The sequence below is a fragment of the Haliscomenobacter sp. genome, assembly GCF_040403615.1.
Lineage (GTDB): Bacteria > Bacteroidota > Bacteroidia > Chitinophagales > Saprospiraceae > Haliscomenobacter.
The window spans coordinates 1-97,673 of sequence record NZ_JBBAKG010000011.1 but is presented as its reverse complement, the minus strand read 5'-3'; the positions used below and the strand labels follow the sequence as shown (position 1 = coordinate 97,673).

Sequence of the window (97,673 nt, the reverse complement as noted above, 5' to 3'; positions counted from 1 at the left end):
ATCAGGATGTGGAACGTATCAACGATACCACCAGCACACCAATCAAATACATACAGTTCGCGATCGATTTTCACACCTTTGCCACCACAGATTGGGAACTCAGTGTCCTTGATGGATACAGAGTAGTTGCACTCAACCTGGTCGATGTACAAACAACGTGGGTTCGAAGAAGTGTTGAAGTAGCTACACTCGTATGGAGTTACATCTTCCTTCTTGATCAGGCTCTTGTCAGGAGTACAAGAGTTGTAAGTCACTACGCGATCGTACTTGCCTTCGCCAGGACCATTGAATACAAAATCATCAACATCAGGACGAGTGAAGTTGATTTTCTGTGTGTAATCAGAACGCATGCCGTTGCAATCAGTAGCTACCCACTCGCGAGAGATGGTAGCATAGATGCCGCCATTGCGCTTCAGGTCTTCACAAGAGTAGAAAACTACTTTGTCGCTCCACTTCAAGGTTACGCGGCAACCACAGTTGAAGCAGTTGTCTTTGAAGTAAGCATAGCCCAGGTTTTTGATGTTGTCAGAAGCCAGGCCTGGAGGGATCAAGCCCAATTGGCAATTGTCACCAGTTCCAGCAACACCTTCAGCGTTGTTGATGGTCTGGCTACCAGTTGCAGCAGGACGTGGAGAGCTGGTTGCACCTACGTTACCAATCGTCAAACGATTGTTCAACACGTAGTTCACATCGTAGCAATCCAAAGTAAAGTCACGAGGAGCACAAACCAGCGCAGGTGCAGTTTTGTCTTCAGCGGTTACTTTACCCCAGCAAATTACGGTTGCACTGGGAGAGTTGCTTGTAAACAAGCCATAAGTCCAAACACCGGCACAATCGATGGTGTCGCCGTTGGTTTGGTTGTTGTCCATAACGCGTACGTATGCACCGGCGCAAGCGCCTTCAGATACGAGGTTACGGCCAAGTTTGAATTGGCATTTGGCATCCAAAGTAACAGTCACGTTGTAACAACCACAATTGGTTGACTGTGCAGTCACATTAGAACCAAAAAGCAAAGTAGCCAAAGCCAGCAAGCAAACGCTTGCGGTTTTGGTCATCCAGCTAGTAAAGGTCATTTTTCCCATAAGATTACAATTTGGAAAACAATGTTGGGTTAAAAAATAAAGTGAATTAGAATTAGCCAAAGGTCGAAAAGCACAAAATTGTCCAAAACACAGGTCGTCTAAACACATACAATTTCATGCGAAATTAAGTAGCCAATTTAAATATCAAAACTAAATGAATAAAATATTTTCAAAATAGTCTGATATACAAAAAAGACTGTATATAGGTATTTCTAATCCCGATCACGAGATTAGAAAATTTATATCCGAGATAGTAGTTGAGAAATAAAGAGTAGTTGAGTAACTGTGGACAGAAAACTGAGTTGAAGCCATAGTGAAATAGCAATGATTACGATTCTTGTTCATGGGACAAATTTTTCGCTGCGCTCCTAAATGATACGCTAACGTTTTTAAACAATGCAAAAATACGACTAAGGTCGTCTCTACAAATACCCAAAAGCTGGTAATTTTAAAAATTTATAAATCCAAAAATTAAGTTACTGGCTTTCAGGAAGTTGTATTCATCAAACCAGGCAATGATCATACGCAGCGCGAACTAAACCGGCAGTATTGCTCACCCCTAACTTGCGCATGATGTTTTTGCGGTGCACGCTTACCGTCTGATAGCTGATAAAAAGCTGACTGGCAATTTGCTTATTGCTCATGGCTTTGGATATAAGCTGCAAGATTTGAACTTCCCGTTTGGTTAAAAGGGGTTCACCGGTATTGGACGTTTCATCCGAGAGGGCACGGGCATTTTCAGTTGGAAAAGTAAAATAAATCTGATCCGATAAGATGCTACCGATTCCAGTTTTTACGCCATCAAGCGTTGTCGTTTTAAGCAACAATCCATGAGCTCCAGCTTTACTTACTTGAGGTGGCAATGAAGGTTGTTCAAAGCGCGTAAAGACACAAATCCGGATGCCAGGATTTAACTTGCGCAATTGTCGGATGACTTGAATCCCATCTGCATCAGGAGTTTTCAACTCGGTAATGATCAAATCAGGTTGATGATGGCTGATCAAATCAGGCCAATTGGAATCAAGGCTACATCCAACAAACTGAAAATCGTACTCAGGAATAGTGCATAGCACTTGCCTTAGTCCTTCAATCAAGATAGGTTGATTGTCGGAAATAATGGTTTTTACTTTCATGGGAATTATAATTAAAAACACAACTTTGGCAATAGCCTAGGGGGATAGTCTTTGCAAAAACTTTTAAACGGAACCAGTTGAGCAAACCTGAAGGGAGAGGAACTCACAAACACTTAAAATAAACCTGGCGTAAAAGTATGCAATGCTGCTGAGTTTTGCAAGCAGAAGATTATTATATCTTGGCTGCCATGCGTGAAGCTTGGTCGATGGCCCGCTTGGCATCCAATTCCCGAGCCTCGTCAGCACCCCCGATCAAGTACACGTTGATGCCTTTACTTTGTAATGGCTCAAACAAATCTCGCATTGGCTCTTGCCCTGCACATACAATCACCTGATCAACCTCCAATACTTGAGGTACATCGTTGATACTGATGTGCAATCCCTGGTCGTCAATTCGGTGGTATTGTACGGAACCAATCATCTGTACCTTGCGGTTTTTAAGGCTGGATCGATGGATCCAACCGGTTGTTTTCCCCAAACGTTCGCCCAGTTTGCCTTTGCTACGTTGCAAAAGGTAGATGGTTCGGTCTGCTTTATCAGGTTCAGGATTTTTCAATCCTCCTTTGGTTTCGTAGTGCATGTCTACCCCCCATTCGTCCATGAAGGCGGCAACATTTAAGCTGGTTGGAGTAGATTCCTGAGAAAGAAATTCAGCTACATCGAATCCAATACCTCCGGCACCGATGATGGCTACTTTTTGCCCAACTGGCTGATGGTATTTCAATACATCGATGTATCCCATTACTTTGGGGTGATCAATTCCGGGCAGTGCAAGGGGCCGTGGGAATACGCCTGTAGCCAGGGCTACCTCATCGAAGCCTTCAGACAAAAGTAGGTCAGCGTCGATCCATTGACCCAAATGAAGGTGTACACCATATTTATGGAGTTGCCCAGCAAAATAACGCAGGGTCTCGTGAAATTCCTCTTTGCCGGGAATTTGCTTGGCCATATTGAATTGGCCTCCAATCTCTTTCTCTCCGTCATATAGGTGTACTTCATGCCCGCGTTGCGCTGCCACCGTTGCAAAAGCCAGGCCAGCAGGGCCAGCGCCAACCACCGCAACTTTTTTCTTGACTGACGCAGGCAAATAGTTCAGCTCCGTTTCATGACACGCGCGTGGATTGACCAGGCAACTGGCCACCTTGCGTTGGAAAGTATGATCCAAACATGCCTGATTGCAGGCAATACAAGTGTTGATTTCGTGAGCACGGTTTTCTTTTGCCTTGAGTACAAACTCAGGATCTGCCAGAAATGGCCTCGCCATCGAAACCATGTCTGCATGCCCTTCGGCCAGTACGCGTTCGGCTACCTCTGGATTGTTGATGCGGTTGGTGGTGATCAGTGGAATGCCAACTTTGCCCATCAAGCGTTGGGTAACCCAGGAAAAACCAGCACGAGGTACCATCGTAGCAATGGTTGGGACTCGGGCTTCGTGCCAACCTATCCCGGTATTGATGATGGTGGCGCCCGCTTTTTCAATCTCATGCGCCAGCATTTCTACTTCTTCCCAGGTACTGCCATCAGGCACCAAATCCAGCATCGACAAGCGGTAAATGATGATAAAGTCAGGGCCTACGGCTTCCCGGACTTTGCGAACGATCTCGATGGGGAAACGAATGCGGTTTTCGTAAGATCCTCCCCATTCATCGGTACGCCGATTGGTCTTGCTGACGATGAATTGGTTGATCAAGTAGCCTTCAGAACCCATAATTTCTACCCCATCGTATCCTGCTTCTCTGGCCAAGGCGGCACAGCGCGCATAATCATTAATGGTACGCCTTACTCCTCCGGTAGACAATGCCCAGGGTTTGAAGGGGGTGATTGGCGATTTGAGTGCAGAAGGCGCAACCAGAATGGGATGATAGCCGTATCGGCCGGAATGCAGAATTTGCATGGCGATTTTTCCACCCTCAGCATGCACTGCCTCGGTGATGATTTTGTGCTTGCGGGATTCGGCGTGTGTTGACATCTTGGCGGCAAAAGGGGCCACCCAGCCCGAACGGTTGGGGGCAATGCCACCCGTAACGATCAGTCCAACTTGCCCTCTTGCACGTTCGGCATAGTAGGCGGCCATCCGCTCATAACCATTTTTTTCTTCTTCAAGCCCGGTATGCATGGATCCCATCAAGACCCGGTTTTTCAGTGTCGTGAATCCAAGATCAAGTGGTTGGAGCAAATGTGGGTACTGCATTTCGGACATGCCTGGTGGATTGAAGTGTATTTTGAGATCAGCGAATTTACGCTAATATGGAAATTAATTTAGCAAATTCTCGCTAGGCGAAAAAAAAATGCAGTCATCCGCGCGGCCAGGTGTTCTTTGTTCTTTGTTTTTCAGGCAGTTTGCACCATTTCAGCCAGTACCCCCTCTTTTAAATCAAAATCAGCTACCAGAATACGGGGAGCGCTGGTCATTTTTAGAACAAACTGAATCAACAGCATCCCAACTACGATCATATCCACCCGATCATTGGGGATCTCTGGCATCAGCTGTCTTTGGGCAAGATCGGAATGAATAACCCGGTCGAAAAAAGTGGGCAAAGGCTCAATGGGCAAGATGGAGCAGTGATTGCCGATTTTGCTTGAACTGAATTGCGCCGTCAATACATCAAAAGTCCCTCTGGTACCCACCAATTCTGAAATTTGGTGTGCTTGCAGTGCCTCTTGCAAAGGCGACAACTGTTTGGCAAGAAAGGCGTGTAACGCTTCGATTTCAGCAGCGCTGATTGGATCTATCTTGTGAAAATTGTGGTACATCACCGCCATGCCTACCGGAAAACTTTGTGCCCAATAGACTTTATCCAGATCGGCGATGATAAATTCCACGCTGCCCCCACCAATGTCCATAATGAGTTTTTTGTCGGCACCAAAGGGAACAGCCAGCTCTACCCCCTTGTGAATGTAATGCGCCTCTTGATCTCCATCAATGAGCGTTATGTCTAATCTCGTTTCTTCTAATGCGGTTTGGATAAATGCACTACCATTGCTGGCAGTACGCAAAGCAGCGGTGCCTATAGCCCTGGTCTTTTCCACTTGGTGTTGTTGGAGAATTTGGGCATAATCTTTCAAACAATCCAGTCCGCGTCGGAAAGGCTCCGCACCGATGATACCAATTCCCTCGGCAGCCAATCTGATGAAACGGCTTTCCCGAAACAATTCTGCAAAAGATCCATCCGATTGTAACGTGACAATGCGCAAGTGAAAAATATTCGTGCCTAAGTCAATAACTGCAAGTTTCATCTGTAATTTTTTTCAAAAGTAGTATATCCCCCGAATCGCGATGCTTCTGCTGATCAACAGGCCATTTGCTTTATCCAGGCGCAGGTTGTTGAAGGAACGACTCCAGCGCACATTTAGTCCCCAGCGTTCGCTGAAATTAAAGGTGCCACTGAACAGCAAATTGATCATATTGTCGCCTAAGCCCTCTTGCAAGGTGATGTCGGCACCACTCACATCGATGACTTTTGCATTGATGATGCGGGCATAAGACAAGCCAGCGCCCAGTTGGAATTTCCATTCATTGAACAGGATCATCACTGGAGCCTCTACCACATTCAATCGAATCTTGTCGTAGATGGACAAGGAATTGGAATACAAATTGCGCCGACTCCCTTGCTGGTTGTACAACAGTTCTACCCCCAACTCCCAACGCTCACTCAAGATGGCACTCACATGCATACCCGCAAGCAAACCTGGCTGATCAAACCCCGTAAGCAAATCGCCATCGATTTGGGACAAATTAAGCCCAACAATTCCGCTGGCTTTGAAGGGGTTTTGTGCTGGGAGAACGCCAACCGCCAACCACATCAGCGCGAGAATCAAAACAAGTTTTGTATGCATAAGAAGTAAATTAAGATCTTAACCAAAAATAAGCACCTCAAATGAAGAACTTATTTACCACACGTTCCTAAATTTGCAGCAAAAGTAGTGGGGCAAAATGAAACACTTATTTTTTATTGCCCCTAATTAGTTACTTTTAGCACAACATGGTCAAATACACGACGCATTTCTTGAAAAAACTGGAAACCCTTTTCGCTGAACTGGATTATACCATTCGTTATGAAAAAGGTAATTTCCAATCCGGTTATTGTATGGTTGAAAACCGCAAAATTGCGGTGGTAAACAAATTTTTCGACACAGAGTCGCGCATCAATGTTTTGCTGGAGGTTTTGGGGATTATTGAGTACACCGAAGATAGCCTTAGCGAAAAATCGCGAAAAATGCTCAAAGCCATCCGCAACAATTCCATCATCGAAGAAAACGAAGAAGAACCATCGAACTGATTGTAACCCTCACTGGTACAGGTACTTCGCAAGGAGTACCCGTTCTAGGCTGTGATTGTCAAGTATGCCATTCAATGGATTTGCGCGACAAACGCTTGCGCACTGCAGCGCTATTGCAATGGGCTGACACGGCAGTAGCAATTGATTGCGGCCCGGATTTCCGGCAGCAAATGTTGGCGGCAAACGCGCAACACCTGGATGCCATCGTGATGACGCACGAGCACAACGACCACATCATTGGCTTGGACGATGTCCGCCCGTTTAATTTTAAGCAAGGTGGAGATATGCCCGTTTTTGCCAGTGAAAAAGTTCAAAAAGAACTAAAAACGCGGTTTGCCTATGTTTTTACCGAGGGGGACAAACGCTATCCTGGTGCTCCAATGGTCAGTTTGATTTCCATTGACAAAAATACGGTTTTCAACATCAAAGGCTTGACGTTTGTGCCTATTGAGGTGATGCATGGCAAACTACCCATCCTGGGCTTTCGAATCGGAGACTTTGCGTACCTCACTGATGTCTTGGCAATTGAAGAAACAGAAATACATAAATTGCAAAACTTGCACACCCTCGTAGTCAATGCCCTGCACCATACCGAGCATTATTCTCACCTGAATTTGACGGGTGCATTGGCCTTGATTGAGCAACTAAAACCGAAACACAGCTACCTCACCCACATGAGTCACCGCATGGGCAAACACGCCGAAATCAATAAAACCTTACCCGATGGCGTTGAATTGGGGTACGATGGTTTGCGAATCAGCGTCCCGATGCCCAATGTGCCTTAAGTACAATGGAACTTTTCTGCTTATTTTGTACTTATCTTTCTTTCGAAAACAAAAACAAACACCTCCATGTCCAGACTTGATTACTTGACCATAGCTATTGTTGCGCTTTGTATGGCTGCCCTGATTTATTTGGTTTACCGTTATGTAAACCTGCCACACGAGCCACATGACTTGCCCAATACCGAGAAAATTGTCGCGGACACTACTCAATATTCCGACGAGACTGCGGGCTATCCCGCTGAAGACACTTCGAGTTTTTATCGGCCTTCACCAGGTGCCGTGGTAGATACAGAAACTATTGAAAAACCTACCCTGAATACAGTTACTAAAAAATCAACTGCTAAACCCGCACCAGTAGAACCTAAACCCACGCCCAGTCCGGTTGAAACCAAAACTGTTGCACCTGCGCCAACCGCCACCGCCTCGACTGGTAGGTACATGGTGATTGCCGGTTCGTTCAAAAACACCAGTAGCGCCCAAACCCAACTCAAACAGGTCAAAAAACTGGGCTATGGCGATGCCCGGATTGAAAAATTCAATCGGGGAGCCTACGCTACGGTACTGGTTGATCGATTTGCCAATGCTGGCTCGGCCAAATCACTCGTCAATACCCTAAAAAGCAAAGGCATCGACGCCATGGTGCTCGAAAAACGCTGATTCTATTTTACATGACGAATCAAAAATCACCCCGATGAATCAACAACTCGATCAGGAGCTCTACTCCTACCCACAAATTTTGGCAGCCGTAAAAGACGTTGCGGAAGCCTATCTGCAAAATGTGGACGAAGCACCCACTGCTGTTGCCCCACCTCAACTGGACTATGCTTCGCTTGCCACATCTGGAGAAGGCACCCTGAAAGCCCTCGAGGTTTTTCAGCAACGTTTTGCCCACTTGATGGTTGCTTCAACTGGGCCCAGGTTTTGGGGTTTTGTAACGGGTGGTACAACCCCAGCTGCATTGGCCGGTGATTGGTTGACCAGCCTGTACGATCAAAATGCCCAAAGTGCCACCCAGACTGGAGATGTATCGGCCGTTGTCGAATTTGAGGCATTGAAGTTGTTGCGGGAGCTTTTTGATTTACCTGCATCCTTTTTTGGTGGCTTTGTCACTGGTGCCACCATGAGCAATTTTACTTGCCTGGCCGTTGCCCGCCAATGGTACGGCGAACAATTGGGTGTAAACATCGCAGAAGAAGGCGTCTTTGCCCTCAAAGACCTGAAAATTCTGGCCGCTCAGCCGCATTCTTGTGTGTACAAAGACCTGGCGATGCTGGGTCTGGGCCGCAACAGTTTGATCAAGGTCAATATACTGCCCGGCAACCGCGAAGCGATGGACATTGCCGATCTGGAGGCCAAACTGATCGCGCTCAATGGCCAACCCTGCATTGTTTGTGCCAGCGGAGGCACGGTCAACACGGTAGATTTCGACGACATGCAGGCCATTAAGACATTGAAAGAAAAATACAATTTCTGGTGGCACATCGATGCTGCATTTGGGGGCTTTGTAGCCTGTTCACCACAATACAAGCACCTCATTCAAGGCTGGGAAATGGCCGACAGCATTGCCATCGACTTGCACAAGTGGCTCAATGTGCCTTATGACAGCGCAGTCGCTTTTGTACAGGATAAGCACCTCGGCACGCAACTCAATACTTTCCAGAATGCCAATGCGGCTTACCTCGGAGATCCTAACGCCAATTTCAATTTCCTGAATTTTCTGCCCGAAAATTCGCGCCGCATGCGCGCCCTCCCCGCCTGGATGAGCCTGATGGCTTATGGCCGCGAAGGATACCGGGACATTGTGGAGCGCAACGTGGCCAATGCCCGCTTTTTGGGTGAATTGATCAGCTCCTCAGCTGATTTCGAGTTGCTCGCTCCCGTCCGACTCAACTGCGTTTGTTTCACCCTAAAAAATCGTCCGCAGGCTGAAGTAAGTCAGTTTTTGAGCCAATTGGTGGCCAAAGGCAATGTATACATGACGCCAACCGTATACCTTGGCCAATCTGCTATCCGGGCTGCGTTCGTCAACTGGCGCACTACCGAATCTGATGTGGAGATCGCTTTTGGGGACATGGAAGCCGTATTGAGTACTTTTAAATAATTTCTCATGCCCGTAGAAATTACTGAAGTTTTTTATCCGCACCACCGCCAACATTGGCGCGAGTGGCTGCAAACCCACCACATCAGCGACAAAAGTGAAGTATGGTTGCAAACCTACCGGAAAGCTACTGGTAAACCTTCCATACCCTATGACGACATGGTGGAAGAATGCTTGTGCTTTGGCTGGATTGATGGCGTGACCAAAAAGTACGATGAGGAAAGTGCGGTGCAACGCATCACGCCGCGTAGGAAAAAGACTTTTCTCTCCGAGCTCAATCGCCAACGCATCTGGAAACTGCAACAACTGGGCTTGATGACCCTGGCAGGCGTTGCGCCCATTGCAGATCAAATTGGCTCGATGGACGATCCCTTGATCGTACCGGAATGGATCGCTACCCAATTGCAAGCTGATCCCTTAGTATGGGACAATTTTCAGGCTTTTCCCCATTTTTACAAGCGGCTTAAAGTGGGCTGGATCAATGAAATCACCGGCAATAGCCGCAATGCCGAAAAACAAAAACGCATGAATTACCTGATCAAAATGAGTCGCCAGGGAAAAATGTACGGTACGCAGCCGTTGAAGGGTTTATGAAACCAACTTCATCCACAGCGGTAAGTTGTAGTAATTTGTAACCCGCTTGATTTTACCATCCGCTACTTCCAAGAAAGCACCTACTGGCAATAAATAGGTTTGCCCCTGCGCTTCGGGCAAGCCCGGATCGGTTTTTTTTGGTTGGTGATTTTTTTATAATTTGATGGCAATTTTAAAAAATAAAGTGATGAAAAAAAACAATGACTCCGTAGACTTGAAATCTTCGCCACTAAGCCCAGGTTGGATCTTGTATTTTTTCATCATCGGCTTGTTTTTTACCATGAGCAGTATCCGCTTTGATCCAGGAACTGCGGCGGACTGGCCGGAATACAATGGCGGTTCAGACAAAAACCACTATTCAGCGCTTACCCAAATCAATCCCCAAAATGTTGCCCAGCTCAAAGTGGCCTGGGGCTATCAATCCGGAGGCGCCGATACCCTAAAAAATACAACCCAAATGCAATGCAACCCCTTGATTATAAATGGTGTGATGTACGGGGTTTCGGCGGGGTCACAAGCATTTGCGTTAGATGCGGCAAGTGGCAAAGAATTGTGGAAAACAAGGTTGAATGACCAAACCTTCAACATGACCAGTCGCGGGGTTGCTTATTGGAGTGATGGCACGGAAGGCCGAATCTTCTTTGGATACGGCGCCTACTTGTATGCTCTCAATGCCAAAAATGGTCAACCCATTCTTTCTTTTGGTAGCAATGGAAAAATCAACCTGATCGACGGAATTCAACGCCCGGGTGCCGACGACTACGTTGTATGCAATACTCCGGTTTCGGTTTATAAAAACATCCTGATTGTAGGCACCAGAGTCGCCGAAAGCGCCACTGCCCTATTGGGTGACATCCGAGCCTATGATACCCGAACAGGCCGTAAAATCTGGACTTTTCACACCATCCCTCGCCCAGGAGAATACGGTTACAGTACCTGGGAAAAACAAAATTACCAAAACCTTGGCGGGGCAAATAGCTGGATGGGCATGGCCGTGGATACCAAAAGAGGCATCGTGTTCGCTCCAACCGGCTCCGCAGCCTTTGATTTTTATGGCGGAAACCGCAAAGGGGATAACCTTTTTGCCAATTGCCTCCTGGCGTTGGATGCCAATACGGGCAAACGCTTGTGGCATTTCCAAACCGTACACCACGATATTTGGGATCGCGACATTCCTGCCCCACCCAATTTGTTTACAGTGACCAAAAATGGCCAAAAAATCGATGCGGTATCCGTACTGAGCAAGCAGGGATTCACTTTTGTTTTTGATCGGGTCACAGGCAAGCCTTTGTTTCCCATTGAAGAGCGTTCTTTTCCTGCATCCGAAATTGCGGGAGAGCAGGCCTCCCCTACTCAACCCATCCCCTTGGGTCCAGAGCCGTTTACCCGTCAAAGTTTTACTACATCCGAGGTCAATTCCTTTACTGCTGATCGCGATGAAATCATCGCAGAAGTGCGCAAAGCGAACACTGGTCAGCCGTTTATTCCAATAGGATACCAGCGTACCCTCTTTTACCCTGGAACGGATGGTGGCGCCCAATGGGGTGGCGCCGCAGTAGATGAAAACAGCGTCATGTACGTTCCCGCCAAAGAGAATCCGGTATATAGTTCCTTAGTTGCCATCCCTAAAGAGGAAGACCACCAATCCCTAAAATCGGGCAAACAATTGTACCTGACCCATTGTGGGGCCTGTCATGGTGAAAATCGGGAAGGCAATCACGATGGTACATATCCGGGTTTGCAAAATATCGCTGTTAAGTACGACGAAGCGGGCATTCGCCAAATTATGGCCAAAGGTCGGGGCATGATGCCCGCCATCACCCAATTGAAAGAACCAGAAATCCAGGCCATTGTAGCCTTTCTGAATGGAAAGAATACCAAGATAAAAACAAAGAATGAACATAAGCTTTCGTCTTCCCCATACAGACATACCGGCTACAACCGCTGGTACGACCGCAATGGCTACCCAGTAAGTACCCCGCCATGGGGTACGCTAACGGCCATTGATTTGAATACCGGCAAACGCCGTTGGCAAATTCCCCTCGGCGAGTATCCGGAACTGACTGCCAAAGGAATTCCTCCTACCGGAACCGACAATTATGGCGCGCCAGCAGTCACCGCAGGCGGATTATTGTTTATTGCCGCCACCAAAGACCAGCAATTCAGGGCAATTGATCGCAACTCTGGAAAAATACTGTGGCAAACAACGCTACCTGCTGCTGGATACGCCTCACCCAGTGTTTATGCAGTAAATGGCAAGCAATACCTGGTCATTGCTTGTGGAGGCGGAAAACTCAAAAGCAAATCCGGGGACAAGTATGTCGCTTTTACGTTGCCTTAGTATGACGCAAAAAATTACTTCCCGATTTTTTGAGAGGGTTTTGATTAGGAAGCTCACTTGAAATGAACCGTTCGACTTCCTATTCAAAACCCAAAATCGGGAAGTTAATTTTTCTGCGTTACTTGATATACTTTTACCAGATCAAACTTTTATAAACATCAGCACCTATGACTACTGTAGCCATCGTTGGATTCGGACTCTCTGGACGCTACCTGCAAGCGCCATTTTTTTTGGCCAATCCAAATTTTCGACTCAAGACCATTGTCAGCAACAACCAAAACCCGCAAGACATTTATCCTGGCGTGCAAAAGGCTACCAGTCTGGATGCAGTATTGGCTGATCCTGAGGTGGATCTGGTAAGCATTGCTTCACCCAACGAAACGCATTTTGCCTATACCCAAAAATGCCTGGAAGCGGGTAAGCATGTGTTGGTGGAAAAACCCTTTACGGCTACTGCTGCCGAGGCAGAAACGTTGATCAAACTGGCCCAAGACCTGGGCAAGCATTTATTCGTGTTTCAAAACCGCCGCTGGGACAGCGATTTCCTTACCATCCAGAAAGTGATTTCTGAAGGCTTGATTGGAGATGTTTTGAGCTACGAAGCCCATTTCAACCGCTACAAACCCGTTTTGAACCCCAAAAAATGGAAAGAAGTTATCGCTCCTGGCAATGGCATTTTATACGACCTGGGTTCGCATATCCTGGATCAAACCATTGTGCTTTTCGGGAAACCAAAATCTGTGTGGGGCATAAAGTTCACTCAACGCGAACATTCTGAAGTAGATGATGCGTTTGACGTGCGTTTGGATTATGGAAAAATCAAGGTGACGCTGAAAAGCAGCTTATTGGTGCGTGAAGACACTCCTCGCTATATAATCCAAGGCACCAAAGGCTCTTTTGTCAAATACGGCATTGATGTACAAGAAGATCACCTCAAAGCTGGCATCATGCCGGGCATGCCTGGTTTTGGCATTGAATCGGAGGCCAACTGGGCTACGCTCAATGCCGAAGTAAGCGGTTTGCACCTGCGTGGCCGCATCGAAACACTGCCTGGCAATTGGGCGCCATTGTTTCAGAATATCCACGAAGTAATCAGCGCAGGCAAAGCGCCATTGATCGCAATGGATGAGATTCTGGAGCAGATTAGGGTTTTGGAGGAAGTGAAGGCGGTGTAAGGATTATTTGTTTATTTTTTTTACTTTTGAGTACTTATTCAAGCTTTTCGTTTTGATCAAGTACTTAATTGTGAAATTAGACCGATTCGATGCGCATCACTAAACTTGAATTAAAGAATTTCAAACGTTTCACCGATTTGCGGATTGAGAACATCCCTCCGCAGGCTAAACTAGTATTGTTGATTGGATCCAATGGCTCGGGGAAGTCTTCGGTTTTTGATGCGTTTCAGTATCTTAATTCCATAAAAGATGGAAAGTCCCAGAATGTCCAGAGTAGTTATTTTCGCAAGAATATAGATGTAGTTACGGAAGCTTTGGTGCTTTTTGATGATGGATCTAAGGTAGGCACGAACGGAAAAGCTAATTTTTCTACTCAATCTTTTCATAAAAGTGACTCATTTTATGGGCGGACTAGTTTTCGACAGCTATCTAGATTGACAAAAACCGCTTTAGGCAATATTGGAAGTATCCAATCGGATTTTGACCGTCCAGATTTTTTTATTGATCGCGATAATCGTTTTGAAAATGATATTGACAATGTTACAGGAAATATTCTCAAAGAAGTATTTCAACTTCAGAACCCTGCACAAGTTATTAGAGAAAAATACATAAATCCAATTAACCGAGCGTTGGAAAATATCTTTGGGCATGCCAATGGAACGAATTTAAGTTTAGTTGAAATCATTCCGCCTTTGGAAGGAAAAGTAGCCCAAATCATCTTCAAAAAAGGTACTTCAACTATTCATTATGATTTGCTAAGTGCGGGAGAAAAAGAAGTATTTAACGTGATTTTCAACCTAATGAGTCGTCGAGATTTATTCCAAGAAACCATCTATTTTTTCGATGAACTCGATCTGCATCTAAACACTAAAATTCAGTACAATCTACTTAAAGAAATCATTGAGAATTGGATTCCTGAAAAATCTCAACTTTGGACTGCATCACATTCTCTTGGATTCATTGAGTATGCAAAACATGCAGATCAAGCCACCATCATTGACTTTGACGACTTCGATTTTGACCAGCCGAAAGTACTTACTCCCGAAGCAAAAGACAATCCAGACATTTATGAGATCGCGGTTGGAAAAGAATTCCTTTCCTCTTTATTCCAATCAATGGACGTGTATTTTGTAGAAAATTTAGACCAGGATTATTATGCTCTTGCAGGAATTGACAAAGCTGTTTTTGTAGCAGAGAAAGACCGCAACAGCGTTTTCCATAAAGTTCGTTCAGGAACCTTTAAGGGCATAGTTGATAGAGATTTTTTAAGCGACGAGGATATTGAGTTAATAAAAGCCAAATACCCCAATCTCTTCGTTTTACCCTATTATTCTATTGAAAACTTGCTTTATCATCCCGCTAACCTGGCAGACTATTACCAAGGCAAAAATCGGTCATTTGACAAGGCTCAATACGTCAATGATTTAAGGACAGCTAAGGATGAAATTGTCGAACGTCTAGTTTATACATTAGCAACCAAAAGACTGGAGTACCCCTATTTTGGAGAACCAGAATTCCTCGCTAAACCACTACAAAATAGATTTAAAAATAAACAAGAAAATTTCGATCAAGCTGAATTCATTGGGTCATCATTAAAAAGTAGTGAATTTGAGGATTTTTACAAAAACCTGCCCATGAAATCTTATTGTACTCATCTTCAACAAAGGCAGAACATTCCCAAAAGTGATTTGGCCAAAACGAAATGGTTCAAAAAGACGATGTCAACTTTATTACAAAAGTAGTCCTGCAAAACATGGTTAACCACTATGTCCGTTTCCGTACACATCCTGTCCGCTTCTGAACAAGAAACCGCATTGAATAAGACTTCAAATAATTGAATTTCAATTGATTAAAACTTTGGCATAAGGCTTGAACTCTTAAACCATAGATACGGAACGGAACAGAAGACCGCTCCAGGAGAACAACAAGCCAAACCACTGCCATGGATAGAAAGATTGAAAAGAAATTTTGGACGACCCAACGAATTGTACTGATTGTACTGGTTGCTGCATTTGTAGGCTTTTTTGGCTGGCAATTGCTCAAAGAGCACAAAACCACGCTTAATGTAGAGCAAGACAAGCTCACCATTTCGGAGGTCATTGATGGTACCTTTGATGAAACCATTCCGGTTACAGGCAATGTATTGCCCCTCAAAACCATCCGCCTAGATGCAGTGGTCGGGGGGTATGTAACCGAAAAACTGGTAGAAGGGGGCAACAACGTTGCCAAAGGTCAAACCTTGCTCAAACTCGAAAACCAACAGCTCAAACTCAATTTTTTGCAGTCCGAAACCGAAGCGAGTCGCTTGGTCAACGACCTTCAAAATACCCGCCAACGCTTGAAAGTGGAACGCTTTACTTTGCGGCGCAATTTGAGTGAACTGGATTTCCAAACCGACCAGGCCAAAGACTTATACGACCGCAACAAGCAACTATTTGCAGACAAGGTGGTCTCTGAACAAGAATACCTCAAAGCAAAACGCGATTACGAACGCCTGGTCAAACAGCGCGAAATCGAAATTGAATCGCAAAAATACCAGGAAGAAAACTCGGTGATTCAGATCAAACAGTTGGAAGGTACCCTGGAGCGCACGCAAAAGAACGTAGCCCTGTGGCGCCAAACCCTGGAAAACCTGGAAGTAAAAGCGCCTGTGCCAGGTCTGCTTTCTTCGATGGATGTTGAAGTGGGTTCCAACATCAGTCAGGGCCAAAACATCGGTCAAATCGACGATTTGCGGGGTTTCAAAATCCGGGCAGCAATCGATGAATACTACATCAATCGCGTGTTTAGCGGTTTACCAGGTAGTTTCGATTTCAATGGAAAAAGTTACGCCCTCGAAATCATCAAGATTTATCCTGAAGTACGCAGTGGGCGTTTTGAAGTCGACATGAAATTCATAGTGGGGGCGCCAGAAGGCATCAAACGCGGTCAATCAATCACTATTCGACTGCAATTGGGTCAGCCCACCAAGGCAGTCTTGCTTGCCACTGGGGGATTTTTCTCCACAACCGGGGGCAATTGGGTGTACGTGCTGGAAAAAGGAGACAAACGTGCGGTGCGCCGCCGCGTTTCATTGGGGCGCAAAAACACCGAATTTTTTGAAGTATTGGAAGGTTTGAAACCGGGAGACCGGGTCATCACGTCCTCTTACGATACCTTTGGCGAAAACGAAGTACTTGAATTCTAATTATGAGTTATGAATTATGAGTTATGAGTGCACCTCATAACTCATAACTCACAACTCATAACTCATAACTCCTAATTTATAACTCATCACTAATGATAAAGACCGTCAATCTTCAGAAGGTTTTCACCACCGAAGAAGTAGAAACCACCGCCCTAAACGGCATCAGCCTGGAAATCCAGGATGGGGAATTTGTAGCCATCATGGGGCCTTCTGGTTGTGGCAAATCCACTTTGCTCAATATTCTGGGACTCCTGGACAATCCTTCTGAAGGTGAATACCATTTTTATGGCACCGAAGTAGCCAAAATGCCCGAGCGCAGCCGCGCCCAATTGCGCAAAGGAAACATCGGGTTCGTATTCCAAAGCTTCAACCTGATTGATGAACTAACCGTCTACGAAAATGTGGAATTGCCGCTGCTGTACCTCAAAGTGCCCGCTGCTGATCGCAAAAAACGCGCAGAAGCCGCCCTGGAGCGCATGAACATGATGCACCGCCGCAACCACTTCCCTCAGCAACTCTCGGGTGGTCAGCAACAGCGTACGGCCATTGCCCGCGCAGTAGTGGCCAGCCCCAAGATGATCCTCGCGGATGAACCTACCGGTAACCTCGATTCTTCCAACGGCGAGCAGGTGATGAACCTCCTCCGCGAACTCAATAACGAAGGGACGACCATTGTAATGGTTACGCACTCCCCGCATGATTCTGGTTTTGCCCACCGGGTGATCAATTTGTTTGATGGCAAGGTGGTGACCGAGAATTTTCACGTTTAGTACAGGCACCCCTCGCGGGTGCCCCCGGTCAATTTCTTTTCCAATTTGGGCACCCGCAAGGGATGCCCCGTCAATTTTCCCAACATGTTCAAACACTTCCTACACCTTGCCTTTCGGGCATTTTTTAAGGATCGCACCTCTGGTTTGATCAATATTGTTGGGCTGTCTTTGGGCATGACCGGGGCTTTGCTCATTGGAATGTGGGTCAACAATGAACTGAGCTACGATCGGTACCATGACCATGCGGAGCGCATCTATCGGCTGAAGACCCATATCAAAATCAGTGATACCGAAACATGGCATTGGAGTACGACTCCCCTGAAACTGGCGAATATCCTCGGGACTCAGTTGGCCGAGGTTGAGTTGATTGCCCAATGTACGGGCGGAGCAGGAGAGTCTACAGTCAAATTAAAAGACCAACTGATTAAGGTCAAGCAATGCATTACCATTGATTCCAGTTGGTTTAAGCTATTCAAATACGAATTCATCGCAGGCAATGCAGATGCTTTTTTCGAGCATCCGAAAAGCGTCATCCTCAATCAGACTACTGCACGTCAGTTTTTCGGCGATGCCGACCCGATTGGACAAATTTTGCGGGTGGATACCAACGAATGCGTAGTGCAGGCAGTAGTAAAGGATGCGCCTTTGAACTCCAGTTTCAAATTCAACCTGATGATTCCCATTGCCTTGCGGCTGAGTAACCCTGGAAATCTGTCAAATGACAATCAATGGGGCAATTTCAGTTACAATGCCTATGCCCGACTGCGCACCAATACTGATGCAAAGAAACTGGGCTGGAAAATCACCCGAATTTTACGCAAAGAAAAAAACGACAGTACCATTGTAGCCACGATCGAACCGCTCTCCAGTATGCGTTTTGACCAGTCCATCATGTCGGGCAATGAGGTTACGAGCGATGTTGGCACTATTCGGATCTTTTTTATCATTGGTTTATTGATCCTCATCGTTGCCTGTATCAATTACGTCAACTTGTCGATAGCCCGTACCAGTAAGCGCGGGAAAGAGATTGGTATGCAAAAGATATTGGGGGCTAGCAAAAACCAGGTGTTTCGTCAGTTTATGCTGGAATCGACGGTAATGTGTGTAGTCGCGTTGCTAGGCACTTTATTGATTACCCGTTTGAGCATGCCGATGTTCAATCAACTCACCGGAGAAAATTTCAAACTGCAGCTGTTGGATATCAATTTGTGGAAAATCGTCTTGATCGTACTGGGGTTAGTCATTACACTGACTGGCGTTTATCCTGCACTTCTGCTTTCTTCCTTTCAGCCCATCAGCATCATGAAAGGCAGTGGGTTTTTGAGCAAACACAAAACCGGGTTCTGGAAAGGATTGGCGGTTCTGCAGTTTGCCATCTCGGTTGGATTGATCATCAGTACTTTGACCATTTATCAGCAATTGCAGTTTGTACGCAATAAAAACCTGGGTTTCGATCGCGAGTATGTGCTGAAACTAGACTTCCCCTGGCAGATGCGCATGAACCAGGAAGGCAAGAATACCATCGAACGGATTGCCCGTCAACTAAAAAATAGCCCTGCCGTCAACGGCATCAGTATGGCATCTGCAGACATTGTCAATCATGGTTCCAGCAGCAGTGGCAACTTTGATTGGGACGGTCGGAAAGAAAACGACAATCCCACTTTCGCCCCGTTTTCAGCAGACCCGATGTTTCAAACAATCTTTGGTCTACAATTGACTGAAGGCCGGTGGTTCAAAGAAGACAACCAGGCCGATCAAAGCAATTTTGTGCTCAATGAAACCGCAGTAAAGATTTGTAATTTGAAAGCCCCGGTGGTCGGCCAGCGTTTTGAAGGCAATGGCATCAAAGGCCAGATCATTGGAGTAGTCAAAGATTTTCACTTGCGGAATATGCACGAAAAGATTCCACCAGTTGTCATCAATAGCGATCCCGAATGGCGCTCTACTTTGTATGTAAAAACAAGTGGTGCCAAGACAAGTCAGGTTATATCATTGGCAGGTAGTCTTTGGCGGGACAATGTTCCAGACCGCATTTTTGAATACCAGTTTCTGGACGATGAATTTGAAAAGCTATACGAGAAAGACCAGCGCACTGCGTTGATGTTCAATATCTTTTCCGTCGTCGCTATCCTGATCTCCTGCATGGGGTTGTTTGCGTTGGCCGCATTCACTGCCGAGCGGCGCACCAAGGAAATTGGGGTACGCAAGGTACTGGGGGCATCGGTTTCTGGCATCATTGGCCTTTTGTCCAAAGACTTTGTGGTGATGGTTGGAATCGGTATCGCCATAGCCTCGCCGTTGGCCGGGTATGTAATGCAGCTGTGGTTGCAAAATTTTGCCTACCGCATCGACCTTCAATGGTGGTTCTTTGTAGTGGCGGGATTGATCGCCATGTCGATTGCGTTGATTACCGTCAGTATCCAGGCCATTCGGGCTGCGCTGGTAAATCCGGTGAAGTCGTTGCGGAGTGAATAGTGATATTTTTTTCTTTTCTCATTAAACCATTCTAGTCAGGGTAGTCTAATACTAAAATTCCCTGCCATGGCCAAAATGTACCCGATCCTGTTGCTGTTTTTTAGCAGCCTCTCGCTATCCGCCCAAACCTTTACCCCCAGCGACATCCTGATCGCCACCAACGTTTTTCAAGTTGAATTTTCTGCCGACAGCCGCTCGATGGTTTGGTGCGAGCAAATTCCGCTATCCGGTGCCCGTGCCAAAGTGTGGTACACCGATATGGATCTGACCACCGGACTTCCCGATCTGGCCAGAAAACAATTGATCGACACCATTCAGGGGCAAGGCTGGCCCTATTGGGGAGAGGATCAAACCAGTCCCTTCTTTTTGATCAAAAACCAAAGGGGGGAAATCATCTATGTACGCCGTACCGGAATCAATACCCTCAGCAGATTTAGCCTTGGCAAACCTGGACACCCCGATAAAGGCCTCATCAATGTATCTGCGGATAAAAGCAAGCCCTACTTTTGGGTCAATTATACCGTAAAAACGACGGTTGCCAATGGCCGAGACAGTCTATTTTGCTTCAGTTCTGACAATCCGGCTAAGATCAATTTTATTGCTTCAGAAGTACCCTCTCCGGCTGGTTCCATTTACGAATTGACCTTTCCGCGCTGGCTCGCTCAATCCGAAATTTTAGCTCATCCTTTTCGCACAAATCCAGCTCAGCCCTATTATGACATGAAATTCTGGAATGGGGCAACACTCTCCTCAACTGTAGTTACCCAAGATGTTCAAAACAGCCTATTCAATTCTCATGTGGATGATTTGCCTTTCCGCGTACCCCAAAAAACCGGAGAATTGTTTATGTTCAGCAGCAAAGGCAGTCGACAAATGGCCATTTACCAACAACAAAAAAACGGCCTGTTTTCTGAAATTGAAACCTACGCTAGCCCGACCAGTTTTTCTCCATTGACCCTGACCTCCTTTGAACCGTTTACCATCAATGGCAACCAAACCTTTGGCGCTTATCAGGTGTACCAGGGCGGCGGTATTCCCGGCAATACCAAAGGCGAGATTTGGCTCAGAGGTATTTTCGGCCAAACACTACATACCAAAATCAGTACTTTCGATGGGGTGACGGTGGATCCCGAGTACGTCATTGGCCCCAAAAAGGTCTGGATTTACTACTATGGAAAGGCAGTTGGGGCGCCATTTTTTGATTTGCGCCGTTGCGAAACGCCCTTGTCCATTGTGACTACCAGGCTGAATGATGCACAAAAACCACAACCCATCTTCTCCATTTACCCCAATCCTGCCCGCGATTTTTTCACCGTGCAAACCGCTGAATCAGTAGTGCCTTTTGAACTGCAACTATTCGACAGCATTGGGCGCCTCATCCGTAGTGAAAAAATGCTGAGCAATGAACACATCGTCAATCTGGCTACCCTACCGACTGGTTTGTATTTTTTTAAGCCCCTTGGCTTCGGCACTCCGCAAAGGGTAGTCAAATATTAGACTAAAAGCTTAGTAGTGGGGCAAAAATAAGTGCTCATTTTTCTTGAGCCAGAGGATTAGATAAGACACTTGAAATGAAACGTTTACTTATCTAATCCTCTGGCAAAATGAGCACTTATTTTTTTATCGCCCCTTATCCCTTTTAATCATCCAAAAAATTAGGTCATGCGTGTACTGTTTTTCTGGCTTTGTCCACTATTGCTTTTTGGACAATCCTTCAAACCCAATGATGTTCGGATTGGCGATACCACCGCCAGTTACCTCGATTTTGAAATCTGGCAGAGTGGCCATCGGCTCTGTTTTCAAGATGAAAACAACCGAGGATATGTAGCCTTGCTGGATAGCCTAAGTGGCAACTTGCGCTCGGCTTCTGGAAAAGATTATCTGTTCGACAACGCCCTGGCACCCATTACCAACTCGATCAATGGGCCAGAATGGGGATTCAGCCAAAAGGGTGCCGAAGTCGTGTACACCAAACAGGTGGCCAATGCCCGCCACATCGGCAAAGCGACCTGGAGTGGGAGTGGGTATTCCAATGTAGATTTATCCACCAATCTTGCGGGCAATCGTTTTGCTGTGATCGGGAGCAAAGACTGGGCGGATCCTCAAGCCCGACTGGTATACGCCAAAGGCAATAGCATCATCAATTTTGAAATCAATTGGTCAACTGCAAATATTCCCTTGGTTGAAAATGTAGTCCCTTATGGCCAAAATAGTTCTAGTGGCCCTCGCTGGATCGATGGAGAACAAGCCTTGCTCACCAATGACCTGACAGCCGGAACTACTCAGATTTTTCGCTATGATCTGTCCACTGCAAAAACCAAACAACTCACTTTTGATGCGGGCAATAAGATTGATGCCTTCCTTTTTGCTGCGCCAGATTATGGGGGCGACCGTTTATTGTTTTGTACGGTCAACGATACCTTGTTGCGCTTGTATAGGGAAACACCTATGGGATTCAACAAGGTTTACGACATCAAAATCCCTGATCCGTCCTATGGTTATTACTTCTCCGCCGAGCCTTTTGTTTTTAAAGGAAAATCATACCTGTTTGTCTGTACAGCGCAGCAAAAATTTATCCCTGGCTCGCAAAACAATTCTAAACCTGCCGACGTCTGGATTATAGGGTTGGATACCAAACGCCCGCTTTTCCGCAAAATCAGCGACAATCGGGTTGCGCTGCGCCTGGATCCCGAGGTGTTTATCACGCCTACCGAGGCTTACGTTTATTATTACGAGTACAAACAAAATGGGAATGTGCATCCAGTGGCCATGCACAAATGCAACACGGGTTTGGGGAGCAATCCTCTGTTGGCTACTGACGTAAAAGCGCAATTCTCCCTTAATGTAGTCAATGGTTACGGCAGCGGCACCTACTCAGCAGGCGATACCGTACATATTTTCGCCAACCCCAATGCCAGTAATCAGGTTTTTGACCGCTGGCAAAGTTCCACTCCGGGGCTTGTTGCACTCCCGACCCTTCGCGAGTACCATACCCGTATCATGATGCCAAAACAAAATACCACCTTGACTGCTACCTACCAGACTACCCCCATTTGGACTTTCACGGAAACCACCATTGCCAACAAAAGAGTATTTTATCACTTCCCAGCCAAGATGAAAGGGGTGATTTTGGCTTTTCATGGCGCTGGAGGGAGCGCTGCAGGCTGGATTGGCAGCGTTGAAAACGACAATTTTCACCGCTATGCCGTTGCCCACGGCTACGGTATTTTGGTGACCGAAAGCAATGACCGCATCCAAAAACGCTGGGCCAACAGCCCGGTTTCGGCCAGCAATGGCGACATCGTAAGCATCAACCAAATTCTGACCAATCTCAAAACAGCAGGTAAACTTACGGGCAACGAGAAGCTCTTCGCCATTGGGCATTCTCAAGGTAGTGGCTTTGGCAGCGTGATCGCTTATGTCAAAAACTTTACTGCTAGTGCTCAATATGGTGTAAATGGCAACGATGGGGTGTTTGCAGTGAGCACTGTACCAACGATTTGGAACGCTTCCCGGTCGGATACTTCGGCAGACAACCAGCGACTCAAACAGTTTTATGCTGCTTACAATACTTACCTAACCCGGGGTGTTGCGGCAGAGTTACATGTATTGGAACCATCGCCCCTCTTTCCAGAACGCTTTTTGCGCATACCTGGCATTATTCTAACCCAGGCACAAGGGATTTTTAACGATCTCAAAACGGCCAATTACCTCAACGATAAAAACTTTTTCAAGGTAAATCCTCGCCTCAATGAAACCTACATCAACAGCATTTTATCCGTACCCAATTCTTTCGATGGCGACATTGACGATCAGGTAACGGTGGCTTTCACCGAGCACAAGTTTTACAGCGACCACAATTTTTTAACCATCGATTTTTTTGACCGACAGTTGGGCATTATCACGGACTTAAAGAAGCTTGATGAAGATCAAAAACCAAAAGTGTTTCCCAATCCTTTTGTGGACAGAATTCAGGTAAAAAGTGATGACCTGAACCTGGAATTTGAATTGTCTGATCAATTGGGAAGTCTGCTTTACAAGGGTAAAAACCTGAAGGGACAAGATTTTTCCAGGCTTGCAGCCGGGATGTATATTCTAGTGATCTACAATGGAGAGGGAAGTCGATTGGGTGTTGAGAAGTTGATAAAATTGTAAAAAATAAGGCAACGCACCCAAAGTCAATATTTTAGGTGCGTTGCCTTATTATTCAACTGAATCTTCTTCTTTCAATTGTGCACAAATTTCTAGCACTTTTCCCGGCTCAAGGTTTAAGATGCCTGCAATGCCCTCAGGTGCGAAACCCAGATGAAGCATATTTTTTATAGATGTATGGACAAATTCCTCATATTTTTTCTGGGCTTCAAGCCTTTCCTGGGCAATGCCTTGTTCAAGTCCTTGTTCTAAACCTTGCTTTAAACCTTGGTTTACTGCATCCTTCAAAGCATCTTTAAAAAATGCATTCTTGGTAAGATCTAACGTAATTGGCATCTCGTTGATGATTTTTTTGGTTTGCTGATCAAATTTACGAATTTGGCTTAGGATAGTCAACTGGTGCAAGAATTTTTCCAATTCAATTTGGTTCTTGCACACTTTCTTCAAGCGTTGCAAAATCAAACGAATTACTGCAAGGAGTTTAGTTTTGGGAAATTTACTTAAAATGGCCAGCACAATTTCTTCCGGTATCTCCGACTCGATGAATTCTTCCAGCGGAATCTGGCTCAGTTGAATCAATTGATACCCTTTAAATTGAAAAGCATCGGGTAATGTGGTGGTCATGCGGGTTTTCCCTTTGCCCAAGTAAACCACAAAATGGCGAATTTCTAGCTTGTATTGCTTTTGTAAAAAACCGTGATACTCGCCCACACGATATACCATATCTGCTTCCGATTCGGTTTGAAATTCAACATGCAAAATGAAATGATTGTGTTGCAGGTCCAGAACCTCCATCAAGAAATCGACATTCCGATTGATGGTCATGTTGATTTCTTCAGGGAGTGGAGTACACTCAATCATTTCGATACCCGCTAGTTTTGCTACAACTGGCAATAAAATGGTGCGAAAATTTTCTTTAAGAATTTTGTCGTAGGCTTTGGTGTCTTTGGGCTTTTCGGGCTTTTCGGGCTGGGATGATTCCATTGCTAGAAGTTTAAGGTGCAATATAAATAAAAAATGTTTTTTTAAAAATAAAGACACAATTAATATTTTTTAAAGTTATTCCTATTATTTTTTGACCTGTATTTAATCTTGAACTGAACACCCTCCAAAACCTCAACATCCATAGAAAAAGGCAATCTACAAAGCCCATTCAGCTTGTGATGCTTAAAGTACAAAGCCAAGCCATTCTATTGTGAATGGCTTGGCCTCGTATCTGGTATAAGTTGTATACTGGTTCTAGCACTTTTGAAAAATCACCGTTGCCAACGGAGGCAAGGTAAATTCTATAGAATGCTCCCGGCCATTCCATTCTTGGGCATCGGCTTTTTTGGTGCCATTGAGGTGATTTCCAGTACCATTGTATTCCTTGGTGTCGCTGCTCAGTACCTCTTTCCATTCTCCTCCACTTGGCACGCCGACCCGGAAACCTTCGCGGGTAACGGGGGTGAAATTGCACACCACCAACAAGTTCTCTTCCGCCTTCTCGCCTTTGCGGAGGTATGCCAACACGCTGTTTTCCCAATCGCCGTGCTCTACCCATTCAAAACCTTCGGGGTGGAATTGTTTTTCGTACAGTGCTGGATTTGCAGAGTAAAACTTGTTGAGGTCGCGTACCCAGGCTTGTACCCCTAGATGGGTGCCAAATTCCAGCAACCACCATTCCAGTCCCCGCTCGATGCTCCATTCGGTGGTTTGGCCAAACTCTCCACCCATAAACAGCAATTTCGTACCCGGGTGGGTATACATGTATCCAAACATCAAACGCAAGTTGGCAAATCGTTGCCATTCGTCGCCAGGCATGCGGTCAATCAGTGGGCCTTTGCCATGTACCACTTCATCGTGCGAAAGCGGCAGCATGAAGTTTTCGGTAAAGGCATAAATCAAACTGAAGGTAATCTCGCCGTGGTGGTATTTGCGGTGGATGGATTCTTTTTTGAAATAATCGAGTGTATCGTGCATCCAACCCATCATCCATTTCTGGCCAAAACCCAGGCCGCCAGAATAAGTCGGATGGGAAACGCCACTCCAGGCCGTAGATTCTTCGGCAATGGTGATGGCATCGGGGAATTCCCGGTACACCATCGTATTGAACTCCCGCAGGAAGGAGATTGCTTCCAGGTTTTCTTTGCCGCCCTTTTCATTGGGGATCCATTCGCCAGCTTCCCGCGAGTAATCCAGATAAAGCATGGAAGCAACGGCGTCTACCCGCAAACCATCGATGTGAAAGCGCTCCAGCCAAAACAGAGCATTGGACACCAGAAAGTTGCGTACTTCATTGCGGCCAAAGTTGTAAATCGCACTTTTCCAATCTGGGTGAAAACCCTTCCTTGGGTCAGAGTGCTCGTACAAATGAGTACCATCAAACTCAGCCAAACCATGTGCATCCGTAGGGAAATGCGAAGGCACCCAGTCCAAAATCACCCCAATTCCGGCCTGGTGCAAGGAATCCATCAGGTACATAAAGTCCTGAGGGGTACCAAAACGGCTGGTTGGTGCAAAATACCCGGTAACTTGATAGCCCCAGGAAGGGAAGTAAGGGTGCTCCATCACGGGCAGGAATTCTACGTGCGTAAAATTCATGTCCTTCAGGTAATTCACCAAATCTACTGCCAACTCGCGGTAGCTTAAAGACTCGTTGCCATTCTTTTTCCAGGTACCCAGGTGAACTTCGTAAACGGAATAAGGCTGTGCTTTGCCCGCTTTTTCCTGGCGTTGTTTCAGCCAATCCTGGTCATTCCAGGTGTAGTCGTTGTCCCAAACAATGGAAGCGGTTTTGGGTGGAACTTCCCAAAACAGGGCGTAAGGGTCGCCTTTTTCCAGGTGTTGGCCATTTTGGGCGTGGATGTGGTACTTATACAAAGTGCCTTTTTCCAACCCCGGAATGAATCCTTCCCAAATTCCGGAACCATCCCAGCGCGAGGAAAGAGGGTGTTCTTCGGTATTCCAAAAATTAAAATTGCCAATAACAGAAACACTCTGAGCATTCGGTGCCCAAACAGAGAAATAAACCCCTTGCTGACCCTCAACTTCGATCAAGTGGCTACCCATTTTTTCGTAAATCCGAAAATGAGTGCCCGACTTGAACAGATATATATCGTAGTCAGTAAAAAGGCTGTGATGGATTACCTTGCTCATGCTTGCAGAGATTGGAGGCATCGACAGGATTTTGACCTGTCTCTACTGATTGAAAATTCTTATGGAAATAGCGGGCATGAAATTCAAGCAACATGAAACTTTGGATCTCAGGCTGATTAATTTGTTTCATACACCATGTTTAGCAAAAATAGCAAGGTAATGCTAAAAGAGGAGTGATCTGAAAAAAAAAACGCAGCATTACCAAATATAGTAGTGCTGCGTCAGGAAAACACTGATTCAGATGGTGTTCAATAGTAGTCTATTTCTTGCCTCCTTTGAGTGCTTCTTGCCAAGTTGCCAACTTTTCCCAGTTGCCATCAGCAGCCAATTGAGCCTGTTCAGCCCAGGTGCCTGGGTCGTGCATTTTGTAACGACTACCCGCAGCGTCCAATACGCCTTGCAAAGTTGCAATTTTGGCACCAGCAAGCTCTGCAAAAGTGAAAATGCCAGCAGCATTCAGCAATTCAGCAATTTTAGGTCCGATGCCTTCAATTTTTTTCAAATCATCTTTCTCACTGGTTTTTGCTTTAGCAGGGGCTTTAGCGGCCTTTTCTGCCTTGGCTTTTTCGCCAGTAGCTTTTACTTTTTTCCCACCTTCGGCTTTTCCGGTCAATTCACCGTCAACGATGGCGGATACAGAAACCAAAGAGTTGTTGATGCCATCAAAAGGAGATGGGACATAAGCATCAGCAGCCCAATCGTTTTCCCAACGGTCGTTGTCAATCAAATAACGGAACGCGTAGTTGGCCCCGGTAGCCAATTCAATCGCAGCAGAAAATTCAGATTTGCCCGCTTTCATAGGCAAACCATTTTCCCAATCCCAACCATTGAAATCGCCCAATACGCGAACTTCGCCACCTTCTTGTGCGGCATTTAATGGAAGCGTAAACGTTACTTTACAAACATCTTTAGTTTTGGAATAATCTTTCTTCAACATGTCATTTGGTATTTGTGGTTGAATGAATCGATGAATGATTTGCGAGCTGTGTAAGCGATGTGAAAAATATTAGCACTAAATTTAGGGCAAATTTATTCGCTATTATTTTGATTTTCAAAGCCGAATGTCATTTTTATTAAAAGAGTGGACATGCTTAGAATGAAGAAATTATCTGACAATTACGCATTTTTTGAAATAATATTTATCCAGATGAAAAAAGCATCAAGCCATTGTTGGAAGCAGTACCCCAAAACCGAATAATCAATGGATTTAAAAAAGTAAAAAAAAGTAAAATTATCGGAATCTTTTTTTTGACAACAATCTACAGTCAGCGGTGTAGAGACGCGATTCATCGCGTCTTACTGAATATTACACGCGATGAATTGCGTCTCTACATTGCGCATTTAAAATTTACCGGTCTCATAATATCCCAGCACCATCTTCCAAATCAAGTGGCGGTACTTGGCCGAGATGAGGTTGCCGTTGGCCTGGGTCAGGTTGTTTTTTGCCAAAATGTATTCTGAAGTATTGGCCGTTCCCGCAGCAAAACGTTTTTCGATCATGCGTACGTTTTCGGTTTGTGCTGCTACTTGTTGTTCGGCGGCGCGCCATTGCTCTTGGGTTGCCCGGTGATTTTGCACGGCTTGTTCCACCTCGGTACGGAGTTGGTTCTTTACGTCGGCGAGATTGTTTTCGGCAATGCTTTCGGCTATCTCGGCCCGTACCACCCGTTGTTTGATCGAGCCTCCTTTAAAAATCGGCAAACTCAACCCGATGCTCATGCTACCGTTGCGGGTGGCATCCAATTGGGTGAAATACGCTTCAGGACGCGTACTGGTAAAAAACGCGCCATAGTTGCCTTGAAAATAAACACTGGGAAGATAATTGGACCGCGCAGATTCTACGCCTTTTTGGGCGCTAATAATGCGCAATTGCGCCCCCTGAACTTCTGGCAAGATCGAAACCGCTTTTTGCAAAAGTGCACTTGAGCCCAAGGCTTCCGCAGGCGCTTCCACTGTTTTGATCAAATTGCCATCCAATTGAGCCGTAAGGTCAACAGGTTGATTCATTTGCTGAAACAGGTTGACCTTGGCCAATTCGGCATTGTTGCGGGCGCTTACCGCGTTAAATTCCTCATTGGCCAGTTGAGCTTTTAGTTCGTATACAATCGCCTCGTTGGCCACCCCTGCGGCTACTCGCTTTTGGGCCAATTCAATTTGCTGGCGGGTAGCATTGGCTTGTTCCAGGGTGATGCGCTGCAGCTCCTGATTGGCCAGCGTATTGAGGTAAAACGTAGTGGTGTTGCGCCGAATCAGGTTGCGGCTGGCTTCAACATCTTTCATTCCGGCGAGAATAGCCTGTTGTTGCTGTTGCCCCTGGTACTTCAAACCAAATCCATTAAAGATAGGCACGGAAAGGTTCAAGCCAAATCCATTGCTGTGGAAAACCTGTTCAATTCTTTGGTTGGTGTTGATGTCAACACTGCGCCCAAAGTTGAAGTTTTGACCAAAATTCAATCCCAGATCGGGCAACTGTTGGGCTCGGATTTGCTTCAGGCCAACCTCGGCAATGTCCAGTTGATAGCCGGAGTTTTTGATTTGCAGGTTGTTTTCGAGCGCAATGCGCATGCAGTCTTCTAGGCTCAGGGTACTTTGTGCATTTACGATTGGCGTTCCCAAAATGAGTAGAATGAAGGCCAGAAGAATATTTTTCATAAATGGTTATTTTGGTGTTGAGGGAGGTTGAGTGCTTCGGCTCTGCACCCGGTCACTGAGCGGAGCCGAAGTGCCGGGTGCAGAGCCGAAGCACTCAACCTCCCTCAATTTACTTCGCAATTTTTTCTTCCCTTTCCACATGTCCATCCAGCAAGTGGATGATGCGATTGGCATAGGCGGCGTTTTTTTCGCTGTGGGTCACCTGAATGATGGACACACCTTCATCCTCGTTGAGTTTTTTGAAAATCTGCATGATTTCATCGGCCTGTGCAGATTGCAGGTTGCCAGTGGGCTCGTCAGCCAAAATCAGCTTGGGCTGGCCAATGAGCGCACGGGCAATGCCCACGAGTTGCTGTTGTCCGCCCGAAAGCTGATTGGGAAATAAATCCTTTTTAGCCACCATATTGAATCGATCCAGTAAATCTGCCACCCGGCTTTTGCGCTCGGAGGAAGACACTTTTTTGTACAACAGCGGGGTCTCGATGTTTTCGTACACCGTCAATTCATCGATGAGGTGGTACTGCTGAAACACAAACCCAATGTAGTGCTTGTACAACTCGGTGCGTTTTTTCTCAGAAAGCTTGTGCACCGGTTCATCCAAAAAATAGTACTCGCCGCCACTGGGCTCTTCCAGCATGCCGATGATGTTGAGCAGCGTACTTTTGCCTGCGCCCGAAGGCCCCATGATGGATACAAATTCCCCTTCGAAAATAGTAGTGCTAATGTCCTTGAGCACCCAGTTTTTCTGGATGCCATTGCTGTGGTACTTAGCTATGTTTTTTAATTGCAACATAGAATTTTGCTTTGTTTTTTTGTAGATTGTCCAAAAAATAATGATTCCTAAAACTTACTCGCTTTTGATGGCTGATGCCGGATTGGCCAAAGCTGCCCGCAAGCTTTGAATGCTTACCGTAAGAAGTGCCAGTACGATCACACTTACCCCCGCTGCCGCAAAAATCCACCACTCAATTTGAATGCGGTAGGTAAATTTTTTCAGCCATTGCTCCATCAAATACCAGGCCACTGGGCTGGCAACTGCGATGGCAATGAGTACCGGACGCAAAAACTCACCCGACAGAAGCCCCATCACACTGCTGATCGAAGCACCCAATACTTTGCGGATGCCGATTTCTTTGGCCCGACGGGCAGTTGAATAAGCTGCCAAACCAAATAAGCCCAAACAGGAGATGAAGATAGCGAGTCCGGTAAAGATGCCAAATAGTTTGGCCATGCGGTCTTCGGCTTTAAACAGGGTATCAAAACTTTCGTCCAGGAAGAAATATTCAAAGGGTTTATCGGGGCAATATTTTTTATACAATTTTCCAATGGCCGCCATGCTGCCTTGCACGTCGGCAGTGTTTGACAATTGTAAGTACAAAGTGCCTTTAAAATCTTCACCCACAATCGACATGGCCAATGGGGCCTTTTGATTCAAACTCATCTCACTGAAATAAAAGTCGTTGAGCACACCTACCATAGGTTCTCCCAAAAGACTACCTATTTCATTGGCTTGTGTCAGGGACTTTACCCCCAAATCTTTGGCGGCGGTGGCATTTAGCACCAGTTTTCCTTCCCAGCCAGCCGTGTTTTTTAAATCAGCTGGTGGAATTTTCCAGGTCAAGCCCAACATATCGACCAAACCAACATCTACCCCAAAGCTATGGAGTGGTACTTCTTTTTTATTGATGGGCGAGGTGACGAAAAAAATCGAATTGTAATCCTTGAACAGCGCCATGGATGCGCTCCCCGTTTTTTCTATTCCATTCAATTGAGAAACTGCGTTGCGAAAAGCTTGATAGCCTTCTGGCGAGGGCGTCATCATCATGATCTGATCCTTGTTCATTCCCAGTTTACGCGATTGCAAATAACTGAGTTGCTGCTGGGCCACCAAAGCGGCAATGACCAATACGATGGAGGCTACGAACTGAAACACTGTGATGCTTTGGCGAATCTGTACGCCTCCTTTACTGCTTTTTAAAAACTTACTTTTCAATACGTCTACTGGCCTAAAAGCCGAGAGTACCAACGAAGGATAAGCACCAGCCAGTACAATACAGGCCAGCATCAAACCCAGCATTGGCAGTATCACGATCGGTTTCAGCATAAAGGCCGCATCAATCTGAAGATCCAGTCGATCAAAAAAGATGGGCTGCAACAAAAAAGCCATGCCAAATCCCAGTACAAAAGAGAGGCAAGTAACCAGCACCGACTCTCCGTAAAACTGGCCAATCAATTCGCCGCGAAAAGCGCCCAAGGCCTTGCGCACCCCTACTTCCCGCGCCCTTTCATTGGCCCGGGCAGTGGTCAAACTCATGTAATTGAGTAAGGCCAGCAAAATGATCAACAAGGCTACTCCTGCAAAAATGTATACATTGCTAATACCTCTGGCCTCACTGCTGGTATTTTCTCCGGTATGGAGATCGGTGAGAGCGGAGAGCGCAAATTTGTGGGTTTTGATTTCTGATTCTGATATTTTGCCCCGTCGCATCAGCTTGGGAATGTTGTTCAAAACTGAGGCTTGGATAGCAGGATTGGCCAGATACAGGTAGGTCTGAAAGGAACCCAACTGCACCACATTGTCCACTTTGAGCAAGTCCTCTTTCAACTCAGGATTGAGCAATTTTTGAAAAGTAAACAAGGACTGTAAGGGCGCAATGATGTCGTAAGCAAGTGAGGCATTGGAGGGTGCATTTTTGATGACCCCACTAATCACGAAATTCAAGCCGTTATTGAGCGTCAGGGTGCGGCCTAGTACATCGCTGTCACCAAAATATTTCTCCGCGATGGATTCACTCACCACTATTTTCCCTGGCTGATCCAGAGCAGTACGGGGATCGCCTTGTAAAAAAGGGAAAGTGAATACTTTGAAGTAGCTAGGGTCAGCAAGTACAAAACGTTTTTCGTAAAAAATATGGTCAGCGTCACTTTTGAAAGCTAGTTTTTCATTAAAGGAGGTGAACATTCGTACATAGTCCTTCACGCCAGCTGTACTTTCCTTGAGGGCCGGGCCCATGTAGGCTGACATACCCGTACCCTGCATTTCCTGCTCCCCAAATTTGAAAGAAACCTTCAGTCGATAAATAGTGCTGGCATTTTTATGAAACCGATCAAAACTCAATTCATGTGCCACAAAAACCAAAATCAACATGCTTACAGCAATTCCTACGGCCAAGCCACCAATATTGATGAGGCTGTAAAATTTGTTGCGCCAGAGATTGCGAATGGCAAATTTGAGGTCCGTGAATTGCATGGTTTGTTTTTTGAGCTGGCTTTGAAAATACCCTCGGTTGGGACAAGCGCACCTGCCTGTCCCTAACCTGGAGCGAATTGCAACGAAATAAAGTATGAAACAACAGTCAGTGAAAAATTCTTACAAGTGTGGGTGTCAGTTGTCTATGTAGAGTAAGTCATAGACCATGCCAATTTCTCAAAGCATTGAATTTCAGTACAATAAAAAGCAATTTATGCAAAAACCATGTTCAATTGTGGACAGATTGTGTTCAAAATCGGACACTTTTTTATCCGTTTTTTATGTAAATATTTCCAATCAAATCGAAAAGTGCATTTTTCAATTTTAGTTCGGTCAAAATAATATCGTTAAAAGTTAATTTGTAGTGGCAAAGCAGCAAAATGAATTGTTTTTTTGTATTGCTTTCAACTCATTGGTATTATCTTGACCAAACTAAACAAACGATCATGTCCTTGTCCCGTCGTCAACTATTGCACAGCACAGCCTTGCTCGGTATAGGGCAGGCGCTTTTACCTGGCCTCGAATTTTGGGATGATTTCAAGCGCCGTTTTCACATTGGTGCCTGTGACTGGTCATTGGGCAAAAGTGCCGATGTCGGGGCGTTTGCAATTGCCAAATCCATTGGCTTGCAAGGCATCCAGGTTAATCTGGGCAATGTAAGCAACGACTTGCACCTGCGCCAGCCCGGCATGCAGGCCCAATACCTGGCTGCCAGCAAAAGCAGTGGGGTCAAAATCAGTAGTTTGGGCATTGCAGAGCTCAACAACGTGCCTTACAAATCCGACCCACGCACCGAACAATGGGTGTCCGACAGCATCGATGTGGCCAAAGCCTTTGGAGTAAGGGTTGTTTTGCTGGCTTTTTTTTCCAAAAATGACTTGCGCAATGATCCCGCAGGCATAGAAGAAGTCATCCGCCGCTTGAAAAAAGTAGCGCCGAAGGCAGAACAAGCCGGGGTCATTCTGGGCATCGAATCCTACCTTACCGCAGAGGAACACTTGCACATCATGCGGGAGGTTGCGTCTCCCGCGATCAAAGTGTTTTACGATTTTAGAAATGCCACAGATGCTGGCAACGACATTTTCAAGGAACTCAGGATTTTGGGCAAAGCAAACATCTGCGAGTTGCACATGAAAGAAAACGGCCAGTTGCTCGGCAAGGGCAGCATTGATTGGCCACAGGTAGCGACTACCCTGCGCGAAATTGGCTACAAGGGCGATCATTGGATGCAGATCGAATGGGCCAAGCCAGAAGCCGATGACGTGGTCACGGCGTATCAACACAATTTGGGATACTTGAAAACACTGTTTCAGTAGACAAGTTACAATGGGAACGCTGATGACGCGGATCAGGCGGATTTTCGCAGATCAAATTCAGGTCATCCGCGTTCCCATCAAAATATAATCAACCCGCTACAAGCGGATCAAATCGCAATACAATGAGCCGTTATTTCTCCTCCATACTTTTCCTTTTTTTGATCTCCTTGTTCTTCGAACCCCAGCCTCAAGACCCCCTCAAATTGTACCTCCCCGACGACCTGGAAGTGACCCTCTGGGCCGAAAGTCCCCTGTTTTACAACCCTACCAATATGGATGTGGACACTCGAGGGCGGATTTGGGTCACCGAAGCCGTCAACTACCGCACCTTCAACAACGATACCCTCCATCACTTGTTCCACCACAATGGAGATCGGGTGATGATTCTGGAAGATACCGATGGCGATGGCAAAGCCGATGGCTCCAAAATATTTGTCCAGGACAAAGACCTGGTTTCGCCGTTGGGGATCGCCGTAGTGGGCAAGCAAGTCATCGTATCCTGCGCCCCCAATTTGATCATTTACACCGATGAAAATGGCGACGACATTCCCGATAGAAAAGAAATTCTGCTCACGGGCTTTGGAGGCAAAGACCACGACCACTCCCTCCATTCGGTCGTAACCGGCCCTGATGGCAAATGGTATTTCAACGTAGGCAATGCCGGGCCACATTATGTGCGGGATAAGTCGGGCTGGACTTTGCGGGCTGGCAGTGTATACACCGGCGGCTCCCCCTACAACGACAAAAACGAAGGCAACCAGCGCAGCGACGACGGAAAGGTCTGGGTAGGTGGCCTGCAACTTTGTATCAATCCAGATGGCACTGGCTTGAAGGTACTGGGGCATGGTTTTCGCAACAGCTACGAAACCGCCATTGACAGCTACGGCGACATGTGGCAAAACGACAACGACGATCAGGTCGTCACTTGCCGGGTATCCTGGTTGATGGAAGGGGGCAATGCTGGATTTTTCAGCGCCGATGGCACCCGTTATTGGAATGCCGATCAGCGGCCTGGACAGGACATGTTCACTGCGCATTGGCACCAGGAAGATCCTGGATTCATGCCAGCTGGCGACAACACCGGAGCCGGCTCCCCTACGGGCATAGCAGTGAATGAAGGCGATGGACTGGGCGAGAAATACCGGGGCATGTTGCTCAGTGCCGAAGCAGGCCGCAACGTCATTTTTGCCTATTGGCCCAAGCCACAAGGCGCGGGTTTTGACCTCGGAAGCAGACAGCGTTTGCTCAGTTCCGTTGCAGCCGACGATGAAGCATACTATTGGAATGATGCCAAACACAAAGCAGATCTCAGCAAATGGTTTCGTCCTTCTGACGTGATGATCGGCACCGACGGCGCAATGTATGTAGCCGACTGGTACGACCCCGTGGTGGGCGGTCACCAAATGAAAGACAGCCTGGGTTATGGCCGGATCTACCGCATCGCCCCCAAAGGAAAACAATTGCGGGCACCTAAAATTGATTTGACTACCCTGGAAGGGCAATTGGCTGCTTTTCAAAGCCCTGCCCCCAACGTCCGGGCGCAAGGACAACAAGCTTTATTGAAGCAAGGAGCAGGGGCAGTTTCCGCTGTGCAGGATCTGCTACAATCTGCCAATCCATACGTAAGAGCCAGAGCAGTATTTTTGTTGGGAAAAATTTTACCGCCCAATATTGCCCGAAGTGAAATGGAGCCCATGCTGAAAAATCCAGCGGATGAACGCCTGGCGGTAGCGACATTTCGAACATTGCGCAGCGTTTTACCTGCTGTACAAATCCTAACCCTTTGCGACCAATACGCTACTTCACCCTTGCCAATGTTGCGCCGCGAAATCGCCATTGCACTGCGGGATCAACCTTGGGAGGCCAAATCTGCCATTCTGCTCAAGCTCATCAAGCAATACGATGGCAGCAATGCCTGGGAACTGGAGGCCATCGGAGCAGCCATTGGCGATGATGCGCCCAAGATCTGGCCTATGTTAAGCACGCTATCACCCCGATTAAGTGAACCTGTTTGGCGCAAACTGGCCTGGCGATTGCACCCTGCTGCCGCGGTAGATCAACTCAGCGCGTGGGGCAATGCTGCAACCTCCAACGTAACCGAACGCCGCCAGGCCATCACCGGACTGGCTTATGTCAAAGACCGCAAAGCTGCTGAGGCCATGATTGTTTTGGCAAAAAGCACCTTACCAGATGTAGCTGAACAAGCCAAATACTGGTTGGCCTTTCGGCAAACCAACGATTGGGCTACGGTAATCGAATGGCAAAAAACAGGGCTGGATCTGGCGCTGGAGAAAAAGATCAACCAATGGAAAGCCCAACGCGAACGCTTGCTCAATCTCAACATTGCCTTTCCAGAGCGCCGATATACGGCTGAACGCATGGCCAAAGATTCCATTGGTGGCCAAATGCTGATCGGATTGTTGGCTGAAAACAAATTGAGCAAAGATTTGTATGACGCAATTGGCGCAACTATTTTTGAAAACCAAAGTCTAGCCGTGCGCATTCAGGCGGGCAATTATTTCAAACGCCCCGGAAGCGACAAAGCTTGGTCGATCTCCACGATCGCTGCAATGCCTGGCAATGCAGCCAAAGGCAAAAAAGTATTCCAAAACAGTTGCGCCAATTGCCATAAAGCCGGGAAAATCGGGCTGAATGTGGGTCCGGAATTGACCCAGATCAAAAACAAATTTGATCTGGTTAGCCTGTTGGATGCCATTGTGAACCCTTCCGCAGGGATTGTTTTTGGATACGAAGCATGGACAGTCAACACCAGTGACGGCGAATCAGCCTTCGGATTCATTGTAGCCGATGGCCAAACCGTGGTGGTGCGCGATTTAGTGGGGCAACAGCACGCTTTTCCAGCCAATAAAGTGACCAAGCGCAGCAAACAACCGGGATCTTTGATGCCCGAACCCAGTGCCTTGGGCTTGTCGGAGGAAGATTTGGCCAACGTAAGTCGCTTTTTACAAGAGCTGAAATAGTTGGCATGTGGAAAAAAGACGCGTTGATTTGGATTTGATCAAAGTATTTTTTTTCTTAGAGCAATTTCAAACCAACACCTGATTCAATTTTCCCTAACGTATGAATGAGACCAACAATACAGACAACATGAAGCGGGAGCTCGGATTGCTCGATGCTACTTTATTGGTAGCGGGCGGCATGATCGGTTCCGGTATTTTTATCGTAAGTGCTGATGTGGCGCGCAATGTAGGATCGGCAGGATGGATGCTGGTCATTTGGCTGATTACCGGATTTATGACCATTTCGGCGGCCCTTAGTTATGGCGAATTGAGCGGCATGTACCCCAAAGCAGGGGGGCAATACGTGTACCTGCGCGAAGCCTACAACTCTCTGATTGCCTTCTTGTTTGGGTGGAGCTTTTTTGCGGTAATCCAAACCGGTACCATTGCCGCAGTGGGTGTGGCTTTTTCCAAGTTTTTCGCTTATTTCATTCCTCAATTGGGTGATGATGTCATTTTGGCCAAAATTTTGGGATTCAACATTTCCTCGGCACAATTGGTCTCCATTGCCCTGATCGTGTTTTTGACCTATGTCAATACGCGTGGGGTCAAGAGTGGAAAAATCATTCAAACTACTTTCACCTCGGCCAAACTCGTCAGTTTGTTGGGGCTGGTTTTGTTTGGTTTGATTTTGGCGAAACCCGAAGTGTGGTCGGCCAACTGGAGCAACGCGTTCAACATCCAGCGTTTTAGTTCTCCGGGCGTTTTTAATGCTTATCCCAGCTTTTACGCACTGGCAGGGGGCATTGCGGCTGCAATGGTAGGTACCTTGTTTAGCAGCGACAGTTGGAACAATGTCACCTTTGTCGCCGGAGAAATCACCAATCCCAAACGGAATATCGGGCTGGCTTTGTTGTTGGGTACCCTTACGGTGACGGTTTTATACATCCTGACCAATGTCATGTATACCGCAGTATTGCCCATGAACGATATTGCTACCGCAGCGAAAGACCGGGTAGGGATTGCGGCGGCTGAATCCATCTTTGGTACCAGCGGTACTGCAATACTTGCCTTGTTGGTGATGGTGTCTACCTTTGGTTGCAACAACGGCCTGATTCTTTCTGGCGCAAGGGTATATTACAGCATGGCGCAAGACGGTTTGTTTTTCAAAAAAGCCGGTGAACTGAACAAGAACGCAGTGCCAGAATTTGGCCTTTGGATTCAATGCGCCTTTGCTTCGCTGCTGTGCTTGAGTGGTAGATATGGAGATTTGCTGGACATGATTTCATTTGTGGTGGTAATTTTTTACGTCCTTACCATTATCGGCATTTTCATTTTACGGGTAAAACAACCCGATTTGGAACGGCCTTACAAAGCTTTAGGTTACCCTGTTTTGCCCATTATTTACATCGCAATGGGGATCACTTTTTGCGTTTTACTGATCATCTACAAGCCTGCTTATACCTGGCCGGGCTTGATCATTGTGGCCTTGGGTGTGCCGATTTATTACTTTTTGATGCGGAAGAAATAAGGGTTGTTTTGTTTCACACAGATTTGACGCAGATTTAAGCGCGGATTTTTCACAGATTTTTTCTGCGTCAAATCTGCGCTTAAATCCCCTTCAAATACCCAGCTCTCCAAATCCAGACCAGGCCTGCAAAAACCACGACACTCAGGGCGACTGGCAAGCTGTAGGCTTTGGCAATAAACCCAATCACCGCAGGGCCACCCAAAAAACCGACCATCGCAAAGGTATTCATCGTAGCCAAACCTGCTCCAGGCGCCATGCCTGGTACTTTGGCGGCCGCGCTGTACAAAATCGGCGCACCAAGAGACACTCCAGCGCCTACCATGGCAAAACCCAACAGTGTTGTAGCCGGATAGGGCAATAAAATAGCCATTAACAAGCCACTTGCCGCAATGCCACCACCTACCCGCAACACATGGCCTCCACTATAATGTTTGAGAATTGCATCTCCCATAAAACGGGTCAAGGCCATAAAAAAGGCATAGGCCGCAAAGCCCCAACCCCACAGCGCAGCAGGTGCTTTGACAACTTCGCGCATGTACAAGGCCGACCAGTCGGCCATGGTGCCCTCGGTCAGGTTGGTACACAAACTGATGGCCACCAAACCCCATAGTGCCGCATTGGGCAAGCCAAATTTTGGCCGTGGCCCATCTGATTTGCTGATCATGACCTCGCTGGGTACTTTCAGAAAAGATTGATAAATCAAAAGTGTAGACGATACCAAAATAACACCCATCCCAATTACATGGGTCACTGGATTGATACCCGCCCCCAACGAAGTAGCGCCAAGGGCAGAACCAAACATGGCCCCACTCGACCACAAGGCATGGCAGGTAGACATGATGCGGATGCTTTCGTGCTTTTCCAGCGCCGTGGCTGCAGTGTTCATCGAAACATTGGTGGATGAAAAAGTGGTTCCCATGACGAATAAGGCCAAAGCAACCAATCCCACCTGGGGCATCAAAAAGGGAAGAACAAAGAAAATAGCGCCCAGCGTACGGGCAATCAAAATCATCCGAACCGTACCCAGACGGTGCAATATTCCTACGGATAAAGGATTCATCAGTGTGACCCCGGCGGGAAGAGAGAGAAGCAATAAGCCCAATTGGGCATCGTCCAGTTCAAATTTTTGCTTGATGTAGGGAATCATCGAAGACCAGGTACCAAACAACAAACCCTGCATGGCAAAAACCAAACCAATGCTTCGGCTGGTACTGTGGTTGAAAAAAAGACGTAAGTGCGCAGTCATGGAAATTAAAACGTTTAAGTACTGCAAAGGTAATTAGTCCGGCGGCATTAACACCACCTCTGCATTGATCGCTTTCAATACTGAATTGATTTGCGGGAAGACCATAAATCTGATTTTCTTAAAAAAAAGTTATACCCTATAAATCCAGACAATATCTTTATAATTTTAAGCGTCAGCCGAAGTGTGGTTATCACTACGGATTACTACTATAAAACCTTTGCGTTATGAGAAAACTATGCTATTCAAAGGCATTTTTCATCCTCGCAGCATTCTGTTTTGCTGCCAGCCTTTTGCCCGCTCAAGACCTCTTTGAGCTCAAATTTACCGATAAAATAGGAGTAAAGTACAAAGGACTTTTGGTGATTTTCAACGATACCAAAATGTACATGCGGATCGCTTACAATGCAGAAGACATGTACAAAGTAGTACAGGTAGATTACTCTTCTGAACACGGCGACACCGATGGCAGCGAATACCTTGCGTTGATGGGTTCCAATCCCCGTTTCATCACCCAGGCTGGGAAGTATGGTTACAACCCTGACCACCTCATCTTTTTGGAAGACCAGGATTTGCCTTATCTGACCGATGACCCCGACGATACTTCCAAATTATTGCAAGCGGAATCTTTCAAGACTTTGTCTAAAAAAGACATTACCGATGCTTACTTGCGGGAGTTTTATGCGTCGGAAGAAGCCGATTACAAGGCGATGCGCAAAATGTACGGCCTCGACCTCAGCACGGTGAACATCAAAAAGACGCCCCCCAACACCTTCACTGGAGCCACTACCCTACATTTAGTGATTGCGGCCAATACCAACATCGGCGACATTGGCATGAGTTGTGCCCGTGATCAAGCCTCGTTGACCGCTGAATTCAAAGGGATCGCTTCTTCTTTGGGCATCGCGTACAAACAATACCTGATCAATGGAGACAACTTCACCAAATCGGCGGTGGTCAATTCGTTAAGTTCCATGGTTCCGGGGGTCAACGACATCGTCATTTTTGTGTACCGTGGCCACGGATTCCGTTGGTCGGATCAGCAGAGTGCCTGGCCTCAGTTGGACATGCGCAGCTCGCCCTATACGCGCATTGATGCCAATACTGCGCTGGATCTGGATTTTGTGTTCAAAACCATCAAAGGAAAAGGTGGGCGATTGAACATCGTACTGGGCGATTGCTGCAACTCCAGCATCGACATCACCAGCCCCATCACCGGCAGTGAATTTTTGGCCATGCAAGCCAACAACAATTACAATAGTGACAAGCTGCGTGATCTGTTTATGAATTACAAAGGCAGTTTAATGGCTACTTCCGCCAGTCCTGGCGAGGTATCCTGGGCCAACAATGCCAATGGGGGCTTTTTCACCGTCAGTTTTTTACAATCTTTACGGGAAGAAATCAGCTACATGCGTGATGATACTGCAGATTGGCGCGACCTGATCACCAATACCGTCAATGGTGCAAAAAGAAAATCCTCCAAGGGCGTTTGCAGCAATTGCACCACCCAGAATGGAATTTACCACTACGACGTTGCGCCTAAAAACTAATTGTAATGCCTAAATTGCTAATGTATCTCATGAGTGTTTTACTGCTTGGCAGCAAAGCCTGCAATTCCAATATCCTCGGCGATTTCGCCAAAATTTTCAAATCGGTGGATAAAACGGAACTGTACGCAATTGATGCTTTTCCAACCCCGGCTCAGGAACAGGATCTGAGCAAAACTTATATTGCCGATTACAAAGTAATGGAGTACCTGCCCCTCAGTGCAGATGAAGCAGCCAGCCTTAAACTGGCTGCCGTCAATATTCGAAATTACGATGCGCTGAATGTAAAAAGTTGCCCATTTATAGCCAAATATGCGGTTCGCTTCACTACGGCCAAAGAGCAATTGACCTACATAATCAGCCCGACACCTTGTGGAAAAACGCGCCTGGTCTTTTCAGCCAATACCAAAATCAAAGACAAATCGATGGATTTGACCCAAGAAAATGGATTGGAAGCAGCGATCCAGAAAGTGGTAGAAAAATCGACAGTGAAATAAAAATCAGGTATTTATGAACCACGGAGAGAACAGGGTTTAAGGATGACGCTGTTCTCTCTTTGGTCGATACCCTAGAAAACATTCAAGTAATGGTAAACTTCGTCCAAAAAACGCTGCTCTCTGCTTTGTTTTGTTTGACATTTACAGTTCTGCTTTTCGCACAATCCACCGAATTTATTTACGGTGATCTGCTACCCGATGCGCCAGAGTTGGCGAAACGTGGGGAATACAAAGTAGGAGTGCAAACCATCAATTTGGTGCACAAAAATCAATTGAACGTCCTGAAACACAAGGATGGTGTAACGCCAACTTACGATCGCCCACTCACGGTGGAAGTATGGTATCCCGCCCTTGTTTCGCCCCAACAAAAAGAAATTGTGGTGTACGAGGAAGTCATGGGCAACTCTAACGACCCCAAACGCCCCCTCAAACCCTTTACGTTTAAAGGCCGTAGCGTGCGCAAAGCCGTAGCCAAAAAAGAGGAAGCCCCCTACCCCTTGGTGATTATTTCACATGGGTATACCGGATCCCGATACCTCTTGACTTATTTGGCCGAAAACCTGGCTTCCAAAGGTTACGTGGTGGCGGCCATTGACCATACCGAATCTACTTTTCGCGATGTAGCAAATTTTGCAAGTACCCTTTACCACCGCCCTTTGGATCAGTTGTTTGTACTGGATGAAATGGATCGACTGAGTCAAAAAGGAAGTGGAAGTTTCTTGTCGGGTTTGCTGGATGCCAAAAACACCGGACTCATTGGCTATTCCATGGGTGGCTATGGCGCATTAAACGCCACTGGCGCAGGATTCAGTAAAACAGCCCTCCAATCGTTTAAAGCTATGAGTGGCGGTTCCGAAGCCTTGGCCGAACGCCTGGCAGGCTCGGAAGCCTATGCCAAAACCCAGGATGAGCGCATCAAAGCAGTGGTTGCTTTTGCGCCCTGGGGAATGAATGCTGGTGCCTGGGACTCTACAGGGCTGGCGGGATTGACCCGACCTACCTTTTTTGTAGCGGGCAGTGAAGACGATATATCCAAGTACGAAAAAGGCATCAAAGCCATTTACGAAGGTGCGCGGCATGCCAACCGATACCTGTTGACTTATCAAAATGCACGGCACAACGTAGCCCCCAATCCCGCGCCACCCGAAGCCCTTGCGCAAGGATTGCCCATCGATGAATACCTGCGCTATGCAGATTCGGTATGGGATACGCGCCGCATCAACAACATCAATCAGCATTTTGTCACCGCTTTTCTGGGCATTCATTTGAAGAAACAAGACCTCAATGAATACCTTCAACTGAAGGAAAAAGCAGTGGACGGCATTTGGAAGGGCTTCAAACCCCGTACTTCTATTGGCTTAGAATTCAGGCACCATGACGCGAATTGAACAGTTTTGGGTGTTTACAGGGTCACCCTAAGCAAAAAATGCCAAACGGATTTTATTCCGATTGACATTTTTTTGGCCGCTTTCGTAATTTCCAGGGAGACCCTTTCTAAAAAATGTATTCCAAATCCACCTTATAGCCCGTGCTGCAACCCGTACATTCAATTCGCAAGCTTTCTGGGAAATTATTGGTTTCGGTGTACGCTTTGAACTTCAAACCACCCATAAAATCGTCGGTATCGGGAGCGGTATCCTTATCCCATAGTTCGATGGTGTATTCTTCGGCAGGGCTGGTCAATTCAGGTTTGGTAGCTGGGAAAAACACCGGGTTTTGACCAGAAACAGGGTCAAGTGGCAAAGGAAATACTGGCCCTGTCCAAATCAAAGTAGTGCCTTTGTAGATTTTCATGTACACATCGGGGCCATCGGAAGGGTCCCAATTGCCGCCGGTAGTAGTTTTGGCGGGATATTTGGTCAATTCCAGTTTGCTCAATTTAATGGACGTGGGTGTTTTTTGGGTACCACAGGTCTCTCCCGTCCAGCGTTCGGTACAGTTGCAGTCGCCAGAATCACAGGTGCCGCCATTAAGGCAAGTTTTTGACTCACAGGGGTCTGTTTTTTTACAGGCAAAACTTCCGCCAAGTAGCAATAAGGCCCATAGCATCAAGATTAAATAGGATTTGATGTTTTTCATTGTGGTGAATTTTAAAGGATTTGAATTCACTACAATATTGCGGGTATAAACACCAGGGTCGCCTCACCTAAATAGGTGATATTTTTACTAAAAATCAGGGCATAAACTGGCTAGGTAGACTAAAGTTTATGCCCTGATGAGGCGCATTCTACTTCACATCTCGCATGTTGTCCTCAGGATTCCGATCCACCAACAGGCTGAAAGGATCAATCCCGGCTTTTTCGGGCTTACCCTGGACTTCAAATGTAAAGGAGTTGTCCTTTTTATTGATGAATACTCGCTTGCGGTAAAGGGTTTTGCCGTACTTTTTGCCCTTTTCGGGTTTGGCAAAGGCTCCGATTTCAATCCAGTCGGCTACTTTTCCTTCCTTTTCCTTACCCAGTTCGTCCGCCTTCAATTTGCGGCTTTCCACCTTGATGCTCACCTGGTAGCGGTCTTTACCCAGCTCTTTAATGGTGGCTTCGGTGGTGCGGTTTTCAAACAAGGTAATGTCCCAAAACAGGTCTTTGATGATGTACTTGAGTGAATCGGGGGTTTGGCGGTAAAACTCATCCACCACATCATTGGTCACCGGATAAGGCGCTTTGGCGTAGCGGAATTTGTTCAAAAAGTCGCGCAAACCCTGGTTTACCTGTTCTTCTCCGATCATCTCTTTCAGATAGTACATTACCAGGGAGCCTTTTTGATAGTGGATGTAACCCTGGTTTTCGCAACGGCCCAAAGGAAGCTCCTTCAAGCGCTCGCTACCGCGGCCGCGCAGGTACCGATCCGACTCGTATTTCAGAAACTTGCGCATGATGTCGCGTCCGTATTCTTTTTCCATCACCATCAGGGCGCTGTATTGGGCAAAGGTTTCGACAGTCATTTCGCCCCCTTGCATGAAGGCACCACATTCCTGATGCGCCCACCATTGGTGACCCATTTCGTGGGCAACCACATAGAAAACCATGTCGATATCGTCCTTATCGGCCCGGTAGTCTTCGATGAACCCAATTCCTTCGGAATAAGGCATCGTACCCGGGAAAGCCTGAGCAAATTCGGCATACCTTGGAAACTCAATGATGCGGCATTGCTTATGGTAATACGGGCCAAAATTGGTGGTGTAATATTCCAAAGACTTCTGCATGGCCTTGAGCATGCGGTCTACATTGTCCTGGTGGTTTTTGTGGTAGTATACCTCCAGATCGATGCCCTTCCATTTCTTGCGTGCTACTTCATAACGCGCCGAGAGGAAAGAATAAAAGTTGAAACTTTCGTGATCGAGTCGATACTTAAAGTAATGTCGTCCATTTTCCGTCCATTCCTTTTGCAAAGAGCCCGGAGCGATGGCGATTTGATCAGCAGCAGTGCTGATTACCGTTTCCACATTGACCCAATCGGCATCATTGGACAAATAAGAATTCATGCGTGCGGTGGTATCATACCTGTTGAGTTTGGGCGCACGGGTTTTCTCGGGCAATTTGAATTTCTTGCGGCGGTTTTTATCGGTCATTTCGCCACCAGGTTGATAGCCAAAGCTGGGCGCAATGTCACCATTATTGAAGAAAGTACCGTTTTGCATCACTTGCTGTACCCGCAGTTCGTTTTCGAAGCCCTTATTGCGGTAAACCGAAGCAAAATCCAGTCGCAAAGAATCGCCAGGCTGCAAAGCCGGACTGAGGCGGTAAATGCGGAAATAGACATCCTTATCGTCCTTGAGCAACTTCAGGCGTGAATTACTGAGGGTAAACTTAACCGTTTGGGGTACTTGTACCAACAGCGAATCAATTGCCACGGCGTGGGTATTGCGCACCCAGTATTGCCCTTTGGCCTCGATGCTGCGGCTTTCCGGAAAAATCTGGATGTCGTATTTCACATTGTAAATGCGGGGTTGGGCTTTCCCTTCAAAGCGTTTGTAATCCTTTTCATAGCGCACCGTCAGTTTTTCAACTTCCTTGCTGCCTTTAAAAGCATTCAGCACGAGGGTATTGTAAAAAACCCAGGCCCCACTCAATGCCCAAAGCACCACCGAGCTATAACCCGCCCAGCGGTAACTGCGCCATTCCATTCCCGCAATTTTGATGCGTTTGGCCCAACCACTTTCTTTGCCACGTGGCCAAAAACAAACCGCAACAACCGCAAGGATGGCACTGAACAAGCTCCAATATGCATTGAACCAAAACAGCCCTTTGGCATAGGGTTGATAGCCATACAAATCGGAAACAGTATAGCCAGGCGCTCCCCCAAATTGCACCATATTGGATTCGATGCGCAGTGCCCCCCAAATAAAGGAGTTCACGATCATGACTACAATACAGATGAAAAAGCCAAGGTACATGTTGGGCGATAAAGTGTGTATCAACAAGAAGAGTACCGTGATACAGGCAAAGCTCAAGAGATCCAGCACCAGTAGCTCGCGTACATAAACCCCCAAATCGTAACGGTTGTAGCCTTGCAGGATTTGGGCAATGATCGCCGCGATGATGCAGACAATCATCAAAATGGCTACTGCTCCTACAATGGTCAGAAACTTGGACAAGAAATCCGTCCAGTTGCGGGTAGGCATGGCGTCGTAGATCTCATTGACCTTGGCATTGCGTTCTTTCCAGATCAAAGCGCCCGTAAAATAAGCGATAATGGCCACCACAAACATGTAAAAAGCACCTCGGATGATGTCGACCATGGTATAGGTCACCGGCAAATTGTGCGTACCATAACCTTCGGTGGCAAACTGCATGTTCGGAATGGTATTGACCAAACCGATAAAGGTCAACAAAATGAAAGGTGTGCTTTTGATCACTCCAAAAAAATTGGCTTTCAACTGGCTACTGAATTGCGCCATGGTGATGCCCCATCCGGTTACAGGTTGTACTTTGTGCAGTTCGCCCAATTGCTTGAGTCCGTATGGTTCATTTTCAGCGACTGCTTTCTTACGGCCAGATTTTTTGGCCCTTTCCGCGAAACTGAACCGCAAATAACCCAAAAACAATACCAGTAAACCGATCCCCATCCACAGCAAGCGGTTGACCAGCATCATTGGATGCAAAACGCTTACCGAAAGGTGGTTTTTATCCTCTACGGTCCAATACTTGGTGATGAGGTCAAAAGGCCGCGAACCAAAGGGGTCTAGCAAGGCTGAAATGCTTTCGTTTTCGATGTCCCGCATCAGGTTGCCCGCTACAATGTACCCAACCAACAGCACCATTGCTGAAATGAACGAATACATGGTGCTACGGGTCAGGGCCGATACGGTAAACAAGATGCCACCCGCAAAAATCATATTGGGAATCACAAAAGTAATGTACGAATTGAGGTGGCTTTGGATTTCGAATGGGCCGAAGCGCTCGGCATCCACCCAATGAGTAAGTGAGTTCACCGCCGTGCCGATCCACATGCCCAGGGAAACGCCAAACATGGGAATCAAACAGACCAGCAATGCGCCAAAAAAATGGCCAAAAAAGTAGCCTGCTTTTTGCACTGGCGAAGAGAAAACAATCTGTGCAGTATTGTTTTCAAAATCGCGGATGGCCGCCGTGTTCAAAAAGGCCGTGATCAGCAGCAAGGATAGGATGCTGAATACAGCGTACCAGTTTTGGGTCACATAAGGGGCATTTTTCCAAATGTTACCAAAACTGCCGCCAATTTGTATTTGGTTGGAGACCGTTGCGAAAAAGGTCATCAAGGCAAAAATGAAGAGAAAAATCCAGGGCATTGGCGCACGCAACCAGGATTTTAATTCAAATCGTAGGAATGTGAAAAACATACGCAAAATGAATTTGGGAATAAATCCTGGTTAAGCATTAATTTTTGAAAAAAACACGTCTTCCAAACCTGGACTGGCCGCGCGAAATCCTTCTCCGGGATCTTCCTCACTCAAGATGTGAATGATCGGCTTGCCCGCCACCAACTTGCTGGAAATGACCTTGAAATTTTGTTCGTAGGTTTCGATTTCAGCTTTGGTGATTACTTTTTCCCAAATTTTTCCGCCGAGTTCGCCTAATGCAGCGTCGGGTTCGCCGGCAAACTTCACCTCTCCCCCATTGATGATGGCCATATTGGAGCAAAGTTCGCGTACGTCGTCCACGATGTGGGTAGACAGTATGACGATAACGTTTTCACCGATCTCAGAAAGGAGGTTGTAAAAACGGTTGCGTTCGCCGGGGTCAAGGCCAGCGGTGGGTTCGTCTACAATGATGAGCTTGGGATCGCCAATAAGCGCCTGGGCGATGCCAAAACGCTGACGCATCCCGCCAGAATAACTGCTTACCGCCTTTTTGCGGTGATCCCAGAGGTTGACCCTTTGCAACAAAGAGTGAACGACTTCTTTTCTTTGGCTAGTGGGAATGCCTTTGAGCGTGGCAAAGTGGTCCAGCATGTCCAGCGCTGACATGCGGGGATACACCCCAAATTCTTGAGGCAAATAGCCCAATACGCGCCGCACGGCATCTTTGTCTTTCAATACATCAATGTCCCCCAACGTGGCTGATCCGCCATCGGCGTCCTGCAAGGTAGCCAGGGTGCGCATGAGGGTACTTTTGCCCGCACCATTGGGGCCCAACAAACCGTACATGCCCGTGGGGATGTGTAAGCTTACATTTTTAAGCGCCTGAACCCCATTCGGATAGGTCTTCGACAGGTTTTGAATAGATAATTCCATAAGGTGATTTGAAAGGTTAGGTGTACTAGTGTACTAAAGTCACAGCAAGAATAGCAATGGTTGGCTCAAATGGTGAGATTTTTTATACAAAAGTTGGAATATCTGCTACAAAATGAGGAAACTACAAAATACAAGGAGGCTACCTGAATACCAGATAGCCCCTACTGTATTTATGAAAAAGTACTTATTTCTCAACAATAAATCTGATTGATTCTCCATTATCGGCTTGCAATACATACATGCCGCGGTCGAAGCCATACAGATCAAGTTGATCTACTTTTTGGAAACGACGAACCCATTGTCCCAATGCATTGTACACATTTCCACTCAATACTTTGCTGAAGTAAAGGTGATCCTGCGCAGGGTTGGGATACACCTTGAAGCTTACCGCTGGACGAGCCAAATCATTGGTACTGGTTGTCACTTTGGTTTTATCATTCACCTGAAAGATGCTCACCGAGTTGCTCGTTTCGTTGGCCAAAAGCACCAAGGCTTTGCCGTTGGGGCTTTCCTTATCCGATATGAAGATGATGCCTTCAGAACCACGATCATCGGTTGCATTGGCAGCCGGGAAAGCGCGGTTGTTGGCGTAAGTGACGAATTTGGGTTCCAATGGATTGGTCACATCGTATACCATTACCCCTCCGATGCGTTCCAGTGCGATGAAGGCGTAAGTTCTGTTGTTGATCACTGCGGTAACCACCCCTTCTGGCTCAGGGCCTTTGTCATCGCTGCGGTTTTTAGCAACGGTGGAAGTGCTGTTGTTGGCATTGAACATTTGACCGAAGAAAGGATGGTCGCGCGTAATGCGTTCGAGTTGATCGCCACTGTCCCAGACAAAATTGCCCTGGTCGTCCCAAATGGTGAAAGAACGAGATCCCAATAGGTGGATTTGGTCGTAGTCACCATCCCCATCCAGGTCTCCACTGGCCTTGGTCACCACGATACGGCCCAAAAGGTGATCCAATCGAAGGTCGTTGGAGTCTGGGAATACGGTAGGCTCCAGTCTAATGTTTTTGATCGAAGTGACCTCGTTGTAAGCGCCGTATTCGCGGGCATCACCTTCGTTGGCAGTGATCAGGTAGTTTTTGCCAGCAACGGTAAAGGAAGCAATGGCATCTGGCATATAAACACCATAAACCGGAAGACTGGCGAGGTTGGCTCCTGCACTTTGGTCGCTGGCGTCCAGGCCATTGCCCCGGGTATTGTGGTTTTTAAAGCCCAATGGCCGCAAAGCTGGCAAGCCCTGAATGGTTGCCAATTTTTTGGTGGCTAAGTCGATGGCAGCTACGGCATTGTTTTCTTGTAAAGTCACGTAAGCTGTCTTAGAATCTGAACTAAAGGCAATGTACTCAGGTTCTAAGTCTTGAGCGAGGGTACTGCCCCCGACTTGGCCGGTTTTCACCCCAAAAACCCGCAAGCCAGCCTGGCGATAAGCACCAAGGAAAGGATTCAAATCAGCAAAACCTACCGCTGTTACTTTGGATTGATTCAGGGTAGCAATGCCACCACTGATGTCGATAATGCTTACGGTTCCCTCGGGGTCTTTGCTGTAATCATCTGAAGGTTGGCCTTCATCGGCGGTCAGGACATATTTTCCGTCAGGAGAAAAGCCAATGTGGTCTGGCAATACGCCTACACTTACTTCTTTCAGGATGACACCAGCTGTATCAATAAAGATCACCTTGCCATTGCCATCCACTACCGTAGACTCAATTGCTGCAGCAATCAATCCATTTTTAGCAGCGATGCTATTGATGCCGCCTAAAGTATTCAATGGAATGGAACGAACCAACTTAGGTGAAGCTGGAGCAGCAATATTTACGATGTCAATACGACCAGATACAGAGTTGGCAATAAAAATTCTTTTGCTGGCCGGGTCAAAGGCTACAATTTCGGAAGAGCCCCCTGTATTGCGAAAACTGGAAAGCAGTTGCAATTCCAAACTGTCGGTTGCCGCTGGTGTTTTGGTGTCATTGTCTCGAATGTAAATCACTACTGAAGCGCCCGTTGCCAACTGTACCCCTTGCGCATTACGGAAGCGCAACACGAAGTATTCGTCGCTTTCAGCAGCATCATCATTGAGGATCGGGATGTTGAAGGTGATCGGCGTGGCTACTGCACCTGCCGGGATGGTCAAGGTAATAGGAGCAAAGGTATAATCCGCACCTGCCTGAGCGGAACCAGAAGAGACATAAGCTTCAACCGTTCCCTGGGCAGCCCCCACTCCACTCAAAGCCAAAGTAACCGTTACCTGACTAGCAGTTTCGGCTACACTTTGGCTGCGCACACTGTAGTTGACGGTGGCAAAAACAGGGGTATTGTATATACCGGGAGAGGCAAAAACAGCTACATTGCTATAGGTTTTGCCTGTGTTGGTGGTTGAAGCACGCCAGTTGGTGCCTATGTTATTGTCGGTACTTGCATCGATGAGCTCCAGGGATGGGCCACCGCCATCAGGGCTAGTTGGCCAGGGAGCAGCATCGTCGTAGTTGACGGTGTCCAGCACAGCGCCCAGGGAGTTGGAAAGCACTATCGGTGCGCCACCGTTGCCTAGAAAGTTGCTGGCCCACTGCTGGAAGCTTTTGCCATAAAAACGCCGTGCGCGGAGGGAATCAGCGGCAACCAAAAACACCCCTTTGGCTGGCAGATTTTGCTCGGCGAGTACTCCGTTGGCACTCCGGGAAATGCGCAAGCCACCCATAGCAACGGTACCAGTGCCACGGTTGTAGATTTCAATAAATTCCAGGGAATCCGCACCCGATCCAGCATTGTACATGATCTCGGTGATTACCAGATCCTGACCGGCATAAGTGTTCCAAATCAGGGTATTGGAATTATAAGCATTGATCATGGTATTTGGAGCAGGCGCCAAGTCTACCAAGCCATTCACCTTTAAGCGGTAAGCGATGCCATTAACAAGTGCGGCGGTAGTCAAGGTAATTTTTCGCCCGATCGAATCGTATGCAATGCTGTTGATGGCCAAACCAGGCGTGAAGCTGAAATTGGCGATTGCTGTAGCTGAGGAACGCTTTACCCCTTCATTCACCAAAACATCAATGGTGCTGCCATTCACCAAAATGGCAGAAGTAACTACAGGTGGATTGGTATCCGCACCAGCAGCCCCCAATACAAAAGGAGTTGCATTGAATGGAAGATCGGGCGCAGTTCCATCTTTGGATTGATCACCAGAAGCATCCTGAAAATCCCAATTGTTCAAATCGTTGATGGCTGCCAGGTAGCCATTTTTATCCAAGCCAGTCCGAGGGCCTTTGTATTGACCAATATCGGCACCTGATTTGAGCAATTGCGCAGTTGTACCTGCCGTCAGCCCCGTACCATCCAAAGAGCCAATAGCCGTAGCTACCGTTCCATTGGCGACAACCTGCAAGAAAGTTGTCGGTGTATTGACATCCGTACCCAAGTACAGAAAAATGGCTTCGTCGCTTCCCGCAGTACCTCGGTTCGTTGCATTTACTGGTGCAATAGTACCTATGTTTACCGTTGGGCCATTGGTAATATCGGTAAAGATAACCACCGTTCCTGCAGGAATAGGAGTAGTTCCCGTGTTCCAGGCATAAGAGCTTTCGGCAGCATCGCGAAATGCCGTACCGCTCCACTCATCATCGCGAAGATAGATTGTGCGGTTAGCAGGAATTTCAGCCAAAGCCACAATGGCCAAATCATCGTTGCCATCGGCATTGAAACCAATAACGGCAATGTCTCCTGCGGTTTGGGCCAGCAATAGGTTGCCAGCAATCAACGCAAAGGAGAGAAGTAGTAAGCGTAGTGATTTAAACATAGCTATGAATATTGATTGGGAAAAAGTATGTTGGTCTTGTTTTAGTAATGGGGCGAAAATAAATGTTCATTTTTTTATTGCCCCTTATGCTCTTCAAGGTAGGATCTGCTGTTCGCGCAGAGGCTAAAATAGAGCAAAAAGCACTAGCTCAGGAGCGCAGGGCAAACAGAGCGCGCTATTTAATGTTAAATTCAATCTGAGTTAACACTCGCTTTACAATTGATTGTGCAAAAGGATCATTCCCAATAATTGATATTACTTAAAAATACTATTTTTGCAAAAATTGACTGCGATCATGAAACAGCATCTATTGTACTTTTTTGTATTTATTCTTTTTCAAACTTCCTTGCTAAAGGCACAAGAAGTCATCGAAACCATTGCTCCCGACCGACCCGGATATGGCGATGCCGTTTCCATTGTGCCCCTGAAAAACCTACAAGTTGAAACCGGATTCTGGTTTGAGCAAGACAAGGCTTCGCCTTTGACCACCAGTGGGCTTGGTTTAAATTCTACCCTTTTCCGGTATGGAGTGGGCAAAAATATTGAATTGCGCCTGGATTATAATTTGTGGCAAAGTAGAACCAAATCCAGCAGACCGCGTACGCCCGAAGTGTCTGAAACCGGATTGTTTCCTTTTAGGGTAGGCATGAAAGGTGCGCTGACGGAAAATCAGGGTTGGATGCCCAGCATCACGTTCATTGGTATGTTGGGCCTTCCTTGGAGTGCGACCAATAATTTTCGTCCCGGATACCTCAGCCCTGATTTGCAGTTGTCTTTTGCCAATCAAGTAACCGATTGGCTCAGTATCTGTTACAATTTGGGTTCAAGTTGGGATGGTGATAATCCCAACCCGCAGAATTATTATGCGCTTTCAACGGAATTTAGCCTGTCCGAAAAACTTGGCGCTTATGTGCAAGGCCGTGGTTCTTTTCAAACGACTCGCGAGGCAGGTAAAGTGTCTACCGAACATTTGCTCTATACCGAAGCTGGGGTCGTGTTTTACCCCAAACCAAATATTCAGATCGATCTATCCAGTGGATTAAAAGTGGCAGAATATGCATCGGAGTGGATTTCAATCAATGACCACAGTTATTTCTTTGTGAGCACGGGTTTGTCCTGGAGGTTTCCTAGGTAAGTAACGCAGAAAAATTAACTTCCCGATTTTGGGTTTTGAATAGGAAGCCGAACGGTTCATTTCAAGTGAGCTTCCTATTCAAAACCCTCTTAAAAAATCGGGAAGTAATTTTTTGCGTCATACCAAGTAAAAAAAATAGGTTTTAGGTGTTTTGTATTGATGTGTTTTATACTTGAAACTTCGTTCCATTTTTACTGCTGCCTTCCCTAAAGGTTCACCTTTCAGGAAGGCAGCAGCAGTAATAAACGCAGCGTACCCGACCAGTTCTTTAATTTCCAGCACCAATCACGATCCTTTCTGTATATACCTTTTGTCCTGCCTGAACCCGGACAAAATATACACCCGAAGGTTGGCTCGACAAATCGATTCCAAGTGGACCTTGATCATAATCCTCCAACTGCTTTGCAAGTACTTTTCGGCCATCCGCACTTAGTATGGTCAGTTGTAGATCTCCAGTAACTCCAGGAGGAATGAGTAAGTTAAACTGCCCTGAAGTGGGGTTTGGCCAAAGTTGGAGCTTCTTCAGCAATGAAGTTTCAAGTGCTGACAAGTCAATTTGCCCTTTAGCAAGATCAGCGTTAAGCTGTTTATTTTTAAAATCCAGAAAAAAAGTATCTGACCAAGGGCTATAGTTGCCATCCGGGCAAAGAATCCTGGCTTGGTAATAGAAATTTTGTCCTTCTTCATTATCGACATTAAAAGAAGCTCTACCACAATTCAATGAATCAGATACTGCAAACTCCCAATAATTATTGGTGACCTCCCGGTCAAACCGAATCCAGAACCTAATAGAGTAATAAAATTCAGAAGGCAAAGTACAAGTGATAAAATACTGCTTGTAATTGGTATCATAACGATTGATCACATTTTCACTTCCCTCAATCGAAGAGCATTTGTCCAATACAGTTTTAAAACTTGTAGAAAATTGGATACTATCCGCAAAGGAATTGGGGCAGTGTAGTACCACCTTTAAATCATAGGATGATTCGGGTTGAAGACCGTCCAAATAAAGCGAGTTTTGATTGCCCGTTGAGATTGAATCCCAATTGGTGGAATTTTTCAACTTGTATTTCCAAATGTAGTTTAGGCCAGTGGAAGCTGGATGAAAATTATGAAATTCTACGTTGGCTTCAATGTAATCAAGGTTGGTTGAATTCACGACCACTGCACCAGCGTAAGGAATATCGCAAGATTTGGTTTTAAAATAAATTGCAGGCGTTTGTAAAGTGGTACCATTGCAGTTGACCCCTACTACCATTTCATATTCAGTTGCGGGTATTAGCCCGGTCAAATTGGGAACAATCCCCCGCAATCCGTCAATCGTCTGGAAGGCAGTTTGACTTCCTTTGACCCGATAACTGATGGTAAAAGGCAAATACAAATTGTAATCAAGTTCGATGAAAGCGGAAGTTTGAGTGATCCTTCCAACCTTAACCCTATCCAAAGCAGGAACAAAACAGCCAGTTGGCATCATGATGTAATTGCTGTATACAAAGCTACTAGGTGTCCCAGCAAAGCAAATTACTTCTACTTTAAGCTCGTATCTTGCCCCGGGAATAAGGTCAAAAAGACTCAGCAATGCTTCTTCGGTAATGATAGTATCAATCCAGTTTCTCCGCCCCAATTCTCGGTAACTCCACTTATAATGAGCAGCCTGCCAATCGCTGGAATTGCTTTCAAGCAATATATCTACAGTAGTCGCGTCGATGAACTTCGGAACAAAAACCAGCGAGCTGGGCAGTTTGCAGCTCCCGACACTAAATTGATATAAACTTGACCAGGGAGTCCAGGTACCAATTTTCTGGCAAAATCCTCTTACCTGAACTTCGTATAGTTTTTCAATAAGTTGGGTAATCTTTAAATCATTCCCAACGGCATAAATCCAATTATCGGTTGAGCCATAGGAACGATACCTCCATTCATAAGTGCTAAAATTGTAATTGGTGCATTTCAAAAGTACACTTTTGTCTGTAGGCGTTTCAATTTTGACATCGGTTACTTTGATGTCTGAACAAGACGGATAATAGGAAAGATATACCCAGTCTGTTGTATCACCAACCAAGCAAATTGCCCGGACACCAATGATATAGGCCACACCATAGGCTAAACGATCAAAGTTGATCATGCCAGTTGTACTTGGCAATTGAGCGGCCCAGTCCGAGGCACCTTGCTTGCGGTATGCCCAAAAATACTTTTTAGCAGCCAAGCTACAAGTGAGCTCAATCTTACCGGATTCAACTTCTTTTATGTTGATTTGATCAGGAGTCAAAGTGCAACTGGACAAGCTTTGCAAGGGCGGGGTTGAAAAAAACAGGGTATCGGAAAAAGCACTGTCAAAATCAGAACAAGATCGGCGAACTTGAAATTCGTAAGTCTTCTCTCCGGCTAATTTGTCAAAAAGCACTTCCTCATTCAAAGAAAAGACTTCTTTTTCCCACCACGTTTTGCCTACTTGTCGATATCTCCAATGGTAGCCATCAATACTAGAAGCAGCACAGGCAATATGCGCATAATGGGCATTCAATTCTTTTATTACAATTTCATTGTCCTTAATTTTTGGACAAGGCCAGAAAAACAGTTTGCTTTCAGACCATTCGCTTGATTCTCCATTGGCGCAGCTAACTTGCAATGCAACTTCGTAGTTCGCGGCTTGATTCAGCACCAGGCCTTGCTGGAATACCGAATCAGGAATCACCGCCCATACCGAATCACCCAAAATTCGATACCGCCAATGATAGCGTGTAAATTGCCCTTCTAGGTATAGAAATTGAACGTTATCTCCGATAACAAGAATTTTGATATTGCGCAAATCAGGTTTTGGACAGGCCAACTCAGGAGTGAAGAATTTTTTGCTACTACTCCAGGCACTCCAATTGCCTGCAATACATTTTTGTTTTACCTGGATTTCGTACTGCTCCGGGAATCGTAAATTGGGGATTGTCCAAACTGGGGTGTCCAATGAAATGCTATCAGTCCAACTTTCTGCCCCAACCCTACGAAGCCGCCAGACATAGGCTTCTGCGCCAGGTGGACACGTCGCTTGCATTTTTCGAACACTCAGGTATTGCACCTGGACATTGGAATAAGCAACTGGTGGACAAATTTTGGGCAAAGTAACAAACTGGCGGTAGGCCAAAACCAGGCTGATGGCCAGTTCATTGTTGTGCCGACAACCAGATTGTACCGTATATTCATAAGTAGAATTAGGCTGTAAATTAGTTGCCAGCGTTTCAGGGGCGTTATTTACAAATAAACTGGTCCAAGGTAAGGTTCCTACCTTGCGGTAACTAAATATATAAAAAACAACGCCTGGCACTGTATCACAACTCAGCTTAGCGGACACATCAGTAATTGAACTGGCGTTAAATGTGGTTGAATCGGGAAAATCGCAGGGATACGCGGGAGTACTAAATTGAAATGGGCTTGAGAAGGCACTCCAAACCCCGGAACTGCACCGCGCTTTTAGCCTAAACTGATAGGTGGACAGAGGCTTGAGGTTACTGACGTAGGTAATGGTATCATTATTGAAAGATTCTGTAGACCAGTTGGCTTCATTCAATGCTTTGTATTGCCATGAAAATCCAGCACCTTTAGCTCCACGATAGACGATCCGAGCGTGACTGAACCGCAATTCGAAGGCATACAAATTGCTAGATTTTGGGGTTTCACAGGGGGTACTAAACGTTTTTACCAAGCTCCATGCACTTGCATCTCCTGGCCCACAAACGCCTTGTAAGGTCACTTCAAAATCTACCCCAAACTCTGGAATTTTTACTGCCGATACCCCTTGAGGTAAGATTGTCCAGGTCATTATTCCTTTTTTGCGAAAACGCCATAAATAAGATTGATAATATTTGCTGGTATCCGCATACAAAAATTGTAAAACCGAATCACCAACAATTGCAACTCGAATTAAATCGCGGTTTGGCAGTCTACAGGGTTCTGGCGAAGTTTGAAAACTGCCGATTTTACTGTAACCTGAAGCTTCGGTTAGGCTGGAATTACAATACACCCTTACCCTGAATTCGTAAGCAGTATTGGCTTTCAATCCCTGCAAAGTTATTGTTGGTGCGCTCGTACGTTGCAAATTCAACCAAATCGTACTATTGCGGACTCGGTAAAAAAACTCGTACAATACTGCTCCGCCCACAGCTCCACATTGCAGCACCGTACTTTGATAACTTAACTGACTAACTTTTAAACTGCTGGAATCTGGCGCGGAACAGGCTGCCAGGGTGGTAAACTGTGCGGTCTTGGAATAGGCACTGACTGTGGACAAATTGGTGCTACAGTATACCCTTGCCCGATACTCATATATTGTGCCTGCCTTCAAACCACTGATGTAGTAGTTGTTTAATCGAACCAATGGGCTATTTATCCAAGTATCTGTACCCTTGGCTCGATAATGAAACTGGTAGTAGGATATCCCGACTTGAGTTCCACAGTTCAATTGAGCTGCAAGGGAGGTAATTTGTTTTACGACAAGTGTAATGGAGTCGGGTGCAGCGCAAGGTATCGCCAAGGTTTTAAAGGACAAAGTATCCGACCAACTGCTATAGACCCCATTTTTGCACAAGGTACGCAAGCGAGCCTTGTAGCGGACATTCTCAACCAACCCTAAGAAATACAGACTATCGGAAGTAAGTTCTGGGGATAAATACACCAATTGGCTGTTGCTAGATTGGCGCAATTCCCATTGATAGCGTGAAACATCCAACCCTTGCGTTTTTATAGTTACAGCGTTGGTGGTGACCTTCTTCAGCAGGATATTGTTGACCCCTGGCGTACTGCAAATTTGCTGTGAACGCAAGGTGACAACATAGTCTTCCGTTTCAATGACCTGGGCAGAAGTATCACAGGGATCTGATGCCCAGTTGTTTAGTGAAAGAATGATCCGCAGACGGCTTGATCCGGCACTAAGCTCAGTTGGTAGCGTAATCAGGCCCTTGTGACTGCTGCGGTGTGGGCTTTTGCCCTGATAAATCCGTTCGCCAACATCGTCGAAATCACGATCTCGATTTTTATCAATCCAAACCTGCCAGTGTAGGGTATCGCGAATGCGAAAAGTACCTCCAGGATCGAATTGTATGGTGTACTGTACCCCAGCACTCAGCGAGAGGCCACTATTTTGGTTGAGCAAATAGCCATCATTGTCCCCGGAGGTATAACCCCAGGGGTCGATGCTGACCCGATTGAGCCAGGCGTTGGTTGAACGGCCAAAACTGGCACAATAAACGCCTCCACAGCCTTGGGTTTTTAGATTTGCCAGAGGAGACCAGTTCGAAAATCCACCGCCACAGGCCCGGCGTACTTGAACCTCAAGTTTGGTACAAGGCTTGAGATTCTTCAAACTCCATTGATTGCTCGTGAGATTTTGGGTTTTCCAACTGGTATCCCCTAGGGTACGATAGCGTACCTGATAGAGACTATCTTTTGCAAAAGCTGTCCACTCCAATTGAACCGAATTGTAAGTAGAATCTATTTTGTTGATCGATGGAATGGCACATACTTCGGCAGGACATTCTTCAGGATATACCCTAAACCGAGAAAAATATTGCATCCGCTCATATTGACCCGGAGAAAAGTAGTCTACGCACTTAGTCCAGGAATAGGACATGATGTTCCGTGGGTTGGGCTGATAAAGGTCGCCATTTTTATCCCGTGCCGTACCCGTATAAGCACAGGTAGCGCTGTTCACCAAGATAGTATTGCAACCAATTCCTTGCAAATTAGGGTCAGCTGGAGTATCACACACGTCGTCGCCAGTACGGGCACAATTGGGATCCTTGACCAATTCGTCGGTAAGGGTTTCACAATTTGATTTACCGTGCGTATGGTATAATCCATAATAATGCCCCATTTCATGGGCAAAAGTAGCTTGACTCAAGTGGTTCTTGAGCATAAAAATTGCCTCTGGCGCACCACTCCCTGGCAGGTATGTATAACCAGCAACACTACCGTATTCAATACTTTCTACACAAAAAACGTTGATGACTTTCGTGGTTTTAAATTCCTGCCAAAGTACCTTTTCCTCACTGACCAAATAGCTCCCGTAAGGAGATGACAAGACATTTAATGGGGGATGACAAGAGAAAAATTCAATCCCCATAGGTTGAAAAGCCTTGTTCAAATTGGTTACGGCCAGATTCACATCCGCCTGGGATAAACTAGCGGTTTTGCCGGAATTAAACGCAACGAATTTGAGCGGAACTCTTTTTACTGCTCTTAGCTGATTGCGGGTATTTGGATCGGCATGAAAGCGTTCGATGGCCTGATGATGGCTATTCATCCACTGGATTGTTGCTTCGTCGGGTTCAAAGCCGCATCCATTTGCCGGAGACTGAGCCAAAATTAGCTGTGGCAAAGCCAATAAAATTAAGAGGTAAAAGAAATTTTTCATGAGCTAGATTTTCCTAGTTTAGGAACGGGTTTTAAGCGTTTTATTTTTTTATAAACTTAAGGGATTGATTGCCTCTGGCTGTTTGCAACTCCACTACATACAACCCAGGAACAAAGTTCTGTACTATTATCGTAGCCCCCCTAAAGTTTTCCTGTCCGGCCATTCGCCAAACCACCCGCCCCAAGGCGTCACGAACAAGTAACAAATTGATGTCCAGTGGCTTTTGTAATGTAAGTTCCAACCGCGCTTCCACAGGATTGGGATACAGTTGCAGTCCGATTTGATCATCCAAGGGTGCATTTAGTTTGGATTGTCCAATCGGTGTCCGAGGATATGGGAATGGCAATTGTCCAGGGCTTGGGCGGCGTATTGCTACAGACATATCAAACCGGGTAAGTACAGAGGAAATGTAATCTTCGGTGACCAGAATGTTATTACTCAGGCGCAGGGTATCGATATACATGGCTCCTTCCAGGTAAAAGCTTTCATCTGGGCCAGGCCGCACAAAATGAGGGTAAAAATGATTAACAGAATCCAGTGGAAAATCTGCCACCCAATCCAGTTTCCCTGAGGGTTCAATACGGGCCAGTCCACCCCATTCATACATGGAATCTTCATCGTCAACATAAGTGATGGGCAATTCAATGGTTCTGTCTGCCACCTGAAGGGTAGTAGGTTCGTAGGCAAGGTAATACAGTGGCATCAACAAACGCCCTGCGGCATCCACCGACCAACTGCGAAAGGGCAAGAATGAAGAATCCAGAATATAATCCAAACACAGAGGAATCACTTGTGGGAGCTGTTTTTTCCAAATAATTTTCCCATCCGAGTCAATTTTGAGTATAAAAGTCGTGTAATCCTCTTCTGGATTCGGATTGATCCCAATATCGCTCAACACCACCCGCCCATTGTAGTACAAAATCTCGGAATAGCTGCCTACTATGTAAATGTCTCCATTTTTCCCTGCTACCATGCGGGCATATAAAATATCACTATTGAGTTCACTCAACCATTCAATGTCGCCGTCAGCAGCATGTTTGATGAGGTAAGTTTGATCATAAAAAGGATCAATTTTGGGCAGGCTTTGCAACGAAAAACCATCTCCAAAATCCACTTTGTCACCATAAGCATACGTCCCCAACACCCAAGAGGAGCCGTCCCGCTGAGCACTTACATCCAATAACTCCAGATCGGCATCGATCTGATTGCCCTGACGATACCACTTCAACTTGCCATTGGGATCCATTTTGCAGGCAAAAATGGCATCTTTAGGTACATTTTTGATGGTTTGACCAGCGATAAAGATGCTGTCTGCACGATAACTTAAAAAGGTCAGCAAAAGATTGTCTTGAAGGTCGAGGTTCAGGCGCAAGTCATAAAAATAACCCGCAGCCGTGCTCATTTGACGCCCCCATGCCACATCGCCCTGGGTTGAAAACTTGACCAAAAACAGGTCTTCACAAAATGAATCGGCGCCACAGCTGGAGGTCAAATAATCATTCCTTCCAAGGTAGACAGTATCGGCACTGCTGGTTCCCCCCAGAATGACCTGGCCTTGTGCATCCAAAACCATATCATATACATTCACTGATCCGAATTCCGATTCCCGGATCGTTCGGTACCATTCCAATTTGCCCTTGGCATTGTATTTGGCTAAAAAAAATTGATAAAGGCTGTCGGGGTTTTCTTGCAAATGGGTTTGTGCATCTAGTTGAAGGCCTTCTTGAAACCCGCCGAGCAAATAGGAGTTGCCTTGTTGATCTACGAGCATTTCAATGAGAGGACCACCTTCTTCGTCCGTAATATCGCTATCGCTGATGTCAATTTTTGCAGCCCACTGGTAGTTGGGCTTTTGGGCAAAGGCCAAACCAGGCAAGGCCAAGGCAACAAAGATCAGAAGAATGGAGTAGTAGTATTTTTTCATAAAATGAGGTTAGATAGGGTTAAGGTTGTAGGAGAATGAGTCGTTCACTGAAAACAGTTTGCCCAACTTGCAGGCGCAGGAAATACACTCCGGGAGATTGTTCCAAAAGCCTGACCTGCGGCGGAAGGCCAGCACTAAAGTTTAGCTTTGCCTGATGTACCTGCTGCCCGGTGCTGTTGAAGACCAGCACCTCGCCTTCGCCCTGGAGGGTATTGGGGACTTGCAGAATGAACAAGCCCATGTTGGGATTCGGGATGATGCGTAGCTGTGGGGCGTCCGACTCAGCTGCAACTGGAGTAAAATTCAATTGTAAATCCGGCTCAATTAGACCGCTATTTGTTTTCTTAATGGCCCATTCATAATCTTCGGTCTCCAGGACTATTCCTCCCTTTCCACAGGCATCCACATAGGTGCCCTTGGAAAGGCTAAGCCGCATGCGGTAAGTACCTGCAAGGGAATCTGGAAAAGCGAGGCTCCCTTTTACAATGGCGCTCCGTCCACGGCTTTTGGCCTGAAAGACCATTTCACTGGGGTCATTAAAATCTTTATCCCGGTTGAAGTCAACCCATACCCGCCAGTACAGGGTATCTCGTGCGCGGGTGAAGCCTCCCGGCTGCAAGGCCAAGGTGTAGCTTTTTCCAGCCGCGATGTTCAGGTCATTGGGGGTAAAAAGGTCATAGCCACCGTCGTCGCCAGTTTTATTTGACCATTCACCCAGGCTCAACCGGTTGATCCAGACATTTTCGCTGCCCCCCAGGCTGGTACAATACCCATCGTTGTTGGCACAGCCCTTGGTAAACGCTAGGGTAGGGGCCGACCAGTTCGTGTAGGCATCCCCACACTGGGCGCGCACCTGGAACTCGACGCGGGTACAGGGGCCAAGGTCGTAGGCCAGCCACTTGTTGCCATAAATGGTTTTAAGGGGAATCCAGGTGGTATCTTCCCCGAGGCGATAACGCGCTTGAAAAACGGAGGCGCTTCCCGCAGTCCAATCAAACTGCATCAACCCTGGACTGAGCTGGCTTGCCACCACTTGAGGCATGGGACAGATTTTTCGCCCTGAACAATCCTCCGCGTACAAGCGTATATTTTCGGCAAAAAAGCGCATGCGCTCGTATTGCCCGGGCGTAAACCGGGTGGTACAATGCTCCCAAGTATACGCCATGATGTTGCTAGGGTCGGGCTGAAAAGGCTTGCCCAAACGGTCGAGCTCCTTGCCGATATACTTGCAAGTGGCCGAATCGACTAGGCTCCCTCGGCAAAATAAGCCATCCAGATTGGGGTCAGCGGGTGTGTCACATACGTCATCGCCAGTACGGGCGCAATTGGGGTCGTTGACCAATTCATCGGTGGTACCACAATTGGATTTGCCGTGGGTATGGTACAAGCCGTAGTAGTGCCCCATTTCGTGCGGAAAAGTGGACGTCAGTAATTCTTCCTGAAGGAGGAATATAGCTTCCGGCCCATTTTGCGATGGGAAATAAGTGTATCCAAGGGCACTACCAAAATCAATGTCTTCAAAGCAAAAAATATTGATGATTCCGGAGCGGCCATAGGTGTTCCACACGTTGTCTTCGTCCAGGTCACTGTCAAAATTAGCATAGCGCGAAGAAATGACCCGTCGTAAGTTTTCACAGGCAAAAAACTCCAGATTGGCGGCTTGAAAAGTTTTATTGAGTGCAAGCAGTGCTCGTTCAAAATCGTCTTGGGTAGGACTGGGGCTAGCGGTTCGACTGGAAAAAACCACCAATCGCACGGGTACCCGGATGGGTGCACGCAATTCGGGACGGGCATGCTGTCCAAAGCGCTCGATCGCCTCCTGATATCCCTTCATACTTTCGATCTGGCGAGTGTCCGGTTCAAAGCCACAATGCTTTCGCTGGGCAAACGTGATGAGGGGCAAAAATGCAAGCAGGGTCAAGTAAAACAGTTTTTTCATCCGTTTTAACATTAATGATGCAAAAGCATCTTGAATGGGTGTGTCGTATGTACACCCAGGATATTTTGTGGTAAAAAAATGTAGAATTAACGATTCGTACTGAGTAGTAGCCTTTCCGTATAATTTGATGAGTAGTCCTTCACTGGTAAAAGTAATATTAAATTTGTTGATAATCGGATACACAAGGTTATCAAAATGTAAAGAATTGGCAAATTGACTAGAATCCGGCTTTTTTGAGTTGCCATTTGTAGTCGCCGTCAATAAGCAATTCGGGGCGGTCGAAGCAGTAGAGTTTTTCCCCTTTTTGGAAGGCGGCATAGATTTCTGCTTCACCTTTTTTGACTCTGGCGAGGGCGAGGCCGTCGCCTATCGAGCTGGCAATGTCAATTCGACCAATTTGCTCCCAGCGGGTTTCCATTTTCCCGTCTACCTCTACCTCTTTTTGGATACACACATGATAATCGTCTTTTGTTATCCGTTCATTAAAATCACCACTGATAAACAGCTGTTTGGCTTTACCCTTCTGCGCTTCGGTAATTTCGTTCACCTTTATTTTTGCAGGTAGTGCTTTATTGATGATTTCCCGGATATTGAATTCCAGGTACTTCAAGCCCAGGTCATAAATGATTTTTTCTTTGTCTCTATCTTTGGTAGCAGCTTGGATCATATCAAATTCAGCACCATCAATAGGAGCTGTGCTCAGTTTGATATGCCACCAACTCTTTGAGTAATTATTGGCTACTTCACTGACTACTTCGCCCGTTTCAGCATCAATCAAACGTAGAATATAATCTGCATAAAAAATATAACTACCATTATTAAGCGAGTACCGCAGGGTTTTGATTTCGGCATCCAGAACATAACGGCATCCCAGTGATTTGAACTGAGCAACGTATTGCTGGTCTATTTGGATTTTAGTATCAGCTTTGTTGTCCCTTTGCGTCCATTTTATGGCATATCTACTCTCTCGATCCAGCAGGGTTAAATATTTTCCACGCACATTGAGCACATCCATATTCAAGCGGGTAGATAATATGGCCATCGTCATAGGTTCAATAGTATAGCCAGGCGCACGTAAATTTACAGCAATTGTTGGAGGAGCTTCTTTTGGAACCGAGGTGTATTGTAGTTTAAGCGGTGAGCACCAAACTGTTTCTCCTTTTTGCAATGCTTCTTCAATTTTACGATTGGGCTTGTCTCTTAAAAAAGTACCTTTTTTTCCTCCAGTCACTAGTGTTTCTAATAGTTCGATTCTTTCAAAAGTACCTGTTTCATCTTTGTATTCTTTCAGAAGATAGACATAGAAAGCATGGTATGGAGAAAAATGATAATCATCTAGCCCGGGGATACTAGCCGTTGCTCCTTCTTTCCCAACTGGAGAAAAATTGAGCACTTGAGCACGGATGGGAAAAAAATGAAATTGTGCGTAATAAGCAGCATTTTGCATCTCTTTCCAAGCGACTTTTTCGGCGGCAATGGTATTCATTCGAAGATGTACACGAAGGGATATTTTGGCCGCTTCGATGTATTTTTTTTGATCTTCTTTTTCGAGGGGCATCCCTTTTTTATAGCCAACCTCAGCGTAGGGCACACCAATGGTTTCTGCTGGAAAAACACTTTGCGTTTGAATCCGGTAAAAATTAGTGATGGCTCCAGTGCTGACGTTTCCTAAAATCAAATCAGTTTTGGGTGCGTAATTCATTTGGTATTGAAAATACATTATCTCCTTTTGAGGGTCAATGTGAGAATAATGAAATGATCCTTTCCAGATATAGTACTTGTTTGATGCAATGACTTTTAGGAAATATTGCACAGGGTATTGTCTAACAAAATTACGTTGATAGATCTCTATGTCCCTGCTTGCATCTAGGCTACTAGAAGCTATATAAGCCAATTTTTCCAAAAACAGATCGTCTTCGTAGTTTTCCTCTTCACTCGTGAAGCGAGCTATGACGTGTTTGGGCTTCAAGTACTGGGAAAAAACCAGTCCATTCATCAGTAGCAACAAGACCCATAAAGCACAAAATCTACGCATCACAGCATTCATTTTTGACAAGTTTATACACATTTAAAACCCTGCTGCCTTCAATTGGTACATGAATCGCCCATCGATCAACCATTCAGGTCGATCAAAACAATACAGCTTTACGCCCTTCTGAAAGGCAGCGTAAATCTCTTTTTCTCCTTGCTTCACTTTAGTCAAGGCCAAGCCATCACCTGTGGGGGTGGTGATGGCAACCCGACCAATGGTTTCCCAACGCGTTTGTATGGTTCCATCCACATTTATTTCTTTTTTCACACATACATGGTAATCATCTTTCATGGTCCTTTCGTTGAAATTCCCACTGATGAGTACTTGCTTCGCCTTATCTTTTTCTACTTCGGTGACCTCAAAAATTTCAATCTTGGCCGGAATTGCCCGATTGAGCACCTCTCGAACGTTGAATTTTAAGTGGCTGACTAACCCCATGTTTTTGACAAATTCAAGACGAGTTTCTGGGCTTTGGGCACTCATAATTTTGAATTCCATGATTTCAGTTGGAATAGTTGCCTTGTGCGACCACCAGGTCCCGTGATCACTGACGCTCTCAGCAACGATTTCATTTGTTTCAACATCGATTAAATGCGTGACACACCTACTGTTGAAGGAAAAATTGCCTGCTGGGTTTCCAGGAATTGCAGATTGAATCTCTACATCAAAAATGTAGCGCGCTCCGATAGATTTGAATTGTTCAATGGAGGCTTTGTCCAAAAAGGAGTTGGACTTATTCTCATCGCGTTGCTCTTGTATCTCGGCAGTTTTTTTTCTATCCAATATGATTAATTGTTTGCCACGTGCATCCAGAATTTGTGCTTTGAGCCGATCATACAATTGATTCAATACCCATTTATCAATGGTTACTCCTGAAGTTCGAACATTAAAAGCAATGGCAGGAGGAGGTTCAGCTTGCCTGAAAGTGGATTTCAAACGTATGGGTGAACACCATAAAGTCTCTTTATTGTTTAATGCGGCGGTGATATTATTTTTGGCACCTGTAAAAATGCCGTTGAAATACGACCCTTTTTTGGCCGTGGTATAAAACTCTCCTAACAGCTCAATGCGCTCATGCATGTCTATACCCTCTCGAAAGGGCTTCAATCTGTAAACAAAAATCGACTTATTAAGACCCAGATTATATTTTTCAAATCCTTGAACATCAACAGACACCGAGTCAAATCTTAAGGATTTAAAGGCAATTACCTGCTGCCTTACCGGGAAAAACTGAAAAAATACATCGTACACCGCATGGCTTAATTCATTTTTCAGGGCTTTTTCTGCCTTCATTATTCTGTCATCAAAGAATAGATTAAGGTAACTTTTTAATTTTTCTACCAGTTTTGCAGGTTCAAATACCTGCCCTTTTTCGTGGCCTAGTTCAATATAATCAAGACAGAGCCTTTCTGCAGGAAAGGTATTGTAGAATTTTAGCTCATAGATATCCAAAACCCGGCCAGTAACCACATCACCTAAGGTACAGGTAATTTTGGGGCCATAATTCATCCTGTATTCGAAACACATCCGTTTACGTGTAGTATCATCCTGGATGAAATGATGGGTTCCACCGTTCCAGCCATAATAAGCATAGGAAGGTTTAAGTTCCAGATAGTATTGTGCAGGATAATTTGAAGACGTGTAAGGGCTAATGACATCTACCTCATCCAGGTTATGTAGCGCCTCCAACGTATATCTCTTTATTTCTTTCAAAAAGGGATCGTTCTCATAGGTGTCTGACAGGTATTTCAGCACATAACTTGGCTTGACACTTTGGCCCAATGCCAGCACATTTAACCCTAGTACCAGTATTAAAAACCAATAAAACCTGATCAACTGAGAACGATCCATTTTGGAGTAAACTTTTAGCCTATTAAAACCCAGCCACCTTTAATTGTCTGGTATACTGCCCATTGATGAACCATTCCGGTTTATCGATACAGAACAGTTTGTCTCCGGCCTTGATGGCTTTAAAAATGTCCTTTTCGCCTTTTTTGACTTTAGCCAAAGCTATGCCATCACCCAAGGCTGTTTTGACAAAAACAACCCCAATTTGTTCCATGCGGATCAACTGTTCACCATCTACCTCTACCACTTTTTTGCGGCAAATGAAATAGTCATCACTTTTTATTTCTGCATTGAAGTTGCCAGCAATGATCAGCGCTTCGGCATTTTCTTTTTTCTCTTCGGCGATTTCGACCACCTCAATTTTTTGAGGAAGGGCACGATTGAGCACCTCCCGCAAATTAAAAGCCAAATAGTCCAATCCCAAAAGTCGGATAGTCGCCTCACGATTGCTGGAAGCAACAATTGCATCATACTCACGATCTTGTTCAGTAGTGATGGTCGTGATAGAGGAGTGAGACCAGTTCTTAGTGAAGGTATTGGGCACTTCTGCCAATATTTCGCCAGTTTTGACTTCGATCAATCGGGTGATGCAGTTGACACTAAATTTGTAGCGTCCACCCATTAAGGTTTCATAGGTCTCTTGGAAGTCTTTTAGTTGCACCTCCAATAAGTAGCCTGCGCCAATGGATTTGAATTGTTGAATGGTGGCTTTGTCAATAAAGGCTTCAGATTTTTGGAGGTTCTTCTCTTTTTGAATCACCTCAAGCTTGGTCCGATCTAGCATGGGGTAATAAGTCCCCCGAGCGCTTAAATACTCGGTGCGAAGTTTCAGGTAGCATTTTTCCCAATCTTCTTTGGAAATGGCAGGTGCTACCAAAAGCACCGCGACTCCGGGGATGTCTTCTTCGTATTTGTTGACAGTCAGCGGTTTGAAAGGAGAACACCAGATTTTTTTTCCACTTTGCAGGGCCGCGAAAATTTCCTTTTCTCCGTCAGTTACATCACAATTTTCGACCGTTTTGGCACTGACTTTATTGGTCAAAGCACCAATTTGGGTAAACTGTTCGTAGGTTACCCGCCCAATTTTCCGCTCGATGATTTCATAGACGGGGAAAGGTTTGTTGAGCCCCAAACGCAAGGAAGCCAAGCCGGGAGTACTCACCACTTCGGCCTTATCCTTTTTTGATTCTACGATAGCAGTAAGCGGCAATTTTACCGGAAAGAGAAAATAAGGCGCGTCTTCAGCTGCTGCGCCGATGTTTTTTATCGCCGCATTAAAAGCCTTTTCCTGGACGGCAGGAAGCTTGGGTTTCACCTGTTCAAAAGCCCTGACCGAAATTGTTTTTTTCAAACTATCCGTCATCACCAACCCTTTTCGTAAGCCTAATACTTTGTAATTCAAGCTAAAAGTTTCATTGGTTGAATTTGTCCCATAGATGGTGTGATAGGATTTGAGGCTCCCTTTGCTGATGTCCGTCACAATCAGAGTAGCTGACGTATGATAACCCGTGGTATAGGAAAAGGTCATAGTCTCCGTGGAGTCAACCATCTTGGTCATGCTAAATTCATCATTGTCCCTCTTGTATTTAGGCATAATTTCGAGTAAAAAAGTAGCTGGGCGGCTACTGGGGGAAATGCTGCTGTTGACATAGACCATCCTGACCCGATTGAAGCTATAAACAATCGTGGATTGAATTTTGGCAATTCGGGAATCAGTTGGTGAGGTGAAATCCTTTTGTTCCACCAATTTCATCACGATATCCGGTTCACCCAAAGCAGTTTGGCTGAACACCTCTTGAAAACTTAGAACATAAACGATGACTAATAAATAGTATGCTAGGTTAAGCTTTGACATAAGGCTAGATTAAAACCATGAAACATTAAAATTGAAACTTCAATTCACCGCAGGCAAACAGTACAATTTCCGTCCACCATCGATCAATTTTTTGACCTCTTCCTCCCCATCTTTCAATGAAACAATGGAAAAATTAGGGCCTTCAATTTTTTGCACCTCCGCTTTGGCTACTGTACGGTTGTAAATGGATTTTTCACCATCCACCACCTTTTCCTCGATGATGAAAATGTCAACGGCTTGTTTGAGCTTCAGGCCCTTGTTGATGCCTGCGGCAATGAGTAAGGACTGCGCCTTGTCCTTTTTGAGTTCCACAATTTCCACCACTTTGATGTGATTGGGAAACATTTTTTGACTCAGGCGTTGGGCGATGTTTACAATGTCTTCCCGCACCTTTCCTGAATAAGTCAGGCTTTGTTGAATATTGCCTGTTTCGGAGCCCACTACCGCATTATCTGCTACCGAATAAAGCGTAAGTGTAAAGGTCACTGCGTCCAGGTCAAAATTGCCCGAGAGGAGGTATTGAGCTCCAATACTTTTGCCCTGGGCTACCACGTAACCCTCCAGGAAATCTTCGTTTTTCTGCAATTCGCGTTCCTTGTTCACTAAGGCACTAGATTTTCGGTCGAGCAGGATGAAGCGATTGTCATTGCCAAAGATTTCCGTGGCGTATTCAGGTACCCCATTCAAACGATTGCGGTAATAGGTAGCATCTGCCCCCCAACGTCGATAAGGGTTATCCTTGTAATCTTCGCGTATTTTGGCAGCAAACTTATCTACCGAGGGCAAGTAAAAATCCACTACCGCGATGGAAATTTTATCTTTATTGACTTGCGCGGCAAGTTGGCCGAGGGCAAAAACCAAGAGCAATCCGCTCAGCAATGACTTCATCAACACCATGTTTTGTTACTTCGAAGCGTGAAGAAAATAATCTTTCATTACGTTGATGTTCCAGTTGTTTTGGCTGGCCTGGGCTTTGTAGTACTCTTTTAAAGCATCCAGATTGGCCTTGACATCCGCATCCACTGCATCTTTTAAGGATTCGGCTAGCGCAAAAGCTTCCTTGGCGCAAGGGGCATCCCCGTCAATTTTTTTTAGGGCTTGCAGGGTTTGATCATACTGCTTGGCGGCGGCACTACTTTTTGCCTGCAACAAATAATAAGTACAAATGGCGTCGCGCTGCTTTTGATACACCGCTTTCAAAGCCGCACTGGCCGTGCTGCTACAAGCCGATTCAATGGGGATATTGGACAAGAGGCCGTAGGCCTTGGCGTACTGCCCTGTTTCTACCAAACGATTGCTTTCCGCAATGAGATTTTGGCACTGCTTGCTGTAGTAATCCATTATCTCGGTTTTCATTTCTGCTACGAAGGTGTTGAACTTGGCATCCTGCATTGGCAAGTTGCTGATCAGATTGCTTAAGGCCAAAGCAGTGCTGGTACCTGAACCGGAAACACGTTTCGCTTGGGCCCCAAAAATTGGGTTGCCTTCTTTTTGTTTTACCGTATAAGTCAGGTTGGCATCAATTACATAGAGGGTTTTGGTACCCGTTTCAACGGCACGGGGCTCCATCAACTGTAATTCTGGCTGTACCACAACTGGTACTTGCAGCGCTTCGGCTGAAAAACCGGTTGCAGCCAACATGGTCCGCAATTTACCTTGTACTGCCGTTTTTTGGACGGAGGTCACACTGCCCCCCGAAACTTGTACCTCACCCAGACCAAGTAACAATTGTTGCTCCTGAGCGAATGCATTGCCCAAAGCCATACCCAAGGCACAGATCAGGATCAAAAAGGTATTTTTCATGGTCATTTAGTTTTAGGATAGGGTGATGAAAATGGTATTGCCTTTTACCTGGCGTTTTACCTGCACTTTGCCCGCATTTCCTGGCTTTTTCAGGGTAAGGCAAAAACGCAGTACCTCAAGCGAGAATTTACTGGTCGAAATGTTGTTCCCGTTTTTATCCCGGAAGGCAACTCTCACCTGGTCAAAAATCATTTTTACGTCGCTCGTACCTTGTAAATGGTAATTGCCGTTGAGGGCTTTTTCTTCCATCCAGATTTCAAGGACATCCGACAAAGCCATGGACTGACCAGGAATTTCAGTGCTCATCCGCAAATCCGTATCCGCTGCGAGGTCAAACTCGATGGCAATCAAGCGGCCATTTTCAACAATATCCGTGAATTTGGACTGGAGTACATTCAGGAAATCTTCCATGGTGGCATCCACTGCCCGATTGATGAGGCGCCCAAAGTCCGTGGTGTTGAACTTTTCACTCATGGCCACTTTATTCACCAGCGAGGTACCCGTAGAAGCGTCGTAACCCGCCAGGATGACATTGACACTGTTGCCCGTTCCGCTGTATTGCTTTTGCACGTCTACCTCAATGTAGATTTCTGCGCCGCTGAATTCAATGATCTGGGTTTTGATGTCCGTAAGGTTTTCACTCGTAAAAGCCTGGCGCGCCTCGGTTTCTTTCAGTTTGGCCACAAAGTCGATGGTTGAAAAACCCCGGGTGTCAAAAGCTTCTTTAATTTTTGCAATGGCCAGACGGCGATCACCGTCCATGTCCAGTACCTTGCGTACATCTTCTTTCTCGCGGGTAAATGGAATGACCATGATGGTGGGTTGCACAATAGCATTTTTAGGGGCAGTGGTAGTGCCATCCGCCGCATTTTGGCCCTGTAACTGTACCAGGCAGCACAGGCTCAAAAGCCAGATTAGTTGTTTCATCGTTAGGTTTGAATTAAACAAGCTCTAAATGGAAAGAGAATTAACGGTAACCAAATTTCCGGAGGATACCCCGGGTTTCCAGTTCGCGACGGAACAGGTCGTAATTGATCGTTACGTTAAATAGTTGGAGTTTGGTGCCTTCGCTGGTGCGGGTTGGCCGTTGTTCCACCCAAAGCACCTCGGTATAATACCGCTTGGTATTTTCAGGCTTTAAAACGTCTTTGAGTGCCTCTAGTTGTACCGCTGTAAGCTTGGAGCGGTCTGGGATCATGGGTAGGCGAACCGCCGTGATTTGGGGATGCGCAATCCCATCGTAGATCAGGCGCTCTAATACCCGTTGGCGGACATCATCTTCGGCCAATTGTCGGTTTTTGCCCTGGCCGTCCGCTTCAATGCGCAGGATACCTGTACCAGCTTGTTCAATGATTTCGATGGAGGGAGTGGCTGGTTGTTGTGCTAAAGTAGAGGTAAGCACCAGGAAAAGGCTTAGTAAAAGAATTGAGGTTCGTAGCATGGTGATGATTTATGACACAAAGATAAATTTATTTTTCCGAGGGAATTGAAAACAAAACAACATCTTTTCAAAAAAAATTCCCTTCGCATCAATAGAAAGCCTTTCAGTGAAACAAATCACCAAAAGGCTTTTAAATCATTATATACCAATTTTTTAAATCGCCGCAAATCCCAATTCCAAATCCGCTTTGATATCATCAATGTGCTCGATACCGAGAGAAATGCGCAACAAATTGGGCAATACGCCTGCTGCCAGTTGCTCGGTTTCGTCCAATTGCGAGTGCGTTGTTGCAGAAGGCTGAATGATCAGCGTTTTGGAATCACCAACGTTGGCCAGGTGGCTGGTCAGTTGCAGGTTGTTTACAAATTGCGTGGCGTTTTCCTTACTGCCTTTCAAGGTGAAGCTCAGTACACCTCCAAAGCCATTGTGCAGGTATTTTTTGGCCCGTTCGTGGCTATCGTGGCTCTTCAATCCTGGATACCACACCTTTTCTACTTTTGGATGCGCTTCCAGCCATTCGGCCACAGCCTGAGCATTTTGGCAAGTGCGTTCTACGCGCAAAGAAAGCGTTTCCAAACCTTGCAAGAACAGAAAGGAATTGAAGGGGCTAATTGAAGGGCCCCAATCGCGCAAGCCTTCTACCCGGCAACGGATGGCAAATGCGATATTTCCGAATGGGCCTTTGTCGCCAAAAACATCCCAGAAAACCAATCCGTGGTAACCTTCAGAAGGCTCGGTAAACTGTGGGAATTTTCCATTGCCCCAGTTGTAGTTTCCGGCATCTACAATAACTCCACCAATGCTGGTACCATGACCGCCGATCCACTTGGTAGCAGATTCGACTACCACTGCGGCACCCCATTCGATTGGGCGGCACAAGAAACCACAAGCCCCAAAAGTATTGTCTACGATCAAGGGCAGATCGTGTTTTTTGGCCAAAGCTGACAAACCTTCAAAATCGGGAACGTTGTAGCTTGGGTTACCAATGGTTTCGCAGTACAAGGCTTTGGTATTGCCGTCAATCAGGCTTTCGTAATCGGCTACGCTTTCTCCTGCTGCAAAACGCGCTTCTACTCCAAGGCGTTTGAAAGATACTTTGAACTGGTTGTGAGAACCTCCGTACAAGTTGGAAGAAGTGACAAAATTATCACCAACCTGCATGATGTTGTTTAGGGCGATGAATTGTGCGGCATGCCCAGATGCTACCGCCAAGCCCATTGCACCGCCTTCCAGAGCAGCTACCCGCTTTTCGAATACATCCGAAGTTGGGTTCATGATCCGGGTGTAGATGTTTCCAAATTCTCTTAAGCCAAAGAGATTGGCACCATGTTCAGAATCTTTAAAAGTGTAAGCAGTGGTCTGATAGATGGGTACTGCACGTGAACGGGTAGTAGGGTCTACCTCTTGACCAGCGTGCAATTGCAAAGTCTCAAATTTCATGTATAGAAGGTTTTATTAAGGTGAAAAATGTACGCCAAAATAACCCTGGCCTGCATTGGTTGTACAGGTAGGTTGCTTATTTTATCAAAACTATGACAAGTTTAATAATCAGGAAGCGAACGAAAGTAAATAAAAGTGAGTATATTCTGTTTGTTTGTCTACCCGTTTAAGGTATCCTGGGCATATGAAACAATCCTTGCAGCAAGTCTCCAGCTTGATACACCATTAAAGTTACAAGAATTCCCCAAATAGTGGCAAAAATGGACATCCACAAAAATATTTTTTCTTTCTTTTCTCCAAAGGCGTTGGCTAATAAAGTTCCACCAATCGGAGTGAGAAGCAGTGGAGTAAATAAAGCTACTCCAATGATGCCATACTTGCGCCATAAGGTCACCTTACGGCGATTTTGAGGGGTGAATACGCGCTTGGTTTTGAAGAATTTATTTTTGAGGTATTGACCAAAATAAGTAAAAGTCACCACGCTGAGCATCATTCCGCTTGCCGTTAATCCGGCGGTCAGCAGCCACGGCAAACCGTAAGCCTTACCTTGCAGTGGGCCAAAAAGAAATTTGAATGAACTTGCGAGAAGTACCGAAAGGTATTCCCAAATATTTTCGGACATGTCAGGGATATTGAGCGCTCATTAAGTATGACGCAAAAAATTACTTCCCGATTTTTTTAGCGGCTTTTGAATAGGAAGCTCACTTGAAATGAACCGTTCGACTTCCTATTCAAAACCCAAAATCGGGAAGTTAATTTTTCTGCGTTACTAAACTGTTTTTGTAGGGCCTCAGTAGCAAAATTTTCAGGACACAAATATGCAAAAAAATTATGAATCATGTCAATAACGTGAATAGGCAGTTTTATGTTTTAACGTGGTCGGTTTTAACGTTGATTGATGGCGCCAACTGATCTGGGAGGAGAAGAATTGCCCAGAAAATCCCGGATGGCCAAAGGTTTTCCTTTCTCCATGCGCGGAATTCCTGACGTATTCAGCGGCGAATTGGGCAGCGGACGATAACCTTTGAGCAATACACCTTTGGAGCCTATAGCCGGAAATTCTCCAGTGTTGAAGGCATTTAGGGTTGGGTTCAGTCGGCGATTGCCCACTTGTACCGCTGGAGGATTGGGGTGATTGATTGGCCATTCCACATTGTTGTGTAAAATTGCACCGTGACCTGCCTGAAAATCAAATACCGGAATATTGCCATTGGTGATCAGCAAATTGTTGTACACCTCGATGTTTTTGGTGCCTTTCCCAACATGGATACAAGCGGGAGTAGCCAACGGCTGTGCACTGGTGAAAATAGTATTGTTGTAAACGGCCAAATTCTCCACCACGGTTCCATCTGACCCAATGAAAATATCTGCATAAAAATTGAAGCGGCTATTGTTTTCGAGCACATTGTACCGCAAGATGTTGTCGCCTAGGCGATGAGGGGCATAGTTGTAATTCCAGACCAGGATGCCAGCTCCGTCGTTGTCGCGGGCATAGCAATACTGAATGATGCAATTGGTCGTGCCACCGTCCAGGTCAAACCCTGCGCCATCCAGTCCCGTACCCGAGCGATTGGAGATGGACGAACAAAATTGAATAATGCCCCGATTGGTAGAGTGAAACCAGATCCCACATGGGCCACCTGCCTTGGAATTGCACAGAAACCCATTTCGGTATGCTTCGCAATATTCCACCAAAGCATCTTCTACATTGTCAATTTCCATGCCGCTGCCACTGTGGTTTTCGTAGTACGCGGGGTCGCCCGTATTGTTATTGGCGATGCAATACCCTACGTAGAGATTTCGGTTGGCATATTCGGTGGCGAGATGATCCCAATAGCCCGTTACATAGATGCCGTGGTATTGGTTGTCGCTTACTTCGCAATGTTCGATGCGGATGTCTTCATAGCCACTTTGCGATTTGTCGATGGCCTGACCGCCTACATAAATGCCATCCTGGTGAAAAGACTTGGCCAAAACACGCTGAATGCGAATGAATTTTCGCTTGTCGGATTTGGGCAGGTCATTGTAAAAACACAAACCGTAGCCTTGATTTTTGACCCGGTTTTTGCCATCCAGGATCAAATCCTGCACCACAAAACCTCCCGCATTCCAGATCAGTACCGCAGTTGAATCTGGACTTACAATCGTGGCTCGACCTTTCCCATAACTGCCCAGCGTTACTGATTGTTCAGGAGTCCCTTCATCTTCATTGGTGAATTTCAAGTAGCCTTCAAAACTTTGCCCACCTTCCAACAGGAGTTTATCTCCGGGATTGAGTTCTAGCGCCCGACAGCGGGCAAGGGTTTGAAACGCAGTTTGTTCCGTTTTACCGTCGTTTTGGTCATTGCCTTGGGGGCTACAGTAGTAGGTTTGTTGGCCCAGCAGGCAAAACGGAAGCAGCAACAGCAATGAGAGGAATGGGTTTTTCATGTCAAAAATTGATTGAAAAATTGTTTGGCTAAACTACCACAATATACAAGGAAACTGGATGGGGATTTTTCAACACAGCTTCAAATTTTATTTTTTCCTATGACCATTTTATTCTTTACTGGTCAATTTCAACTTTGCGAGATTCCTTATGTTTGCTTGCAGTATAATTGCAAGTTTAAACCACAATCAATGACTTTTCAGCCTACGTTCGATTTCGCCCAGCAAATGGACGCTCAAGACCCCCTGCGTCACTTCCGGGAACAGTATCTTTTCCCTCAGCATCAGGGTCAAAACGGCCTGTATTTTTGCGGAAATTCCTTGGGGCTTCAACCCAAAAAAGCGCGTGTTTTTCTAGAGGAAGAACTCCATCGTTGGAGTGAACTGGGCGTTGAAGGCCATTTTGAAGGCGAACTGCCCTGGACGCAGTACCACAAGGCCCTTGCTCCGGCTTCGGCACATATCGTCGGCGCTCAGGAAGACGAAGTCATCATCATGAATACCCTCAGCGTCAATTTGCACTTGATGATGGTGAGTTTTTACCGACCCACTACCCAGCGTTTCAAAATCATCATGGAGGCGGGGGCTTTCCCTTCAGATCAGTATGCCGTGGAGAGTCAAGTGCGTTGGCACGGTTTTGATCCAGCAGAAGCGATAGTGGAAGTTGCTCCCCGGCCAGGAGAGGCATTGCTGCACACCGAAGACATCCTTGCCGCCATCGCGCAGCATGGAGAGCAAACTGCCTTGGTCTTGTTTGCAGGATTGAACTACTTCACCGGGCAGGTTTATGATATGCCTGCCATCACCGAGGCTGGACACCGAGTGGGCGCTTACGTGGGTTTCGACCTGGCACATGCTGCGGGCAATGTCCTGCTGAATTTGCACGATTGGGAAGTCGATTTTGCCGTATGGTGCACCTACAAATACATCAACTCTGGCCCGGGGGCCCTCAGTGGCACCTTTGTACACACCAAACACGGCCACAATCCTCAGATTCCACGCTTTGCGGGTTGGTGGGGACACAATGAAGAACGGCGTTTTTTGATGGAAAAAGGCTTTGACCCGATTCCCGGAGCAGCGGGCTGGCAATTGAGCAATGCACCGATATTTGCCTTCGCACCTATGAAGGCCAGCCACGACTTGTTTATGGAAGCAACCATGCCTGCCCTGCGGGCCAAAAGCGAAAAATTAACCGCTTATCTGGAATATTTGATCGATTTGATCAACGCTGAAAAAAACCGCTTTGAAATCATCACCCCGCGTGATCCTGCCCAACGGGGGGCTCAATTGTCCCTCTTGACGGGGCCGGAAGGGAAGCAATTATTTGATTACATTGCCCAAAATGGGGTAATCTGCGATTGGCGGGAAAACAACTTACCAGGAGAAAAAGGGGGGAAAGCTGGTGTCATCCGTTTTGCTCCAGCGCCGATGTACAATTCCTTTGAGGATGTATGGAAATTGGTGGAGTTGCTGAAGAATTTTGATTCGTGAAAAGAACTAAAGGTCCTCACTTGCTGCCGGTAGAATGCCTTCTTCTTCTAGAATATCCTGCAGGCAAAAGTTATATCCTTCAAACAGAGGAACATTTTCGTTCCAATGGTAAATCTCCAGGTTGCGTTGTGAACGCGCCAAAATGATTTGCTTACTGCGGGTCAAAATCCAGGCAACGCCTTCAACTCCAAAATCGAGCAATTTACTCGATTTTTCTACAATGTATGACATGCTTACATCGGTAGGAGGTTCGGTATTGAAATCTACCGGATCAATTTTAATGTCAACTTCGATAATGAATTTAGGAGGAACATCACTGTATTGTTCCGACTGAGGATTGAGCAGTTTGTCTTTTTCAACAATGACAATGTCATTGGCCATGTTTTCCTTTGGTTGAAGGTGTAAACCGGCTTCATTGGTTGGAACCCAGTACTTTTTTTTGGGTAAAATCGTTTTCAAATAAAACACAATAGCCTGAACAATAAGCGACTGATAAATGCTACTGCCCATAATTTCTTCTTCCGTTTTTAACCCCAATAATACCTGCCGATAACCCCGTCGAAAGTATTTGCTTCCTCCAAATTCTTCATACACCAGCTGTTCAGGTATTTGTTGTGTATCTATTCCCATTTATTTCAATCTGTTTTGTCCCCCAATATAAACCATTATCTTTAGGTATAAAACTTATCGAGTATGAAATTTTTTCTCTCCTATCTTGTTCTCCTTCTGGTTGGTTCAAGTCTTAGTGCTCAGGAAGATGCCGATTTTGTAACCATTCGCGCATCGATCTTGAAACAGCAAGACGACTGGAACCGTGGCGATATCCCAGCCTTTATGGAGGTGTATTGGAAATCTGAAAACCTTCAATTCATCGGCGCTACAGGCGTCACCAAAGGTTGGCAACAAACCCTGGACAACTACAAACGGCGTTACCCCGATCGAGATGCCATGGGGCAGCTCACCTTTGGCATTGTCAGCATGGAAAAACTGAGCAAAAAATCGGTCTTTCTGGTCGGCACCTGGGACTTAAAGCGCAAAAATGACGCACCAGGAGGGTATTTCGTGCTGATCTGGAAAAAAATAAAGGGTAAGTGGGTGATTACGGCGGATCATACCAGCGCGAGGCCTTAAATGTCATCTAAGATTCATCGATTTCTCCCAATAAACACAAAGCTTCATTTCTAAAAAAAGTACAAAATTCTCCACTAAGCATAAATGAACGTAAATTTGTTCTGAAAAAGCGACATTTGTAAAAGTGAGTTCGAATTTCAGGTTTCAACTTTAAAATGCTTAGTCCACATGCTTAAATTTACCAAACTGGTCTTGCTTGCACTGGTCTTTCTTCCGATTGTAACAGTACAAGCCCAACATGTTACGCCTACCAAAGAACAGATTATTGCCCTTACCCCCGAGTGGAAAGGAGAACGTCTTCCCGATGGTCGCCCCAAAACCAGCGACAAATTCATCGAACGCCTTAAAAAAGTCTCCATCGAAGAAGCCTGGGGCTACCTGCGCAACAAAGGCTACCAAAACCAGTACGAAGGCGATTGGGCGATGCTGCGCACTGAGCAAGTGATGGTTGGACGGGCAGTTACCGCACAATACATGCCCTTGCGCCCCGAGTGGGACAAAATCATCAAAGCCACCGGCGAAAAAGAAGGCCGCATCGGTGCCAGCAACTCCTGGCCGATTGATGTCTTGAAAACGGGCGATGTTTATGTGGCCGACAGTTATGGAAAAATTGTAGATGGCACCCTGATTGGCGACAACCTCGGCAATGCCATTTATGCCAAATCCAAAAATGGCGTTATCTTCTACGGTTCGGTGCGCGACATCGAAGGTCTGGAAGCCATTGAAGGATTTAATGCCTGGATCAAAGGTTCCGACCCCTCCTACATCCAGCAAATGATGCTGGCTTCCATCAACAACCCCATCCGCATTGGACGCGCAACGGTACTGCCCGGCGATGTGGTACTGGCCAAAAAAGGAGGCATTGTATTCATCCCACCGCATTTTTTGGAGGATCTGGTACTCAACTCTGAATTTGTAGCCCTCCGCGATGCCTTCGGCCACCAAAGACTGCGTGAGAACAAATACACGCCAGGCCAAATTGACCGCCAATGGAGCGACGACATCAAAAAAGATTTCCTGAGTTGGCTGGATACCCAGAAAGACAAGCTCCCGATGACCCGTGCGGAACTCGATGCCTATATGAAAGATCGGACTTGGTAACACCCATATTAACTTATAAACAAACCAAAAACATGAGTACACCATCACAGCGTTATCTTCAAAAATTTGGCCTGTCAGATCCTACGCCAACTGTTGATGCGCAACAAGACCAGCAATCTGGTCCCAACCGCCGCGATTTCATCAGAAATGTGGGCATGACGGGTTTGGCACTGGGCGCATTCATCAACGCACCCATTACCCAAACCATCGAGCATTCAACTTCTAAAGTGAATCGCGCTTCAGCTCCCAGTGATCTCAAAATCACCGATGTCCGCTTCATTGTCGTAAAAAGTGAAGGTTGGCGTTGGCCCATCATTCGGATTGATACAAATCAAGGCATTTATGGTTTGGGCGAAGTGCGCGATGGGGGCAACTGGCGCTATGCCATGTTTCTCAAAAGCCGCATTTTGGGCATGAATCCCTGCAATGTGGAAATGATTTTCAAAAAAATCAAGCAGTTTGGTTTCCATGGTCGGCAGGCCGGTGGGGTATGCGGCGTTGAAATGGCATTGTGGGATTTGGCTGGAAAAGCGTACAACGTACCTGCTTACCAATTGCTGGGCGGAAAATACCGCAGTAAAGTTCGCCTATATGCCGACACGCCTCGCCTGGATGATCCAGCAGCTTTTGCAGCAAAAATGAAGGATCGGGTGGAAAACAAAGGCTACACCTTCCTGAAAATGGACTTTGGTATCGAGTCTTTGCACAAAATTCCTGGAACCCTGGCCAACAGCAATTTCTGGGATGTGAGCAAACAGTGGGAAAACACCCAAATGACCTATGGCGGCACGGAGCACCCTTTTACTCAAATTCAAATCACCGATAAAGGGCTAGAAATCATGGCAGATTATGTCGGAAAAGTGCGCGCTGCAGTGGGGTATGAAGTGCCTCTGGCTTCTGACCACTACGGGCATTTCGATAAAAACAACGCCATCCGCCTGGGGCGAGCCGTTGAAAAATACCGTCTGGCATGGCTTGAAGACCTCATTCCCTGGAAATACACCGAAGATTGGAAAGAAATCTCTCATGCTATCGAAACCCCAACCTTAACAGGCGAAGACATTTACCTCAAAGAGGAATTCATCAAGCTGATCGACAATCGGGCAGTAGATTTGATTCACCCTGACCTCGCAAGTTCAGGCGGCTTGTTGGAAACCAAGCGAATTGGTGATTACGCAGAAGAACGAGGCATCCCCATGGCCATGCACTTTGCGGGAACGCCCATTTCCTTTATGGCCAATGTACACTGTGCGGCAGCTACCCAAAACTTTGTAGCTTTGGAACACCACTCCGTCGACTTGCCATATTGGGAAAATTTGGTCAAAAAGACAGATGTTCCCATCATCGAAAAGGGTTTTGCCAACGTGCCAGAGCGCCCAGGGCTTGGAGTGGAACTCAACGAGGAAGAAGTGCGCAAACACCTCGATCCTGAAGAACCAGCGTACTTCAGACCAACCCCGGAGTGGGACACCATCCGTTCCTGGGATCGCCTTTGGAGTTAAATATTTAAGATCATAAAGTTTGCGGGTTGATTTTCAAGGAATCAACCCGCATTTAATTTACTACTTATGTCTACTGCTTTTTCTCGGTATTTGTTGTACGCAGGGCTTGCGGCTCTATTGGTGGCCATTGTTGCTTTTTTAGCCCATGTGCCTAGCCTCACTGGGCCAGCATTGGTATTGGGATTGTTGCTGTTGGCATGGGGCATGAAAGGTTTTGCTGCTCTTAAGGGTTATGCCTACACCATGGTAATTTTTATGGGCGTGAGTGCAGCAATGTTTTATCCACAGTATTTTATCCAAGTGGGAGATTACAAACTGTCTAAATTAATTTTGCCTTTGTTACAAGTGATCATGTTTGGCATGGGTACCACCATGACTTTTGATGATTTTATCGGCATTATCAAAACGCCAAAGGCAGTGATCATCGGTCTGTGTTGTCAGTTTGCCATCATGCCTACCCTTGGGTTTGCGATCGCCAATTTGTTTCATTTTCCGCCCGAAATTGCCGCCGGGGTAATCTTGATCGGCTGCTCTCCCAGCGGTCTGGCTTCCAATGTCATGGCGTTGATTGCCAAGGCCAATGTGGCTTTGTCCATCACCATTACAACCTGCGCCACCTTATTAGCTCCGGTGATGACGCCATTGTTGATGAAACTGTTGGCAGGTCAATTCATTGAAATTGCCTTTTGGAGCATGGTTTGGGACATCACTAAAATCATCATTATTCCTTTGACTATTGGGTTCGTAATCAACCGATACTTGAAAAAAGTAGCCGATATGCTCAAAGACTACCTGCCATTTATTTCAATGGCAGGTATTGCCGTAATCATCACCATCATCACGGCAGCAGGCCAAGCCTCATTGCTCAATGTAGGGGGCTTACTGATTGTAGCAGTACTAATGCACAACCTGGGGGGCTACATCCTGGGGTATGGCGCAGCTCGCTTGTTCGGAATGAAAGAGCAGGATTGCCGCACGGTTGCCATCGAGGTAGGTTTGCAAAACGGAGGCCTGGCTTCTGGCCTCGCCAATCAAATGGGCAAATTGGCTACTGTAGGACTAGCCGCTGCACTGTTTGGCCCGATTATGAACATCACAGGGTCGGTGCTGGCAAGTTGGTGGGGAAGAGGGAAAGCGGATTCAATATCCAATAATCAATAATCAATGTCCAATATCCAACGCGGGTTGATGTTTTCGGAACTCAGCTTCTGTACCCCGCGTACAAGCACTCCGCAATTGAGCGAAGCGCAATGTCAAGTGATCCTACGCGGGATTCAATTTGGATAAACCTACAATTCTCGCCCCGCGTTGGATATTGGACATTGGATATTGGTTATTGGATATTGGAAAGAGTATCAAATAGATTACATTTGCTTTAAAGCAAAAGCAAATGTTCGTTACACTTATTCAAGCGCGATTGACCTGGGAAAACCCGCAGGTCAATCGTGACTATTTCAGTGAAAAAATTGCTGGGATCCAGGAACAAACTGACCTGATAGTATTGCCAGAAATGTTCAGCACGGGGTTCAGCATGAGCCCCGAGACCCTGGCGGAGCCGATGGACGGACCAACTATGCAGTGGCTGACAGAACAAGCCAAGAACAGGCAAGCCGCCATTACCGGGAGTTTTATTGCCCAGGAAAATGGCCATTATTACAATCGCCTGGTTTGGATGCAACCAGATGGAAAACACCATACCTACGACAAAAAGCATCTCTTCACCCTGGCTGGTGAGCACAACCACTACACGCCTGGCCAACAACACCTGGTAGTTGAATGGAAGGGTTGGCGTATTTTGCCATTAATTTGTTACGATTTGCGCTTTCCAGTGTGGAGCAGAAATACCCAGCAATACGATTTACTGTTGTATGTGGCCAATTTTCCAGAAATCCGCAGCTACGCCTGGCAGCAATTGCTGACTGCGCGCGCCATCGAAAATCAGGCTTACACCATTGGCGTCAATTGCGTGGGTACAGACGGGAAGGGCATTCAATATTCAGGAGATACGGTGCTGCACGATTATGCAGGGGAGGTGCTGTACCGCGTGTCGCATACCGAAGACGTGTATACAGCTCAACTTTCGAAGGAAGATCAGAATCAGTTTCGTCAAAAATTTGCTTTCTTGCAGGATGGTGACCAATTTTACTTTACCCAATAAAGCGCTGATTTGATGCACTGGATGGATTGGATTTTGGGCAATGAATGGAGTATGCGCTTACCCAAAGGCAAGTACAGCGAGTTGCGCCCGGAGATGTTGATGACTACCTTGCGCAAATTGCAGCACCGCATATCCGAACGCTTTCCGGAGGCGGGTCTTGGCAAGGTATGCCTGGATTTGACCGAATTGGGCGAATACGGCTTCAAAATCTACAAGCGGTTGCGGCAACCTATTTGGGGATTGCGGATTTTGACCGGACTTTCTATCGTAACGCTGATCTTGGTAGTGGTGGTGATGGGCATCCGCAGTATTGATATTTTTTCGCACCAAAGCAATGGCTGGAGCGATTTTTTGCAAGGACTGGAATCCGCCATCAATGAAGTCATCTTTTTGTCGATCGCTATCTTTTTTCTGGGCAATTCCGAGATGCGCTTCAAGCGCCGTTTGGCGCTGCGTTCACTACATGCCCTGCGCAGTTTGGCGCACGTGGTGGACATGCACCAATTGACCAAAGACCCAGCTGTGATTCTGGCTGGCACCAACTTCAAACCTACCGAGTCTTCTCCGGCACGCTCGATGACCCCTTACCAACTCACCCGCTACCTCGAATACTGCTCCGAAATGCTCTCCTTGACCAGCAAACTGGCCGCTTTACACGTGCAATACTTGGACGATCCCGTGGTACTCGGCGCAGTAAACGACGTGGAGTCTTTGACCCAGGGCTTGTCCAACAAGATTTGGCAAAAAATTATGATTTTGGATATGGCCGGGCCGGAAACTGCCGGGTAACTTATTCAAACATCATTTTTTACAGTATTGCAAGTGTTTGTCAATCGCATTAAATTTGTAAATTAAAGTTCACCCCACAGATTAACAATTCTGCGTTAATATTAATAAAAAAATAAATGTCAAGAGTTTTAGTTAAAGTTGCTAGAGACTTAAAGGTAGGGACGGCTGTCATTGTGGATTACCTCAATAGCAAGGGCTTTGATATTGAAAACAAGCCAAATATGAAGATTACAGATCCGATGTATGATGAATTGCTTAAACAGTTCCAAAAATCAATCGAAAGCAATGATGATTCCAAAACTGAAACTGAAAGCTACCGGTTTAAATTGCAAAAGCCAAAGGTGCTAGGCAAAATTGACCTAAGCGAACGCTTGAAGCAGCGTATTGAAAAAGTTAGCCATGAACCTGTCAATAAGCGCAATGAAGAAAAAACTCAGATCGAATCAAACGAAAAAGTATTTCGTCTTTGGAAATTTATTCAATTTGATGATAGTTGGAATAATGCAGATACCTCAACCTTAGATGATCTCGCTCCATCTTGGTTTGCAAGAAGAGAAGTTTTGCAAACAAACTCTCACGAGTACGAAGATTTTTTGAATCAACTCAAAAGAGAACATGCCATTGAAACGGGTATTGTCGAACGTTTGTACGATCTAAAAAAAGGCATTACAGAAACATTTATCAAGGAGGGATTTGTACAATCTTTTTTGAGCCACGATGACACCAATGTACCTGCCCAAACACTAATGAGCCACCTTAAAGATCATTTAGAGGCGGTAGACTTTATTTTTGATATTGTCAAAGAGGACCGCCCCTTCACAAAAGGGTTTATTAAGGAATTGCATCAATTGGTGACGCGTAGTCAAATACATGCAGAGGGAAGAGATCAATTTAGAACTAAAATCAAGATTGATCTTTTAAAAGGTGCTTTCAAAACGCATGAGAATAATCCAACCAGAGAGGATGGAACCTTGGTGCTTTATTGCCCACCTGAGCATGTAGAGGCAGAGATGGATCGTTTGATTGACATCTACAATAAATTGGTAATAGAACAAGTACATGCTATTGTCATCTCCAGTTGGGTGCACCATGCGTTTACGACTATTCACCCTTTCCAAGATGGAAATGGCAGAGTAGCAAGACTTTTGGCAAGCTTGATTCTAATCAAATTCAATTTTTTTCCTTTTACTGTCCTACGGGAAGAAGCTAAGGTGAAATACATCAGAGCTTTAGAGGCCGCTGACAACGGGAACCCACAAAGTTTAGTTGACTATTTCTCTGAGGTTCAAAAGCGCAATATTGAAAAAGCATTAAGTTTAAGAGATGTAAACACCACCACATTTGAAGAAGTGGCATCTATTCTTAAGCAAAAAGTTCAAATTTGGAAAAAAGAGCAACATGAGCAGCATGAACGGGTCTTGTCAACGAGAAGGCTAGAAGTTTTTGAGTATTGTCATGAAATTTTAAACAATTATTTGGTAAAGTTACGTGTAGAGTTTGGAAACTCTACAGAGTTTTCAATTGGTAGTTCTAGGCCTGACGATTTTTCCCGACAACACTACTATTACAACCAAATTATTCAATATGCCACAAAGCACGATTATTATTTCAATATCTCTTTACCAAAATCCTGGCTAATGTTTCGAGTGGATCTTTCAGAATCTAAAAGATACCAATTGGGAATTACCATTCACCACTATGGATATGATGATTCAACCATTGCAGTCGGGGCATTTTTGGAATTTAAAGCAAAGGGCGATGTTGAGGAAAAAAATTATATACTTCCACTCGACATCAAGCCTCACGTTATATCCATCTATGATGATTTTCATCCGAAAAAGAAAAATCTCCAGCACTATTTGGAGCAAGCATTGACTTTGGCTTTGGCTCAAATTGCTAGTGAATTTTAAGAAAGGGGTCAATAAGCCCGCTCATCCCGCTTCTCCATATAATTTATAAAAGCCCGATTCACCACCTTATTCCCACCCGGAGTAGGGTAATTTCCAGAAAAATACCAATCGCCGTTGTTGTTGGGACAAGCCTCGTGCAGGCCAGCCACAGATTGATAAATGACCTCAATTTTGGGTTTGATGCCTTTGGGCGTGACAATCTTGGCAATTTGCTTGGAGATTTGCTGGTCGGTATATAGGTCGTACAAGCTTTGTACTTCGTTGCGGATCAGCTCTTTGGGCAAGTGTTCCTGGGCTTTGCAGCGTTGGTAAGCTTCTTCGAGCAGGTTTTCGCGGCCATCTTGTTTCAACAAATCAACCAGGGCTTTGAAGGCCACAAATTCGCCCATTTTGGACATGTCGATGCCATAACAATCCGGGTAACGAATTTGGGGTGCAGAAGAAACCACAATGATCTTTTTGGGCCGCAAGCGCGAAGCAATTTCGATGATGCTGTCGCGCAGGGTGGTTCCCCGCACGATGGAGTCGTCCATCAGCACCAGCGTATCCTGGTCATTGTGCACCAGCCCATAAGTCACGTCGTATACATGGGATACCAAACGCCCCCGCGAGGTCGTATCGGCAATAAAAGTGCGTACCTTTTCATCCTTGACCACCAGCCGTTCGATGCGCGGTTTGATGGACATGATTTTTTCAATTTTTTTGGGCTTGAGTTTGCCTTCTTCCAGTGCTTTGATGAGCTTTTCCTCCCGAATGGCATCCAGTCCTTCATAAATGCCTTCGATCATGCCCATGAAGGCTGTTTCAGCGGTATTGGGGATGAAGGAAAAGACCGTATTTTCAAAATCGTAGTCTACCGATTTCAAGATGGGTTCCACCAACTGGCGGCCCAGTTTTTTGCGTTCCAGGTAAATATCTCGGTCGTTGCCGCGTGAGAAGTAGATGCGCTCGAAAGAACAGCAACGCCGCTCGGCAGTATCGGTAAACGGCAACTCCTCTACCCTACCTCCTTTTTTGATAATGAGTGCATGACCAGGAGTAACCTCCTTCACGGCACTGATGTGTACATCCAGCGCAGTTTGGATGGCTGGGCGCTCGGATGCGACTACTACAATTTCGTCATCGTGGTAATAAAACGCTGGACGAATACCATTGGGGTCGCGCATGACAAAAGCGTCGCCGTGGCCAATCAGTCCGCACATCACGTAACCGCCGTCAAAGCGCTTACTGGCGCGACGCAACAGGCGTTGGATGTCCAGTTTTTCAAAAATAAAATCGTTGATTTCCATGTTGGTGTAGCCGTCCGGCTTAAACCAGGTATGTAGGCGCTGCACCTCATCATCGAGAAAATGGCCGATTTTTTCCAAAACCGTTACCGTATCTGATTTTTCTTTGGGGTATTGTCCCAGGTCTACCAATTCCTGAAACAACTCATCGACGTTGGTGAGGTTGAAGTTGCCCGCCAGCAAGAGGTTGCGGTTGATCCAGTTGTTTTGGCGCAAAAACGGGTGGCAGGTTTCGATGCTGTTGTCGCCGTGGGTACCGTAACGCAGGTGACCAAGGAGCAATTCACCCACATAGGGCAAGTTGTCTTTCATCCAGGTTGCGTCGCTAAATTGCTTATCGGTCAGGTTCTTAAAATGCTTGGTCCAAATTTCATCAAAAAGTTCGGTCAGGTAGTTATTGGGGGTCACGTTGCGCTTGCGGCTAATGTATTTGGTGCCCGGTTTGGGATCCAATTTGATGGTAGCGACTCCCACGCCATCCTGACCTCGGTTGCGTTGTTTTTGAAGGAGGAGTTTTAGTTTTTCCAGCCCGTACAGTGCAGTTCCGTACTTTTTTTGGTAGTATTCCATGGGCTGTAGCAAACGAATAAGGGCAATCCCACATTCGTGTTTTATGATCTCGCTCATTGTATGTGTTGGTTGTCAAATTCTGGCCGCAAAACTACGAATAAGAGTTGAAGAGTTGCAGGCAATTCAGCTTTTCAACTCTAAACACTTCAACGCCCCCTAAAGGTTGTCTCGAATCCACTCCAATGTTTTCTGCATTTCTTTGCGAATGGGTAAGGAGCTACCCAGGTAATGATTGTGCATGAAGCTAAACAGCAGCATGCGCCCGGTTTTGGTGCGAACATAGCCACTCAAGGAATGATTGTTGGACAGCGTACCGGTTTTGGCAAAAACATAAGGTTTCCCGTCTTTTCCAGGATACGAATCCTGGATGGTGCCATTGACCCCTCCTGCCGGAAAAATGCGAAACAAGCGTTCGCTGGGGTATTCCTGGTAGAGTTTTTCCAGCACAGACACAATGGTGCGCGGAGAAAAAAGATTGTAACGAGACAAACCTGATCCATCTACCCAAACCATTCCATCGGGGCTATTGCCCAATACAGCGCGCTTGGCATAATCGATGGTACGTGCAATGTCTAGGTCTCCAAAAAGTTGGGCAGAACAACTGAGCAAAAGTTGCTCGGCAATGTAGTTATCGCTGTCTTGCATGTACAGACGCAGCAAGGTATCGGGCAGTGGAGCCGACAACGTGCGCCAGGTGTTGGTCAAAACGGGAGTGTTCCAAACCTGGACTTTGCGCTGAAGGGTATCGGTCAGCAATTCACAAACCAAATGAGTTGTATACTTAAAAGGAGTAGTGAGCTTTACTCTGGCTGCACGCAAACAGGCCGTGTTGTACAGAAAGTGCCCTTCGTGCTCCTCCCGCAGGATTTCTGGCGAAGTACTTGCATTTTGAGGATCGTATTCCAGGGTGGTCAGGAAATAATCGGGCTGGGCGCGCCACTTTTTAGAAAATGAATCGAGTTGGAAACGCACCAGGTTGCCGTAAATGGGAAATGAGCCTTTCTCCGCTTGGTAATCGTCGCGAAAATCATTCCAGGCCCAACCATTGCCAAACCGTTCGTCTTTGAAGTTGCTTCCGGAGAACGCGAGGTGGCCTTTTTGTTTACTCAAAAACTTCCAGGCCACACTGTCTTGCGGAAAATAGGGATTCAAAAACATCGGATTCCCCATGCCCTGAAAAACGGTGAATCCTCCTTCTTGGGTGTAGCGCAGTACAGGTAGACTGTCTTTCAATACTTTGAGCGCGGTGTAAAGCGTAAAAATTTTGGTATTGGATGCCGGGGTGAAAAACTTGTCGGCATCTTTTTGATACAAGGTTAGTTTGCCGTTGGGGTCGTACAGCATGAATCCATAAAAATGACGGGCAAAAATGGGCGATTGCAGCACCAATTTATCCATGGCTTGTTGCTGAATTTTGGTCAATGCCTGACCAAATCCATGAAAAGGCAAACACAATGCAAAAAGCAGTAAAAAAGTAGTTATTTTGGTAAGCTGGTGGTGCATAGCATGGTTATTTGCGCCTAGATTACGAATTATTTTTAAAAACTGAAAACCCAAAACTAAAAACCCCACAAACATAAAATTATGCTGTGTAGAAAACTATTGCTGGGTCTGTGCTGGGTCTGCTTGTCTTGGGGCATTGCTGCACAATCAAATACATTGGATCTTTACCGGGAAGCATTGGCCAATTTGGTTTTATTGCGCAACGAAGGCAATTTGATCCCATTGCAGCGGCTTGACACGTTGCAAATAGCCTATGTATCTGCTGGTGGCCCACGGCAAGCGGCTTTGCAAGATTTTCTAGAGCGTTACACCAACATTACGCCATTGAATTTTCCTGCTTTTGCATCGGAGTCAGAAACCAGGAACTGGATCAATACCCAAACCCGGCGTTTCAACTGCTTTATTCTGAGTATCGAAGATGTGTCTTCCTTCAAAGATCAGCCGGATTACCTGGCCGATGCAGGTTGGATCAAGGGCTTGATGGCTGCCGACCCGGTGGTGCTGGTCCTGTTCAACCCCCAACAAGCCCTGAATAAACTTCCAGAATTGGGCAATGCCAAAGCCATCGTTGTTTCAGATGATACGCAAGAAGGGCAATCCCTGGCTGCTCAATTGGTTTTTGGTGGCGTGAGTACCAATAGTAGATTGCGCAGGCCTTTAAGCCCATCTTATCCAACGGGTAGTGGCCTGGACACACCAGAACCGACCCGTTTAGGCTATGCGCCTTCAGAATTGGTGGGGATCAACGGTAGCTTATTGCGCGACAGCATCAAAGCCATCGTTGAAGAAGGCATCCGGTACCGGGCATTTCCGGGAGGGCAAGTCTTGGTGGCTAAAGATGGCAAAGTGGTTTACCATCAGGCGTTTGGCAATCATACCTACGAAGACGAACGCCCGGTAAGGCTCAACGATATTTACGATTTTGCTTCAATCACTAAAATAAGCACGGGCTTGCCCGTGTTGATGAAATGGTACGGAGAAGGTACTTTTAACCCCGATGATTCATTGGGCGTATACTTGCCCGAAAGTCTCGGAAGCAATAAAGCTGGGCTTTCCATGCGGCGCATTTTGACCCATACGGCACGCCTTATGGCCTGGATTCCCTTTTGGCGCTCTACTTTGAAATGGAATGCCGATTATCCCTGGGAAAAAGAGTGGAACAATGAGCGGATCAGCGATTTTCAGTTCAAGCCTCGTACGTTTAAACTTGATTCTACGGCCAGGTTTAAAGTTCAGGTGACCGACCATTTGTGGTTGTACCGCAAGTATGCCGATAAAGTGTTGTTTCCGGCCATCTACAAATCTCCCCTTAATGAAAAACCAGGGTTTGTCTACTCCGATTTCTTTTTTTACACCATGCCCAAGATTGTCAAACACCGCACTGGGTACGATTTTGAAGCGTACCTAAAAAACACCTTTTACCAACACTTAGGTGCTTACACCCTCGGTTTTAATCCATTGCGGTTTTTTTCCAAAGACCGCATCATCCCAACGGAAAGAGACACCTTTTACCGCATGACTTTACTCCACGGAAAAGTACACGACGAAGGCGCCTCGATGACCGGAGGCATTTCGGGCCATGCCGGATTATTTGGCTCGGTCAACGATTTGGCAAAACTGATGCAAACCTACCTCAATGGTGGCCGCTATGGCAATGAGCAATTGATTGCAGCGCTGGCAGTGCAAGAATTTACCCGGTGTCAATATTGTGCAGAAGAGGGCATTCACCGGGGTTTGGGCTTCGACAAACCGTTTCTTGAGTATGTACCCGGGAGAAGTTCCTATGCCAAAAGTGCAAGTCCAGAAAGTTTTGGCCACACGGGTTACACTGGCACTTTTACTTGGGCAGATCCCAAATCCAACTTGCTGGTGATTTTTTTCACCAACCGGGTGTATCCCTCTCGGCTCAATCAGGTTTTGATGCAACGAAACTTACGTCCTCGCTTGCACCAGGCGGTTTATGATAGTTTGATCAAACCTTGAATGAATTGGATTTAGGAGCATGTTTAAAATAAAAAAAGGAGAGATGCAACGGCACCTCTCCTGACTATCTGGTTTCATACATTATTTATCTGCTAGTCGTAAACAGCGACAAAACATAAATTGCGCATTCTAAAACGCAGAAAAATTAACTTCCCGATTTTGGGTTTTGAATAGGAAGTCGAACGGTTCATTTAAAGTGAGCTTCCTATTCAAAACCCTTTAAAAAAATCGGGAAGTAATTTTTTGCGTCATATTAAGTAACAAATAAAAATTTATCTTTGAAAAACAAAGGGCCCGGACGGGTTTGCAATCTGTCCGGGCTTGCTAAAGTTGGGTTAAAATACGAAAAGAGCGAGCCTGGTGGAGCTGGTGCATTGGTTCCAGCTCGGAGTGTCAATTCAAATAATTGATTTGTACAACTCCAGTGCACTACAAATTTTCACCTTGCTTTCAAAGCAAAAAACTGTAGTGTTTTTGATACAGCAGTTCATCTTTCTACCTCAAAATCAATACATAAGTTATTGAATTGCTGTATTTTGAAAATGCATTTTATTTACTGTTACAAATTTACCCCATTGTTAGGTTTATGCAATAGCTGCAAAAGGCCTGCAATTGCGCAAAGGTTTGTGCAAACGTTTGCTGTGGAAAAAATTATTACTTTTAAGGTGATTTTTTTCAACCATATATTTTGAAGACCCCTTGATTGACCGAACAATACTTCATTTTAATGAATCGACCCACTATTACGGACATTGCCAGGTTGTTGCAGCTCAATCCATCCACGGTTTCCAGAGCGCTGAACAACCATCCAGATGTAAGCCCGGAAACCCGGAATCGGGTTCAGGAGCTTGCGCAGGAATTGGGTTATGCCCCCAATCAATTGGCGGTCAATTTGCGTAGAAGACACAGTGGTCTGATTGCTCTTTTGGTATCGGAGATGAACATGTTTTTCAATCCTTCGGTATTTCGGGCCATTGAGCAAGCAGTGTATGCCAATGGCTATCAATTGATCATCCTACAATCCAACAACACGCTCAGTCGGGAACAACAAAACGTACAAATTTGTCGACAACTGGCCGTAGAAGGGGTATTGGTTTCTCTGGCTTCTGAAGCACAGGTCTTAGCGCATTTTGCCCCATTGTTGGATCAGAAGGTACCCGTCGTGTTTTTTGACCGGGTATTGCCCCAAAACCATTCTTGCTCGGTAACCATTGATGATGTAGCCATCACGCGGCAAGCCATCCAGCATTTGGCCGAAAATGGACACCGCCGCATTGGTGGATTGTTTGGCGACCCCAATTTGACCATTACGCGTGAACGTTTTAGGGGATTTAAGGAGGTATTGCAAGAATTGGATATATCTTTTGAGGAGCAACTGACTGCTTTTGCCCAGGATTCACAGCAAGGCAGTCAGAAAGCCTTGAAAATCATGGAAGAGCAGAACATCAGTGCTTTTTTTGCCATGTCCGACGAATTGATGGTAGGAGCAGTGCAAGCCATCGAACAAAAACGCCTGCGGATACCAGAAGAAATTGCCATCATCGCCATCAGCGATGGGTTCGCGCCAGAATTTTACAATCCTAAAATCACCCACATCCGCCATTCCGGTTACGAAGTGGGCGCCAATGCAGCTAAGTTGCTCCTGGGAGTAATCCGAGAAGAAATAAAAGATCCGATTCACGTACAACTGGAATGCAAATTGATAGAATTGGGGTCGGTGTAAATTTGTACAGGACTTAATTAATGCCTATTCTTGGGGTCAGAAAACGCGCTGCATGAAACTTCAAGGCAAACACTACCGTACCATTTGGCTCGACGAAGCCGATCCCCGCATCATTCGTACTTTTGACCAACGTCATTTCCCTTTTGAAATCGTGGAAGAACCACTTCGCACCTGCGAAGATGCCGCCATTGCCATCGAAGAGATGCACGTTCGTGGCGCTCCGATGATTGGAGCTACTGCAGCATATGGGCTGTATTTGGCCACCTTAGCGGCTCCTGAAGGCACGGAAGGTTGGGCGTTTTTGCAACAAGCTGCCGAGCGTCTAGCGCGTACCCGCCCTACGGCAGTGGATCTGTTTCATTGCATTCAACGCATGATGGCTGCACTGGAAGCTGCCCCAGATCGGGAATCCCGCATTCACACTGCCCTCACCACTGCCAATGCACTGGCCGATGAAAGTGCCGAGCAATGCCGGATGATTGGGGTACATGGCCTGGAAATAGTACGCGACATCAGCGCAAAAAAAGGCGGAGCTCCCGTCAATATTTTGACCCATTGCAACGCTGGCTGGCTGGCCTGTATTGACTATGGCACGGCAACTGCGCCCATTTATTTGGCGCACGACCAAGGCATTGCCGTTCACGTTTGGGTAGACGAGACCCGCCCCCGCAACCAGGGAGGAAAAATTACGGCCCTTGAATTGCAACAACATGGCGTACCACATACCATCATCACCGACAATGCTGGCGGCCACTTGATGCAGCACGACATGGTAGACATGGTGATTGTAGGCACTGACCGCACCACTCGGCAAGGGGATGTGGCCAACAAAATCGGGACTTACCTCAAAGCCTTGGCGGCAAAAGACAATGGTGTGCCTTTTTATGTAGCCTTGCCCTCTTCAACGCTGGATCTCAATTTGCGGGATGGCTTGAAAGAAATCCCCATCGAACAGCGCAGCGAAGATGAAGTAAAATATGTATGGGGATGGAAGGATGGCCAAATACAGCAGGTGCTCACCACCCCATTGGAAAGCCCGGCAGCCAACTATGGTTTCGACGTTACTCCTGCCCGCCTGATCACTGGATTGATTACCGAACGGGGCATTTGCGAAGCCAACGAAGCCGGAATTTTGGGCTTGTTTGCCGAATAATATGGAAGAAGGCTACATCAAATTTCGAGCAGAGTGGCTCCGTAAACCCGCTTTGCCCGCATCCACCCTTATGGAGCTCAATCAATGGCGTGATCGCTTGTATGGATTAGGGTTGCTGGGGGCATATCCAAACGGTATTGGTTTTGGCAACATCAGTCAGCGCTGGAATCCTGAAGGGCAATTCATCATCAGTGGCTCCACCACCGGGAATTTCAAACAACTCAGCGCTGAACATTATACCTTGGTTACTTCAATTGAGCTGGATCAGAATCTGTTGCATTGCGAAGGGCCAATCATCGCATCCTCCGAGTCGATGAGCCATGCTGCGGTTTACGGGGAGTACCCTTGGGTCAAGGCCGTTTTTCACGTGCATCACCAGCAAATATGGGAAAATTTATTGCATAAAGTCCCTACTACCACTATGGGGATAACTTATGGTACTCCCGAGATGGCTTATTCCATCGTGCAGTTGTTGCGAGAAACGGATTTGCCCGAACAACGCATTTTTGTAATGGAAGGGCATCCCGAAGGTATTTTTAGCTTTGGCAAGACCTTGCAAGATGCGGGAGAAGTGTTGTTAATGGCGCTTGCTGCTGTTCAGTAAATCACATTACGCAGGCCAGCTTCGCTGCTTCGATTTTCCACCACCTTAGGCACTTCAGATACCTAAGAGTCACCTGAGGAATACAGTTTGGGTTCTTAGGTGAATCTCAGGTGTCTGAGGTGGTGAAAAAATTACAGATGTGAAGCTGCTATTGCGTAATGTGAATCAGTAAGAAGAAGCACATAAGGCAAATTTAGTCTCTTGTGCTTCTCCTTACTGGAAGAATTACTCTATTTAGGAAGACCGGTAAGCAATGGAGTGGTAATTCTTGATGTGTGGCCCCAGGAATACCCGTGCATAAATGCGCATAATGGCCAAGCCATCGATGATGAAGCTCAGCGCAACAAAAGAAGCCAATACCACCTGGTTTTCGTGGATGTGGCTAAAAATCAAGTCTTCGCCAATGAACGTTGGTGTAATGGGAAAACCCGACAACCCCAAACAACAGACAAAGAATAAAAAAGCAGCAACCGGATGCTCATATACGTGGCCGTGAAACCGGTCGAGGTTGATGATTTCCGCTTTGCTGATCCAGTTCAAAACCCAAAATCCTGCAACTCCAGAAACAACGACTCCGCTCAGGTACAAATATATTTCGTAAAAATCAAAATGCTCGTTGTACGAAACCGCCAAGGCTATCCAAAAGTGATTGAGGATTACCAAAACCCAACTCAAGCGCGCCTGTTTGCGTTCAGAAAACGCTTTGAGTACCATGATCAAGCCAAAAAAAGCAAAAGTTACTGGAAGATAAGCACGAGCTATTGGAGAGATCAAACTGTCGGCAAAATGCAAGAAAAACAACCCAATCAGGTAAGCTGGGATAAAAAACCACAAGAGAATACGCAAATTCAAAAAGTCCATTCTTTTGCCCAATTGTTTGAGGGGATTCCACAAATATTGGTACATAAAGGCATCCAAATTCCACTCTTTGATGCACAATATGTACAAGGCGTATTCAAATTTATTGGAAAAGATCCTTCCTTCAAAGGATTTTTGACGCGGAACAAACTTGTAAAACTGTTCCTTGATCAGGTAACTCACAATTGATGGAGAAACCAACAATTGATACGTTCTCAAAAAAGCATTACCCGCGAAGTGCACCAACGCCAAAATGTGCCAACCTGCGGCTACCTCTATAAAAATCAAGCCTATCTGAGCTATGGAAGCATAGGCCAACTGGCTTTTCACGGAGGATTGGACCCTGGCAATCCCAACTGCGATAATGGTAGAACTCAAGCCCAATAAACCGATCAAAATGCGCACTGAAAACTGGTGCTCCCAAAAGGGAAAAGTACGCAGCAATAAGAAAACACCTAAATGCACCGACAAGGAACCATAAAAAATGGCACTTGAAGGCGTGGGACCTTCCATCGCCCGTGGCAACCAGGAAGAAAAGGGCAATTGAGCTGATTTTGCAGCCGCAGAGATCAAGATCATCAACGAAATGAAGACTCCAATCAAACTGTGCGATTGCAATTGGGAACTCACCAACTGATAGTTGTGCAGCTTTTCAAAAGTGATGCTTTCGTGCCACAAGTGATGACTCATCCACATTGCCAAAATCAAACCAACGTCACCAATCCGGTAAATGGAAAATATTTTCACCGCATTTTTGACGGGCAGGTAGCGGTCGCGGTAGAAGGCAATCAGCAAAAACGAAGCAATCCCGAGGATTTCCCAACCGATGAACAGGGTTTCGAAATTGCCTGAAAAGATGGCAATATTGTACCCTACGTAGAAAAACAAAATGGTATTAAAAAACCGTCGGTATCCCTTTTCCCGGTGCAGGTAGTATCTACTGT

At 46.1% G+C, this 97,673-nt stretch carries 65 protein-coding genes and 2 pseudogenes; 32 read left to right on the top strand and 35 right to left on the bottom strand.

Annotation, left to right across the window (positions count from 1 at the left end; translation table 11 throughout):
* The 5 genes and pseudogenes from ABW391_RS05770 to ABW391_RS05750 form a co-directional block, all read right to left on the bottom strand.
* Window positions 1-1,082, bottom strand: a pseudogene (locus tag ABW391_RS05770) (hypothetical protein); the annotation flags it as partial.
* A 503-nt stretch (window positions 1,083-1,585) separates the two neighbouring features.
* Window positions 1,586-2,215: a LuxR C-terminal-related transcriptional regulator gene (locus ABW391_RS05765; protein WP_353480885.1), complete on the bottom strand. Its 630-nt coding sequence runs from the start codon at window positions 2,213-2,215 to the stop codon at window positions 1,586-1,588.
* A 172-nt stretch (window positions 2,216-2,387) separates the two neighbouring features.
* Window positions 2,388-4,415 carry an oxidoreductase gene (locus tag ABW391_RS05760; RefSeq protein WP_353480884.1) on the bottom strand — a complete coding sequence of 676 codons (2,028 nt, stop codon included), beginning with the start codon at window positions 4,413-4,415 and terminating at the stop codon, window positions 2,388-2,390.
* A 131-nt stretch (window positions 4,416-4,546) separates the two neighbouring features.
* Entirely contained in the window at window positions 4,547-5,452 is a 906-nt protein-coding gene (locus tag ABW391_RS05755) for a Ppx/GppA phosphatase family protein (RefSeq protein WP_353480883.1), read from the bottom strand.
* Window positions 5,453-5,464: 12 nt separating this feature from the next.
* Window positions 5,465-6,052 (bottom strand): outer membrane beta-barrel protein, encoded by a 588-nt coding sequence (locus ABW391_RS05750; protein WP_353480882.1) that lies wholly within the window; start codon window positions 6,050-6,052, stop codon window positions 5,465-5,467.
* Window positions 6,053-6,198: 146 nt separating this feature from the next.
* On the opposite strand from ABW391_RS05750, the gene ABW391_RS05745 reads away from it, so the two are divergent.
* From ABW391_RS05745 to ABW391_RS05725, 5 genes are all read left to right on the top strand, one after another.
* The gene (locus ABW391_RS05745; protein WP_353480881.1) at window positions 6,199-6,495 is read left to right on the top strand and encodes a hypothetical protein; all 297 of its coding nucleotides are present in this window, start codon (window positions 6,199-6,201) and stop codon (window positions 6,493-6,495) included.
* 74 nt (window positions 6,496-6,569) lie between these two features.
* A complete protein-coding gene (locus ABW391_RS05740; RefSeq protein ID WP_353480880.1) occupies window positions 6,570-7,280 on the top strand; it encodes an MBL fold metallo-hydrolase in 711 nt (236 codons plus the stop codon).
* Between the two features lie 66 nt (window positions 7,281-7,346).
* Window positions 7,347-7,937: an SPOR domain-containing protein gene (locus tag ABW391_RS05735; RefSeq protein WP_353480879.1), complete on the top strand. Its 591-nt coding sequence runs from the start codon at window positions 7,347-7,349 to the stop codon at window positions 7,935-7,937.
* A 34-nt stretch (window positions 7,938-7,971) separates the two neighbouring features.
* A complete protein-coding gene (locus ABW391_RS05730) occupies window positions 7,972-9,381 on the top strand; it encodes a pyridoxal phosphate-dependent decarboxylase family protein (protein ID WP_353480878.1) in 1,410 nt (469 codons plus the stop codon).
* Between the two features lie 6 nt (window positions 9,382-9,387).
* A complete protein-coding gene (locus ABW391_RS05725) occupies window positions 9,388-9,972 on the top strand; it encodes a YdeI/OmpD-associated family protein (RefSeq protein ID WP_353480877.1) in 585 nt (194 codons plus the stop codon).
* Here ABW391_RS05725 and ABW391_RS05720 read toward each other — a convergent pair.
* Window positions 9,967-10,110: pseudogene (locus ABW391_RS05720) on the bottom strand (isopropylmalate/homocitrate/citramalate synthase); the annotation flags it as partial. The gene ABW391_RS05725 and the pseudogene ABW391_RS05720 sit on opposite strands and share 6 nt — an antisense overlap.
* Window positions 10,111-10,252: 142 nt before the next feature.
* Between ABW391_RS05720 and ABW391_RS05715 the strand changes: the two are divergent.
* The 8 genes from ABW391_RS05715 to ABW391_RS05680 all read left to right on the top strand — a co-directional run bounded on the left by ABW391_RS05715 (window position 10,253) and on the right by ABW391_RS05680 (window position 24,075).
* Entirely contained in the window at window positions 10,253-12,313 is a 2,061-nt protein-coding gene (locus tag ABW391_RS05715; protein ID WP_353480886.1) for a pyrroloquinoline quinone-dependent dehydrogenase, read from the top strand.
* A 167-nt stretch (window positions 12,314-12,480) separates the two neighbouring features.
* Window positions 12,481-13,488, top strand: a complete 1,008-nt coding sequence (locus ABW391_RS05710; RefSeq protein WP_353480876.1) for a Gfo/Idh/MocA family oxidoreductase — start codon at window positions 12,481-12,483, stop codon at window positions 13,486-13,488.
* An 89-nt stretch (window positions 13,489-13,577) separates the two neighbouring features.
* Complete coding sequence (locus ABW391_RS05705) at window positions 13,578-15,230, top strand: AAA family ATPase (protein ID WP_353480875.1); 1,653 nt, start codon at window positions 13,578-13,580, stop codon at window positions 15,228-15,230.
* A gap of 200 nt (window positions 15,231-15,430) precedes the next feature.
* On the top strand, window positions 15,431-16,675 hold the full coding sequence (locus ABW391_RS05700; protein WP_353480874.1) for an efflux RND transporter periplasmic adaptor subunit: 1,245 nt from the start codon (window positions 15,431-15,433) through the stop codon (window positions 16,673-16,675).
* 92 nt (window positions 16,676-16,767) lie between these two features.
* A complete protein-coding gene (locus tag ABW391_RS05695; protein ID WP_353480873.1) occupies window positions 16,768-17,445 on the top strand; it encodes an ABC transporter ATP-binding protein in 678 nt (225 codons plus the stop codon).
* A gap of 84 nt (window positions 17,446-17,529) precedes the next feature.
* Window positions 17,530-19,920, top strand: coding sequence for an ABC transporter permease (locus ABW391_RS05690; RefSeq protein ID WP_353480872.1), 2,391 nt, complete (start codon window positions 17,530-17,532; stop codon window positions 19,918-19,920).
* Between the two features lie 66 nt (window positions 19,921-19,986).
* Entirely contained in the window at window positions 19,987-21,417 is a 1,431-nt protein-coding gene (locus tag ABW391_RS05685) for a T9SS type A sorting domain-containing protein (protein ID WP_353480871.1), read from the top strand.
* 165 nt (window positions 21,418-21,582) lie between these two features.
* Window positions 21,583-24,075, top strand: a complete 2,493-nt coding sequence (locus tag ABW391_RS05680; RefSeq protein WP_353480870.1) for an InlB B-repeat-containing protein — start codon at window positions 21,583-21,585, stop codon at window positions 24,073-24,075.
* A 48-nt stretch (window positions 24,076-24,123) separates the two neighbouring features.
* On the opposite strand, the gene ABW391_RS05675 is transcribed toward ABW391_RS05680, so the two are convergent.
* From ABW391_RS05675 to ABW391_RS05645, 7 genes are all read right to left on the bottom strand, one after another.
* Window positions 24,124-24,831 (bottom strand): RpnC/YadD family protein, encoded by a 708-nt coding sequence (locus ABW391_RS05675; protein ID WP_353480869.1) that lies wholly within the window; start codon window positions 24,829-24,831, stop codon window positions 24,124-24,126.
* Between the two features lie 480 nt (window positions 24,832-25,311).
* Window positions 25,312-27,210 carry a 1,4-alpha-glucan branching protein GlgB gene (gene glgB / locus ABW391_RS05670; protein WP_353480868.1) on the bottom strand — a complete coding sequence of 633 codons (1,899 nt, stop codon included), beginning with the start codon at window positions 27,208-27,210 and terminating at the stop codon, window positions 25,312-25,314.
* Window positions 27,176-27,340, bottom strand: a complete 165-nt coding sequence (locus ABW391_RS05665) for a hypothetical protein (protein ID WP_353480867.1) — start codon at window positions 27,338-27,340, stop codon at window positions 27,176-27,178. Before ABW391_RS05665 ends, glgB begins: the two co-directional genes overlap by 35 nt.
* Window positions 27,341-27,469: 129 nt before the next feature.
* Window positions 27,470-28,147: a helix-hairpin-helix domain-containing protein gene (locus ABW391_RS05660; RefSeq protein ID WP_353480866.1), complete on the bottom strand. Its 678-nt coding sequence runs from the start codon at window positions 28,145-28,147 to the stop codon at window positions 27,470-27,472.
* A 404-nt stretch (window positions 28,148-28,551) separates the two neighbouring features.
* Window positions 28,552-29,862, bottom strand: coding sequence for a TolC family protein (locus ABW391_RS05655; RefSeq protein ID WP_353480865.1), 1,311 nt, complete (start codon window positions 29,860-29,862; stop codon window positions 28,552-28,554).
* A 109-nt stretch (window positions 29,863-29,971) separates the two neighbouring features.
* Window positions 29,972-30,655 (bottom strand): ABC transporter ATP-binding protein, encoded by a 684-nt coding sequence (locus ABW391_RS05650; protein ID WP_353480864.1) that lies wholly within the window; start codon window positions 30,653-30,655, stop codon window positions 29,972-29,974.
* Window positions 30,656-30,709: 54 nt separating this feature from the next.
* Entirely contained in the window at window positions 30,710-33,112 is a 2,403-nt protein-coding gene (locus tag ABW391_RS05645; RefSeq protein ID WP_353480863.1) for an ABC transporter permease, read from the bottom strand.
* A gap of 446 nt (window positions 33,113-33,558) precedes the next feature.
* Between ABW391_RS05645 and ABW391_RS05640 the strand changes: the two genes are divergently transcribed.
* The 3 genes from ABW391_RS05640 to ABW391_RS05630 all read left to right on the top strand — a co-directional run bounded on the left by ABW391_RS05640 (window position 33,559) and on the right by ABW391_RS05630 (window position 38,919).
* Window positions 33,559-34,428 carry a sugar phosphate isomerase/epimerase family protein gene (locus ABW391_RS05640; RefSeq protein ID WP_353480862.1) on the top strand — a complete coding sequence of 290 codons (870 nt, stop codon included), beginning with the start codon at window positions 33,559-33,561 and terminating at the stop codon, window positions 34,426-34,428.
* Window positions 34,429-34,550: 122 nt separating this feature from the next.
* Window positions 34,551-37,409, top strand: coding sequence for a PVC-type heme-binding CxxCH protein (locus tag ABW391_RS05635; protein WP_353480861.1), 2,859 nt, complete (start codon window positions 34,551-34,553; stop codon window positions 37,407-37,409).
* Window positions 37,410-37,509: 100 nt separating this feature from the next.
* Window positions 37,510-38,919, top strand: a complete 1,410-nt coding sequence (locus ABW391_RS05630) for an APC family permease (protein ID WP_353480860.1) — start codon at window positions 37,510-37,512, stop codon at window positions 38,917-38,919.
* A gap of 79 nt (window positions 38,920-38,998) precedes the next feature.
* Here ABW391_RS05630 and ABW391_RS05625 read toward each other — a convergent pair whose 3' ends face one another.
* On the bottom strand, window positions 38,999-40,165 hold the full coding sequence (locus ABW391_RS05625) for an MFS transporter (protein WP_353480859.1): 1,167 nt from the start codon (window positions 40,163-40,165) through the stop codon (window positions 38,999-39,001).
* Between the two features lie 224 nt (window positions 40,166-40,389).
* Here ABW391_RS05625 and ABW391_RS05620 point away from each other — a divergent pair, with 224 nt between their 5' ends.
* The 3 genes from ABW391_RS05620 to ABW391_RS05610 all read left to right on the top strand — a co-directional run bounded on the left by ABW391_RS05620 (window position 40,390) and on the right by ABW391_RS05610 (window position 43,594).
* The gene (locus ABW391_RS05620; RefSeq protein WP_353480858.1) at window positions 40,390-41,712 is read left to right on the top strand and encodes a caspase family protein; all 1,323 of its coding nucleotides are present in this window, start codon (window positions 40,390-40,392) and stop codon (window positions 41,710-41,712) included.
* A 5-nt stretch (window positions 41,713-41,717) separates the two neighbouring features.
* Window positions 41,718-42,206, top strand: a complete 489-nt coding sequence (locus tag ABW391_RS05615) for a hypothetical protein (protein ID WP_353480857.1) — start codon at window positions 41,718-41,720, stop codon at window positions 42,204-42,206.
* An 89-nt stretch (window positions 42,207-42,295) separates the two neighbouring features.
* Complete coding sequence (locus tag ABW391_RS05610) at window positions 42,296-43,594, top strand: alpha/beta hydrolase family protein (protein ID WP_353480856.1); 1,299 nt, start codon at window positions 42,296-42,298, stop codon at window positions 43,592-43,594.
* 106 nt (window positions 43,595-43,700) lie between these two features.
* Here the strand turns inward: ABW391_RS05610 and ABW391_RS05605 are convergent, their stop codons facing one another.
* The 4 genes from ABW391_RS05605 to ABW391_RS05590 form a co-directional block, all read right to left on the bottom strand.
* Window positions 43,701-44,285 (bottom strand): hypothetical protein, encoded by a 585-nt coding sequence (locus tag ABW391_RS05605; RefSeq protein ID WP_353480855.1) that lies wholly within the window; start codon window positions 44,283-44,285, stop codon window positions 43,701-43,703.
* Between the two features lie 148 nt (window positions 44,286-44,433).
* Complete coding sequence (locus ABW391_RS05600; protein WP_353480854.1) at window positions 44,434-48,027, bottom strand: ABC transporter permease/M1 family aminopeptidase; 3,594 nt, start codon at window positions 48,025-48,027, stop codon at window positions 44,434-44,436.
* A 30-nt stretch (window positions 48,028-48,057) separates the two neighbouring features.
* Window positions 48,058-48,921, bottom strand: coding sequence for an ABC transporter ATP-binding protein (locus tag ABW391_RS05595; RefSeq protein ID WP_353480853.1), 864 nt, complete (start codon window positions 48,919-48,921; stop codon window positions 48,058-48,060).
* A gap of 184 nt (window positions 48,922-49,105) precedes the next feature.
* Entirely contained in the window at window positions 49,106-52,723 is a 3,618-nt protein-coding gene (locus tag ABW391_RS05590; protein WP_353480852.1) for a choice-of-anchor I family protein, read from the bottom strand.
* A gap of 295 nt (window positions 52,724-53,018) precedes the next feature.
* On the opposite strand from ABW391_RS05590, the gene ABW391_RS05585 reads away from it, so the two are divergent.
* On the top strand, window positions 53,019-53,858 hold the full coding sequence (locus tag ABW391_RS05585) for a transporter (protein ID WP_353480851.1): 840 nt from the start codon (window positions 53,019-53,021) through the stop codon (window positions 53,856-53,858).
* Between the two features lie 268 nt (window positions 53,859-54,126).
* Here the strand turns inward: ABW391_RS05585 and ABW391_RS05580 are convergent, their stop codons facing one another.
* The 13 genes from ABW391_RS05580 to ABW391_RS05520 all read right to left on the bottom strand — a co-directional run bounded on the left by ABW391_RS05580 (window position 54,127) and on the right by ABW391_RS05520 (window position 76,970).
* Window positions 54,127-60,258 (bottom strand): GEVED domain-containing protein, encoded by a 6,132-nt coding sequence (locus ABW391_RS05580; protein WP_353480850.1) that lies wholly within the window; start codon window positions 60,256-60,258, stop codon window positions 54,127-54,129.
* Window positions 60,259-60,298: 40 nt separating this feature from the next.
* Window positions 60,299-62,182: a T9SS type A sorting domain-containing protein gene (locus ABW391_RS05575; protein ID WP_353480849.1), complete on the bottom strand. Its 1,884-nt coding sequence runs from the start codon at window positions 62,180-62,182 to the stop codon at window positions 60,299-60,301.
* Between the two features lie 19 nt (window positions 62,183-62,201).
* The gene (locus ABW391_RS05570) at window positions 62,202-64,121 is read right to left on the bottom strand and encodes a zinc-dependent metalloprotease (protein ID WP_353480848.1); all 1,920 of its coding nucleotides are present in this window, start codon (window positions 64,119-64,121) and stop codon (window positions 62,202-62,204) included.
* 217 nt (window positions 64,122-64,338) lie between these two features.
* Window positions 64,339-66,156: a hypothetical protein gene (locus ABW391_RS05565; RefSeq protein ID WP_353480847.1), complete on the bottom strand. Its 1,818-nt coding sequence runs from the start codon at window positions 66,154-66,156 to the stop codon at window positions 64,339-64,341.
* Window positions 66,157-66,189: 33 nt separating this feature from the next.
* Window positions 66,190-68,004, bottom strand: a complete 1,815-nt coding sequence (locus tag ABW391_RS05560; RefSeq protein WP_353480846.1) for a hypothetical protein — start codon at window positions 68,002-68,004, stop codon at window positions 66,190-66,192.
* A gap of 22 nt (window positions 68,005-68,026) precedes the next feature.
* Window positions 68,027-69,856, bottom strand: coding sequence for a hypothetical protein (locus tag ABW391_RS05555; RefSeq protein ID WP_353480845.1), 1,830 nt, complete (start codon window positions 69,854-69,856; stop codon window positions 68,027-68,029).
* Between the two features lie 39 nt (window positions 69,857-69,895).
* Window positions 69,896-70,744: a hypothetical protein gene (locus ABW391_RS05550; protein ID WP_353480844.1), complete on the bottom strand. Its 849-nt coding sequence runs from the start codon at window positions 70,742-70,744 to the stop codon at window positions 69,896-69,898.
* 15 nt (window positions 70,745-70,759) lie between these two features.
* Window positions 70,760-71,659 carry a hypothetical protein gene (locus ABW391_RS05545; protein ID WP_353480843.1) on the bottom strand — a complete coding sequence of 300 codons (900 nt, stop codon included), beginning with the start codon at window positions 71,657-71,659 and terminating at the stop codon, window positions 70,760-70,762.
* Between the two features lie 12 nt (window positions 71,660-71,671).
* Window positions 71,672-72,586: a DUF6175 family protein gene (locus ABW391_RS05540; RefSeq protein ID WP_353480842.1), complete on the bottom strand. Its 915-nt coding sequence runs from the start codon at window positions 72,584-72,586 to the stop codon at window positions 71,672-71,674.
* Between the two features lie 40 nt (window positions 72,587-72,626).
* Window positions 72,627-73,100: a hypothetical protein gene (locus ABW391_RS05535; RefSeq protein ID WP_353480841.1), complete on the bottom strand. Its 474-nt coding sequence runs from the start codon at window positions 73,098-73,100 to the stop codon at window positions 72,627-72,629.
* A 153-nt stretch (window positions 73,101-73,253) separates the two neighbouring features.
* Window positions 73,254-74,540, bottom strand: a complete 1,287-nt coding sequence (locus ABW391_RS05530; RefSeq protein WP_353480840.1) for an O-acetylhomoserine aminocarboxypropyltransferase/cysteine synthase family protein — start codon at window positions 74,538-74,540, stop codon at window positions 73,254-73,256.
* Between the two features lie 166 nt (window positions 74,541-74,706).
* The gene (locus ABW391_RS05525) at window positions 74,707-75,162 is read right to left on the bottom strand and encodes a hypothetical protein (RefSeq protein ID WP_353480839.1); all 456 of its coding nucleotides are present in this window, start codon (window positions 75,160-75,162) and stop codon (window positions 74,707-74,709) included.
* 263 nt (window positions 75,163-75,425) lie between these two features.
* Window positions 75,426-76,970: a right-handed parallel beta-helix repeat-containing protein gene (locus ABW391_RS05520; protein WP_353480838.1), complete on the bottom strand. Its 1,545-nt coding sequence runs from the start codon at window positions 76,968-76,970 to the stop codon at window positions 75,426-75,428.
* A gap of 189 nt (window positions 76,971-77,159) precedes the next feature.
* Between ABW391_RS05520 and kynU the strand changes: the two genes are divergently transcribed.
* Window positions 77,160-78,458 carry a kynureninase gene (gene kynU, locus ABW391_RS05515; protein WP_353480837.1) on the top strand — a complete coding sequence of 433 codons (1,299 nt, stop codon included), beginning with the start codon at window positions 77,160-77,162 and terminating at the stop codon, window positions 78,456-78,458.
* A 6-nt stretch (window positions 78,459-78,464) separates the two neighbouring features.
* On the opposite strand, the gene ABW391_RS05510 is transcribed toward kynU, so the two are convergent.
* On the bottom strand, window positions 78,465-79,088 hold the full coding sequence (locus ABW391_RS05510; protein WP_353480836.1) for a hypothetical protein: 624 nt from the start codon (window positions 79,086-79,088) through the stop codon (window positions 78,465-78,467).
* Window positions 79,089-79,151: 63 nt separating this feature from the next.
* On the opposite strand from ABW391_RS05510, the gene ABW391_RS05505 reads away from it, so the two are divergent.
* The 7 genes from ABW391_RS05505 (at window position 79,152) to ABW391_RS05475 (ending at window position 87,049) form a co-directional block, all read left to right on the top strand.
* Window positions 79,152-79,589: a YybH family protein gene (locus ABW391_RS05505; RefSeq protein ID WP_353480835.1), complete on the top strand. Its 438-nt coding sequence runs from the start codon at window positions 79,152-79,154 to the stop codon at window positions 79,587-79,589.
* Window positions 79,590-79,757: 168 nt separating this feature from the next.
* Window positions 79,758-80,690 carry an RraA family protein gene (locus ABW391_RS05500; RefSeq protein ID WP_353480834.1) on the top strand — a complete coding sequence of 311 codons (933 nt, stop codon included), beginning with the start codon at window positions 79,758-79,760 and terminating at the stop codon, window positions 80,688-80,690.
* A gap of 32 nt (window positions 80,691-80,722) precedes the next feature.
* Entirely contained in the window at window positions 80,723-82,192 is a 1,470-nt protein-coding gene (locus tag ABW391_RS05495; RefSeq protein WP_353480833.1) for a mandelate racemase/muconate lactonizing enzyme family protein, read from the top strand.
* A gap of 66 nt (window positions 82,193-82,258) precedes the next feature.
* Complete coding sequence (locus ABW391_RS05490; protein ID WP_353480832.1) at window positions 82,259-83,353, top strand: bile acid:sodium symporter family protein; 1,095 nt, start codon at window positions 82,259-82,261, stop codon at window positions 83,351-83,353.
* A gap of 229 nt (window positions 83,354-83,582) precedes the next feature.
* Complete coding sequence (locus tag ABW391_RS05485) at window positions 83,583-84,350, top strand: amidohydrolase (protein ID WP_353480831.1); 768 nt, start codon at window positions 83,583-83,585, stop codon at window positions 84,348-84,350.
* Window positions 84,351-84,362: 12 nt separating this feature from the next.
* Complete coding sequence (locus tag ABW391_RS05480) at window positions 84,363-85,139, top strand: hypothetical protein (RefSeq protein WP_353480830.1); 777 nt, start codon at window positions 84,363-84,365, stop codon at window positions 85,137-85,139.
* A gap of 116 nt (window positions 85,140-85,255) precedes the next feature.
* Entirely contained in the window at window positions 85,256-87,049 is a 1,794-nt protein-coding gene (locus ABW391_RS05475; RefSeq protein WP_353480829.1) for a Fic family protein, read from the top strand.
* Between the two features lie 8 nt (window positions 87,050-87,057).
* On the opposite strand, the gene ABW391_RS05470 is transcribed toward ABW391_RS05475, so the two are convergent.
* Both ABW391_RS05470 and ABW391_RS05465 read right to left on the bottom strand, forming a co-directional pair.
* On the bottom strand, window positions 87,058-88,962 hold the full coding sequence (locus ABW391_RS05470) for an amidophosphoribosyltransferase (protein WP_353480828.1): 1,905 nt from the start codon (window positions 88,960-88,962) through the stop codon (window positions 87,058-87,060).
* Window positions 88,963-89,061: 99 nt separating this feature from the next.
* On the bottom strand, window positions 89,062-90,408 hold the full coding sequence (locus ABW391_RS05465; RefSeq protein WP_353480827.1) for a D-alanyl-D-alanine carboxypeptidase/D-alanyl-D-alanine-endopeptidase: 1,347 nt from the start codon (window positions 90,406-90,408) through the stop codon (window positions 89,062-89,064).
* Between the two features lie 81 nt (window positions 90,409-90,489).
* Between ABW391_RS05465 and ABW391_RS05460 the strand changes: the two genes are divergently transcribed.
* From ABW391_RS05460 to ABW391_RS05445, 4 genes are all read left to right on the top strand, one after another.
* Window positions 90,490-92,391: a serine hydrolase domain-containing protein gene (locus ABW391_RS05460; RefSeq protein WP_353480826.1), complete on the top strand. Its 1,902-nt coding sequence runs from the start codon at window positions 90,490-90,492 to the stop codon at window positions 92,389-92,391.
* A 727-nt stretch (window positions 92,392-93,118) separates the two neighbouring features.
* A complete protein-coding gene (locus tag ABW391_RS05455; RefSeq protein ID WP_353480825.1) occupies window positions 93,119-94,114 on the top strand; it encodes a LacI family DNA-binding transcriptional regulator in 996 nt (331 codons plus the stop codon).
* Window positions 94,115-94,166: 52 nt separating this feature from the next.
* Window positions 94,167-95,267 carry an S-methyl-5-thioribose-1-phosphate isomerase gene (gene mtnA, locus ABW391_RS05450; protein ID WP_353480824.1) on the top strand — a complete coding sequence of 367 codons (1,101 nt, stop codon included), beginning with the start codon at window positions 94,167-94,169 and terminating at the stop codon, window positions 95,265-95,267.
* On the top strand, window positions 95,257-95,871 hold the full coding sequence (locus tag ABW391_RS05445; RefSeq protein ID WP_353480823.1) for a class II aldolase/adducin family protein: 615 nt from the start codon (window positions 95,257-95,259) through the stop codon (window positions 95,869-95,871). Before mtnA ends, ABW391_RS05445 begins: the two co-directional genes overlap by 11 nt.
* A gap of 234 nt (window positions 95,872-96,105) precedes the next feature.
* Here ABW391_RS05445 and ABW391_RS05440 read toward each other — a convergent pair.
* Window positions 96,106-97,673: proton-conducting transporter transmembrane domain-containing protein (locus ABW391_RS05440; protein WP_353480822.1), on the bottom strand; the 1,568-nt coding region annotated here is incomplete at its 5' end.

Excerpts from the sequence above, each read along its gene's own strand:
- ABW391_RS05605 (WP_353480855.1), bottom strand. The coding sequence starts at position 44,285 with ATGAAAAACATCAAATCCTATTTAATCTTGATGCTATGGGCCTTATTG.
- ABW391_RS05695 (WP_353480873.1), top strand. The coding sequence starts at position 16,768 with ATGATAAAGACCGTCAATCTTCAGAAGGTTTTCACCACCGAAGAAGTA.
- ABW391_RS05475 (WP_353480829.1), top strand. The coding sequence starts at position 85,256 with ATGTCAAGAGTTTTAGTTAAAGTTGCTAGAGACTTAAAGGTAGGGACG.
- ABW391_RS05745 (WP_353480881.1), top strand. The coding sequence starts at position 6,199 with ATGGTCAAATACACGACGCATTTCTTGAAAAAACTGGAAACCCTTTTC.
- ABW391_RS05535 (WP_353480841.1), bottom strand. The coding sequence starts at position 73,100 with ATGCTACGAACCTCAATTCTTTTACTAAGCCTTTTCCTGGTGCTTACC.
- ABW391_RS05545 (WP_353480843.1), bottom strand. The coding sequence starts at position 71,659 with ATGAAAAATACCTTTTTGATCCTGATCTGTGCCTTGGGTATGGCTTTG.
- ABW391_RS05710 (WP_353480876.1), top strand. The coding sequence starts at position 12,481 with ATGACTACTGTAGCCATCGTTGGATTCGGACTCTCTGGACGCTACCTG.
- ABW391_RS05510 (WP_353480836.1), bottom strand. The coding sequence starts at position 79,088 with ATGGGAATAGATACACAACAAATACCTGAACAGCTGGTGTATGAAGAA.
- ABW391_RS05630 (WP_353480860.1), top strand. The coding sequence starts at position 37,510 with ATGAATGAGACCAACAATACAGACAACATGAAGCGGGAGCTCGGATTG.
- ABW391_RS05610 (WP_353480856.1), top strand. The coding sequence starts at position 42,296 with ATGGTAAACTTCGTCCAAAAAACGCTGCTCTCTGCTTTGTTTTGTTTG.
- ABW391_RS05570 (WP_353480848.1), bottom strand. The coding sequence starts at position 64,121 with ATGAAAAAACTGTTTTACTTGACCCTGCTTGCATTTTTGCCCCTCATC.
- glgB (WP_353480868.1), bottom strand. The coding sequence starts at position 27,210 with ATGAGCAAGGTAATCCATCACAGCCTTTTTACTGACTACGATATATAT.
- ABW391_RS05645 (WP_353480863.1), bottom strand. The coding sequence starts at position 33,112 with ATGCAATTCACGGACCTCAAATTTGCCATTCGCAATCTCTGGCGCAAC.
- ABW391_RS05615 (WP_353480857.1), top strand. The coding sequence starts at position 41,718 with ATGCCTAAATTGCTAATGTATCTCATGAGTGTTTTACTGCTTGGCAGC.
- ABW391_RS05765 (WP_353480885.1), bottom strand. The coding sequence starts at position 2,215 with ATGAAAGTAAAAACCATTATTTCCGACAATCAACCTATCTTGATTGAA.
- ABW391_RS05480 (WP_353480830.1), top strand. The coding sequence starts at position 84,363 with ATGCACTGGATGGATTGGATTTTGGGCAATGAATGGAGTATGCGCTTA.
- ABW391_RS05690 (WP_353480872.1), top strand. The coding sequence starts at position 17,530 with ATGTTCAAACACTTCCTACACCTTGCCTTTCGGGCATTTTTTAAGGAT.
- ABW391_RS05665 (WP_353480867.1), bottom strand. The coding sequence starts at position 27,340 with ATGAAACAAATTAATCAGCCTGAGATCCAAAGTTTCATGTTGCTTGAA.
- ABW391_RS05560 (WP_353480846.1), bottom strand. The coding sequence starts at position 68,004 with ATGGATCGTTCTCAGTTGATCAGGTTTTATTGGTTTTTAATACTGGTA.
- ABW391_RS05730 (WP_353480878.1), top strand. The coding sequence starts at position 7,972 with ATGAATCAACAACTCGATCAGGAGCTCTACTCCTACCCACAAATTTTG.
- ABW391_RS05655 (WP_353480865.1), bottom strand. The coding sequence starts at position 29,862 with ATGAAAAATATTCTTCTGGCCTTCATTCTACTCATTTTGGGAACGCCA.
- ABW391_RS05485 (WP_353480831.1), top strand. The coding sequence starts at position 83,583 with ATGTTCGTTACACTTATTCAAGCGCGATTGACCTGGGAAAACCCGCAG.
- ABW391_RS05660 (WP_353480866.1), bottom strand. The coding sequence starts at position 28,147 with ATGTTGAAGAAAGATTATTCCAAAACTAAAGATGTTTGTAAAGTAACG.
- ABW391_RS05520 (WP_353480838.1), bottom strand. The coding sequence starts at position 76,970 with ATGAAAAACCCATTCCTCTCATTGCTGTTGCTGCTTCCGTTTTGCCTG.
- ABW391_RS05540 (WP_353480842.1), bottom strand. The coding sequence starts at position 72,586 with ATGAAACAACTAATCTGGCTTTTGAGCCTGTGCTGCCTGGTACAGTTA.
- ABW391_RS05635 (WP_353480861.1), top strand. The coding sequence starts at position 34,551 with ATGAGCCGTTATTTCTCCTCCATACTTTTCCTTTTTTTGATCTCCTTG.
- ABW391_RS05530 (WP_353480840.1), bottom strand. The coding sequence starts at position 74,540 with ATGAAATTTGAGACTTTGCAATTGCACGCTGGTCAAGAGGTAGACCCT.
- ABW391_RS05760 (WP_353480884.1), bottom strand. The coding sequence starts at position 4,415 with ATGTCCGAAATGCAGTACCCACATTTGCTCCAACCACTTGATCTTGGA.
- ABW391_RS05640 (WP_353480862.1), top strand. The coding sequence starts at position 33,559 with ATGTCCTTGTCCCGTCGTCAACTATTGCACAGCACAGCCTTGCTCGGT.
- ABW391_RS05550 (WP_353480844.1), bottom strand. The coding sequence starts at position 70,744 with ATGAAGTCATTGCTGAGCGGATTGCTCTTGGTTTTTGCCCTCGGCCAA.
- ABW391_RS05625 (WP_353480859.1), bottom strand. The coding sequence starts at position 40,165 with ATGACTGCGCACTTACGTCTTTTTTTCAACCACAGTACCAGCCGAAGC.
- ABW391_RS05700 (WP_353480874.1), top strand. The coding sequence starts at position 15,431 with ATGGATAGAAAGATTGAAAAGAAATTTTGGACGACCCAACGAATTGTA.
- ABW391_RS05685 (WP_353480871.1), top strand. The coding sequence starts at position 19,987 with ATGGCCAAAATGTACCCGATCCTGTTGCTGTTTTTTAGCAGCCTCTCG.
- ABW391_RS05500 (WP_353480834.1), top strand. The coding sequence starts at position 79,758 with ATGCTTAAATTTACCAAACTGGTCTTGCTTGCACTGGTCTTTCTTCCG.
- ABW391_RS05725 (WP_353480877.1), top strand. The coding sequence starts at position 9,388 with ATGCCCGTAGAAATTACTGAAGTTTTTTATCCGCACCACCGCCAACAT.
- ABW391_RS05460 (WP_353480826.1), top strand. The coding sequence starts at position 90,490 with ATGCTGTGTAGAAAACTATTGCTGGGTCTGTGCTGGGTCTGCTTGTCT.
- ABW391_RS05575 (WP_353480849.1), bottom strand. The coding sequence starts at position 62,182 with ATGAAAAAATACTACTACTCCATTCTTCTGATCTTTGTTGCCTTGGCC.
- ABW391_RS05590 (WP_353480852.1), bottom strand. The coding sequence starts at position 52,723 with ATGTTTAAATCACTACGCTTACTACTTCTCTCCTTTGCGTTGATTGCT.
- ABW391_RS05755 (WP_353480883.1), bottom strand. The coding sequence starts at position 5,452 with ATGAAACTTGCAGTTATTGACTTAGGCACGAATATTTTTCACTTGCGC.
- ABW391_RS05525 (WP_353480839.1), bottom strand. The coding sequence starts at position 75,162 with ATGTCCGAAAATATTTGGGAATACCTTTCGGTACTTCTCGCAAGTTCA.
- ABW391_RS05495 (WP_353480833.1), top strand. The coding sequence starts at position 80,723 with ATGAGTACACCATCACAGCGTTATCTTCAAAAATTTGGCCTGTCAGAT.
- ABW391_RS05680 (WP_353480870.1), top strand. The coding sequence starts at position 21,583 with ATGCGTGTACTGTTTTTCTGGCTTTGTCCACTATTGCTTTTTGGACAA.
- ABW391_RS05735 (WP_353480879.1), top strand. The coding sequence starts at position 7,347 with ATGTCCAGACTTGATTACTTGACCATAGCTATTGTTGCGCTTTGTATG.
- ABW391_RS05715 (WP_353480886.1), top strand. The coding sequence starts at position 10,253 with ATGAGCAGTATCCGCTTTGATCCAGGAACTGCGGCGGACTGGCCGGAA.
- ABW391_RS05470 (WP_353480828.1), bottom strand. The coding sequence starts at position 88,962 with ATGAGCGAGATCATAAAACACGAATGTGGGATTGCCCTTATTCGTTTG.
- ABW391_RS05740 (WP_353480880.1), top strand. The coding sequence starts at position 6,570 with ATGGATTTGCGCGACAAACGCTTGCGCACTGCAGCGCTATTGCAATGG.
- ABW391_RS05505 (WP_353480835.1), top strand. The coding sequence starts at position 79,152 with ATGAAATTTTTTCTCTCCTATCTTGTTCTCCTTCTGGTTGGTTCAAGT.
- ABW391_RS05650 (WP_353480864.1), bottom strand. The coding sequence starts at position 30,655 with ATGTTGCAATTAAAAAACATAGCTAAGTACCACAGCAATGGCATCCAG.
- ABW391_RS05580 (WP_353480850.1), bottom strand. The coding sequence starts at position 60,258 with ATGAAAAATTTCTTTTACCTCTTAATTTTATTGGCTTTGCCACAGCTA.
- ABW391_RS05620 (WP_353480858.1), top strand. The coding sequence starts at position 40,390 with ATGAGAAAACTATGCTATTCAAAGGCATTTTTCATCCTCGCAGCATTC.
- ABW391_RS05600 (WP_353480854.1), bottom strand. The coding sequence starts at position 48,027 with ATGTTTTTCACATTCCTACGATTTGAATTAAAATCCTGGTTGCGTGCG.
- ABW391_RS05465 (WP_353480827.1), bottom strand. The coding sequence starts at position 90,408 with ATGCACCACCAGCTTACCAAAATAACTACTTTTTTACTGCTTTTTGCA.
- mtnA (WP_353480824.1), top strand. The coding sequence starts at position 94,167 with ATGAAACTTCAAGGCAAACACTACCGTACCATTTGGCTCGACGAAGCC.
- kynU (WP_353480837.1), top strand. The coding sequence starts at position 77,160 with ATGACTTTTCAGCCTACGTTCGATTTCGCCCAGCAAATGGACGCTCAA.
- ABW391_RS05585 (WP_353480851.1), top strand. The coding sequence starts at position 53,019 with ATGAAACAGCATCTATTGTACTTTTTTGTATTTATTCTTTTTCAAACT.
- ABW391_RS05490 (WP_353480832.1), top strand. The coding sequence starts at position 82,259 with ATGTCTACTGCTTTTTCTCGGTATTTGTTGTACGCAGGGCTTGCGGCT.
- ABW391_RS05595 (WP_353480853.1), bottom strand. The coding sequence starts at position 48,921 with ATGGAATTATCTATTCAAAACCTGTCGAAGACCTATCCGAATGGGGTT.
- ABW391_RS05750 (WP_353480882.1), bottom strand. The coding sequence starts at position 6,052 with ATGCATACAAAACTTGTTTTGATTCTCGCGCTGATGTGGTTGGCGGTT.
- ABW391_RS05455 (WP_353480825.1), top strand. The coding sequence starts at position 93,119 with ATGAATCGACCCACTATTACGGACATTGCCAGGTTGTTGCAGCTCAAT.
- ABW391_RS05555 (WP_353480845.1), bottom strand. The coding sequence starts at position 69,856 with ATGTCAAAGCTTAACCTAGCATACTATTTATTAGTCATCGTTTATGTT.
- ABW391_RS05565 (WP_353480847.1), bottom strand. The coding sequence starts at position 66,156 with ATGCGTAGATTTTGTGCTTTATGGGTCTTGTTGCTACTGATGAATGGA.
- ABW391_RS05705 (WP_353480875.1), top strand. The coding sequence starts at position 13,578 with ATGCGCATCACTAAACTTGAATTAAAGAATTTCAAACGTTTCACCGAT.